This window comes from Streptomyces sp. CB02009 (genome assembly GCF_001905825.1).
In the GTDB taxonomy this organism is placed as follows: Bacteria; Actinomycetota; Actinomycetes; order Streptomycetales; family Streptomycetaceae; genus Streptomyces.
In genome coordinates, this window is record NZ_LIVV01000011.1 from 223,333 (window position 1) to 338,439 (window position 115,107).

General features: G+C 73.1%; 96 protein-coding genes, 3 tRNA genes and 1 pseudogene (1 of these 100 only partly in view). 54 read left to right on the plus strand and 46 right to left on the minus strand.

The genetic code is table 11. The annotated features are described in order from the left end of the window. Positions 1-96: 96 nt before the first annotated feature. From AMK27_RS35755 to AMK27_RS35775, 5 genes are all read right to left on the minus strand, one after another. Entirely contained in the window at positions 97-1,245 is a 1,149-nt protein-coding gene (locus AMK27_RS35755; protein ID WP_073917691.1) for a DUF475 domain-containing protein, read from the minus strand. Between the two features lie 27 nt (positions 1,246-1,272). Next, positions 1,273-1,848, minus strand: a complete 576-nt coding sequence (locus AMK27_RS35760; RefSeq protein ID WP_073917692.1) for a TerD family protein — start codon at positions 1,846-1,848, stop codon at positions 1,273-1,275. An 82-nt stretch (positions 1,849-1,930) separates the two neighbouring features. After that, entirely contained in the window at positions 1,931-2,506 is a 576-nt protein-coding gene (locus tag AMK27_RS35765; RefSeq protein ID WP_073917948.1) for a TerD family protein, read from the minus strand. 175 nt (positions 2,507-2,681) lie between these two features. Beyond that, positions 2,682-3,149, minus strand: a complete 468-nt coding sequence (locus tag AMK27_RS35770) for a peroxiredoxin (RefSeq protein WP_073917693.1) — start codon at positions 3,147-3,149, stop codon at positions 2,682-2,684. Positions 3,150-3,313: 164 nt separating this feature from the next. Then, on the minus strand, positions 3,314-3,736 hold the full coding sequence (locus tag AMK27_RS35775) for a DUF3052 domain-containing protein (RefSeq protein WP_073917694.1): 423 nt from the start codon (positions 3,734-3,736) through the stop codon (positions 3,314-3,316). Positions 3,737-4,154: 418 nt separating this feature from the next. On the opposite strand from AMK27_RS35775, the gene aceE reads away from it, so the two are divergent. After that, complete coding sequence (gene aceE / locus AMK27_RS35780) at positions 4,155-6,887, plus strand: pyruvate dehydrogenase (acetyl-transferring), homodimeric type (RefSeq protein WP_073917695.1); 2,733 nt, start codon at positions 4,155-4,157, stop codon at positions 6,885-6,887. Positions 6,888-6,977: 90 nt separating this feature from the next. Continuing rightward, entirely contained in the window at positions 6,978-7,760 is a 783-nt protein-coding gene (locus AMK27_RS35785; protein ID WP_073917696.1) for a potassium channel family protein, read from the plus strand. Here AMK27_RS35785 and AMK27_RS35790 read toward each other — a convergent pair. Both AMK27_RS35790 and AMK27_RS35795 read right to left on the minus strand, forming a co-directional pair. Next, positions 7,741-8,115 carry a peptidase inhibitor family I36 protein gene (locus tag AMK27_RS35790; protein ID WP_073917697.1) on the minus strand — a complete coding sequence of 125 codons (375 nt, stop codon included), beginning with the start codon at positions 8,113-8,115 and terminating at the stop codon, positions 7,741-7,743. The two genes, AMK27_RS35785 and AMK27_RS35790, sit on opposite strands and share 20 nt — an antisense overlap. A 166-nt stretch (positions 8,116-8,281) precedes the next feature. Beyond that, positions 8,282-9,926 (minus strand): annotated as a pseudogene (locus AMK27_RS35795) (MFS transporter); the annotation flags it as partial. 117 nt (positions 9,927-10,043) lie between these two features. On the opposite strand from AMK27_RS35795, the gene AMK27_RS35800 reads away from it, so the two are divergent. From AMK27_RS35800 to AMK27_RS35830, 7 genes are all read left to right on the plus strand, one after another. Then, positions 10,044-10,679, plus strand: a complete 636-nt coding sequence (locus AMK27_RS35800; RefSeq protein WP_073917701.1) for a TetR/AcrR family transcriptional regulator — start codon at positions 10,044-10,046, stop codon at positions 10,677-10,679. A 48-nt stretch (positions 10,680-10,727) separates the two neighbouring features. Next, positions 10,728-11,942: an alpha/beta hydrolase gene (locus AMK27_RS35805; protein ID WP_079188697.1), complete on the plus strand. Its 1,215-nt coding sequence runs from the start codon at positions 10,728-10,730 to the stop codon at positions 11,940-11,942. 74 nt (positions 11,943-12,016) lie between these two features. Further along, the gene (locus tag AMK27_RS35810) at positions 12,017-12,901 is read left to right on the plus strand and encodes a DUF4429 domain-containing protein (RefSeq protein WP_073917703.1); all 885 of its coding nucleotides are present in this window, start codon (positions 12,017-12,019) and stop codon (positions 12,899-12,901) included. Between the two features lie 172 nt (positions 12,902-13,073). Continuing rightward, positions 13,074-14,456, plus strand: a complete 1,383-nt coding sequence (locus tag AMK27_RS35815) for a sensor histidine kinase (RefSeq protein WP_107425750.1) — start codon at positions 13,074-13,076, stop codon at positions 14,454-14,456. After that, a complete protein-coding gene (locus AMK27_RS35820; protein ID WP_073917707.1) occupies positions 14,453-15,133 on the plus strand; it encodes a response regulator in 681 nt (226 codons plus the stop codon). The genes AMK27_RS35815 and AMK27_RS35820 overlap by 4 nt, the downstream gene beginning before the upstream one ends. A gap of 321 nt (positions 15,134-15,454) precedes the next feature. Next, the gene (locus AMK27_RS35825; RefSeq protein WP_073917709.1) at positions 15,455-16,492 is read left to right on the plus strand and encodes an alpha/beta hydrolase; all 1,038 of its coding nucleotides are present in this window, start codon (positions 15,455-15,457) and stop codon (positions 16,490-16,492) included. Continuing rightward, positions 16,489-17,706, plus strand: coding sequence for an acyltransferase family protein (locus AMK27_RS35830; protein ID WP_073917712.1), 1,218 nt, complete (start codon positions 16,489-16,491; stop codon positions 17,704-17,706). Before AMK27_RS35825 ends, AMK27_RS35830 begins: the two co-directional genes overlap by 4 nt. 104 nt (positions 17,707-17,810) lie before the next feature. Here the strand turns inward: AMK27_RS35830 and AMK27_RS35835 are convergent, their stop codons facing one another. Beyond that, positions 17,811-18,836: an aldo/keto reductase gene (locus AMK27_RS35835; RefSeq protein WP_073917714.1), complete on the minus strand. Its 1,026-nt coding sequence runs from the start codon at positions 18,834-18,836 to the stop codon at positions 17,811-17,813. After that, a complete protein-coding gene (locus AMK27_RS35840) occupies positions 18,833-19,282 on the minus strand; it encodes a MerR family transcriptional regulator (protein ID WP_073917716.1) in 450 nt (149 codons plus the stop codon). Before AMK27_RS35840 ends, AMK27_RS35835 begins: the two co-directional genes overlap by 4 nt. Positions 19,283-19,334: 52 nt before the next feature. Here AMK27_RS35840 and AMK27_RS35845 point away from each other — a divergent pair, with 52 nt between their 5' ends. Then, positions 19,335-20,165 carry a serine hydrolase domain-containing protein gene (locus AMK27_RS35845; RefSeq protein WP_073917718.1) on the plus strand — a complete coding sequence of 277 codons (831 nt, stop codon included), beginning with the start codon at positions 19,335-19,337 and terminating at the stop codon, positions 20,163-20,165. A gap of 23 nt (positions 20,166-20,188) precedes the next feature. Here AMK27_RS35845 and AMK27_RS35850 read toward each other — a convergent pair whose 3' ends face one another. The 5 genes from AMK27_RS35850 to AMK27_RS35870 are packed head-to-tail and all read right to left on the minus strand — an operon-like array spanning position 20,189 to position 26,094. Next, on the minus strand, positions 20,189-20,884 hold the full coding sequence (locus AMK27_RS35850; RefSeq protein ID WP_073917720.1) for a hypothetical protein: 696 nt from the start codon (positions 20,882-20,884) through the stop codon (positions 20,189-20,191). Continuing rightward, on the minus strand, positions 20,881-22,455 hold the full coding sequence (locus AMK27_RS35855; RefSeq protein WP_073917722.1) for a sensor histidine kinase: 1,575 nt from the start codon (positions 22,453-22,455) through the stop codon (positions 20,881-20,883). The genes AMK27_RS35850 and AMK27_RS35855 overlap by 4 nt, the downstream gene beginning before the upstream one ends. Then, on the minus strand, positions 22,452-23,144 hold the full coding sequence (locus tag AMK27_RS35860; RefSeq protein WP_073917724.1) for a response regulator transcription factor: 693 nt from the start codon (positions 23,142-23,144) through the stop codon (positions 22,452-22,454). The genes AMK27_RS35855 and AMK27_RS35860 overlap by 4 nt, the downstream gene beginning before the upstream one ends. A gap of 47 nt (positions 23,145-23,191) precedes the next feature. Then, a complete protein-coding gene (gene murJ, locus AMK27_RS35865; protein ID WP_073917726.1) occupies positions 23,192-24,922 on the minus strand; it encodes a murein biosynthesis integral membrane protein MurJ in 1,731 nt (576 codons plus the stop codon). After that, positions 24,919-26,094 carry a lipid II:glycine glycyltransferase FemX gene (locus tag AMK27_RS35870; RefSeq protein WP_073917728.1) on the minus strand — a complete coding sequence of 392 codons (1,176 nt, stop codon included), beginning with the start codon at positions 26,092-26,094 and terminating at the stop codon, positions 24,919-24,921. The genes murJ and AMK27_RS35870 overlap by 4 nt, the downstream gene beginning before the upstream one ends. A gap of 208 nt (positions 26,095-26,302) precedes the next feature. On the opposite strand from AMK27_RS35870, the gene AMK27_RS35875 reads away from it, so the two are divergent. After that, positions 26,303-27,481 carry a L,D-transpeptidase gene (locus AMK27_RS35875; protein ID WP_073917730.1) on the plus strand — a complete coding sequence of 393 codons (1,179 nt, stop codon included), beginning with the start codon at positions 26,303-26,305 and terminating at the stop codon, positions 27,479-27,481. A gap of 103 nt (positions 27,482-27,584) precedes the next feature. Here AMK27_RS35875 and AMK27_RS35880 read toward each other — a convergent pair whose 3' ends face one another. Next, positions 27,585-28,253 (minus strand): pirin family protein, encoded by a 669-nt coding sequence (locus AMK27_RS35880; RefSeq protein WP_073917953.1) that lies wholly within the window; start codon positions 28,251-28,253, stop codon positions 27,585-27,587. A 105-nt stretch (positions 28,254-28,358) separates the two neighbouring features. Between AMK27_RS35880 and AMK27_RS35885 the strand changes: the two genes are divergently transcribed. From AMK27_RS35885 to fabF, 5 genes are all read left to right on the plus strand, one after another. Further along, entirely contained in the window at positions 28,359-29,540 is a 1,182-nt protein-coding gene (locus AMK27_RS35885; RefSeq protein WP_073917732.1) for a PucR family transcriptional regulator, read from the plus strand. 89 nt (positions 29,541-29,629) lie between these two features. Next, a complete protein-coding gene (locus AMK27_RS35890; RefSeq protein ID WP_073917734.1) occupies positions 29,630-30,547 on the plus strand; it encodes an ACP S-malonyltransferase in 918 nt (305 codons plus the stop codon). An 18-nt stretch (positions 30,548-30,565) separates the two neighbouring features. After that, a complete protein-coding gene (locus AMK27_RS35895) occupies positions 30,566-31,597 on the plus strand; it encodes a ketoacyl-ACP synthase III (RefSeq protein WP_073917737.1) in 1,032 nt (343 codons plus the stop codon). 56 nt (positions 31,598-31,653) lie between these two features. After that, positions 31,654-31,902: an acyl carrier protein gene (locus AMK27_RS35900; RefSeq protein WP_015033413.1), complete on the plus strand. Its 249-nt coding sequence runs from the start codon at positions 31,654-31,656 to the stop codon at positions 31,900-31,902. A gap of 79 nt (positions 31,903-31,981) precedes the next feature. Further along, the gene (gene fabF, locus AMK27_RS35905; RefSeq protein ID WP_073917739.1) at positions 31,982-33,244 is read left to right on the plus strand and encodes a beta-ketoacyl-ACP synthase II; all 1,263 of its coding nucleotides are present in this window, start codon (positions 31,982-31,984) and stop codon (positions 33,242-33,244) included. 144 nt (positions 33,245-33,388) lie between these two features. Here the strand turns inward: fabF and AMK27_RS35910 are convergent, their stop codons facing one another. Further along, complete coding sequence (locus tag AMK27_RS35910) at positions 33,389-33,883, minus strand: DUF3145 domain-containing protein (protein WP_030321864.1); 495 nt, start codon at positions 33,881-33,883, stop codon at positions 33,389-33,391. 259 nt (positions 33,884-34,142) lie between these two features. Between AMK27_RS35910 and AMK27_RS35915 the strand changes: the two genes are divergently transcribed. Continuing rightward, positions 34,143-35,078, plus strand: a complete 936-nt coding sequence (locus AMK27_RS35915) for an SGNH/GDSL hydrolase family protein (RefSeq protein WP_079188701.1) — start codon at positions 34,143-34,145, stop codon at positions 35,076-35,078. Positions 35,079-35,135: 57 nt separating this feature from the next. Here the strand turns inward: AMK27_RS35915 and AMK27_RS35920 are convergent, their stop codons facing one another. Next, a complete protein-coding gene (locus tag AMK27_RS35920) occupies positions 35,136-37,616 on the minus strand; it encodes a beta-glucosidase (RefSeq protein ID WP_073917741.1) in 2,481 nt (826 codons plus the stop codon). A gap of 149 nt (positions 37,617-37,765) precedes the next feature. On the opposite strand from AMK27_RS35920, the gene AMK27_RS35925 reads away from it, so the two are divergent. Together AMK27_RS35925 and AMK27_RS35930 are read left to right on the plus strand one after the other, a co-directional pair. Further along, a complete protein-coding gene (locus AMK27_RS35925; protein WP_073917743.1) occupies positions 37,766-38,383 on the plus strand; it encodes a TetR/AcrR family transcriptional regulator in 618 nt (205 codons plus the stop codon). 66 nt (positions 38,384-38,449) lie between these two features. Beyond that, positions 38,450-39,163 carry a carbon-nitrogen hydrolase family protein gene (locus AMK27_RS35930; RefSeq protein WP_073917745.1) on the plus strand — a complete coding sequence of 238 codons (714 nt, stop codon included), beginning with the start codon at positions 38,450-38,452 and terminating at the stop codon, positions 39,161-39,163. A 171-nt stretch (positions 39,164-39,334) separates the two neighbouring features. Here the strand turns inward: AMK27_RS35930 and AMK27_RS35935 are convergent, their stop codons facing one another. After that, positions 39,335-41,500: a M4 family metallopeptidase gene (locus tag AMK27_RS35935; RefSeq protein ID WP_073917747.1), complete on the minus strand. Its 2,166-nt coding sequence runs from the start codon at positions 41,498-41,500 to the stop codon at positions 39,335-39,337. Between the two features lie 173 nt (positions 41,501-41,673). Between AMK27_RS35935 and AMK27_RS35940 the strand changes: the two genes are divergently transcribed. After that, positions 41,674-42,636, plus strand: coding sequence for a LysR family transcriptional regulator (locus AMK27_RS35940; protein ID WP_073917749.1), 963 nt, complete (start codon positions 41,674-41,676; stop codon positions 42,634-42,636). 42 nt (positions 42,637-42,678) lie between these two features. Here AMK27_RS35940 and AMK27_RS35945 read toward each other — a convergent pair whose 3' ends face one another. From AMK27_RS35945 to AMK27_RS35955, 3 genes are all read right to left on the minus strand, one after another. Next, positions 42,679-43,518, minus strand: a complete 840-nt coding sequence (locus AMK27_RS35945; protein ID WP_073917751.1) for an EI24 domain-containing protein — start codon at positions 43,516-43,518, stop codon at positions 42,679-42,681. Positions 43,519-43,621: 103 nt separating this feature from the next. Then, the gene (locus tag AMK27_RS35950; protein ID WP_073917753.1) at positions 43,622-44,044 is read right to left on the minus strand and encodes an organic hydroperoxide resistance protein; all 423 of its coding nucleotides are present in this window, start codon (positions 44,042-44,044) and stop codon (positions 43,622-43,624) included. 64 nt (positions 44,045-44,108) lie between these two features. Beyond that, the gene (locus AMK27_RS35955; RefSeq protein WP_073917755.1) at positions 44,109-45,128 is read right to left on the minus strand and encodes an NADP-dependent oxidoreductase; all 1,020 of its coding nucleotides are present in this window, start codon (positions 45,126-45,128) and stop codon (positions 44,109-44,111) included. A 115-nt stretch (positions 45,129-45,243) separates the two neighbouring features. Here AMK27_RS35955 and AMK27_RS35960 point away from each other — a divergent pair, with 115 nt between their 5' ends. Next, positions 45,244-45,681, plus strand: coding sequence for a MarR family winged helix-turn-helix transcriptional regulator (locus AMK27_RS35960; RefSeq protein ID WP_073917757.1), 438 nt, complete (start codon positions 45,244-45,246; stop codon positions 45,679-45,681). A 90-nt stretch (positions 45,682-45,771) separates the two neighbouring features. Here AMK27_RS35960 and AMK27_RS35965 read toward each other — a convergent pair whose 3' ends face one another. Then, positions 45,772-46,179 (minus strand): MerR family transcriptional regulator, encoded by a 408-nt coding sequence (locus AMK27_RS35965; protein WP_073917759.1) that lies wholly within the window; start codon positions 46,177-46,179, stop codon positions 45,772-45,774. Positions 46,180-46,334: 155 nt separating this feature from the next. Here AMK27_RS35965 and AMK27_RS35975 point away from each other — a divergent pair, with 155 nt between their 5' ends. Continuing rightward, positions 46,335-47,195: an NAD(P)-dependent oxidoreductase gene (locus tag AMK27_RS35975; RefSeq protein WP_073917957.1), complete on the plus strand. Its 861-nt coding sequence runs from the start codon at positions 46,335-46,337 to the stop codon at positions 47,193-47,195. A gap of 34 nt (positions 47,196-47,229) precedes the next feature. On the opposite strand, the gene AMK27_RS35980 is transcribed toward AMK27_RS35975, so the two are convergent. Further along, on the minus strand, positions 47,230-48,306 hold the full coding sequence (locus AMK27_RS35980) for an SCO2400 family protein (protein ID WP_073917761.1): 1,077 nt from the start codon (positions 48,304-48,306) through the stop codon (positions 47,230-47,232). A gap of 253 nt (positions 48,307-48,559) precedes the next feature. Between AMK27_RS35980 and AMK27_RS35985 the strand changes: the two genes are divergently transcribed. From AMK27_RS35985 to AMK27_RS36000, 4 genes are all read left to right on the plus strand, one after another. Then, on the plus strand, positions 48,560-49,621 hold the full coding sequence (locus tag AMK27_RS35985) for a rod shape-determining protein (protein WP_073917763.1): 1,062 nt from the start codon (positions 48,560-48,562) through the stop codon (positions 49,619-49,621). Between the two features lie 53 nt (positions 49,622-49,674). Next, positions 49,675-51,216 carry a GAF domain-containing protein gene (locus tag AMK27_RS35990; RefSeq protein ID WP_079188703.1) on the plus strand — a complete coding sequence of 514 codons (1,542 nt, stop codon included), beginning with the start codon at positions 49,675-49,677 and terminating at the stop codon, positions 51,214-51,216. Between the two features lie 89 nt (positions 51,217-51,305). Then, positions 51,306-52,541 carry an MFS transporter gene (locus tag AMK27_RS35995; RefSeq protein WP_073917765.1) on the plus strand — a complete coding sequence of 412 codons (1,236 nt, stop codon included), beginning with the start codon at positions 51,306-51,308 and terminating at the stop codon, positions 52,539-52,541. A gap of 60 nt (positions 52,542-52,601) precedes the next feature. Then, positions 52,602-54,044, plus strand: a complete 1,443-nt coding sequence (locus AMK27_RS36000) for an acyl-CoA synthetase (protein WP_073917767.1) — start codon at positions 52,602-52,604, stop codon at positions 54,042-54,044. A gap of 78 nt (positions 54,045-54,122) precedes the next feature. Here AMK27_RS36000 and AMK27_RS36005 read toward each other — a convergent pair whose 3' ends face one another. The 4 genes from AMK27_RS36005 to AMK27_RS43860 all read right to left on the minus strand — a co-directional run bounded on the left by AMK27_RS36005 (position 54,123) and on the right by AMK27_RS43860 (position 63,479). Continuing rightward, positions 54,123-57,806 (minus strand): S8 family serine peptidase, encoded by a 3,684-nt coding sequence (locus AMK27_RS36005; protein WP_073917769.1) that lies wholly within the window; start codon positions 57,804-57,806, stop codon positions 54,123-54,125. A gap of 156 nt (positions 57,807-57,962) precedes the next feature. After that, entirely contained in the window at positions 57,963-59,162 is a 1,200-nt protein-coding gene (locus AMK27_RS36010; protein ID WP_073917959.1) for an MFS transporter, read from the minus strand. 188 nt (positions 59,163-59,350) lie between these two features. Then, entirely contained in the window at positions 59,351-59,797 is a 447-nt protein-coding gene (locus AMK27_RS36015) for a GNAT family N-acetyltransferase (protein WP_073917771.1), read from the minus strand. Between the two features lie 46 nt (positions 59,798-59,843). Further along, on the minus strand, positions 59,844-63,479 hold the full coding sequence (locus tag AMK27_RS43860; RefSeq protein WP_241847701.1) for a BTAD domain-containing putative transcriptional regulator: 3,636 nt from the start codon (positions 63,477-63,479) through the stop codon (positions 59,844-59,846). Between the two features lie 177 nt (positions 63,480-63,656). Between AMK27_RS43860 and AMK27_RS36030 the strand changes: the two genes are divergently transcribed. From AMK27_RS36030 to AMK27_RS36040, 3 genes are all read left to right on the plus strand, one after another. Then, entirely contained in the window at positions 63,657-64,424 is a 768-nt protein-coding gene (locus tag AMK27_RS36030; RefSeq protein WP_073917773.1) for an SDR family oxidoreductase, read from the plus strand. A gap of 107 nt (positions 64,425-64,531) precedes the next feature. Beyond that, entirely contained in the window at positions 64,532-65,296 is a 765-nt protein-coding gene (locus AMK27_RS36035) for an NAD(P)H oxidoreductase (protein WP_079188704.1), read from the plus strand. Beyond that, the gene (locus AMK27_RS36040; protein ID WP_073917775.1) at positions 65,293-66,774 is read left to right on the plus strand and encodes an MFS transporter; all 1,482 of its coding nucleotides are present in this window, start codon (positions 65,293-65,295) and stop codon (positions 66,772-66,774) included. The genes AMK27_RS36035 and AMK27_RS36040 overlap by 4 nt, the downstream gene beginning before the upstream one ends. 121 nt (positions 66,775-66,895) lie before the next feature. Here the strand turns inward: AMK27_RS36040 and AMK27_RS36045 are convergent, their stop codons facing one another. Continuing rightward, positions 66,896-67,378: a MarR family winged helix-turn-helix transcriptional regulator gene (locus AMK27_RS36045; RefSeq protein WP_073917777.1), complete on the minus strand. Its 483-nt coding sequence runs from the start codon at positions 67,376-67,378 to the stop codon at positions 66,896-66,898. Positions 67,379-67,491: 113 nt separating this feature from the next. On the opposite strand from AMK27_RS36045, the gene AMK27_RS36050 reads away from it, so the two are divergent. Then, a complete protein-coding gene (locus AMK27_RS36050) occupies positions 67,492-67,908 on the plus strand; it encodes an organic hydroperoxide resistance protein (protein WP_073917779.1) in 417 nt (138 codons plus the stop codon). Positions 67,909-68,141: 233 nt separating this feature from the next. After that, complete coding sequence (locus AMK27_RS36055) at positions 68,142-70,196, plus strand: phosphocholine-specific phospholipase C (RefSeq protein ID WP_073917781.1); 2,055 nt, start codon at positions 68,142-68,144, stop codon at positions 70,194-70,196. A gap of 354 nt (positions 70,197-70,550) precedes the next feature. Here the strand turns inward: AMK27_RS36055 and AMK27_RS36060 are convergent. From AMK27_RS36060 to AMK27_RS36070, 3 genes are all read right to left on the minus strand, one after another. Continuing rightward, positions 70,551-70,627: transfer RNA gene (locus AMK27_RS36060), tRNA-Ile, on the minus strand. Positions 70,628-70,793: 166 nt separating this feature from the next. After that, positions 70,794-70,866: transfer RNA gene (locus AMK27_RS36065), tRNA-Asn, on the minus strand. A gap of 5 nt (positions 70,867-70,871) precedes the next feature. Then, a tRNA-Asn gene (locus tag AMK27_RS36070) sits at positions 70,872-70,944 on the minus strand. A gap of 192 nt (positions 70,945-71,136) precedes the next feature. Between AMK27_RS36070 and AMK27_RS36075 the strand changes: the two genes are divergently transcribed. From AMK27_RS36075 to AMK27_RS36095, 5 genes are all read left to right on the plus strand, one after another. Next, positions 71,137-71,448, plus strand: coding sequence for a hypothetical protein (locus AMK27_RS36075; RefSeq protein WP_073917783.1), 312 nt, complete (start codon positions 71,137-71,139; stop codon positions 71,446-71,448). A 29-nt stretch (positions 71,449-71,477) separates the two neighbouring features. Continuing rightward, positions 71,478-72,917 carry an FGGY family carbohydrate kinase gene (locus AMK27_RS36080; protein ID WP_073917785.1) on the plus strand — a complete coding sequence of 480 codons (1,440 nt, stop codon included), beginning with the start codon at positions 71,478-71,480 and terminating at the stop codon, positions 72,915-72,917. A gap of 134 nt (positions 72,918-73,051) precedes the next feature. After that, positions 73,052-74,785 carry an ABC transporter ATP-binding protein gene (locus AMK27_RS36085; RefSeq protein ID WP_073917787.1) on the plus strand — a complete coding sequence of 578 codons (1,734 nt, stop codon included), beginning with the start codon at positions 73,052-73,054 and terminating at the stop codon, positions 74,783-74,785. Further along, complete coding sequence (locus AMK27_RS36090) at positions 74,785-76,746, plus strand: ABC transporter ATP-binding protein (protein WP_073917789.1); 1,962 nt, start codon at positions 74,785-74,787, stop codon at positions 76,744-76,746. The genes AMK27_RS36085 and AMK27_RS36090 overlap by 1 nt, the downstream gene beginning before the upstream one ends. A 33-nt stretch (positions 76,747-76,779) precedes the next feature. Continuing rightward, positions 76,780-78,087: a TerD family protein gene (locus AMK27_RS36095; RefSeq protein ID WP_073917791.1), complete on the plus strand. Its 1,308-nt coding sequence runs from the start codon at positions 76,780-76,782 to the stop codon at positions 78,085-78,087. Here the strand turns inward: AMK27_RS36095 and AMK27_RS36100 are convergent. From AMK27_RS36100 to AMK27_RS36120, 5 genes are all read right to left on the minus strand, one after another. Further along, positions 78,084-79,091: an RNA polymerase sigma factor gene (locus AMK27_RS36100; RefSeq protein WP_241847702.1), complete on the minus strand. Its 1,008-nt coding sequence runs from the start codon at positions 79,089-79,091 to the stop codon at positions 78,084-78,086. The genes AMK27_RS36095 and AMK27_RS36100 overlap by 4 nt on opposite strands. Positions 79,092-79,239: 148 nt before the next feature. After that, a complete protein-coding gene (dnaG, locus tag AMK27_RS36105; protein WP_073917793.1) occupies positions 79,240-81,123 on the minus strand; it encodes a DNA primase in 1,884 nt (627 codons plus the stop codon). A 29-nt stretch (positions 81,124-81,152) separates the two neighbouring features. Then, on the minus strand, positions 81,153-82,412 hold the full coding sequence (locus tag AMK27_RS36110) for an NAD(P)/FAD-dependent oxidoreductase (RefSeq protein ID WP_073917795.1): 1,260 nt from the start codon (positions 82,410-82,412) through the stop codon (positions 81,153-81,155). Positions 82,413-82,577: 165 nt separating this feature from the next. Continuing rightward, positions 82,578-83,951 (minus strand): deoxyguanosinetriphosphate triphosphohydrolase, encoded by a 1,374-nt coding sequence (locus AMK27_RS36115; protein WP_241847703.1) that lies wholly within the window; start codon positions 83,949-83,951, stop codon positions 82,578-82,580. A gap of 35 nt (positions 83,952-83,986) precedes the next feature. After that, entirely contained in the window at positions 83,987-84,979 is a 993-nt protein-coding gene (locus tag AMK27_RS36120) for a sirohydrochlorin chelatase (RefSeq protein WP_241847704.1), read from the minus strand. Between the two features lie 167 nt (positions 84,980-85,146). Between AMK27_RS36120 and AMK27_RS36125 the strand changes: the two genes are divergently transcribed. The 6 genes from AMK27_RS36125 (at position 85,147) to AMK27_RS36150 (ending at position 93,022) form a co-directional block, all read left to right on the plus strand. Continuing rightward, entirely contained in the window at positions 85,147-85,869 is a 723-nt protein-coding gene (locus AMK27_RS36125; protein ID WP_073917798.1) for an aquaporin, read from the plus strand. Positions 85,870-85,908: 39 nt separating this feature from the next. Next, positions 85,909-86,595 (plus strand): SanA/YdcF family protein, encoded by a 687-nt coding sequence (locus AMK27_RS36130; RefSeq protein ID WP_073917799.1) that lies wholly within the window; start codon positions 85,909-85,911, stop codon positions 86,593-86,595. A 75-nt stretch (positions 86,596-86,670) separates the two neighbouring features. Further along, the gene (locus AMK27_RS36135; protein ID WP_073917801.1) at positions 86,671-88,869 is read left to right on the plus strand and encodes a molybdopterin oxidoreductase family protein; all 2,199 of its coding nucleotides are present in this window, start codon (positions 86,671-86,673) and stop codon (positions 88,867-88,869) included. A 216-nt stretch (positions 88,870-89,085) separates the two neighbouring features. Further along, positions 89,086-91,137 carry an MMPL family transporter gene (locus AMK27_RS36140; RefSeq protein ID WP_079188711.1) on the plus strand — a complete coding sequence of 684 codons (2,052 nt, stop codon included), beginning with the start codon at positions 89,086-89,088 and terminating at the stop codon, positions 91,135-91,137. Between the two features lie 65 nt (positions 91,138-91,202). After that, positions 91,203-92,369, plus strand: a complete 1,167-nt coding sequence (locus AMK27_RS36145) for a sensor histidine kinase (RefSeq protein ID WP_073917962.1) — start codon at positions 91,203-91,205, stop codon at positions 92,367-92,369. Beyond that, on the plus strand, positions 92,366-93,022 hold the full coding sequence (locus tag AMK27_RS36150; RefSeq protein WP_073917805.1) for a response regulator transcription factor: 657 nt from the start codon (positions 92,366-92,368) through the stop codon (positions 93,020-93,022). Before AMK27_RS36145 ends, AMK27_RS36150 begins: the two co-directional genes overlap by 4 nt. Positions 93,023-93,128: 106 nt before the next feature. On the opposite strand, the gene cutA is transcribed toward AMK27_RS36150, so the two are convergent. Genes cutA through AMK27_RS36170 form a run of 4 tightly spaced genes read right to left on the minus strand, consistent with a single transcriptional unit; the run spans position 93,129 to position 98,154 of the window. Continuing rightward, positions 93,129-93,848, minus strand: coding sequence for a divalent cation tolerance protein CutA (gene cutA / locus AMK27_RS36155; protein ID WP_073917807.1), 720 nt, complete (start codon positions 93,846-93,848; stop codon positions 93,129-93,131). Further along, positions 93,845-95,752 (minus strand): ABC transporter ATP-binding protein, encoded by a 1,908-nt coding sequence (locus AMK27_RS36160; RefSeq protein ID WP_198955996.1) that lies wholly within the window; start codon positions 95,750-95,752, stop codon positions 93,845-93,847. The genes cutA and AMK27_RS36160 overlap by 4 nt, the downstream gene beginning before the upstream one ends. Continuing rightward, complete coding sequence (locus tag AMK27_RS36165; RefSeq protein ID WP_073917809.1) at positions 95,749-97,482, minus strand: ABC transporter ATP-binding protein; 1,734 nt, start codon at positions 97,480-97,482, stop codon at positions 95,749-95,751. The genes AMK27_RS36160 and AMK27_RS36165 overlap by 4 nt, the downstream gene beginning before the upstream one ends. 12 nt (positions 97,483-97,494) lie before the next feature. Next, positions 97,495-98,154: an NADPH-dependent FMN reductase gene (locus tag AMK27_RS36170; RefSeq protein WP_079188705.1), complete on the minus strand. Its 660-nt coding sequence runs from the start codon at positions 98,152-98,154 to the stop codon at positions 97,495-97,497. 92 nt (positions 98,155-98,246) lie between these two features. Between AMK27_RS36170 and AMK27_RS36175 the strand changes: the two genes are divergently transcribed. The 5 genes from AMK27_RS36175 (at position 98,247) to AMK27_RS36195 (ending at position 102,671) form a co-directional block, all read left to right on the plus strand. Then, a complete protein-coding gene (locus AMK27_RS36175) occupies positions 98,247-99,011 on the plus strand; it encodes an aminotransferase class IV (RefSeq protein WP_073917811.1) in 765 nt (254 codons plus the stop codon). Positions 99,012-99,057: 46 nt separating this feature from the next. After that, positions 99,058-100,770, plus strand: a complete 1,713-nt coding sequence (locus AMK27_RS36180) for a right-handed parallel beta-helix repeat-containing protein (protein ID WP_073917813.1) — start codon at positions 99,058-99,060, stop codon at positions 100,768-100,770. Further along, positions 100,767-101,228 (plus strand): hypothetical protein, encoded by a 462-nt coding sequence (locus tag AMK27_RS36185; protein WP_241847705.1) that lies wholly within the window; start codon positions 100,767-100,769, stop codon positions 101,226-101,228. The genes AMK27_RS36180 and AMK27_RS36185 overlap by 4 nt, the downstream gene beginning before the upstream one ends. A gap of 239 nt (positions 101,229-101,467) precedes the next feature. Further along, complete coding sequence (locus AMK27_RS36190) at positions 101,468-101,974, plus strand: hypothetical protein (protein ID WP_073917815.1); 507 nt, start codon at positions 101,468-101,470, stop codon at positions 101,972-101,974. A 79-nt stretch (positions 101,975-102,053) separates the two neighbouring features. After that, a complete protein-coding gene (locus AMK27_RS36195) occupies positions 102,054-102,671 on the plus strand; it encodes a class F sortase (protein WP_073917817.1) in 618 nt (205 codons plus the stop codon). Between the two features lie 63 nt (positions 102,672-102,734). Here AMK27_RS36195 and AMK27_RS36200 read toward each other — a convergent pair whose 3' ends face one another. The 3 genes from AMK27_RS36200 to AMK27_RS36205 are packed head-to-tail and all read right to left on the minus strand — an operon-like array spanning position 102,735 to position 105,178. Further along, complete coding sequence (locus AMK27_RS36200; protein ID WP_073917819.1) at positions 102,735-103,520, minus strand: sulfite exporter TauE/SafE family protein; 786 nt, start codon at positions 103,518-103,520, stop codon at positions 102,735-102,737. A 37-nt stretch (positions 103,521-103,557) separates the two neighbouring features. Beyond that, positions 103,558-103,767, minus strand: coding sequence for a hypothetical protein (locus AMK27_RS42480; RefSeq protein WP_143204898.1), 210 nt, complete (start codon positions 103,765-103,767; stop codon positions 103,558-103,560). Then, a complete protein-coding gene (locus tag AMK27_RS36205; protein WP_241847706.1) occupies positions 103,760-105,178 on the minus strand; it encodes a ferredoxin reductase family protein in 1,419 nt (472 codons plus the stop codon). Before AMK27_RS36205 ends, AMK27_RS42480 begins: the two co-directional genes overlap by 8 nt. A gap of 217 nt (positions 105,179-105,395) precedes the next feature. Here AMK27_RS36205 and AMK27_RS36210 point away from each other — a divergent pair, with 217 nt between their 5' ends. The 6 genes from AMK27_RS36210 to AMK27_RS36235 all read left to right on the plus strand — a co-directional run bounded on the left by AMK27_RS36210 (position 105,396) and on the right by AMK27_RS36235 (position 112,584). Further along, entirely contained in the window at positions 105,396-106,694 is a 1,299-nt protein-coding gene (locus tag AMK27_RS36210; protein WP_073917821.1) for an NAD(P)/FAD-dependent oxidoreductase, read from the plus strand. After that, positions 106,691-109,225 carry a nitrite reductase large subunit NirB gene (gene nirB, locus AMK27_RS36215; RefSeq protein ID WP_073917823.1) on the plus strand — a complete coding sequence of 845 codons (2,535 nt, stop codon included), beginning with the start codon at positions 106,691-106,693 and terminating at the stop codon, positions 109,223-109,225. Before AMK27_RS36210 ends, nirB begins: the two co-directional genes overlap by 4 nt. Continuing rightward, complete coding sequence (gene nirD / locus AMK27_RS36220; protein ID WP_073917825.1) at positions 109,222-109,611, plus strand: nitrite reductase small subunit NirD; 390 nt, start codon at positions 109,222-109,224, stop codon at positions 109,609-109,611. The genes nirB and nirD overlap by 4 nt, the downstream gene beginning before the upstream one ends. Before the next feature lie 37 nt (positions 109,612-109,648). Beyond that, on the plus strand, positions 109,649-110,233 hold the full coding sequence (locus AMK27_RS36225; RefSeq protein WP_073917828.1) for a TetR/AcrR family transcriptional regulator: 585 nt from the start codon (positions 109,649-109,651) through the stop codon (positions 110,231-110,233). 269 nt (positions 110,234-110,502) lie between these two features. Continuing rightward, positions 110,503-111,795, plus strand: a complete 1,293-nt coding sequence (locus AMK27_RS36230) for an MFS transporter (protein ID WP_274535759.1) — start codon at positions 110,503-110,505, stop codon at positions 111,793-111,795. A gap of 27 nt (positions 111,796-111,822) precedes the next feature. Beyond that, positions 111,823-112,584 carry an SDR family NAD(P)-dependent oxidoreductase gene (locus AMK27_RS36235; protein ID WP_073917830.1) on the plus strand — a complete coding sequence of 254 codons (762 nt, stop codon included), beginning with the start codon at positions 111,823-111,825 and terminating at the stop codon, positions 112,582-112,584. 12 nt (positions 112,585-112,596) lie between these two features. Here AMK27_RS36235 and AMK27_RS36240 read toward each other — a convergent pair whose 3' ends face one another. Together AMK27_RS36240 and AMK27_RS36245 are read right to left on the minus strand one after the other, a co-directional pair. Further along, complete coding sequence (locus AMK27_RS36240; protein WP_073917832.1) at positions 112,597-113,010, minus strand: VOC family protein; 414 nt, start codon at positions 113,008-113,010, stop codon at positions 112,597-112,599. A 125-nt stretch (positions 113,011-113,135) separates the two neighbouring features. Continuing rightward, positions 113,136-113,585: a group III truncated hemoglobin gene (locus tag AMK27_RS36245; protein ID WP_073917834.1), complete on the minus strand. Its 450-nt coding sequence runs from the start codon at positions 113,583-113,585 to the stop codon at positions 113,136-113,138. A 290-nt stretch (positions 113,586-113,875) separates the two neighbouring features. Between AMK27_RS36245 and AMK27_RS36250 the strand changes: the two genes are divergently transcribed. Then, complete coding sequence (locus tag AMK27_RS36250) at positions 113,876-115,036, plus strand: PhoX family protein (protein WP_073917836.1); 1,161 nt, start codon at positions 113,876-113,878, stop codon at positions 115,034-115,036. Between the two features lie 66 nt (positions 115,037-115,102). On the opposite strand, the gene AMK27_RS36255 is transcribed toward AMK27_RS36250, so the two are convergent. Continuing rightward, positions 115,103-115,107 carry the 3' portion of an ArsR/SmtB family transcription factor gene (locus AMK27_RS36255; protein WP_198955997.1) on the minus strand. Its footprint extends 1,021 nt past the window's final position, so only the last 5 of its 1,026 coding nucleotides appear in the window; the start codon falls outside the window, past its right edge; its stop codon occupies positions 115,103-115,105.

The following is a 115,107-nucleotide window of genomic DNA, read 5'->3' on the forward strand; positions in this document are numbered from 1 at the left end:
CCGCCGGCACCGCTGACCACCGACACCGCACATGCCTGCGGGGCGGCCGGGTGCACCGACCGCCCCGCAGTGAAGCGTTCCTCATTGCCGGGGGTGTCACACCCCGGACGACACCTCGGTCTTGTTCCCCGCGGGACCCGACCCGCCCTCGGCCGCCGCGAGCGCCTTGTTGCGCCGTACGGAGGACCAGAAGGACCAGGCGATGAGGGCGACACCGATGAGACCGGTGACCACCTCGGGGATCTGGTAGCGGATGGAGACCATCAGGATCAGGGCCAGCGCGCCGATCGCGTAGTGCGCGCCGTGCTCCAGGTAGACGTAGTCGTCGAGGGTGCCCTGGCGGACCAGGTAGACCGTCAGCGAACGGACGTACATCGCGCCGACGCCGAGGCCCAGCGCCATCAGGACGATGTCGTTGGTGATGGCGAAGGCGCCGATGACACCGTCGAAGGAGAAGGAGGCGTCGAGGACCTCCAGGTAGAGGAACATGAAGAAGGCGGCCTTGCCGGCCAGCTGGACGACGCCGACCTTCTTGCCGCTGCGCTTGGCCTCTTCCTCGGCCTCGTGCTCGCGCTCCTCCTCCTCTTCGAGCTTGTTCTCGAAGAAGCCGGAGAGACCGCCGACGACGAGGTACGTGATGAGGCCGAAGACACCGGAGAGCAGGACGGTCGACGCCGCGTCGATGTGCGTGCCGCCGTGCTGGTGGGCCTGGGTCGCGAAGGTCATGGCGCTGATCGCCAGGACGACCAGGGCGATGCAGACGGACAGCATGTCGATCTTGCCGAGCTTGGCCAGGGGGCGCTCCAGCCAGCCGAGCCACTTGATGTCGCGGTCCTCGAAGATGAAGTCGAGGAAGATCATCAGCAGGAACATGCCGCCGAAGGCCGCGATCGACGGGTGGGCGTCGGTGACGAGCTGCTCGTAGCGCTCGGCGTCGTTGAGCGCGAGATCGACGGCCTCGATGGGGCCGATCTTGGCACTGATGGCCACGATCACGACCGGGAAGACCAGCCGCATGCCGAAGACGGCGATGAGCACGCCGACGGTGAGGAAGATCTTCTGCCAGAAGGCATTCATCTTCTTCAGGATTCCGGCGTTGACCACTGCATTGTCGAAGGACAGCGAGATCTCGAGGACACACAGGATCGCGACGATCCCGAACGCCTCCCACCCCCCGTAGAGCACCGCTGCGACCAGGCCGAGCGCCGTGATGGCGAACGACCAGCCGAAGGTTTTCAGAACCACTGTTTGCCCCAGGTGAATTACACGGCTTTACGAAACGTTGACCCCGAAGTCTAGAGCGATGCCCCGCAGCCCCGACGCGTACCCCTGACCGACCGCGCGGAACTTCCATTCGCCGTTGTAGCGGTAGAGCTCGCCGAAGATCATCGCGGTCTCGGTGGAGGCGTCCTCGGAGAGGTCGTAACGGGCGAGTTCCTGGCCGTCCATCTGGTTCACGACGCGAATGAACGCGTTGCTGACCTGACCGAAACTCTGGCTCCGGTTGTCGGCGTCGTGGATCGACACCGGAAAGACGATCTTGTCGCAGTGGGCCGGCACCTTGGAGAGGTCCACGATCAGGGACTCGTCGTCCCCGTCGCCCTCGCCGGTGAGGTTGTCACCGGTGTGCTCGACCGAGCCCTCGGGGCTGCGCAGCTGGTTGTAGAACACGAAGTACTCGTCCCCGAGCACCCGGCCGGCCTGGCACAGCAGTGCGCTGGCGTCGAGGTCGAAGGGGGCTCCGGTGGTGGAGCGCGCGTCCCAGCCGAGCCCGACGAGGACCTGGGTGAGGTTGGGTGCGGCCTTGGAGAGGGAGACGTTGCCTCCCTTGGCGAGCGTGACGCCCATGATTCTTTTCCTCCCCGGTGGTGATGAGGCACGTCCGGCGCCGCACGGGAGGTGCGGCGCCGGACGGTTCGAACGGTTCGGCTCAGACGTTGACGCCGAAGTCCTGCGCGATACCGCGCAGGCCCGAGGCGTAGCCCTGGCCGACGGCGCGGAACTTCCACTCGTCGCCGTTGCGGTACAGCTCGCCGAAGACCATGGCGGTCTCGGTCGAGGCGTCCTCGGAGAGGTCGTACCGGGCGATCTCGGCGCCGCCGGCCTGGTTCACGACGCGGATGAACGCGTTGCGCACCTGGCCGAAGGACTGCTGGCGGTTCTCGGCGTCGTAGATCGACACCGGGAAGACGATCTTCGCGACATCGGCCGGCACCGTGGCCAGGCTGACCTTGACCTGCTCGTCGTCACCCTCGCCCTCGCCGGTGAGGTTGTCACCGGTGTGCTCGACGGAGCCGTCGGCGCTCTTCAGGTTGTTGAAGAACACGAAGTCCTGGTCGTTGCGGACCTTGCCCTCCGGGCTCACCAGGATGGCGCTGGCGTCGAGGTCGAAGTCCGTACCGGTGGTGGTGCGGACGTCCCAGCCCAGACCGACGGTCACGGCGGTGAGGCCAGGGGCCTCCTTGGTCAGCGAGACGTTGCCGCCCTTGCTGAGGCTGACTCCCACGAGTCCCTCCATGTGGTTTCCAGGGGCAGCGCCCCCAGTCGTGCGTTGGCATCGGATCAACGAGTGGATCCTAGTGACGGGTTCCCGCTCGAAACAGTCGATTCGCCCGGTGAATCCAGGTGTCGGGTCCCGGAGGCGCTTCCGGCGGCGGTCCCGGCGGCGCTCCCAGAGGCGGTCAGATCGCTTCGAGGGTCTTGAGGGCCTCGAGGTACTCGCCGAGGTCGCGTGCGTCCGGCAGGGCGTTCACGACGGTCCAGCGGACGACACCCTCCTTGTCGATGATGAAGGTGCCGCGCACGGCGCAGCCCTTCTCCTCGTCGAACACACCGTAGGCACGGGAGGCCTCGCCGTGCTTCCAGAAGTCGGAGAGCAGCGGGTACTCCAGGGACTCCTGCTCGGCGAAGACGCGCAGGGTGTGGATGGAGTCGGTGGAGACGGCGAGGAGCTGGGTGTCGTCGTTGACGAACGCCGGGAGGTTGTCGCGCAGCTCGCCGAGCTCGCCCGCGCAGACGCTCGTGAAGGCGAAGGGGTAGAAGAGCAGGACCACGTTCTTCTCGCCGCGGAAGCCGGAGAGCCGGACGACGCGCCCGTGGTTGTCCTTGAGCGCGAAATCCGGGGCCTCGGTGCCGACCTCGATCGCCATCGCGTACGCATCCCTTCGGCGGGGCCCTGACCTTGGGCCGAATCGGTGAACCCCACCCTACGGCCTGTCCCCGCGCGCCTCCGCGAGGCCCGGCGGACCGGCGGGCCCGCGCGCACGAAAGCCCCCGCCGGCGGACCGGCGGGGGCTTCTCGCAGCGTTGGTGATCAGCGCTTGGGGGCGGTCAGGCGGGTGCCCGTCCAGTCCTTGGCGACGCTGATGCTCTTGGTCTGGGAGAGACCAGCTGTCTGCGCGGCATCGTTGATGTCGGACGGCTCGATGTAGCCGTCACGTCCGGTCTTGGGCGTCAGCAGCCAGATGGTGCCGCCGTCCTCCAGAAGACCGATGGCGTCCACCAGGGCGTCGGTGAGATCGCCGTCCTCGTCGCGGAACCAGAGCACGACGGCGTCAGCGACGTCGTCGTAATCCTCGTCCACGAGCTCGGCCCCGATGATGGACTCGATGCCTTCACGGAGATCCTGGTCGACGTCGTCGTCGTAGCCGATCTCCTGGACCACCTGTCCGGGCTCGAACCCCAGCCTTCCGGCCGGGTTGGTCCGCTCCTCCGCGTGGTCCGCGGTCGCGCTCACGGCTTGCCTCCTGCTCATTCGGTAAATGCTTGGGCCGCGCGTATGCGCGCGGCGCTGGCCGTAGTCCACACGTGCCGGGGTGGATCGCGCAAGTACCCGGCCGCGGAGACCGCCGAAACGGTGACGTTTGGGGCCGTCTCGCCGCAACTTCCGGCGCTGCTCGGACCCCGCTCCGTGATCAGGCACACATGATTCGTGCCGGTTTGAGGACTTCTGAGGTTTCAGTCTGCCGAACGCCCGGACGAAACGCATGCGCGGGTTGAGCGTAAGGTTGCGATTTGACCGCACCCAGACACGTGGAGGACACCGCTGGGGGTTACCCCTCGGTAAATGTGACGTCTGGCGCACACGGGGTACACGATGGACATCCCGACCACTTCGTGGCCCCGTGGGCACCACCGAACAGCGAAGGAAGAGCGTGGCTCCCGGATCCGATCGCAACCCGATCATCATTGGCGGCCTTCCCAGCCAGGTCCCGGATTTCGACCCGGAAGAGACCCAGGAATGGCTCGACTCCCTCGACGCGGCCGTGGACGAGCGGGGCCGTGAACGGGCCCGCTACCTCATGCTCCGGCTGATCGAGCGGGCCCGCGAGAAGCGCGTGGCCGTGCCCGAGATGCGCAGCTCGGACTACGTCAACACGATCGCCACCAGGGACGAGCCCTTCTTCCCCGGCAACGAGGAGATCGAGCGCAAGGTCCTCAACGCCACCCGGTGGAACGCGGCCGTCATGGTCTCGCGCGCCCAGCGTCCGGGGATCGGCGTCGGCGGCCACATCGCGACCTTCGCCTCCTCCGCCTCGCTGTACGACGTCGGCTTCAACCACTTCTTCCGCGGCAAGGACGAGGGCGACGGCGGTGACCAGATCTTCTTCCAGGGGCACGCGTCGCCCGGCATCTACGCCCGCGCCTACCTCCTGGACCGGCTGAACGACACGCAGCTCGACGGCTTCCGCCAGGAGAAGTCGAAGTTCCCGAACGGGCTCTCCTCGTACCCGCACCCCCGGCTGATGCCGGACTTCTGGGAGTTCCCCACGGTGTCGATGGGCCTCGGCCCGCTCGGCGCGATCTACCAGGCCCGGATGAACCGGTACATGGAGGCGCGCGGCATCGCCGACACCTCGAAGTCGCACGTCTGGGCGTTCCTCGGCGACGGCGAGATGGACGAGGTCGAGTCGCTCGGCCAGCTGTCCATCGCCGCCCGTGAGGGCCTGGACAACCTCACCTTCGTCGTGAACTGCAACCTCCAGCGCCTCGACGGCCCGGTGCGCGGCAACGGCAAGATCATCCAGGAACTGGAGTCGATCTTCCGGGGCAACGGCTGGAACGTCATCAAGCTGATCTGGGACCGCTCCTGGGACCCGCTGCTCGCGCAGGACCGCGACGGCATCCTGGTGAACAAGCTGAACACCACCCCGGACGGCCAGTTCCAGACGTACGCCACGGAGACCGGCGGCTACATCCGCGACCACTTCTTCGGCGACGACCACCGGCTGCGGGCGATGGTCGAGGGCATGAGCGACCAGCAGGTGCTGCACCTGGGCCGCGGCGGCCACGACCACAAGAAGATCTACGCGGCCTACGCGGCGGCGAAGGCGCACGCCGGCCAGCCGACGGTGATCCTCGCCCAGACCGTCAAGGGCTGGACGCTGGGCCCGAACTTCGAGGGCCGCAACGCGACCCACCAGATGAAGAAGCTGACGGTCGACGACCTGAAGCGCTTCCGCGACCGGCTGCACATCCCGGTGACCGACCGGCAGTTGGAGGACGGCCTGCCGCCGTACTACCACCCGGGCCGGGACTCCGAGGAGATCCAGTACATGCACGACCGCCGCAAGGCGCTGGGCGGGTACGTCCCCACCCGGGTCGTGCGGGCGAAGCCGCTGGCCCTCCCCGACGACAAGACCTACGCCGCCGCCAAGAAGGGCTCCGGGCAGCAGTCGATCGCCACCACGATGGCCTTCGTCCGCATCCTGAAGGACCTCATGCGGGACAAGGAGATCGGCAAGCGCTTCGTGCTGATCGCCCCCGACGAGTACCGCACCTTCGGCATGGACGCGTTCTTCCCGAGCGCCAAGATCTACAACCCGCTGGGCCAGCAGTACGAGGCGGTGGACCGTGAACTCCTCCTCGCGTACAAGGAGTCGCCGACCGGCCAGATGCTGCACGACGGCATCTCCGAGGCCGGCTGCACGGCCTCGCTGATCGCCGCCGGTTCGGCGTACGCCACGCACGGCGAGCCGCTGATCCCGGTGTACGTCTTCTACTCGATGTTCGGTTTCCAGCGGACCGGCGACCAGTTCTGGCAGATGGCCGACCAGCTGGCCCGCGGCTTCGTGCTCGGCGCCACCGCCGGCCGGACGACCCTGACCGGCGAGGGCCTCCAGCACGCGGACGGCCACTCCCACCTGCTGGCCTCGACCAACCCGGCCTGCATCGCCTACGACCCGGCGTACGGCTTCGAGATCGCGCACATCGTCAAGGACGGTCTGCGCCGCATGTACGGCTCCGAGGCCGAAGACGTCTTCTACTACCTGACCGTCTACAACGAGCCGATCCAGCACCCGGCCGAGCCGGCGGACGTGGACGTCGAGGGCATCCTCCAGGGCATCCACCGCTTCAAGCCGGCCGAGGCGGGCACCATCCCGGCGCAGATCATGGCCTCCGGTGTCGCCGTGCCGTGGGCGATCGAGGCGCAGCGGATCCTCGCCGAGGAGTGGAACGTCCGGGCCGACGTCTGGTCCGCGACCTCCTGGACCGAACTCCGCCGCGAGGCCGTGGCCGTCGAGGAGCACAATCTGCTCCACCCGGACGAGGAGCAGCGCGTCCCGTACGTGACGCGCAAGCTCCAGGGCTCCGAGGGCCCGTTCGTGGCGGTCTCGGACTGGATGCGGGCGGTGCCGGACCAGATCTCCCGCTGGGTGCCGGGTACGTACGGCTCGCTGGGCGCGGACGGCTTCGGCTTCGCGGACACGCGGGGCGCGGCCCGCCGCTACTTCCACATCGACGCCCCGTCGATCGTGCTGGCCGTGCTGACCGAGCTGGCCCGTGAGGGCAAGATCGAGCGCTCCGCCCTGAAGCAGGCGGTGGACCGCTACCAGCTGCTCGACGTGGCGGCCGCCGACCCGGGCCCTGCGGGCGGCGACGCCTGATCGGACAGCCCTCGGGTAGCACAGCGCACCTGGTGAGGGGCGGTGGGACCTCGGTCTCGCCGCCCTTCGGCGTTCTCTACGATTCCCCGCATGAGGGATCGCTGGGAAGAACGCACACAGGCTCCGCTGCTCGTGCTGGCCGTGGCGTTCGGCGTCGCCTACGCCGTGCCGATCGTGGCTCCCGGCGCCGCACCCTGGGTGCACCGGCTGTGCACCCATGTCGAGTGGGCGGTCCGGGCGGCCTTCGCCCTCGACTACCTGGTCCGGCTGGCACTGGCCCCGGCCCGCTGGGCCTTCGTCCGCTCCCATCCCCTCGATCTGCTCGCGGTCCTGCTGCCGATGGTGCAGCCGCTGCGGCTGCTGCGGGTGGTCTCCACCCTCCTCCTCGTGGGCCGGCGGGCCCGGATGGCCCCTCAGATAACGCTCACCACCTATGTGGCGGGCGCGGTCGTCGGGCTGATGATGTTCGGCTCGCTGGCCGTGCTGCACGTCGAGCGGGACGCGCCCGACGGCAACATCAAGACGCTCGGGGACGCGGTCTGGTGGTCGTTCACCACGATGACCACGGTCGGCTACGGCGACCACGCCCCCACCACGGGTCTCGGCCGCGTCCTCGCGGTGGGCCTGATGCTCTCGGGCATCGCCCTGCTCGGTGTCGTCACCGCCAACATCGCGGCCTGGTTCATCTCCCGCTTCGACCGCGACGACGCGGTGGAGCGCCGCCAGACCGAACTCCTGGAAGCACTGACCCGGGAGGTCCGCGAACTGCGCGCGGAGGTCGCGAAGCTGTCGGCACCGGCCGGGGCCGTATCAGCCGGGGCTCCGGGGCCGGAGCCCCGGGACGTCCCCGCGCCTACCGCTCCCACAGCTTGAACGCTCTGACCTCGTAGGGCGTCTGCGGCACCCAGGTCCCGCGCCCCGGGTAGGTCTCGAACTCCCCCGCCTCCGCGCACTCGGCGGACTGGTACGTGGTGACCGGCCGTCCCGTGCGGTTGGCGAGGGACTGGGCCGAGGTGCCCGGCGGCAGCGCGACGCAGCTGTCGATGTCGGTCGTCGCCAGCTCGTGGCTTTGCGCCCTGCCCTTGAAGTCGGGCTTGGACCAGAGGCAGAGCCGCCCCGGCCCGCAGGCCCCCAGAGCGGTCCCGGACGGTGCGGCCGCCGCCGGGACCGCGAGGCAGACGGTCAGGACGGCCGCGACGAGCAGTGCGGTCTTCGTATACACGTACATGCTGATGAACCCCCGTTCAGTCACTCTCCGTAGTCAAAAGCATGGCGGAGGTCACCCTGAGACGGAAGAGGGGCCGCCCCCGTTCACGCGAACGGGTGACGGCCCCTCAGAGAGCCCCGAGCGACGCCGGACCACGGAGACCCCGCGGGGCGCCGGACCGCGGAGACCCTCGGGACACGGACCGGACGTCAGATGTGGCCGACGCCGGCGCCCGCCTCCGCGTTCTCGCCGCGCTTGGTGAGCGTGGCGACGAGGGCCGCGACGACGGCGACGACACCGGCGACGGTGAAGGCCAGGCCCATGCCGTCGAGGAAGGTGTCGTGGATGACGCCGGTGATCTTCTGGAGGACGTCGGGGGTCATCCCCGGCGCCTGGGCCAGCTCCGGCGGGGCCATGCCGAACTCGGCGGCCTGCTCCAGCTGCGGGTTGACCGGGGCCGGGATGCCCGCGTCCTTCCAGTTGCCCTCGAAGGCGCCGGCGACCTTGGAGGACATGACGGCGCCGAGCACCGCCGTACCGAGCGCGCCGCCGACCTGCATGGCGGCCTGCTGGAGACCGCCGGCCACGCCGGAGAGCTCCAGGGGCGCGTTGCCGACGATGACCTCGGTGGCGCCGACCATGACCGGGGCGAGCCCGAGGCCGAGCAGGGCGAACCAGAGGGACATGACGAAGGTGCCGGTGCCGGCGGAGAGCGTGATCATGCCGAACATCGCGACGGCCGTGCAGACCATGCCGCCGACCAGCGGCACCCGCGGGCCGAACTTGGTGATCAGCGCGCCCGCGAGGGGCGAGGAGACGATCATCATCGCGGTCAGCGGCAGCAGGTGCAGACCGCTGTCGACCGGGCTGAGCCCCTTCACGCCCTGGAGGTAGAAGGTCACGAAGAACAGGCCGCCCATGAAGGCGAAGGCCATCAGGACCATCAGCACCACACCGGCCGAGAGCGGCACGGAGCGGAACATGGCCAGCGGGATGAGCGGCTCCTTGACCTTGGTCTCCCAGAAGGCGAAGACCGCGAAGAGCAGCACCGCGCCGAGCAGGCCGCCCCAGGTCTTGCCGCTCGACCAGCCCCAGGACTCACCGGCCTTGATGAGGCTCCAGACGAGGGAGGCCATGGCGCCGGAGAGCAGCAGGATGCCGAGGACGTCGAAGGAGCGCGGCGCGTTCTCCGCGCGGTGGTCCTTGAGGATGACCAGGCCGAGGACGAGCGCGACGATGCCGACCGGCACGTTGATGAAGAAGACGGACTGCCAGCTGACGTGCTCGACGAGCAGGCCGCCGACGATCGGGCCGCCCGCGGTGGACGCGCCGATGACCATGCCCCAGATGCCGATGGCCATGTTCAGCTTCTCGGCGGGGAAGGTGGCGCGCAGCAGGCCGAGCGCGGCCGGCATGAGCAGGGCGCCGAAGAGGCCCTGGAGGACACGGAAGGCGATCACGGCCCCGATGGACTCGGAGAGGCCGATGGCGCCGGAGGCGAGGGCGAAGCCGGCGATGCCGATGAGGAAGGTCTGCCGGTGGCCGAAGCGGTCACCGAGCTTGCCGGCGGTGATCAGGGCGACGGCCAGCGCGAGCAGGTAGCCGTTGGTGATCCACTGGACCTGGGCGAGCGAGGCGCCGAGGTCGGTCTTGATGGCGGGGTTGGCGATGGCGACGATCGTGCCGTCGAGCGCGACCATCATCACGCCGACCGCGACTCCGAACAGCGTCAACCACGGATGGCCACGCAGTCCCTTCGCCGGGGCCGGTGCGGGTTCCCGGGCGTCCCCCTGACCCTGCGGGGCCTTTTCCACGGTGATCTGACTAGTCATGGAAACGAGGCTAGTGACAGTCACTGACAATTGACAAAGCGATTCACGCGCCGGTAACTGTCACGTAGCTCACAGGTACGCTGAGCTGGACGAAATGCGTGAAAAGAGGATCCTGACGTGACCTTGCCCGGTCTGCGCGAGCGGAAGAAGCAACGTACGCGCGAGGCGCTGATCAAGGTGGCCCTCGAGCTCTTCACCGCGCACGGCTACGAGCGGACGACCGTCGACGAGATCGTCGACACCGTCGAGGTCTCCCAGCGCACCTTCTTCCGCTACTTCTCCTCCAAGGAGGAGGTCGCCTTCGCCGTCCAGCAGATGGTGGAGGAGCGTTTCGTCGAGGCCCTCCGGCGCCGGCCCGCCGACGAGGGGCCCTTCGACGCGCTGCGCAACGCCGTGCTCTCCGGCTGGGACACCATCGGCGACGCCATCACCGAGGTCGTGCCGCTGGAGCTGTACCTCCGCACCTTCCAGATGATCGAGTCGACGCCCGCGCTGCTCGCCGTCCATCTGCGCCGGTCCATGGAGATGGAGGAGACCCTCGCCGGGATCATCGCCGAGCGGGAGAGCCTCGACGTCGACGCGGACCCGCGCCCGCGGATCGCGGTGGCGGCCTTCAGCGGTGTGATGCGTGTGACAGGGCAGATGTGGGGCCGGGGCACGGACCAGAGCCTGGAGGCCATCCGTGCCTTGACCGAGCGGTACTTGGACCACCTCGCGCCCGCCCTCGCACCCCGCTGGCGCGACGGGGCGTAGGTCACGATCGGTCGGGTCGTTCACCGGCGCCCCGTAGGGTGGCCGCCCGTGACCCCCGTCGAAGCCGACTCCCCCACGCTCGTCGTCCTGCGCACCCTGCTCGCGCTCGCCGTCGTGTTCGTGCTGCTCACGACCACGGGCTGGACGACGATCAAGCACCGTCCGGTGCCCGGTCCGTCCCGCGAGGCCGCGCTCGCCGCCTGGGCGCGCGACCGGATCGACCACCGCCCCCTCCCCGGACCGGACACCCCCGCCGGGGGCATATCCGCGTTCTTCGCCCGCCTCGGCCACGCGCGCGCGGCCGGGCTCGCCGAACGGCACCCGCTCGTCGTCGGCAATCTCGACGGCGCCCCGGTCGCCCTGCGCTACCGCGCCAACCGCATCACCCTGGGCCGCGCGCTCACCGCCGAACGGGACAGGGTCCGCGACACCCGGCTCTCCGCCGACGGACGGCACGAGGCGCAGCGCCGCCTCGACCGCTTCGTCTCGCTGCTGCGGCCCGGCCGGCAGATCCTCGCCTTCGACCCGACCGGCACGGGGCGGACCGCCGAGGTCCTCGGGGACCTGGCGCGGGCCCGACGCGTCTCGGTGATCGTGCCCGGCGTCGACACCAACCTCCTCACCTTCCAGAAGACCCACGGCCGGTACGCGGCTCCCGCCGGCATGGCCGAATCCCTCTACCGCGCCGAGCGGCGGGCCTCCCCCGGCGCCCGGGTCGCCGTGATCGCCTGGGCCGACTACACCGCGCCCGCCGGGGTCGGCGTCGACGCCATGACCGGCCGCCTCGCCGAGGGAGGCGCCGCCCGGCTCGTCCGGCTGACCGAGGCACTGCCCGGCGACGCGCGCGTGGCGCTGTTCTGCCACAGCTACGGCTCCGTGCTCTGCGGTGTCGCCGCGCCCCGGCTGCCCGCCCGGGTGACGGACGTGGCCGTGGCCGGCAGCCCCGGGATGCGGGTGGAGCGGGCGACGGAACTCCGCACCCACGCGCGCGTGTGGGCGATGCGGGACGCCGACGACTGGATCGCGGACGTGCCGCACCTGGAGGTGGGCGGGGTCGGGCACGGAGCCGATCCGGTGGCCCCGGAGTTCGGCGCCCGGCTGCTCTCGGCACGCGGCGCCGTCGGCCACAGCGGCTATTTCGAGCCGGGCACCGAGAGCCTCGGCAACTTCGCCGCGATAGGCGTCGGCTCCTACCGGGAGCTGGTCTGCGCACGTGCCGACAGCGCTTGCCACGGGGGAATATCCGGTACGGAAGGGCGCTGACGCGCGTAGATCACATAATTTCGGGACCTTTCACGGGGGCGACGCACGGGCACGCGCCGCTTACGATGAGGCGTATGGGTGATGTGCTGGCCGGAATTCATGCCACCTGGGAGTTCGAGAGTGACGCCCTCGTCATCCGCTTCGACCGGGGGAACCGTGCGCCGAGACTCTTCGGTGTGCTGCGCGAACGACGTGTACCGCACGAGGCGCTGGCGTCCGTGACGCTCTCGCCCGGCAAGCGGGGCACCGTCGTGCTGCACGCCGTGCCGAGACCGGGCGCCGATCCGCTGATGGAGGCGGCCGCGGGGCAGCTCTCGGAGAACTGCGACCCGTACCGCCTGGTGCTGCCGGCGGACCGGGAGACGCTCGCCGAGTACTACCGGGACGAGCTGCGGGGCGCGGTCGGGCCCGGGACGGGGGCGGCGTACTCCGACGACCCCTCGGACGGGGGCGAGGTGACGCCCGCCGACCGCTTCCTCGTGGCGCCGCCGCAGGGACCGCAGTCCTTCAAGGCGTACGACGGGAAGGCGAGCTTCGACGGGCAGTCGGAGGTCTCGTTCCGCTGGTCCTGGACCGGGGCGTCCTCCGAGAAGTGGAAGGCGGGTGACCAGTTCTTCCACGTACGGGACCTCTGCGGGGTCGAGTGGCGCTCGCCGGACGTCCTGGACGGGCATCTGCGGCTGGTTCCCCGGGGCGGCGAACCGCGCGCGCCCCAGCCGGACCGCGACCCCGCCTCCGTCGTGTTCGGCCTCGGATACGGGCCGGTGCACCTGTCCCTCCCCTTCGCGGCGGCGGTCCTCGCGGCGATCCGGACCTCGGACCGCGTCCCGGCCCGTACGGCCGCCGCTCCCGGGGCCGTCGCTGAAAGGATTCGGCACCTGGGTGAACTGCATCAGGCGGGACTGGTGACGGACGAGGAGTTCTCGGCGAAGAAGGCGGAACTCCTCGCGGAGTTGTAGGGGGGCAGGCCCGGAACCGCTGCCGGGCCCGGATCCATGGGACGCACCACGGGCCCCACGGAGCCCGCCCCACAGAGCCCGCGGGCCCCGGCGTCATACCCCGGTATCAGGGCAGAGCCCGGTCCCCGGTATGACGTCGGGGGCCGGGCCCCCTGCCTACCCTGAGCGGGTCATGGCTACCGAACCGCGGCACGAGCCGCCCACCCCCAGCCTGCGGCAGCTCAGCACCCGGACACGCGAGATGTTCCAGGGGCTCGGGACCGCGCTCACCACGCCCACCACCCCGGGGGCGCCGCTCCTCGCCGACGCCTCCTCGCGGTGGGTGCGCCTGCTGCCGTACGCCGTCGCCCTCGCGTTCGTCGCCTCGCTGCTCCCCACCACGGTGCACCTCCTCGCCGGGGACTACGGCGTCAACGGCGCGCTCGCCGGGGCCCTCGGCACCGCCCAGACCGCGCCGCTGCTGCTCGCCGTCGCCCGTCCGCTGCAGGCCTGGTGGATCATCTTCGCCGCCGACGTGCTCGGCGCGGTCGTGCTCCTCGCCGCCGACGGACCGCGCGCCGAACTCTGGCCCTGGACCCCGCCGGCCGTCGTCGGCTACTGCGCGCTGATGATCGCGCTCGGACTGCGCGAGTCCCGCCGCGCGCTGTTCGGGGTGTGGCTGGCGACCGGCGTCGCCGGGTACGTCCTGGAGGTCTTCCGGCCCGCCGGCTACACCAGCGTCCACACCCTGCTCGTCGTCCTCAGCGGGGTCCTGCTCCTGCTCACCTCGGCGGTACGCGCGCGTGGCGACGCCCAGCGGCGGCTCGTCGAGCAGGAGACCATCAGCGAGGCCGAGCGGTCCCGCCGCACGCTCCTGGAGGAGCGGGCCAGGATCGCGCGCGAGCTGCACGACGTGGTGGCCCACCACATGTCGGTGATCACCGTGCAGGCCGACTCGGCCCCGTACCGCATCCCCGACCTCCCGGACGCGGCACGCGAGGAGTTCACCTCGATCGCGTCGAGCGCGCGCGAGTCGCTGGCCGAGATGCGACGGCTGCTGTCCGTGCTGCGCAGCGACGGCAGCGAGGGCGAACGGGCCCCGCAGCCGGGCCTCGACCGGGTCCAGCAGCTCGTCGAGGCGACCGTACGGGCCGGGGTACCGGCCGAGCTGCGGCTCGCCGCCGACCTCGGCGACGTACCGCAGGCGGTGGACCTGTCCGCGTACCGGATCGTGCAAGAGGCCCTCGCGAACGTCGTGCGGCACGCACCGGGCGCGTCGACCCGGGTGTCGGTCCGGGCGGACGGCGGATGGCTGACGGTCCTCGTCGTCAACGGGCCCTCGGCGGAGGCGGGTTCCGGGGTGGAGCACGGCGCGTCCGGCACCGGGCACGGACTCGTCGGCATGCGGGAGCGCGTACGGTTGACGGGCGGCTCGCTCGACACCGGGCCGCTGCCGGACGGCGGCTTCCGGGTCGCCGCGCGGCTGCCGCTGACCCCGGACCCTCCGGCCGTGTCTCCGCCCCCGCCGCCGACCCTGCCGCCGGCCCCGCCCTCGAACGCCAAGGACTCCGAGTGACCATCCGCGTGATCATCGTCGACGACCAGGCCATGGTGCGGGCCGGATTCGCCGCGCTGCTCGCCGCACAGCCCGACATCGACGTCGTGGGCGAGGCCCCCGACGGGCGGCAGGGCGTCGACGTGGCCCGCTCGACGCACCCGGACGTGGTCCTCATGGACGTGCGGATGCCGGAGCTGGACGGGCTCGCCGCCGCCCGGGAGATCCTCCACCCGCCGACCGGGGTCACCCACCGGCCGAAGGTCCTCATGCTGACCACCTTCGACGTGGACGACTACGTGTACGAGGCGCTGCGCGCCGGCGCGTCCGGCTTCCTCCTGAAGGACGCGCCGCCGGCGGACCTGATCGCGGCGGTACGGGTGGTGGCGGCGGGCGAGGCCCTGCTCGCCCCGTCCGTGACCCGCCGGCTCATCGCCGACTTCGCCGCCTCCCGTCCGGCGCCGCGCAAGGACACCACGGCGCTGCGGCTGAACGGGCTCACCCCGCGCGAGACCGAGGTCCTCGAACTCATCGCCCGCGGCCTGTCCAACCAGGAGATCGCGGACCACCTCGTCCTCGCCGAGCAGACGGTGAAGACCCACATCGGCCGGGTCCTCGCCAAGCTGGACCTGCGCGACCGGGCGCAGGCGGTGGTCTTCGCGTACGAGTCGGGGCTCGTGACCCCGGGCGCCTCCTGACCGACGCCGGAGGGGGGCGAGGGCCGTGGCCCCCGGAACGCCCTGAGCGGCGCGTGACCCCCGGCACGCCCTGAGCGGCGCGTGACCGCCGGGACGCCCTGAGGCGGGGCGAACGCGGCCGTGCTCCCGGCGCGACCCCGCCCCCGGGTGGCTGTCCCCCGGGGGAAAACCCCACCCCCCGCCTGGTGTTGCCTGCTCCTCCACCCCCTACCCCGGTATCAAGGGGGAGTTGGCTCCCCGGTGTGACGTGCCGTCACCCGTCGTCTTCCTACCTTCCTCTCGCCAGCGAACGAGCGAGTACCGGAGAGGGAGGGCGACCCCATGCGCCGTATTTCGAGGACCCTGACCACCGCGGCCCTGGTGGCCGCCGCGGTCGGCGGGACGGCCGGCTGGGCGTCCGGTGACAGCCAGGAGGCCGTCACCGGGGCACCGGTCGGTACGGCGGAGTGGCGGGCCGCCGGGCTGCCGGACCCGGAGCGGATGGACCCGGCCGGGGTGGCGCGGTTCTTCGCCGGCCTGAGCCCCGCACGGCAGCGGGAGCTGGCCCGGACGCACCCGACGGTCGTCGGGAACCTCGACGGGGCGCCGCTGGAGCTGCGGTACGAGGCCAACGCCCGCACCACGCACGGGGCGTTCGGCGGGGCGCGGGTCCTCGCCCACGACACGCGCGGCCGGGGCCAGGTGGCCCTGGTGTACGGCGATCTGGCGCGGGCCGAGCACGTCGCGGTGATCGTGCCCGGCTCGGACGTCGACGCGGGCCGCGTACGGCCGCTCACCGACATGGCGGTCTCGCTGCGGCAGGCCGCCGGCGGGGACACGGCGGTCGTCGCCTGGGCCGGGTACACCACCCCCGTCGGCGTCGGTCTGGACGCGGCCACCGGCCGGCTCGCCGAGGCCGGGGCGGACCGGCTCACCCGCTTCGCGGACGGTCTCGCGGCGGTCGGGGCGCCCGAGCCGTCCCTGTTCTGCCACAGCTACGGCTCCGTCGTCTGCGGCCTGGCCGCCCGCGATCTGAAGGCCAAGGACCTGGTGGTCCTCGGCTCCCCCGGGATGCGCGCGGAGAACGTGAACGAGCTCGGCACCACGGCCCGCGTCTGGGCGGCGAAGGATCCCACCGACTGGATCGACCGCGTCCCGAACGTCGAGGTCGGGGACCTCGGGCACGGCGCCGACCCCACCGGACCGGCCTTCGGGGCCCGCCGGATCGCGGCCGACGACGCGGTCGGCCACGGCGGCTACTTCGCGCCGGGCACCTCCTCGCTGCGCGCCTTCGCCGCGATCGCCGACGGAGCGGTCGGCACCGTGGACCGCTCCGCCCTCACCACCGCCGGCGCCCGCACCGAAGGAGACGCCCGATGAGCTCCCTCGCGACCATGGCCCGCCGCACGGCCCGGACGATCGAGTCGGGCACCCCCGCCCACCGCGACCGGGCGATCGACGGGCTGCGCGCCCTGGCCCTGCTGGCCGTGCCCACCGGACACTGGCTGCTCGGCGGCTTCACGCTCTCCTCCGACGGGGCCCTTCACAACGCCAGCCCGCTGGGCACGTTCGCGGGCCTGGCGCCGGTCAGCTGGGTCCTCCAGATGCTGGGGATCTTCTTCCTGGTCGGCGGCTACGCCTCCGTCCTCTCGTACCGGCGCAGAAAGGGCTCCACGCGCGCGTGGCTCGGCGGGCGGCTCGCGCGGCTGGGTCGTCCCGTCCTCGGTGTCACCGCCGTCTGGGCGGCGCTGCTGCCCGTGCTGCACTTCGGGTTCGACGTGCCCGTGGACACCCTGCGGACCGCGTCCACGCTGGTGATCCAGCCGCTGTGGTTCGTCGGGGTGTACACGGTGGTCACCGCGCTCACCCCGCTGTGCGTGCGGGCCGCCCGCCGCCTCGGGGTGTGGGCCGCGGCCCCGCTGCTCGGCTCGGTGGCCGTCGTCGACTTCCTGCGGTACGGCCCCTACGCCGACGCCGTACCGTCCTGGCTGAGCCTCCTCAACATCCTGCCCGGCTGGCTCTTCGCCTATCAGCTCGGCGTCTCCTGGGGCGAGGGCCGGGTCACCCGGCGGCACGCCTGGGGACTGCTGATCGGCGGGGCCGCGCTCTTCGCCGCCCTGCTGCTCGCCTTCGGCTACCCGACCTCGATGGTCGGCGTCCCCGGCGAGGCCCGCACCAACTCCCACCCGCCGTCGCTGCTCGTCCTCGCCCTGGCCGCCGCCCAGAGCGGCGCCGCGATCCTGCTCAGGGACCGGCTCGGGAGGCTCCTGAAGCGGCCCGCGCTGTGGGCACCGGTCGTGGTCGTCAACCTCTCGGCGATGACGATCCTGTGCTGGCACCAGACGGCGATGCTCGCCGCGGCCGTCCCCGCCTCGTACCTCGGGGAGGTCCCGGGTCTGGTCGGCGCACCGGACTCGGTCGGCTGGATCCTGGCACGGCTGGCGTGGATGCCGGTCTTCGCCGGACTGCTCGTCCTGATCGGGCGGTACGCGCGCGGGTTCGAGTCGCCGTGGGCGGGCACCGGCCCGGGCCGGCGGACCCTCGCGGGGCTGCTCGCGGCGGGATTCGCGGTCTTCGCCCTGGGACTCGCGTGACACGCGCCCCGGCGGCTCGCCTGACGCGCACCCCCGCGGCTCGCCTGACGCGGAGGCCCTCAGGCCACGCGCGACACGTCGGCAGGCCCTCGGGAGGCAGGCCCTCAGGCCTCGCGCGACACCGCCGTGAAGCGCATGTCCGGGTAGCGGTCGCCCGCCACCAGGCCGGCGATCGGCTCGAGTTCGGCGAGTTCGGCGCCGGTGAGGGTGATCCGGGTGGCGGCGGCGTTCTCCTGCAGGCGGGAGCGCTTGCGGGTGCCGGGGATCGGGACGACCGTCAGCCCGTGCACGGAGGCCCGCTGCTGCACCCAGGCGAGGGCGATCTGCGCCGGGGTCGCGCCGTGCGCGGCGGCGATCTTGCGGACCGGGTCGAGCAGGGCGGCGTTCCGCTCCGCGTTCTCGCCGGTGAACCGGGGCTGCTGCCGGCGGAAGTCGCCGCCCGTCAGGTCCTTGGCGGCGTCGGCGAAGGATCCGGTGAGGAAGCCGCGGCCGAGCGGCGAGTACGGCACCACCGTGACGCCGAGTTCGGCGGCGGCGCCGACGGCGCTGCGCTCCACGTCCCGGGAGAAGAGCGACCACTCCGACTGGAGGGCGGCGATCGGGTGGACGGCGTGCGCCTCGCGCAGTTCGGGCCCGGTGACCTCGCTGAGGCCGAGGTGCTTGACCTTGCCCTCACGGACGAGTTCGGCCATCGTGCCGACGGACTCGGCGAGCGGGACCTCCGGGTCGCGGCGGTGCATGTAGTAGAGGTCGATGGTCTCGATGCCGAGGCGGCTCAGGCTGCCCTCGACGGCGGTCCTGATGTACGCGGGGTCGTTGCGGATGCCCCGGTAGGAGGGGTCGTCGGCGCGCCGCTCCAGGGCGAACTTGGTGGCGAGGGTGACCTCGTCGCGGTGGGCGGCGAGGAACGGGGCGAGGAACCGCTCGTTGGCGCCGTTGCCGTAGGCGTCGGCGGTGTCGATCAGGGTGACGCCGGCCTCCAGGGCGGCGTCGAGGGTGTCGCGGGCGGCGGTCTCGTCGGTGTCGCCGTAGAACTCGCTGATGCCCATGGCGCCGAAGCCCTGGACGCCGATCGCGGGTCCGTCCTGGCCGCCGAGCCGTACGGTGTCGATCCTGGTCGCGCTGGTCATGAAGACGTTCCTCCGCATGTGGTCCCGTAGTGACTGATCTTGATGTCGAGCACGGCGAGCGTGTCCTGGAGTTCGGTGATCCGGGAGAGGACGTCGCGCCGGGTGGCCTCCAGGAGTTCCCGGCGTTCGTCGCGGGTGTGGTCCCCCTCGCGGACGAGTTCCGCGTACCGGACCATGTCGGCGACCGGCATGCCGGTCAGCCGCAGCTTGCCGACGAAGGCGAGCCAGCCGAGGTCGCGCTCGGTGAAACGGCGCTGGCCGGTGTGCGAGCGGTCGACGTGCGACATGAGTCCGATCCGCTCGTACCAGCGCAGGGTGTGGGCGGTGAGCCCGGTCAGGGCCGCGACCTCGCTGATCGTGTAGAAGGCCCGGGGGATCCGGGTGCCGCCCGTGCCGGTGCTCGTCGTCGTGCCGGTCGTCGTGCTCGTGCTCGCCATCACGCTCATGACCCCCACGCTAAAACGTTGGAGTGCACTCGAAGCAAGTAGGCTCGGCCCCATGGAGAGCAGCGTGCCGAGCCTGGCGTCGATCGAGAACTGGCCCGTTCCCACCGCGGCGGCCGCCGTGGTCCGCGCGGACGGCACCCTGGCCGGGTCGTACGGCCCCACCGGGCAGCGCTTCCCGCTCGCCTCCGTCACCAAGCCGCTCGCGGCGTACGCCGTCCTCGTCGCGTACGAGGAGGGGGCGCTCGACCTCGACGAGCCGGCCGGGCCCGAGGGCGCGACCGTTCGCCATCTCCTCGCCCACACCTCGGGGCTCGCGTTCGACGAGAACCGGGTCATGGCCGCGCCGGGCACCCGCCGGATCTACTCCAACACCGGTTTCGAGGCCCTCGGCGACCATCTCGCCAAGGCGACGGACATCCCCTTCGCCGAGTACCTGCACCAGGCGGTCCTGGAGCCGCTGGGCATGACGTCGACGTCGCTGGAGGGCTCGCCCGCCAAGGACGGCGTCTCGACCGTGGACGACCTGGTGCGGTTCGCCGCGGAGGTACAGGCGCCGCGGCTGCTCGACCCGCGCACCGTCCTGGAGGCGATGAGCGTCGCGTACCCCGGTCTGACCGGCATCCTGCCCGGTTACGGGCACCAGCGCCCCAACGACTGGGGCCTCGGCTTCGAGATCCGCGACGGCAAGTCCCCGCACTGGACGGGTGCCCTGTCCTCCCCGCGCGCCTTCGGGCACTTCGGGCAGTCCGGCACGTTCCTGTGGATCGACCCGGACGCGCGTGCCGCGTGCGTGGCGCTGACCGACCGGCCCTTCGGCGCGTGGGCGGTCGAGGCCTGGCCGCCGTTCACCGACGCGGTCCTCGCCGACCTGCGGACGGCCTGAGGCGCGTCTGTCCGCGAGAGCGGCTAGCCGTCGCAGCGGGCGGTGGGCAGGGCCCCGTCCGGGCCGTTGAGCGACACCTCGACCAGGCCTTCCGCGTCCTCCGCGAAGGCGGTCGTGCAGATCAGCTGGCGGACGGCCGCCTCCGAAAGGTTCTTGACGGGGAAGGGCGTACGGACCCAGACCAGCCGGCGGTCCGGGTTCCCCGGCGGAGCGTTCCTCTTCGAGGCCTGCAGCAGGGTCGGGGTCTCCCCCTTCGCCTCGGGCAGGGCGGTGGTGATGCCCGCCGCCCTCTCGTTCTCCCTGGGGCCGGCGAGGAGCATGGCGAGGATCTTGTCGGTGACGATCCCGCCGCGGTTCAGGTCGTCGCGGGAGATCTCGTAGCCGGGACCGAAGATGTCGGTCGGGACGTGCTCGCCCGAGCCCTCCGGCGGGGGCGTGTTCGTGGTCTCCGGGAAGGGCCGGCCGAGGTCGCGGGCCACCGGCATCGACCGGCCGTCGGGGCCGACGAAGTAGAGCACGATCCGTTCCCCGGGCGTCGGCGGCGCGACATGGAGCGTCGCCGCCGCGCCCGCCTCGACGACGTCGGTCTTCTGTATGCCGCAGCCGGCCAGCGCGGGCGGCGCCAGCAGGGCGAGCAGGGCGACGGCGGCCGCGCTGCGGCGCTTCGCGGCCCCACCGGCTCGCCGGCCGTGCGCGGCGGTGGCCTCCCGGGTGTTCACAGCGGCATCCGCACGGTGAAGACGGCCCCGCCCTCGGGGTCGTTGGCGGCCGTGACCGTGCCTCCGTGGAGCCGTACGTTCTCCAGGGTGATCGCGAGGCCGAGGCCGCTGCCCGCCGAGCGGGTACGGGCCTGGTCGGCCTTGTAGAAGCGGTCGAACACGTGCGGCAGGACGTCCGGGTGGATGCCCGGGCCCCGGTCGGCGACCTCCGTCACGAGCTGGTCCCCCTCCGCCCGGAGCCGGACCGTCACCGGCGCCCCGCCGTGCCGCAGCGCGTTCCCGACGAGGTTGGCGACGACCACGTCGAAGCGGCGCGGGTCCAGCCGGGCCCTGATCCCCTCCGCCAGGTGCGGGACGACCTGCGCCGGGTCGGTCCAGTACCGGTGCTGGAGGGTCTTGCGGACGCAGTCGGCGGCGTCGACCTCGTCGGTGTGCAGTTCGGCGGCGCGGGCGTCGAAGCGGGAGATCTCCATGAGGTCTTCGACGAGCACGGCGAGCTTCCCGGTTTCGGCGCTGATCAGGCGGACCGCGCGGGCGGTGTCGCTGTCGAGGCTCCCCGCGTCCTCGTCGAGGACCTCCGTGACGGCGAGCATGCCGGCGAGCGGGGTGCGGAGTTCGTGCGAGACGTCGGAGGCGAAGCGGCGGGCGCGGGCCTCGGCGTTGCGGAGTTCCGCGACGGAACGTTCCAGCTCGGCGGCCGACTCGTTGAACGTCCGGGCGAGATCGGCGAGTTCGTCGCTGCCCTTGGCGTGGATACGGGTGTCGAGCCGGCCGCGGCCCATGCTGTGGGCCGCGTGGCGCAGCTCCCGTACCGGCCTGAGCACGCCGCGCGCGGCGATCAGGGCGGGGATCAGGGCGATGGCGAGCGCGGGCAGGGCGCCGTCGCGGGCGGCGGTGACCATCGCCTCGACGTTGGCCTCCTCCTCGTTCAGCTCCATGACGGCGTAGAACACGAGACCGGTGCGCTGCGGCGGGCCGTCGGGCGAGCGGGCGAAGAAGACGGCGGGGACGGCCATGGTGAGGTACGGGGTGCCGTTCTTGACCACCCGCTGGAAACTGCCGTGCGGGACGGCCTCGTCGTCGGCGGCGCGGGCCCGCAGCTCCGGGGTGATGACGGAGGAGGTGGGCCGGTCGGTGGAGGAGACGCGGAGGGTGCCGTACTCGGCGTAGACGCGCCAGGTGCGGGGCTTGCCCTGGCGGGCGACGAGCCTGAGCGAGTCCCGCAGCATCTCGGGCTCGATGGGCAGGGTGATGCCGAGCGCGTCGACCTGCTCGCGGAAGGCGGAGACCGCGGTGTTCTGGGTCTGCTCCAGGATGGCGTTGCGGGCGGCCCGGTAGGTGAGGGCGGCGGTGGTGCCGCAGCCGACGGCGGCGACGAGCAGGAACGCGAGGACGAGCCGGGTGCGGAGCCCGAAGGGGTGCGGCCGCAGCCGCGGGCTGCGGCCCCCGTGGCGGGAGGCGCGCCCGCGCCCCGCCGCCCCGTGACCGTCCTGACCGGTGCGACCGCGGGGCCCCCCGTCCCCGGTGACCTCGTCCCCGGTGACCTCGTCCGGGGTGACGCAGGCCTTCACTGCGGTCCCAGCGGACCGAAGCGGTAGCCGAAGCCGCGCAGGGTCTGGATGTAGCGGGGGTCGCCCGGGGCGTCCTCGATCTTGTTCCGCAGCCGGCGGACGCAGGCGTCGACCAGTCGGGCGTCCCCGTGGTAGCTGTGCTCCCACACGTGTTCGAGGAGCTGCTGCCGGCTGAAGACCTGCTCGGGCGCGGCCGTGAGATGGAGCAGCAGCTTCAGCTCGGACGGGGCGAGGGCTATCCGCTCGCCCGCCTTGGCGACGGTGAGACCGGCCCGGTCGATGGCCAGCTCCCCGTGGAACTCGACGGCGGCCCGGCCGCCGGCCGGCTCCTCGATGCGGCGCAGCACGGCCCGTATGCGCGCCTCGATCACCTCGGTGCGCGCGGGCTTGACGATGTAGTCGTCGGCGCCGGCCTCCAGACCGATGACGACGTCGAAGTCGTCGCCGCGGGCGGTCAGCATGATGATCGGCAGCTGGCTGCGCTCCCGGACCCGGCGGCAGACCTGGACGCCGTTGATGCCGGGGAGCATGAGGTCGAGCAGCAGCAGATCCGGCCGGAACTCCGCGAGCGCGTCGAGGCCGGCCTCCCCGGTGGCGGCGGTGCGCACCTCGTGCCCGCGACGCCGGAGCCCGAGCTCGACGCCTTCACGGACGGAGGGGTCGTCTTCTATCAGGAGCACGCGGGGCATCTGTGAAGTATCCAAGGTCGAAGGGCCCCTCCTGCCGGAGGGGTGTCTCAGGTGCGGTGGGTGAGGCCGCGCAGCCGGCCGGTCCCGGCCCCGATGAGGGACTGGACCTCGGTGAGCCGGAGGGGCCGGGCGAGGACGGCGAAGACGGTGAGGACGGTCAGCGCGCCGGCGATCCCGGAGGGGACGGCCCCGGCGGGACCGGTGAGGTCGGTGACGAGGAGCCCGTAGCCGGCGGCGGGGACGGCGGCGGACAGCAGCCGCGCGAGCGCGGAGAGGGAACCGCCGGAGACCGGCGCCCCCAGGTCGACGGAGGCCGGAGCACCCGGGGCCCCCGAAACCGGAGCCGCCGCGCCGCCGGAGGCCGGGCCGGTCCCGGAGGCCGGACCCGCCCCCTTGAGCCGCCTCCTCAGCACGTACGCCGTGAGGCCCCAGCCCGCCCAGAGGGCGAGCGTGTACCCGGCGGCCATGCCGGCGACGGCCCACTCGGTGGGCAGGAGGCGGTAGGCGGCGAACGACAGCCCCGCGTTGAGTCCGGCGATCACCAGGTTGAGCAGGAACGGGGTACGGGTGTCCCGCAGCGCGTAGAAGGCGCGGTTGCACACGTACTGCCCGGAGAGGGCGACGAGGCCGGGGGCGAAGGCCATCAGGATCCACGACATCGCGCGGATGTCGTCGCCGGTGGTCGCCCCGTACCGGAAGACGACCGTCATCAGCGGCACGGCGAGCGCGAGGAGGGCGCAGGCCGCCGGGACGACCGCGGCCTGGCTGGTCCGCAGGGCGTACGAGACGTCCCGGCGGACCCCGGCGAGGTCGCCGTCGGCGGCGGCCGCGCTCATCCGCGGCAGCAGCGCGGTGACGAGGGAGACCGTGATGATGCCGTGCGGGACGGTCCACAGCAGATAGGCGTTGTTGTACGCGGCGAGGCCGCCGCCGCTGACGGTGCCGCCCGCCGAGGTGGCGAGCAGGGTGGTCACCCAGTACGCGCCCTGGTTGGTGAGGACGAGCAGGACCAGCCAGCCGGCCGAGCGCAGCGGTGTGGCGAGGCCGCTGCCGCGCCAGTCGAAGCGGGGCCGCCAGCGGAAGCGGGCGGCGCGCAGCGAGGGTACGAGGGCGAGCGCCTGGAGCACGATGCCGGCGGTGGTGCCCCAGCCGAGCAGGGCGGTCTCCCCGGGGGTGAGGGCGCCGCCGTCGCTGACCACGAGGAACAGGGCGAAGACGGAGACGACGACCACGTTGTTGAGGACGGGCGTCCACATCATGGCGCCGAAGCGGCCCCGCGCGTTGAGGACCTGTCCGAGCAGGGTGAAGAGACCGAGGAAGAAGATCTGCGGCAGGCACGCGCGCGCGAAGGCGAGGGTCATCTCCCGCTGCTCGCCGGTGTAGTCGGTGTACGTGTCGACGATCAGGGGCGCGGCGAGCACGGCGCCGGCCGTGAGCACGACGAGGGCGAGCGCGCAGAGGGTGAGCAGCCGGTCGGTGTAGGCGACTCCGCCGTCCTCGTGCTCCTTGGCGGCCTTGACCAGCTCGGGGACGAAGACGGCGTTGAGGGCGCCGCCGAGGAGGAGGGTGTAGATGATGGTGGGGACGGTGTTGCCGACCGCGTAGCCGTCGGCGACGGCGGCCGCGCCGAGCGCCGCGGCGACGACGGCGGCGCGGACGAAGCCGGTGGCGCGGGAGACGAGCGAGCCCGCGGCCATGAGCGCGCCGCTGCGCAGCGCGGACGGCTTGGCCTTCGCCCGGCCCCTCCCGGGCCTCTCCGCGGTGAGCGTGGCCGTCATCGGCGGGCCAGGTACGCCTGGAACGCGCGGAACAGCGCGTGGTTGGTCGTGCCCTGCATCGGTGTCTCCCACTCCCCCAGCGTCTCGACGACCTGTCCGCCCGTGCCGAGCTTCCAGCGGAGCAGCCCGTGGGCACGGTCGCCCGGGTCGAGGGTGGAGGGTACCCCGCGCAGGTCGTAGACGGCGGCGCCGAGCGCGTGGGCGTCGAGCATCATGCGCCACTGCAGGGCGTTGGAGGGCCGGACCTCGCGGCGGTGGTCGGCGGAGGCTCCGGTCTGGTACCAGACGCGTCCGCCGACGGTGACCATGGTGTGGGCGGCGAGGATCTCGCCCTCGTGGCGGGCCAGGTAGAGCTTCATCCGGCCGGGGTGCTCGGCGTTGAGGACGGCGTACTGGCGCTCGTAGTAGGCGAGGGAGCGGCCGAGCCGGAAGCCGTCGCGCTCCTCCGTGATGCGGAGCAGCCGGTAGAACTCGGGGAGGTCGGCGGCGGATCCGACGGTGATCTCGACCCCGGACTTGCGGGCCTTGCGGACGTTGCGCCGCCATTCCTGGTTGAGGCCGGTCCACAGGTCGTCGGAGGTGCGCCCGGCGAGCGGCACCTGGAAGACGTGCCGGGGCTGCGCGTCGGCGCCGTCCTCCGACTCGCCGCCGCAGCGGCGCCAGCCGCGGGCGCGGAGCCGTTCGGCGACGGCGGTCCCCAGCGGGTCGACCTCGTCGGCGAGGACGTCGGAGAGCCGTCGGCCGGGGCCGGCGGCGGCCTTGACGGTGGCGGCGTTCCACCGCCGGTAGGCGGGCCCGGGGCCGATGCGTACGGCGAAGGCGCCGCAGGAGCGGAGATGGCCGAGGAGCGGTCCGAGCCAGCCGTCGATGTCGGCGTCGGCCCAGTCGGCGACGGGGCCCTCGGGCAGGTAGGCGAAGTACTTGCGGGTGCCGGGGAACGGCCGCAGGAGGACCAGGGCGACGCCGGTCAGTTCACCGGACTCCGGCCCCCAGCCGATCAGTTGGTGCTGCCAGCCGTCCTTCACCCGGGCCCAGGCGGGGACCTGGAGGAAGCTGGGCCCGCCCGCACCGGAGCGGGACGCGAGGAAGGCGCGGTAGACCTCGGGGGTCACGGGGCCGAGCCGCAGGGCGCGGCGCTCGGTGGGTGCGGCCGTCACGAGCAGGGCTGACACAACGGGAGCCTCCTTGTTCCGCCCCTCGGTGGTGGGGCGCACAGCAGGCTCACAGCCGAATTCGACGGAGTCGCGCGTCGTATGTGACCGGACGATGACCGTTGTGCCGCAGCCCTTGTCATACGGGCCCCGGGCCCCTCCTTCGAAGCGGGGAGCGACCTACAGTCCGAAACATCCCACTCGCTCCTCATCACTGCGGAGGTATCCCGTGCTGCGCATACGCACGCCCCGTCCCGTTCTCGCGGCCGTCGCGCTGACCGTCTCCCTGACGGCCTGCTCGGCTCAGGCGGCGAGCGGTCCCGGGGGTGGCGGGGCCCCCGCGGCGGACGGGGCGAAGGCCCCGCCGGCGAAGGTGACGGTCGTGGACCCGGCGGCCGGTGTCCCGGTGACGGTCACCGCGACGGGCGGCACGATCTCCGAGGTGAAGGTCGTGGACGCGGACGGCGGTTCGCTCGCGGGGCGCGCGGCGGCGGGCGGCACCCGCTGGGTCTCGGACCGCAAGGCGGCGCCGGGCACCGCGTACACCGTGGAGGTCACCTCGCGCACGGCCGACGGCAAGGAGTCGACCACCCGGTCCTCCTTCACGACGGCCGAGGCGGACAAGGTCAACAAGCTGACCCTCGCGCCCGGCAAGAACACCACCGTCGGCATCGCCCACCCCCTCTCGATCGTCTTCGACCTGCCGGTGACGAAGAAGGCGGACGTGGAGAGGCAGTTGAAGGTGACCACCTCGAACGCGACCGAGGGTTCCTGGGGCTGGGTCAAGGACTACTCGGGCCGGGACAGGGCGGACTGGCGCCCCCGTACGTACTGGAAGCCGGGGACGAAGGTCACCCTGGAGGCGAACCTGAACGGCACCGACTCGGGCGGTGGTTGGTTCGTACGGGACTACCGCACCGGCTTCACGATCGGTGCGGCGCAGATCGTCAAGGTCGACCTGGACCGCCACCAGCTGACCCTGAGCAAGGAGGGCCGCACGGTCCGCACGATCCCGGTCTCCGGCGGCACCCCGGGCGGTGACAAGCGGTCCTGGCGGGGCACGGCCGTGCTGATGGCGAAGGAGGGCACCATCAACATGAACTCGGAGACGGTCGGCCTCGGGGACGCCTACGACAAGATGGTCGACTACTCGATGCGGCTGACCTGGTCGGGCATGTACGCGCACGCGGCCCCGTGGAACGCGCCGTACTTCGGCAACGCCAACAAGAGCTCGGGCTGCATCGGCATGAGCGACGCGGACGCCGCCTCCTTCTACGGCGCCGTGAACGTCGGCGACCCCTTCGAGATCACCGGCAGGGAGACCAAGGGCACGGTCGACGAGGGCAACGGCTACGGGGCGTGGAACCTGAGCTGGGAGCAGTGGAAGAAGAAGAGCGCGCTCGCCTGAAGGACCGGCCGGGGGCCGCTCGGGCAGGGAGTGCTCGGCCCGGCCGGCCCGGGTGGCCCGGGTGGCCCGGGTGGCCCGGGTGGCCCGGGTGGCCCGGGTGCGCTCAGCCGAGGGCCTTGCGCCAGTCCCGCATCTCCCAGATCAGGAGCTCCGCACCGGTCGTGGCGACGAGGGTGTGTCCCCCGGCGTCGGTGATCCGGGCGGCGTCGCCGGGGTGCAGCGGCTCCTCGTCCAGCCGGACCGTGCCGCGTACGACGTGGGCGTACGCGAAGTCGGCGGCCGGTACGGCGACGCTCTCGCCCGCCGCGAGCCGGCGGACGTGGAGCCGCGCGTCCGCCGCCGGGAGGTCGTAGGGCTCCCCCAGCCCGCGCACCACCTCGTACGAGGGCTCCCCGCCGGGCGAGAGCGGTGCGAGCCACATCTGCACGAAGACGAGCGGCACGTCGGCGTCGTTGCGCTCCACGTGCCGGACTCCGCCCGCGGAGCTGAGCCGCTGGAGGTCGCCGGGGCGGACGACCGTGGTGTGGCCGGCCGTGTCGTGGTGGGTGAGCTCCCCCTCGACGACCCAGGTGACGATCTCGGTGTGGCTGTGCGGATGCTCGTCGAAGCCCGCGCCCGGTGCGAGCCGCTCCTCGTTGCAGGCGAGGAGGGCGCCGAAGCGGAGGTTGTCGGGGTCGTAGTGCGGCCCGAAGGACAGGGCGTGCCGGGTCTCGATCCCGGCGGCCGGGTCGCCCCCGGGGTACCGCTCCCCCGCGCGCTGGATGCGTATCACGGGGCCCACGGTAGTGCGGCCGCCCCGCGCGCACCCGGCCCCCCGCCGGAGTCGAACCCGCCCCGACCCCGCACGCTGCCGTCCCGATAAGGCAGTCTTGTCCCCGTGCCAGAACCCACGAACGCCCCTCACCCGCACGCCGCGACCCTGAAGCGCCTCGAACAGTCCTCCGGGCGGCTCGCCGCCAACGCCATTGCCCGCATGGACGAGACGCTGCCGTGGTACCGGGCGATGCCGCCCGAGAACCGGTCGTGGATCGGTCTGGTCGCCCAGGCCGGCATCGCCGCGTTCACCGAGTGGTTCCGGCACCCGGAGACCCCGCAGGCCATCTCGACGGACGTCTTCGGCACCGCGCCCCGCGAGCTGACCCGCGCGATCACCCTGCGGCAGACCGTCGAGATGGTGCGCACCACCATCGAGGTCATGGAGACGGCGATCGAGGAGGTCGCCGCCCCCGGCGACGAGTCCATCCTCCGCGAGGCGCTCCTCGTCTACGCCCGGGAGATCGCCTTCGCGACCGCCCAGGTGTACGCGCAGGCCGCCGAGGCCCGGGGCGCCTGGGACGCGCGCCTGGAATCTCTCGTGGTGAACGCGGTCCTGTCCGGCGAGGCCGACGAGGGCGCGGTCTCGCGGGCCGCGGCGCTCGGCTGGAACTCCCCGGACCACGTGTGCGTGATCCTCGGCACGGCCCCCGACGGCGACAGCGAGCTGACCGTGGAGGCGATCCGCCGCGCGGCCCGGCACGCCAAGCTCCAGGTCCTCACCGGTGTCCTCGGCAACCGGCTGGTCGTCATCGCCGGCGGCAACGACAACCCGCTGGCCGTGGCCAAGGCCCTGATCGGTCCGTACGCGGCGGGCCCGGTCGTCGCGGGCCCCGTGGTCCCCGACCTGTTGGCCGCCACGCGCTCCGCGCAGGCCGCCGCCGCGGGCCTGAAGGCCTGCTCGGCCTGGCAGGACGCCCCGCGCCCGGTCCTCGCGGACGATCTCCTGCCGGAGCGCGCCATCGCGTCGGACCCTTCGGCGCGCGAGCAGCTGGTGGAGGAGATCTACAGACCGCTGGAGGAGGCGGGATCGGCGCTGCTCGAAACTCTCAGTGTCTATCTCGAGCAGGCCAGCAGCCTGGAAGGCGCGGCCCGGATGTTGTTCGTACACCCCAACACCGTGCGCTACCGGCTTCGACGTGTGACCGACGTCACCGGCTGGTCACCCTCTGATGTCCGCTCCGCGTTCACTCTGCGGATCGCGCTCATTCTCGGACGCTTGGCCGACGGAGATCCGCAGTCCTAGACTTTTGTCGAACACCAACAATTCCCCCGACGGTTCTTCGTCCCTGTCCCCACGGGCGCTCGGAGCCGTCCGCAAGAGAGAGTGTGAGGGTGCTCGTACTCGTCGCTCCCGGCCAAGGCGCCCAGACGCCCGGCTTCCTGACTCCCTGGCTCGAACTCCCCGGCGCCGCCGACCGCATCGCGGCCTGGTCGGACGCCATCGGGCTCGACCTCGCCCACTACGGCACGAAGGCGGACGCGGACGAGATCCGTGACACCGCCGTGGCCCAGCCGCTCCTCGTCGCCGCCGGCCTGCTGTCCGCGGCCGCCCTCGGCACCGTGACCCCCGGCGTCGTCGCCGGTCACAGCGTCGGCGAGTTCACCGCCGCCGCGTTCGCGGGCGTCCTCGACGACACCGCCGCGCTGCGTCTCGTCCGGACCCGGGGGCTCGCGATGGCCGAGGCCGCCGCGATCACCGAGACCGGCATGTCCGCGCTGCTCGGCGGCGACCCCGAGGTCACCGTCCCGCACCTGGAGAAGCTCGGCCTGACCGCGGCCAACGTGAACGGCGCGGGCCAGATCGTGGCCGCCGGCACCATGGAGCAGCTGGCCGCCCTGGAGGCGGACAAGCCCGAGGGTGTCCGCCGGGTCGTCGCGCTCAAGGTCGCCGGTGCCTTCCACACGCACCACATGGCCCCGGCCGTGGCGAAGCTGGAGGCGGCGGCGAAGGAGCTGTCCCCGGCCGCCCCGGCCACCCGCTACGTCTCGAACAAGGACGGCCAGGTCGTCACCGACGGCGCCGAGGTCGTGGCCCGGCTGGTCGGCCAGGTCGCGAACCCGGTCCGCTGGGACCTGTGCATGGAGACCTTCCAGGCGCTCGGCGCGACCGCGCTGATCGAGGTGTGCCCCGGCGGCACCCTGACCGGCATCGCCAAGCGCGCCCTGCCGGGCGTGTCCACGGTCGCCCTCAAGACTCCCGACGACCTCGACGCGGCCCGTACGCTCATCGCTGAGCACGCGGCCGTCTGACAAGGAGTGTCGAGAAGCATGTCGAAGATCAAGCCCAGCAAGGGCGCCCCGTACGCACGGATCCTCGGTGTCGGCGGCTACCGCCCCACCCGGGTCGTGCCGAACGAGGTGATCCTCGAGAAGATCGACTCGTCCGACGAGTGGATCCGCTCGCGCTCCGGTATCGCCACCCGCCACTGGGCCTCCCCCGAGGAGACCGTCGCCGCCATGTCGGTGGAGGCCTCGGGCAAGGCCATCGCCGACGCCGGGATCACCCCCGAGCAGATCGGCGCCGTGATCGTCTCCACGGTCTCGCACTTCAAGCAGACCCCGGCCGTCGCCACCGAGATCGCCGACAGGATCGGCGCCGGCAAGCCGGCCGCGTTCGACATCTCCGCCGGCTGCGCGGGCTTCGGCTACGGCCTGACCCTCGCCAAGGGCATGGTCGTCGAGGGCTCCGCCGAGTACGTGCTCGTCATCGGTGTCGAGCGGCTCAGCGACCTGACGGACCTGGAGGACCGCGCGACGGCCTTCCTGTTCGGCGACGGCGCCGGTGCCGTGGTCGTCGGCCCCTCCGACGAGCCGCACATCGGCCCCACCGTCTGGGGTTCCGAGGGCGACAAGTCCGAGACGATCAAGCAGACCGTGCCGTGGAACGAGTTCCACGTGGGCGACGTCTCGAACCTGCCGCTCGACAGCAGCGGCGAGATCAAGTTCCCCGCCATCACTCAGGAGGGTCAGGCGGTCTTCCGCTGGGCCGTCTTCGAGATGGCGAAGGTCGCCCAGCAGGCGCTGGACGCCGCCGGCATCGCGCCGGACGACCTGGACGTCTTCATCCCGCACCAGGCGAACATGCGGATCATCGACTCGATGGTGAAGACGCTGAAGCTGCCGGAGCACGTCACGGTCGCCCGTGACGTCGAGACCACCGGCAACACGTCCGCGGCCTCGATTCCGCTCGCCATGGAACGACTCCTGGCGACCGGCAAGGCGAAGAGCGGCGACACGGCCCTCATCATCGGTTTCGGGGCGGGTCTCGTCTTCGCCGCGACGGTCGTTACCCTCCCCTAGGCACTCCGGTTCTCCCGGAAGCCTTTTCACAAGTAATCACAAGAAGGAGCGCCACCATGGCCGCCACCCAGGACCAGATCGTCGAAGGCCTCGCCGAGATCGTCAACGAGATCGCCGGCATCCCGGTCGAGGACGTCCAGCTGGACAAGTCCTTCACCGACGACCTGGACGTCGACTCGCTCTCCATGGTCGAGGTCGTCGTCGCCGCCGAAGAGCGCTTCGACGTCAAGATCCCGGACGAGGACGTCAAGAACCTCAAGACGGTTGGCGACGCTGCCGACTACATCCTGAAGCACCAGGCCTGATTCGGCCCTCGCTGACTCGGTCCGCCACCCGGCGGTGGCGCCGTATTCCGACCATCACACACATGGAGAACGAATTCCTGTGAGCTCGACCAATCGCACCGTGGTCGTCACCGGTATCGGCGCAACCACACCGCTGGGTGGCGACTCCGCGTCGACCTGGGAAGGTCTTCTCGCGGGGCGCTCCGGCGTCAGGCCCCTCGAGGGCGAGCGCTTCGCCGAACTGCCCGTGCAGATCGCCGCGACCGCCGCCGTCGACCCCGGTGACGTCCTGCCCCGCCCGCTCGCCCGCAAGCTGGACCGCTCGGCGCAGTTCGCGCTGATCGCGGCCCGTGAGGCCTGGGCCGACGCGGGCTACACCGCCCCCGCCGGCGAGGACGCGTCCGTCACGCCCGAGCGGCTCGGGTCGGTCATCGCCTCCGGCATCGGTGGCGTAACGACTCTGCTCGACCAGTACGACGTGCTGAAGGAGAAGGGCGTCCGCCGCGTCTCCCCGCACACCGTGCCCATGCTCATGCCCAACAGCCCCTCCGCGAACGTGGGCCTCGAGGTGAACGCCCGGGCGGGCGTCCACACCCCGGTCTCCGCGTGCGCGTCGGGTGCCGAGGCGATCGGCTACGCCGTCGAGATGATCCGTACCGGCCGTGCCGACGTGGTCGTCGCCGGCGGTACCGAGGCCGCGATCCACCCTCTGCCGATCGCCGCCTTCGCCAACATGATGGCGATGTCCAAGAGCAACGACGAGCCGACGAAGGCCTCGCGTCCCTACGACACCGGCCGCGACGGCTTCGTGCTCGGCGAGGGCGCCGGCGTCGTGATCCTGGAGTCCGAGGAGCACGCGAAGGCCCGTGGCGCCCGCGTCTACTGCGAGGTCCTCGGCCAGGGCCTGTCGGCCGACAGCCACCACATCGCGCAGCCCGAGCCGACCGGCCGGGGCATCGCCGCCGCGATGCAGAACCTGCTCGACGCGACGGACCTCAAGCCGTCCGAGGTCGTCCACCTCAACGCGCACGCCACGTCGACGCCGCAGGGCGACGTCGCCGAGATCAAGGCGCTGCGGAAGATCCTGGGCGACGACCTGGACCACGTCGCGATCTCCGCGACGAAGTCGATGACCGGCCACCTCCTCGGCGGTGCCGGCGGCATCGAGACCGTCGCGACGGTCCTGGCCCTCCACCACCGCCTGGCCCCGCCGACGATCAACGTCGACGAGCTGGACCCGGAGGTCGACGCCGACATCGTCCGCGACGAGCCCCGCGCACTCCCGCAGGGCACGATCGCCGCGATCAACAACAGCTTCGGCTTCGGCGGCCACAACGTGGTCCTGGCGTTCCGCACGGTCTGACCGCGCGTCCCGGACGCATGACGGAGGCCCACCCCCTTGCCGGGGGTGGGCCTCCTTCACGTTCTCCTGCCCGGTCCGGGGCGCGCCGAAGGGACCGGGGGCCGCGGTCGGGCGGCGACCCCGGTGGCGGGCCGTGACGGCGGGTCAGACGACCTGGTGCAGCCAGCGGACGGGGGCACCCTCGCCGGCGTACCGGAAGGGCTCCAGTTCGTCGTCCCAGGGCTTGCCGAGCAGCCGGGCGATCTCGGCCTCCAGCTGGGTCTCGCCCTGCGCGGAGCGGGCGAGTGCGGCCCTCAGCCGGTCCTCGGGGACCAGGATGTCCCCGTGCATGCCGGTGACGGCATGGAAGATGCCCAGGTCGGGGGTGGCGCTGTAGCGCTCGCCCTCGGCCGTGGGGCAGGGCTCCGCGGTGACCTCGAAGCGGAGCATCTGCCAGCCGCGCAGTGCGGAGGCGAGTTCGGAGGCGGTGCCGGTACGGCCCTGCCAGGAGAACTCGGCTCTCCAGGTGCCGGGGGAAGCCGGCTGACGGATCCAGTCGAGCTGGACCCTCGCACCGAGGACGCCCGCGACCGCCCATTCGACGTGCGGGCACAGCGCGCGCGGTGCGGAGTGTACGTACAGGACTCCACGTGTCGTCACCGGGACCTCCAGTGTGGGACGAGGTTCGCCTTTCCCAGCGGCCTCAGTAAACAGCATCAGGAGCAAAAGGTCACAAACCCTAAAAAAGGGGACAGGATGTGACGTGATGTAATTTACCGGAGCCGGTCGGCAAAGGTGCCTCTGGTTCGACGGGGGAAAAGCTACCGTGCCGCACCGTCATCGGTGTGACGTACGGTCGGTCCGGGGGCGGGAGAACATGAAGCTTTCACCCGCCAGGACGCCGAAGGAGGGGCCGGGGATGCGCGGCCGACGCGGAATTCGTACGGCTGTCGCCACCGCGACGGCGGCGCTGCTGTGCGCGGGAGCCCTGTCCGGCTGCACCGCCGGGGAGCCCACGGAGAAGACCCCGGAGGCGGGGGCCGCTCCGAGAACGGCACCGCCGGCACCGACGGCGCCGAAGGCGGCACCGGAACCGGCCCCGAAGCCCACCTCGCTGTGGGACGCCTCCCCCGCCTCCGTCGCCGCCGTCGGCGACTCCGTCACCCGCGCCTTCGACGCCTGCGCGATCCTCGCGGACTGCCCCGAGTCCTCCTGGGCGACGGGTACGGACACCGCCGTGAACAGCCTCGCGCTGCGCCTGCTCGGCCCCGAGAAGGTCGCCACCCGCAGCTGGAACCTGGCGCGGACCGGGGCGCGGATGGCGGAGCTCCCGGAGCAGATGGCGGTGGCGGCCGCCGAACGCCCCGAGCTGGTCACGGTGATGATGGGCGCGAACGACGCCTGCCGGGCCACCCCCGACCTGATGACCCCGGTCGACGACTTCCGGACGCACTTCGAGACGGCGCTCGCCCGGCTGCGGAAGGGCGCGCCGAAGGCGCAGGTGTACGTGGCGAGCGTGCCGTCCCTGATGCATCTGTGGTCCACGGGGCGGGTCAGCCCGATGGGTCTTGAGGTGTGGAAGCTGGGGGTCTGCGGCGCGATGCTGGCGGACGCGACGGACCTGAGCGCCGCGGCGGAGCGGCGCCGCGCCGAGGTGCAGGACCGGGTGGTCGCGTACAATCGGGTGCTCGCGGAGGTGTGCGCGAAGGACGAGCGCTGCCGGTACGACGGCGGGGCGGTCTTCGGTTTCCGTTTCGACACCGGCCAGTTGAGCCCCTGGGACTTCTTCCATCCGAGCCGGGACGGGCAGGCGCGGCTCGCGGAGCTCGCGTACCGGCGGATCACGGCGGAGTGAGGGCCCCGGGGCGGTTGTCAGGTGCCGCCCCGGGGCCGGTCGTGAGGACCTCCGCCGTCAGATCTCGACGGTGGTGGTCAGGCGGGCGTCGGTGAGGGAGTGCGCCGCCAGGACCTCGTAGGTTCCGGCGACGAGGGTCCAGTCGCCCTTCTCCTCGTCCCAGATCTCGAAGGCGCGGCGGGGCAGTTCGATCGTGGCCTCGACGGTCTCGCCGGGGCTCGCCTCCACGTTGGCGAAGCCGGCCAGCCAGCGGGCGGGGCGCTCCGCGGAGTCGTCCACGGGGGCCAGGTAGACCTGGACGACCTCGCGTCCGGCGCGGTCGCCGGTGTTGGTGAGCCGGACGGTCGCGGTGCCGGGGCCGGCCGTCAGGGCGTCGTACGACCAGGTCGTGTAGCCGAGGCCGTGGCCGAAGGCGTACGCGGGGACGGCGCCGGCCTTGTCCCAGGCCCGGTAGCCGATGAACACGCCCTCGGCGTAGTCGAGTTCCCCCTCGGTGGGGGTGGTCTCGGTGACGGGGACGTCGGCGAGGGCGACGGGCCAGGTGGTGGGGAGGCGGCCGCCGGGCTCCTCGGCGCCGGTGAGGACGTCGGCGAGGGCGGCGCCGCCCTCCTGGCCGGGGAACCAGCTGAGCAGGACCGCGGCCACGTCCTCGCGCCAGGGCAGTTCGACCGGGGATCCCGCGTTGACCACGACGACGGTGTTCGGGTTGGCGGCGGCGACGGCCCGGACGAGGTCGTCCTGGCGGCCGGGGAGGGCGAGGTCCTTGCGGTCGAAGCCCTCGGACTCGACGCGTTCGGTGGTGGCGACGACCACGACGGCGGTGTCGGCGGCGCGGGCCGCCTCGACGGCTTCGGCGATCAGTTCGTCGGGGTCCCGGCGCGGACCGAGGTGGACGAAGGAGAACATGACGGCCGGCAGCGGGGCCGCGAAGTCCTTGTCGAGGGTGTGGAGCAGGGAGACCTCGACGGTCTCGCCCGCGGTGAGCACGACCTTGGCGCGCTCGACCGGGGAGCCGAAGAAGGCCTCGAAGGGGTCGGTCTCGGGGCCCATGGCCTGGACGCCCTCGTAGAGGGTCTCGCCGCCGATGGCGAGGGTGTAGGCGCCGAGGCCGCGGGTGCCGAAGGAGTGCTCGCCGGACTCGCGCGGGGTGAAGGTGCCGACGACCTCGACGGAGGCGAGGGCCTCGTGGGTGACGCCGGCCGGGAGGTCGTCGCCGATCCACTGGACCTGGCCGTTGGGCAGGGAGCCCTCGCCGAGCACGGTGCCGGAGGCGTCGCGGCAGCGGGCGCGCAGGGTGAAGCCCGTCGAGGTGGAGCCGGCGGGGGTGAGTTCGTCGCTGGGGTCGGCGCCGACGGTGAAGGTGACCGCTCCCCCGTCGGGTCCGGCCGCCAGGGCGGCGGTGAGGCCGGCCAGCGGGGAGACGACGTGCTCGGGGAAGACCTGGGCGGAGCCTCCGCCGAGGACGCGGGCGTCGCGGGCGGCGGCGCCGGAGAGGGCGACGGTCGTCCCGGGGGCGAGGGGCAGCGCGCCGTTCTCGTTGCGGACGAGGACGAAGCCGCGGCGGGCGACCTCGCGGGCGAGCGCGTCGCCGTCGAGGTCGGCCGGGGGTTCGGTGACGACCGGCGGGGCGCCTTCGAGGACACCGACGCGGGCGGCGAGCCGCAGGACGTTGCGTACGGCGGCGTCGACCGCGGACTCCTCGACCTCGCCGGCGCGGACGGCGGCGGCGAGCGCCTCGCCGTAGACGGTCCGCGGGCCGGGCATGGCGACGTCGAGGCCGCCCTCGATGTCGCCGGTGGTGGAGCGGGCGGCCATCCAGTCGGAGACGTTGCAGCCGTCGAAGCCCCACTCGCCGCGCAGGACCTCGTTCACGAGGTGGTGGTTCTCGGTCATGGTCACGCCGTTGACCTGGTTGTAGGCGGTCATGATGCCCCAGGGGTGGGCGTTCTCGACGATGGCCTCGAAGGGGGCGAGGTAGAGCTCGCGGAGGGGGCGCGGGGCGATCCTGTTGTCGACGGTGAAGCGGTCGGTCTCGGCGTCGTTGGCGACGAAGTGCTTGACGGTGGTGCCGACGCCGCCATCCTGGACGCCCTGGACGTAGCCCGTGCCGACGGCGCCGGTGAGGAAGGGGTCCTCGCTGTAGGCCTCGAAGTGGCGGCCGCCGAGCGGGGTGCGGTGCAGGTTCACCGTGGGCGCGAGCAGGACGTGGACGCTCTTGCGGCGGGCCTCCTGGGCGAGGAGGCGGCCGGCGCGGCGGGCGAGGGCCGGGTCCCAGGCCGCGGCGAGCGCGGTCGGGGAGGGCAGGGCGACGGACGGGTCGTCGGCGGTCCAGCGGACGCCGCGGACGCCGATGGGGCCGTCGGACATGACCAGGGACGCGAGTCCGATCTCCGGCAGGGCGGGCAGGGACCACATGTCCTGGCCGCCGAGCAGCCGGGTCTTCGTGTCCAGGTCGAGCTTGGCGAGCGCCGCCTCGACGGCCTCTTCCCGTGCGGCGTCCGCCGCTGCCCGTGCCGTGTCCGCGCTGGTCTCCGTCATGGCCGTACCTCCTCGTTGACGTACCGATGACCCCGATGGCGCCATCGTGCACCCACTTACCTGTAGATCGGTAGGTGATGTTATCTCTTCGTTATCTTATGGACGGGGTACGGTCCTGTCGGAACGACGAGCGGAGAGGGGCCACGGCGATGGTGCGGGCCAGGAGCGAGGAGCGGCGGGCGGACATCCTGCGCGCGGCCCTCGAAGTGATCGCCGAGCGCGGCTACCGGGGTGCCACCCTCGGCTCCGTCGCCGAGCGCGTCGGGCTCACCCAGCAGGGACTGCTGCACTACTTCCCGACGAAGGAGGCGCTGCTCGTCGCCGTCCTGGAGGAGCGCGACCGCTGGGACACGAGCGGCGGCCGGGACCGCGAGGGCTGGCGCCTCGACCTGCTCGAATCGCTCGTCGAGTACAACGCGATGCGGCCCGGCATCGTGCAGACCTTCTCCGCGCTGCTCGGCGAGAGCGTGACGGACGGGCACCCGGCCCGGGAGTTCTTCACCGAGCGGTACGCGCTGGTGCGGACGAACATGGCGCAGGTGCTGCGCCTGGAGTTCGGCGACCGGCTGCCGAGCGGGCTGAGTCCCGAGCGCGCGGCGCCGCTCCTGACGGCGGTGATGGACGGGCTCCAGTACCAGTGGCTCCTGGACCCGGCGGCGGTGGACATGCCGGCCGCGTTCCGCGACTTCCTGCGGCTGCTGCACGGCGGCGAGGCCGGGCCGCTCGGCGGCGGGGCCGGGAACCCGGCGCCCGGGGACCGCGGCTAGCGGGAGTGGCTGGCGGGTGCGGCGACCCCGCCGACGGGGGCTGCGGGCGGGCGGGATGATGGGGGCATGATCGTCGCAGCCACCCAGTTCGCCCCGGTCGCCGGGGACATCGCCGCCAATGTGCGGACCGTCGCCGACATGGTCCGGGCCGCCGGCGCCGAGGGCGCCCGTGTCGTCGTCTTCGCCGAGCTCTGCCTCAGCGGGTACGAGCCGACCCTGATCCGGGACACCCCCGACCTGGTCCTCACCGAGGACGACGCCCGCCTGGAGCCCGTGCGGGAGGCCTGCCGCGCCGTCTCGGCGGCGGCCGTCGTCAACGGGCCGGTGCGGACGGCGGACGGCCGGCCCGCGGTCACGACGCTGGTCGTGGGGCCGGAGGGCGAGCTCCTCGCCCGGTACGACAAGCAGCGTCTGTACGGGATCGAGCGGGAGGTCTTCGCGCCGGGCACCGCCGACGGGCGGTTCACCCTCGACGGGATCCGGTTCGCCACGGCCACCTGCTACGACAACCGCTTCCCCGATCTCGCGGAGCGCGCCGCCGCCGACACGTGCGCGGTGTACCTGGCGAGTTCGGTGCTGGGCGCGGACAACGACTCGTTCGAGACGGTGTATCCGGTACGGGCCAGGGACTTCGGCCTGTACGTGGTGCTCGGCAACGTCCTCGGGGCCAACGAGGACGGCGTGGGCTGCGGCGCCGCCGGCGCCTGGGGCCCGGACGGCGGGCGGATCGCCGACGCGGGCCCGGACAAGGCGGGGTTCGTGCTCGCCGAGGTCGGCTGACCCGAGGAACCGGCTCGGGTGCGGGCACCGGGCGGACCGGGGCGGCCGACTCGCGGAAGGAGCCGGGCGGCCGACTCACGGGAAGAGCCGGGCGGCCGTGGGACATTCGGCCGCCCGGCTCCGGACCGCCGCCGCGGAACCCCCTGGTCCGCGACGGCACCCCGCCCCCCGTTACGGGGCGCTCAGGCCCAGCGTGTACGCGCCGGAGCCGCTGTACGCGTGGACGATGTACCGGTAGTAGCCGGCGGTGCCGGAGTAGCTGGTGTTCTCGTCGGCCGTGGCGGTGCCGCCGACGGCGACGTCGACCCAGCCCGCGCCGTTCCACTTCTGCAGGTAGAGGTCGTAGTCCTTGCCGGCCGGGCCGCGCAGGCAGCCCACGTGGGTGCCGGAGGTCGCCGAGTAGTAGTAGGAGCCGTCGGGCTGGACCGCGGTCTGGCCGGAGGTCAGGCTGCCCTGGTAGGTGTGCTCGGCATTGGCGCAGCCGGTGGGCGGGGTCGTGGTGCCGACCGACAGCTGGTAGGTGACGGTGTGGGTGGCGGAGCCCGTACCGGTGACGGTGATCGGGTAGGTGCCGTTGGCCGTGCCCGCCGCGACCTGCACGGTCATCGTCGACGCGTTGCCGGAGGTCACCGACGCCGGGCTGAAGGAGACCGTGACACCGCTCGGGGCGCCGCTCGCGGAGAGCTGGACGGTCTGCGCGCTGCCGCCGGTGGTGCTGGTGTTGACCGTGGAGGTGACGGAGGCACCGGCCTGGACCGAGCCCGAGGACGGGTTCAGGGCGAGCGAGAAGTCCGGGGTGGTGGTGCCGCCGCAGTCGGTCTCACCGGACTGGGCGGGGACGCCGATCGCGTTCCAGGCCGCCTTCACCGCGTTGCACTCGGTGCTGCCGTAGGTGTTCTTGGCGCTGGTCAGGGTGGCCTTGCGGGCGGCCAGGTGGTTCCAGGAGGAGGTCTTCATGAGCAGCGCGCCCATGAATATCTTGCCGGCCTTCTGGATGCCGATGCCGGTCACGGAGGACGGACCGCCGGAACATATGGGGCTGCTGGGCTTGCCGCCGCCCGGGTTGGAGCCCTCGGCGAGCAGGTAGAACCAGTGGTTCTGCGGTCCGGCCGCCGCGTGCACCTCGGTGCCCGAGTTCAACTGCGGGTAGCAGTTGGGGTCGTTGCCGACCAGCGAGGGGTTGTACATGTTCCGGATCGGCTTGCCGTCGCCGAAGAAGTTGACCTTCTCGCCGACCGTGTAGTCCGGGGTGTCGTTCGGGTTGTTGGCGTAGTGCTCGGTGAGCGCGCCGAAGATGTCGCCGGTGGACTCGTTGAGCCCGCCGTTCTCGTTGGAGGAGCCGGCGCTGCCCGGGGTCCGGTCGAAGATCTCGTGGCCGTACTCGTGCGCCACGACGTCGATGCCGGTGAGCTGGTTCGAGCCGGTCTGGGCCCGCCCGTAGGTCGTCTTCGTGCCGTCGTAGTAGGCGTTGACCTCGGAGAGTCCGGCGCGGGCCGGGACCATGCCGCCCTGGCCGTTCTGGCCGTTGTAGCCGAACCACTCCTTGAGCATGGAGTGTTCCTTCTGCGCCGCGTACATGATGTCGACGCAGGCGGTCACCAGGTCGTTGGCGCCGTTGTTGCCCCAGGGCGAGGAGCCCGTGTACGCGCTGCCGTTCTGCCCGCCGCACTTGAAGCCGCCGCGGCTGGTGTCGGTCATGGAGCTCGCGGCGGTGTCGATGGTGACGTTGCCGTTGTGGTAGCCGCGGCCGTCGGCGTGCAGGATCTTGTCGGTGGCGCGGGCGACGGAGCCGGTACGGGCGTCGACGAAGGTGTCGAGGGAGCTCGGGGCGTCCTGCGCGGTCCGGCCGACGACCAGGGTGTGCCAGGTCAGCACGGCCTTGCCGCCCTTGAGGAGGACGGTCAGCTCGGGGGCGCTCGCGCTCTCCACCGAGGCCAGCTGCCCGCGGGCGGTGGCGAGGGCCGCGGCGGCGGTCACCGTCGCCCGGGTGGAGAGCTTGATGGCCGGTGCCGGGGCGCCGGTGACCTCGCGGACCTTGCCGGAGCTGTCGGAGACGACGACCGCGTCACCGCCGACGACCGGGAGGCCGCGGTAGGTGCGCTCGTACGAGGCGTAGTACAGGCCGTTCGACCAGGGGGTGACGGAGGTCCGGACGAGGTCCTCGTCGGCGCCGTGCCGGAGCTCGTCGAGGCCGCTGGCCGCGGCGCCGTCGGCGGCGGCGAGCGCGAGGGACCTGCCGTGGCCCGGGGGTACGGGCTGCGCCTGCGGGGCCGCGGTGGCGGTGGCGGTGCCGGCGAGGGCGGTCGCGAGGCTCGCCGAGAGCGCCAGGGCAGCCACGGCCGCCGTGATTCTGCTGGGGTGCAACGTCTGCTCCGATCAGGGTGGGATCGTGGTGGGGGAGACGGATCGTCGCGCCGAGTATGGGCGTGGACATGACTGGATAGGGACATCTCATCCGGCATAAGACGCGGGTTATGGTGCGGCCGCGCGGTGCTGCGTACGCTGCTGAAATGCAGCTGGAGTTGAGGCATCTGGAGGCCGTCTGCCGGATAGCGGAAGCGGGCAGTCTGGGACGTGCCGCCGGGCGGCTCGGGGTCTCCCAGCCGGCGCTCTCCGCGCAGCTCCGGCGGATCGAGCGGGTCGCGGGAGGGGAGCTCTTCCTCCGCGGCCGCAACGGCGTGGAGCCCACCCCGCTGGGCGAGTTCGTGCTCTCCAAGGCGCGGCTCGTGCTCGGCGAGATGGACGCGCTCGCCGCCGGCGCGCGGGCCGTCGCCCCCGGCACCCCGCTGCGGCTCGGCTGCATCCTGCTCGTCCTGGTCGACGGGCTGCTCGGGCAGCTGGAGCGGGTGATGGCCGGTCAGGAGATCGCGGTGACCGTGGAGCACTCGGCGACCACCCTGACCCGGCAGCTCGGCGCGGGCCGGTACGACGCCGTGCTGTACGGGGAGGTCAACGACCACGAGGTCGCCCTGCCCGAGGGCACCACGGCCAGGACGCTGGTCCCCAAGGAGCCCTTCTGCGTGCGCCTCTCGGCCGCCCACCCGCTGGCCGGGAGGGACCGGATCGCGCTGGCCGAGCTGGCCGGCGAGTCCTGGATGACGCTGGTGGAGGACGACGACGGCGGGCCCGAGGCGCTGGTCGCCGCCTGCGCGAAGGCCGGGTTCACGCCCTCGCTGCGGCACCGGGTCGCCGACCGGAAGATGCACTACGACCTGATCGCCTCGGGCCGGGCGATCTCCATGAGCCAGCCGACGGCCCCGTACGCGGAGGGAACGGTCCTGCGCCCGCTGGAGGGCGACCCGCTCCTGGGTCGGATCCGGCTGGCCTGGAACCGGGCGGCGGTGCCCGCCCGGCAGGCCGAGCTGCTGTACCGGGCGGCGGTCCACGCCTATCTGGCGAACGTCGGCAACAACGCCTTCTACCGGGAGTGGTGGGACGCGAGACCGGAGCTGCACCCGGTCCTCGACGTCTGAGACGACACCGGACGGCGCCGGACGGCCCCGCGTGCCGCCGCGTCAGCGGGGGAGGTGGTGCGCCCCCTGGCCGCCACCGGAGGAGGGAAGGGTGCCGCCCGGGTGGTCGTTCTCCCGGGAGTCCCCGTCCCGGTCGTCGCCCCCGGTCTCGCCGCCCAGCTCGCGGGCCATCAGGGTGGCCCCTGCGACCGCTCCCGGCATCAGGAAGACGGCGACGAAGGGCACGATGAAGGCGAGGGTCAGCGGGACGCCGAAGCCGAGGACGGCCAGCCGGCGGCCGCGGAGCAGCTGGAGCCGCTCCTTGAGCTCGACGCCCCGGCGCTGGAACGCGACGGACGTCAGCTCCTCGGTGAGGAAGAAGCCGGAGACGCAGAAGCCGACGGCGGGGACGACGGTCTGGCCGATCACCGGGATGAAGCCGCAGGCGAAGAGCAGGACGCCGTAGAACGCGACCCGCAGCAGGATCCGCAGGCTGTCACGGGCCGAGATCCACAGGTCGCGCCAGAGCGGGAGCCCGGACTCGGGCACCTCGCCGCCCTCGCTGCGGTCGACCTCCTCGGAGAGCGACTCGTAGAACGGCTGGCCGACGAGCAGGGTCACGGCGGTGAAGGTGATGACCGCGAGGAAGAGGCCGAAGGCGACGACGAGCGCGGTCAGGGTGCCGCGGAGGATCCCGAGCCAGGGAGAGCTCCAGTCGTCGGCGAAGGGCGTGACCCAAGCGGCCAGGTCGTCGGCGCCGTAACCGAGGCCGACGAGCGCGCCCGCGTAGAGGACGAGGGTCACGAGCCCGGGCAGCAGCCCGAAACCGAACCACCGTCCGTGGGTGCCCACCCACTTCTGGCCCTTTACCAGATAACCGAAACCCACCCCGAGATCGCGCATGAGGGTCACCCTATCGGGGCCCTCGCGGCGGCCCGCACGCAGCGAGGACCGCACCCCGACGACGGTCGGGGTGCGGTCCTCGGACAGCGGTCTGTCAGTGGGCTCAGACGGCGAGCTCGACCGTGATGTTGCCGCGGGTCGCCTTGGAGTACGGGCAGACCTGGTGCGCCTTCTCGATCAGGCTCTTGGCCGTCTCGGCGTCCACGTTCGGGATGGCCGCCGAGATCTTGACGATGATGCCGAAGCCGTCGTCGTTCTTGCCGATGCCGACCTCGGCGGTGACCGTCGAGCCGGAGATGTCGGCCTTCTCGTTGCGGGCGACGACGCCGAGCGCGCCCTGGAAGCAGGCGCTGTAGCCCGCCGCGAAGAGCTGCTCGGGGTTGGTGCCCTCGCCGGAGCCGCCCATGGCCTTGGGCGGGTTCACGACGACGTCGACCTTGCCGTCGTCGGTGGCGACACGGCCGTCACGCCCGCCCTCGGCGGTGGCGACGGCGGTGTAGAGGACGTCGGAGTGCTGGATCGGCATGCGAGGTACTTCCTTCATGGGTTCGCCGCGACTCGCGCCCACGATCGCGGCGGCTGAGGGAAGACTAACCGGTCACCGAGACGATCATCTTTCCGGTGTTGTCTCCGCGGAGCAGTCCGAGGAAGGCGTCCACACCGTTCTCGATGCCCTCGACGAAGGTCTCGCGGTGCTTCAGCTCGCCGGCCGCGAGCCAGCCGCCGACCTCCTGGACGAACTGCTGCTGGAGGCCGTAGTGGTCGCCGACGAGGACGCCCTGGAGGCGGAGCCGCTTGCCGATGATCATGGCCATGTTGCGCGGCCCGGGGACCGGCTCGGTGTCGTTGTACTGGGCGATCATGCCGCAGATGGTGGCGCGGCCGTGCACGTTGAGCGAGGAGATCGCGGCTTCGAGGTGGTCGCCGCCGACGTTGTCGAAGTAGACGTCGATGCCGTCCGGGGCGGCCTCGCGGAGCTGGTCCTTGACCGGGCCGTTCTTGTAGTTGAAGGCGGCGTCGAAGCCGAGCTCCTCGACGAGGAACTTCACCTTCTCGTCGGAGCCGGCGGAGCCGATCACCCGGGAGGCGCCCTTGAGGCGCGCCATCTGGCCGACCTGGCTGCCGACGGCACCGGCGGCGCCGGAGACGAAGACCGCGTCGCCCTCCTTGAAGGAGGCCACGTCGAAGAGCCCGGCGTAGGCGGTGAGGCCGGTCATGCCGAGGACGCCGAGGTAGGCGGAGAGGGGGGCGAGCGCCGGGTCGACCTTGGTGGCGTGCTGGGCCGGGACGTCGGCGTACTCGCGCCAGCCGAGGCCGTGCAGGACGTGGTCGCCGACGGCGAAGCCCTCGGCGTTCGAGGCGACGACCTCGCCGACCGCGCCGCCGTCCATGGGGTGGTCGAGCTTGAACGGCGGGATGTACGACTTCACGTCGTTCATCCGGCCGCGCATGTACGGGTCGACCGAGAAGTGCAGGTTCCGGACCAGGATCCGGCCCTCGGCAGGCTCGGTGACCGGGGTCTCACGGAGCGCGAAGTCCGCGGGGGTCGGCCAGCCGTGCGGGCGGGCGACGAGGTGCCACTCACGGCTGGACGCGGGAAGAACGGACATGAGCACGGCCTCCAGAGAACGTACGAAAAGCTTCAGATCACAAAAGGTTCACTACCTGAAACAACCATGCACCTAGATATTTTATGTTGTCAAGCATCTGGGTAGGATGGAGGACATGGCCACCCCACGCACGGACCCCGTGACCCTCGAAGTCGTCGAACTCATCGGCACGGTCGTCGCGCGCTACTACGAGGAGTACGAGCAGGCCGCCGCGCAGCACGCGCTGACCGGCGCGCAGGCCCGGGTCCTCGGCCTGCTCTCGCTGGACCCGCTGCCGATGCGCCGGATCGCCCAGAAGCTGAAGTGCGAGCCGTCCAACATCACCGGGATAGTGGACCGCCTGGAGGCCCGCGGCCTGGTGGAACGCCGGCCCGACCCGGCGGACCGCCGCGTCAAACTGGCCGTCCCCACGGAGGAGGGACGTGCGACGGCCCACCGGCTGCGCGAGTCCCTGGACTTCGCGCGGGAGCCGCTCGGCGAGCTGACCGGGGCCGAGCGGACGCTGCTGCGGGACCTGCTGAAGCGGATGCTCGGCGTCCAGCCGGACGTCTAGAGCGGGAGCGCGAGCGGGAGCCCGAGCGCGGAGGAAGCCGGCGCCGCGCCGGGCCGGACCGCCCCGGCGCCGGGGCTCGGACCGCACCGCTCAGGCGGGGACGGACTCCCGGTCGGAGCCGTCGAAGGGCGGATAGTTCTCGGCGCCCGTGCGCTCGGCCGCGTCGATGTAGCCGGCGAGCGCGTCACGGGACCGGGCGAGCCGTTCCATCTGGTCCTCGATCCGGTCCATCCGCGACCGCATGGCGGCCAGCAGCTCGGGGCAGCCGACCAGCTCGGGGACCTCGCCGACCGCGCACGGCAGCAGGTACGCGATGTCCTCCGAGGACAGTCCCGCGCCGAGCAGATGCCGGATCTGCCGCACCCGCAGCACGGCGCTCTCGTCGTACTCCCGGTACCCGTTGGAGCCCCGGTCGGCCTCCAGGAGGCCCTGGGCCTCGTAGTAGCGCAGCTGATGGGTGTGGACACCCGTCCGACGGCTCAACTCCCCGATCCGCACCGCAACCTCGCCCTCGTTCGCGCACGCGTCCGCTTGACCTTCACACCGGTATCAACGTTCACGATGCTGCCATGACCGACAGAGCAGCCGCACCCGAGAACGCATCCGCCACCGCACCAGCCGCCGCATCCGCCACCGCATCGGCCGCCGCACCCGTGACCGTCATCGGACTCGGCCTGATGGGCCGGGCCCTCGCCGGCGCCTTCCTCAGGGCCGGGCACCCCACCACCGTGTGGAACCGTACGAGCTCCAAGGCCGCCGCGCTGGTGGCCGAGGGCGCGCGCCTGGCGCCCTCGATCGGCGCCGCGCTCGACGCGAGCCCCCTGACGATCCTCTGCCTCACCGACTACGACGCCGTGCACGAGCTCCTCGGCACGGACGACCTGAAGCTCGACGGCACGACCCTGGTCAACCTGACCTCGGGCGACTCGGCACAGGCCCGCGCGACCGCCCGCTGGGCCGGGCGGCGCGGCGCCCGCTACCTGGACGGCGCCGTCATGGCCGTCCCGCCGGCGATCGGCACCGCCGAGGCGGTCGTCCTGCACAGCGGCCCCCGGGCGGACTTCGACGCCCACTCCCCCACCCTCGAAGCGCTCGGCACCGTCACCCACCTCGGCGAGGACCACGGGCTCGCGTCCCTGTACGACGTGGCCGGCCTGGCCATGATGTGGAGCGTCCTGAACGCCTGGCTGCAAGGCACGGCCATGCTGAGGAAGGCGGGCGTCGACGCCGCCGCGTACGCGCCGTTCGCCCGGCAGATCGCCGCCGGGGTCGCCGACTGGCTCCCCGGGTACGCCGAGCAGATCGACGCCGGCTCCTTCCCGGCCGAGGTGTCGGCCCTGGAGACCGACGCGCGGGCGATGGAGCACCTGATCGGGGAGAGCGAGGCGCTGGGCGTCAACGCCGAACTCCCGAAGCTGTTCAAGGCGATGGCCGACCGCGCGATCGCCGCGGGGCACGGCGGAGAGCAGTACCCGGTCCTGATCGAGGAGTTCGGCAGGCCCGGGGCGGGCTGACGGCTCGCACCGGGCCGCGGCAAGGAGCCGCAGGTCAGACGCACCACCAGAGGAACGGGGTGCACGTCTTGGTGGGGCTCGGGGTCGGGGTCGGCGTGGGGGTGGGACTCGCGGTCGTGGCCGTGCTCGACGGGGTGGGACCGGTGGCGGTGGGCGTGCCGGACGGAGACGTCTGGGGCTTCGTGGCCGACGGGGTCGCCGTGGGGGTCGCGGGCCGGGTCACCGGGTCGGTGGGCGTCGACGACTGCTCCGGGGCGCCCCCGTCCCCGCTCCCCGTGCCGGGGCCCGTACCGGAACCCGGGCCCGTCCCCGTACCGGAGCCCGTGCCCGGTCCGCCGTCCGCTCCCGGGCCCGCGCCCGCGCCGGTGCTCGTGTCCGCGCTCACCTGGCGGGGGCGGGCCGGTGCGGACGTGACCGGCGACGGGTCGCCGCCGTCCGGGGCGGCGGTGGTCTCGACGGGCTCCGGTGCCAGCGGGGACTGGGTGACGTCGAGTTCCTCGACCGCCGTGGCGGCGCCCGCCTCCTCCGGTTCCTCCATGGCGAGCCGGGCCATGCTCAGCGAAGCGGCCGCGAGCACCAGGCCGAGGGTTCCCACCAGGACCGTACGGCCCCGGCGGCTCCGGCCGCGGCGGCCGCCCTTGCGCGCGGCGGCGCGGTTGCGGTCGGCGGACCGGCCCTGCGCCGCACCGCGGGCGGCACGGCGGCCGCCGGGGGCCGGACGGGGCGGTTCGAGGACGTCGAGTTCGTAGACGTGCTCGGACGGCGGCGGGTCCGCGCGCCCGGAACCGGCCTCCTGCGCGGGGGCGGTCTCGTGCCCGGGGCCGTACTCGTGCCCGGGGGCGTACGGGGACCTGGTGCCGGCGTCGTACCCGGGGGCATACGGGGACCCGGCGCCGTACTCGGCCCCGGCGCCGTACTCATGCCCGGCGCCGTACTCCGGCCCGCGCCCGGCGGGCTGCGCCGGCGGGCCCGGCGGGTACGCCTGGACGGGCGCGGCCGGCCGGCCGGGTATGTGGGGGGTCTCGTACCGCAGTTCCTCGACGGGAGTCCCGCACCCGGCACAGGCGAGGGCCCCGTTGAGATGCCGCCGGCACGCGTGGCAGTAGTCCATGGGGCCCGCAGGCTATGCGGCCGGACGCGGCCTCAGGTAGCCGCGGAAGTGAGGATTCTGTGAGGAAACCGCAGGTCGTCGGCGGTGCGTCGTGATTCTCCCAGTTCGGTAGGTCCTGCCGGGCCCGCCGGAGCGGGCCCCGGGCGGCGCAGCCCAACGCGCGCCGCGCCCCGGACGGCCGGACCATTTCAGGAGGAACGCGCAACGCGAACCCACCTCGCCCGTGCCAGCACCGCACTCCGGAGGATCCGCCGTGACCGTCAGCCTTGAGCAGCTGCGCCGTTGCCATGTCGCCGTCGACCTGGGTGCCGCCCGCACCCGGGTCTTCGTCAAGGGCGCCGGACTCGTCGTCGACGAGCCCAGCGTCGCCGCCGTCAACACCCGCACCGGAGCGCTGATCGCCGTCGGCGCGCTGGCCGAGAAGATGACCGGCCGCACCCCCGACTACATCCGGGTCGTCCGCCCCGTCTCGGGCGGCACGGTCGTCGACATCGAGATGGCGCAGCGCATGCTCCGTCACCTCCTCGGCGAGAAGCTGCGCCGTCAGCTCCGCCGCAAGCCCCGGCTGCGCGCCGCCGCCTGCACCCCGCACGACAGCGACCCGCTCGCCCAGCGCGCCGCCGTCGAGACCCTCGTCGGTCTCGGGGCCCGGCGCGTCGAGCTGGTGGACACGCTGATCGCGGCGGCCGTCGGCTGCGGACTGCCGGTCGAGCAGCCGACCGCGACGATGATCCTGGTGTGCGGGGCGGCGACCACGCAGGTCGCGGTGCTCTCGCTCGGCTCGATCGTCACGGCGGAGCGGATGCCGGTGGGCGGCGACGCCATCGACCACGCCGTCATCCAGCACCTGCGCCACCACCACGAGCTGATGCTGCCGAGCCAGTCGGTCCGCCCGCTGCAACTCGCGCTCAGCGGCAACGGCCTGACGCCGCACGGTCCGGCCTGGACCGAGATCCACGGCCGTGACGTCGCCACGGGCCTGGCCCGTTCGGTGACCGTCGACACCGCCGCCGTGCGGGAGGCCATCCACACCCCGCTGACGGCGGTCCTCGACGGCATCGGGAAGGTGCTGCGGGACTGCCCGCCGGACCTGGTGGCCGACCTCGCGGACCGCGGGATCATGATGGTCGGCGGCAGCGCCCTGCTGCCGGGGCTCGACCAGATGCTGCGCGAGGCGACCGGCATGCCGGTCCACATCGCCGAACGGCCCGACGTCTGCGCGGTCCTGGGCCTCGGCGCGATGCTGGAGGGCAAGGTCCAGCCGATGGTCCTCGACCCCCTGTCGGAGCGGAACCCGCTGGCCGACGAGGACTGAGGACCGGTCGGACACACTCCGCGAAACCGAACGATTCGTACGACAATGAGACCATGACGATCATGGACGAGGAGAGGGACGGGGACACGGACGAGGACGCGCCCCGCCTGCCCATGCTGCTCGAAGCCGTCCTCAGCGTCGGCACGGACCTCGAACTCCGCACCACCCTGCAGCACATCGTGGACTCCGCCACCGAGCTCATCGGGGCCCGCTACGGCGCGCTCGGGGTCGTCGACCCCGAGCGCCGCCGCGTCACCGAACTCTTCACCGCCGGCATGACGGACGAGGAGCGGCGGCGCGCCGGAGGCCTCCCCGACGGGCACACCGGACTGCTCGGCGTCCTCCTCCAGGACCAGCGGCCGCTGCGGATCGACGATCTGACGGCCGACCCGCGCTCCTCCGGAGTGCCCGAGGGGCACCCGGAGATGCACACCTTCCTCGGCGTCCCCATCCGGGTCCACACCGAGGTCTTCGGCAATCTGTACCTCACCGAGAAGCGCGACGGCCGCTTCACCGAGGAGGACCTCTCGCTGCTCCGGGTGCTGGCCTCGCAGGCCGGCATCGCCATCGGCAACGCCCGGCTGTACGAGACCGCCCGGCAGCGGGAGCGCTGGATCGAGGGCGCGGCGGCGGTGACCACGGCCCTGCTGACCGGCGCGTCCGCCGAGAACGCGCTGATGACCGTCGCCGAGCAGGCCCGCATCCTCGCCGGCGCCTCGGCCGGAGTCGTCCTCCAGCCCACCCCCGAGGGCGGGATGGAGATCGTCGCCGCCTCGACCACGGACGATCCGGGTGATCTGGTGGGGACGGCGATCGCGCCCGGCTCCCCCGTGCTCGTCCAGCTCCTCGGCGGGGAGCCCGTGTTCGTCGAGGACTCGGCGACCGACCCCCGGATGACCACCCCCGTCCGGTCCCGCTTCGGGCCGTCGATGATGCTGCCGCTGCAGAGCGGAGGGAAGCTCATCGGCACGCTCGCCCTCCCCCGGCGGCGCGGCGACCGGCCGTACACGGCCGTCGACCGGCTCCTCGCCTCGCAGTTCGCCTCGCAGGCGGCGCTCGCGCTGGTCCTCGCCGACGCGCGCCACGACAGGGAGCGGCTCGCGGTGTACGAGGACCGGGACCGGATCGCCCGCGACCTGCACGACCTGGTCGTCCAGCGCCTGTTCGCCACGGAGATGATGCTGGAGTCCACCCGGCGGCGGGCGGTCGACTCCTCCGAGGACAACGCGCTGCTCGGGCGGGCGGTGGACGAGCTGGACTCCACGATCCAGGAGGTCCGTACGACCATCTTCGCGCTCCAGCAGCCTCCGGCGGACGCCCCGACGTCCTTCCGGGGGAAGGTGCTGCGGGAGACCGGCGGGGCGGCGGTCCTGCTCGGCTTCCAGCCGTCCGTGCACTTCGCCGGAGCCGTCGACACCCTCATCGACGAGGAGACGGCCGGACGGCTCCTCGCCGCGCTGCGCGGGGCGCTCGCGGCGGCGCACCGGCGGTCGGGGATCGGCACGATGACCGTGGAGGTGTCGGTCGGGGACGCGGGGGCCGCGCTGCGGGTCACCGACGACGGCACTCCGCCGACGACGGTGACCTGGCCGTAGCTCCGGCCGCCGGTGCGGGGGTACGGCCAGGCCACTCGTACGGACCAGCCCCGCGCGCCGCCCGCCCCTCCCCGATCTTGACTGGAGGCGTGGACACCGAGACCAAGCCTCCGACCGCGGCGGCCTACCGCAATCTGGTGACGGCCACCGTCGGCTTCACGCTCACCTTCTGGGCATGGGACCTGATCGCGCCCCTCGCCAGCTGGTACGGCGACCGGCTCGCACTCAGCTCCTTCGAGCAGTCGCTGCTCGTCGCGGTGCCCGTCCTCGTCGGCTCGCTCGGCCGCATCCCGGCCGGCGCGCTGACCGACCGGTACGGCGCGAAGCTGATGTTCCCGCTGGTCTCGGCGCTGACGATCATCCCCGTCCTGCTGCTCATCGTGGTCAAGGACACCTACGGCCTGCTGCTGGTCGTCGCGTTCCTCCTCGGCCTCGGCGGCACGACGTTCGCGATCGGCGTCCCGCTGGTCAACTCCTGGTTCCCGCCGGAGAAGCGCGGTCTGGCGCTCGGCGTGTTCGGCATGGGCATGGGCGGTGTGGCGCTCTCCGGCTACTTCACCCCGCGCATCGCGAAGCACGGCGAGAACCTGCCGTTCATCGTGGTGGCCGTGGCGCTCGCGGCGTACGCGGTGCTCGCCGCGTTCCTCATCACCGACCGGCCCGACCGGCCCGTGCCCACCGCCTCCCTGGCGGCCCGGCTCGGCGCGGCGGGGCGGTTGCGGGTGACGTGGGAGCTGTCGGCGCTGTACGCGATCGGCTTCGGCGGCATCGTGGCGTTCGGCGTCTACCTGCCGACCTATCTGAAGACCTGGTACGAGCTCGACCCGACGGACGCGGGGACCAAGGCGGCCGGATTCGCTCTGGTCACCGTCGTCTTCCGGCCGATCGGCGGCTGGCTCTCGGACCGGATCCATCCGGCGCTCGTCACGGCCGCCGCGCTCGGCGTGGTGGCGCTCCTCGCCATCGTCCAGGCCTTCGACCCGCCGCTGAACCCCGGGGGCACGACCGCCCTGCTGATCATGGCGGCGGGTCTGGGCACGGCGAGCGGTTCGGTGTTCGCGCTGGTCTCGCAGGTGACCCCGCAGGCGAAGGTCGGCAGTGTGACGGGCATCGTCGGCGCGATGGGCGGCCTGGGCGGGTTCCTGCCGCCGCTGGTGATGGGTGCGATCTACAGCGCGAAGGGCTCGTACTCGATCGGCTTCATGCTGCTGTCGGACCTGGCGCTGGCGGGGTGCGTGTACGCGTGGGGCCGCATGCGCGGGATCCGGCCGGAGGGCGAGGACCCGGCGCCGGAGGCGACGAAGGTCACGGCGGGCCGTCCCTGACGGACGGCAGAATGCCTCCCGGAACCCTCGTTCTCGACGTCGACCCGAGGAGTACGACCGGTGAGTGCGCTCTTCCCGGCCCTGTCGGACCCGTCCGACCGGCCCGCCCTCCGCTGCGGCCCCCACACCCTCACCTACGGGGAACTGGCGCGGGCCGCCGGGGCCCTGGCCGCCCGGATCGGAGGGTCAGGACCGGTCGCCGTCTGGGCCACGCCGACCGCCCACACGGCCGTCGCGGTCGTCGGGGCCCTGCTCGCCGGCGTGCCCGCCGTACCGCTCAATCCGCGGACGGGCGAGCGCGAGCTGGCGCACATCCTCGACGACAGCAAGCCCGCCGCCGTGCTCACCGGCGCCGGGGACGTGCTGCCCGCCGGCCTCGCCGGGCTGCCCCGGATCGTCGTGGACCTGGCGGCGAGCGGCCCTCAGGTCGCGGAGCCGGCCGACGCCGAGTCCCCCGCGCTGATCGTCTACACCTCGGGCACCACCGGCCCGCCGAAGGGTGTCCTGCTGTCCCGGCGGGCGATCGCCGCCTCCCTCGACGCGCTCGCCGGGGCCTGGTCGTGGACGGCCGACGACGTCCTCGTGCACGCGCTGCCGCTGTTCCACGTGCACGGGCTGATCCTCGGGATCCTGGGGCCGCTGCGCCGGGGCGGCGAGGTCCGGCACCTGGGCGCGTTCTCGGTGGAGGGCGTGGCGCGGGAGCTGGGCGGCGGCGGCACGATGCTGTTCGGCGTGCCGACCATGTACCACCGGCTCGCGGACGCGCTCGCCGAGGACCCGGGTCTGGCCGGGGCGCTGGCCGGGGCGCGGCTCCTCGTCTCCGGGTCGGCGGCGCTTCCGGTCCACGACCACGAGCGGATCACGGCGGCGACGGGCCGGACGGTCGTGGAGCGGTACGGGATGACGGAGACGCTCATGAACACCAGCGTCCGGCCGGGCGGCGCGCCGCGCCCCGGGACCGTCGGCCCCCCGCTGGCGGGCGTGGACCTGCGGCTCGTCGAGGAGGACGGCTCCGTCCTGGAGGAGCTCGACGGGGAGACGGTCGGCGAGGTGCAGGTGCGGGGCCCGAACCTGTTCTCCGGCTACCTCAACCGGCCGGACGCGACGGCCGCGGCCTTCGACGGCGACTGGTTCCGCACCGGCGACGTGGCGGTCCGGGAGGCGGACGGCGCGGTGCGGCTCGTCGGCCGCAGGGCGACCGACCTGATCAAGAGCGGCGGCTACAAGATCGGGGCGGGTGAGATCGAGAACGCGCTCCTCGACCACGCCGGGGTGCGCGAGGCGGCCGTCACGGGCGAGCCCGACCCGGACCTGGGCGAGCGGATCGTGGCCTGGGTGGTGCCGGAGGACGAGGAGCGGCCGCCGACGGCGGAGGAGCTGGCCGACCACGTGGCGCGCCTGCTCGCCCCGCACAAGCGGCCCCGGGTGGTGCGCCTTCTCGACGCCCTCCCCCGCAACGACATGGGCAAGGTCCTCAAGAAGTCCCTGACCGCCGGAGGCTGAGCGGACGGAGCCGGGCCCCCTCCCGCGGTGAGCGGGAGGGGGCCCGGGCCGTGCGCAGGTGAGCAGGTGGCCGTGCGGCTACTTCACTCCCACCGCGCGGATCAGTTCCTGGGTGACCGAGCCGCCCCGGTCGTCGCTCGCCCCGGCCCGCAGCGAGACGGAGGCCGCGCCGGACGGGACGCGCAGCTCGCCGTCCCAGGCGGCGCCGTGCCGTGCCTTCCTGAGGGCGACCTTCGTCCAGGTCCTGCCCTCGTCGTAGGAGGCCTCCAGGGTGCCGCCGGTGATGGTGCCGGTGCCGGTGGCGCCTTCCACGTACTCCGCGAAGATCCCGACGGACAGCTTGCGTCCGGCGCGGACGTCACCGTTGATGTCGGTGTCCACGTCGAAGCCGAGGTTGAGCATCGGCAGGTAGGTGATCCGGTCGGACGGGGTCTCGGCGGAGCGGAAGGTCCACTCGCTGCGGCCCTTGCCGGCGAGCCGCCAGCGCGCCGGGTCGAGCGCGGTGTCGGTGACGACCTTGTAGGTCGCCTCCTCGGCCGGGGCGTCCCAGGCGTAGGCGCCGGAGCTCATCTTGCGGTCGACGCGGGTGCCGTTGACGTACACCTCGGTGTACTGGGTCATCGACTCGTCGTTCCACACGTTGCCGAAGCCGGTGTGGTCGGTGCCGGAGTCGCCCCAGCCGGGGGTGTTGAAGCGCAGGTCGTTGCCGGTGCGCTGCTGGCCCCAGCCGAGGCCGGTGCCCAGCCACGGGTGCCAGACGGGGCCGAACCAGTCGAGGTCCACCCGGCTGCCGCCCCGGTAGGACGGGGTGCCGCCGCGCTGTTCGAGGGACTCGCCGAGGTCGACGGACTCGTGCCAGCGCTGGCCGGTGCCGGTGGAGACGTACTCGGTGCGCTCGGTCGGGAAGGAGATCCACTCCTTGAAGCCGAAGCCGATCGGGAAGGTGTCGGTAATCGAGTAGCGGAACTCGCCGCCCAGTTCCTTGCGCTTGGTGGGCGCGTAGAAGGTGGAGCGGATGGTGGCGAGCTCGTCCTTGCCGGGCCGGAAGACGAGGTCCTTGCCGATGGCACCGGGGTGGCCCTCGGAGAGGTCGTACGTGAACGGGGTGAAGCGGGTGCCGGTCAGGTCGACGCGCTTGCCGCGGGCCGCGGCGGCGGCGAGCCGCTGGGCGTCCGCCGTGTTGACGGTGGCGACGGCGAGCGGCCGGTCCTCGTAGTCGGCGGTGCCGAAGAACTTCATCAGCCGGCCGGGCTGGTCGTCGGTAACGAACAGGGCCTTGGCGCCGGCGTCCTGGGCGTTCTGCGCGAGCTGCTTCGGGTCGGCGCCCTCGGTCAGCCGGACGAGGACGGCCTTGCCGGTGGCGTTCTTGCCGGTGTACTCGGCGGGGGTTCCGGTGCCGGCGTCGACGACGCCGAGGCGGTGGCCGCCCTCCAGGAGGGTGCCGCCGCCCTGCGGGGTGGCCTCGGAGAGGCGGGTGCCGTCGACGCTCGCCTCCAGCAGGGGCTTGCCGAGGCGCCAGACGGTGCGGTACTCGAAGGTGCCGGTGGCGGGCCTGGCGGTGGGCGCCGCGAAGATCGAGTCGTAGGTCACCGGGACCTGGACGGCGCCGCCGTAGGAGGCTCCGTTGGCCTTCCGGTCGAACTCCATCAGGAGCTGCCGGGTCTCGGTGCGCTTCTCGACCTCGGCGCGGATCTCGCGGAGCTGCCGCCCGTCGAGGGTGATCTCCCGGTCGCGGTCGAGGGTGATCTCGGGCGCGGTGAGGAAGCCGAGGCCGAGGGAGTCCTTGCCGTGGGAGCCGCGCACGTCGAGGAAGGTGTCGACGGTGTACGTGCCGGGCTTCAGGCGCAGTTCGAGGGTGCCGGACTCGCCGACCGTGGCCGGGAAGGGGTCGACGCCCTGGGTGAGCTGCTGCACGCCCAGGTAGGCGGGGGTGGCGGCGCCGTCGCGGTCCTTGACGTGGACGGTGAGGGTGTAGCGCTCCTCCTCCTTCACCAGGCCGAGCGCGGTGTGCGCGACGACGGTGCCGGCGGCGGTGGCGGTGACCCGGCCGGAGGACTGGCCGACGGGGGCCTTCGCGCCGTCACCGGTGACGGTGGTGCTCGCGGTCCCGTGGGCGGGGACGGTGAGGGCGGTGTCGGCGAGGGCGGCGACACCGGCCGGCATGCCCTCCACAGCCAGGTTCAACTCGACGGGGGCGTCGGAGGAGTTGGTGTAGGTGACGGTCTTCGTGACCGGCTTGTTCCCCTCGTAGGGCCAGCCGAAGAAGCCGAGGTCGGCGGAGCCGGTCGCGGTGACGTTCGCGGTGATCGCGGCGGCCACGTCGACCCGGCCGGAGCCGAGCGCGTACGAGGAGGCGTCGAGCGTCTTCGACGAGGACATCAGCGCGGTCTTGAGCTGGGCGCCGGTCCAGTCGGGGTGCCGCTCGGCGAGCAGGGCGGCGACACCGGCGACGTGCGGGGTCGCCATCGACGTACCGCTCATGGAGGTGTAGAGGCCGCTGCCGGGGACCAGCTGCGAGCGGGCGGCGAGGATGTCCACACCGGGCGCCGACAGGTCGGGCTTGAGCGCCTGGTCGCCGTAGCGGGGGCCCTGGCTCGTGAAGTAGGCCGCCTCGTCGGCGGAGTCGACGGCGCCGATCGTCAGCGCGGAGTCGGCGGCGCCGGGCGAGCCGATGGAGCCGGGGGCGCCGGAGTTGCCCGCGGCGATGACGAAGAGGGCGCCGGTCTCGGCGCTGAGGGTGTTGACGGCCTGGGCCATCGGGTCCGTGCCGTCGCTGGGTTCGCGGGAGCCCAGGCTCATCGAGACGATCTTCGCGTCGATGTCCTTGGCGGCCCACTCCATGCCGGCGATGATCTGCGACTCGGAGCCGGAGCCCTCGTCGCTGAGGACCTTGCCGACGGCGAGGGTGGCGCCGGGGGCGACGCCCTTCTCCTTGCCGTCGGAACCGGCGCCGCTGCCGCCGACGGTGGAGGCGACATGGGTGCCGTGGCCGTCGCGGTCGGCGACCTCCTGGCCCTCGATGAAGGACTTCGACTCGGCGACCCGGCCCGCGAGGTCGGGGTGGCCGAGGTCGGCGCCCGTGTCGAGGACGGCGACCTTCACGCCCTTGCCGGTGAGCCCGGCCTCCCAGGCCTTCGGGGTGCCGATCTGCGCGTTGGACTCGGCCATGGCGGCCTTGACCCGGCCGTCGAGCCAGACCTTGGCGGGGGCGGCGGTCCGCGCGGTGGGGGCGGTGAAGCCCCGCCAGAAGGCGGCGGGGTCGGTGGCGGTGACGGCGGCGCCGCCGATGCTGGGCAGCGGGCGGACGGTCTCGGCACCGCGCGGGGTCGCCGCGGCGGTCCGGGCGCCCTTGCCGCCGTAGGTGACGATCAGCGGCAGGTCGCCGGTGATGCCCTGCGCGACGAGGCCGGTGACGTCGAAGAGGCGGGGGTCGAGCGCGCCGGAGGCCAGGTAGGGGCGGGCCTCGTCGGGGATGACGGTGACCCGGCCGCCGGCTATCTGGCTGCGTATCGCGCCGGTGGCGCCCTCGGCCCGGTCGACGGTGACGGTCTGCTGCCCGCCGCCGAGGTCGCTGAGGGTGACGCGGTCGCCGGTGACGAGGGTGACGGTGGTGCTCGCCGCCGCGCCCTTGAAGGTGTCCGGTACGGCTGAGGCGGTGGTCCCGGCGGCGGCGGTCTGCCCCGCCGAGAGCATCACGAGGGAGACGCCCGCGGCGATCAGCGCGGCCCTCCCTCTGTCGAAGGGCGTGGTCCTCGACGTCATCGTTCGAACTCCTCGCGGACCCGGGGTCGGGGGTGTTTTCCGGGTGCCGCGAGGAGTCTTGGCCAGGTGGACGGGAGTTGACTCCGTTCCGTCCTGGCGGTTATGCGCCGTGGCGGCCAACCGCCAGAACAGGACGTGCCGTTCGGGGAGAATTGCTCACGGAGTCGGGTCGAGCGCGTCGTACCGGCGGAAACCGCGCCCGTACAGGGCGAGGGCGCCGACCGCGACGACACAGGCGATTCCGCCGCCCGTGACGGCGACCGCGGGCGAGGTCAGGTCGGCCACGGAGCCCGCGAGGAAGTCCCCGAGCCGGGGCCCGCCTGCGACCACCACGATGAACACGCCCTGGAGCCTGCCGCGCATCTCGTCCGGCGCCGCGACCTGCATCATCGTGTTGCGGAAGATCATCGAGACGGTGTCGGAGTACCCCGCGACGGCGAGCAGGAGCAGCCCCAGCCAGAGGTTCCGGGTGAGCCCGAAGACGGCGATGGCGGTCCCCCAGCAGGCGACGGCGATCAGGATCGCCTGCCCGTGGTGCCGGATGCGGCCCTGCCAGCCGGAGAGCACCCCGCCGAGCAGCGCCCCGAACGCGGGCGCGGCGACGAGGAGTCCGGCGGTCCTGGCGTCGCCGCCGAACCAGAGCACGGCGACGGCGGGGAACAGGGCGCGGGGGTGGGCGAGGATCATCGCGCAGAAGTCGGAGAAGAACGTCATACGGAGGTTGGGCCGGGTCGCCAGGAACCGCAGCCCGTCGAGGACGGAGGCCCTCCTGCCGCCCTCCTTCCGGTCCGGGAGCATCGACGGCAGCCGCCACATCGCGTACAGGCTCGCGGCGAACGCGACGGCGTCGACGAGGTACGCGGTCTGGTAGCCGGCGAACCCGACGATCAGCCCGCCGAGGCTCGGCCCGACGAGCATGCCGAAGGTCGTGACCATCGAGTTCAGCGCGTTGGCGGCGCGCAGCTGCTCGGGCGGCAGGAGCCGCGGGATCATCGAGGAGCGGGCAGGCGAGTTGAGCGCGGCGCAGACGGCCTGCAGGGCGACGATCCCGTAGAGGAACCAGACACGGTGGAAGCCGGCGAACGCGGCGGTGGCGAGCGCGACCGAGAGCACGGCGGAACCGCAGGCGCTGTAGAGCCCGAGCTTGCGGCGGTCGACGGTGTCGGCGATGGCACCGCCGTACAGCCCGAAGACCACGAGCGGGACGAGCGAGAACAGCCCGACGAGGCCGACGGAGAACGGCGACCGGGTGATGTCGTACACCTGGAGGGAGACCGCGAGCGAGGTCATTCCCTGCCCGACCCAGGAGACGGTGCTGCCGAACCAGAGGCGGCGGTAGTGGGCGGAGGTCCGCAGCGGGGTGAGGTCGGCGAAGAGCCGACGACGCTCGGGGGCGGGGGCCTCGGAGGGCCGGGACTCGGGGGGCTGGGACTCGGGTGCCGGGGAATCGGACGGCTGGGACTCGGGGGGCTGGGACTCGGGTGCCGGGGAATCGGACGGCTGGGACTCGGGGGGCTGCGGCTGCGACCGCGGCTGGGTGGCGGTCACGCGATGTCGTAGCGGAGCTCGGGGCGCTCCCAGTGGATGCGGCCGGCGGGCGGGACGGCTCCGGTCCTGACGGCGCCCGTGCGCAGGTAGAACTCCTCGGCGGGCGGATGCGCGACGACCCGCACGGCCTCCAGCCCGGCGGCCCGGGCCTGCCCGGTCATGTGCTCCATGAGCAGCCGTCCGATGCCGAGCCCCTGGGCGCTGTCGGCGACGAACGCGAGGTCGAGCTCGGCGTCGTCGACGAGCAGCGCGTAGAACCCGAGCACCCGGTCGCTCGCGTCGACGGCGACGAACACCGGATGGTGCTCGATGTACGCGCCCCCGACCTGGTACCCCTCGACCATCGAGGCGTAGTCGCCCCGATAGGCCCGGGAGCTCCTGACCAGCCGGGTGAGCCGCTTGGAATCGTCGGCGACGGCACGCCGGACAGTGAACTCGGACATGGGGCGAGTATAGGGGCGCGTACCGCAGTCGATCCTTACGTTTTGGTCAAGGGTTCAAGCGTCGGATCCGTGTGCCGCGCGGCTGCCCCGCCTCCGCCACCGCCCGCTCATGGGACAGGGTCGTGCCGTGGGCGAAGGTCTCCGTGAAGACCCCCGGGCCCAGCACCGTGCGGGCCGCCGCCTCCGCGGCGTCGACGTCCGCTCGCTCCGCCGGGGGCAGCGGCGCGCCCGTCGAGGCGCGGAGGGCCGACGCCGCGCCCAGGAGGAGGGCGGCCTCCTTCGCCCGCCCCGCGCCCGCGTGGGCCGAGGCCAGGCCCTCCAGGGCCAGTGCGACCGCGCGCGGGTCGCCGGAGGACAGCGCGGTGCCGTAGCCCTCCTCCTGGAGTCCCAGCGCGCCCGCCGCGTCACCGCGCGCCAGTGCCGAGAAGCCCAGCTCGGCCAGGATCAGCGCGTTGGCCGAGTCGAGGCCGACCGCCCGGTGCCAGTCCAGGACCTCCCTCATGTGCGCCTCGGCCTCCTCGACCAGGCCCTCGCGTCTGGCGCCCAGGCCGAGGCCGAGCACCGCGTTGATCTCGGCCGCCCGGAACCCGACCTCGACCGCCCGCTCCCGGGCCGCCGCGTGGTACGCCCGCGCCTCCGCCAGATCGCCCCTCAGCAGGGCCGTACGCCCGATCCCGGCCAGCAGGTCCGGCACCTCGGCCGTCAGACCGAGGCCCTCCGCCGCCGCCAGACCCGCCCGCTTGAGCCCGTCCGCGCGCCCGTACTCCCCGTGGATCTCGGCGACCGTCGCCAGCGGGTACACCGACCACAGCCGGCAGCACGCGTCGCCGACCTCGGCGAACAGCGCGTCCGACCCGGCCGCGTCCTCCTCCGCGCCCGCCACGTCGCCGCCGAGCAGCCGCTGCACCGAGCGGTCCGCGAGGGCCGCCGCCTCGACCCAGCGGTCCCCGTGGGCGCGCGCCCCGTCGAGCGCCTCCCCCGTCAGCCGGCCGCCCTCGCTCTGGCTGCCCGTCCCGCAGAGCGCGTGCGCGAGGAACCAGCGCGCCCACGCGTGGTCCGAGGGCCGCAGCGGCGCGGTCGCGTCGTAGGCCGCGAGCGCCTTCGCGATCCGCTGCCGCCGGTCCGTGCCGTCGCCGCCCATGATCGCCAGACCTGTGCGCCAGACCTCCACGCGGGCGCGGAGCGCGCGCTGTTCGGGCCGCACCCGGCCCGTCGCCGCCTCCGGGGGCGCCGCGGTCTCCGGGAGGGCACCGGTCTCCGGGCCCGCCGCGGTCCCCTGAGGCGCTTCGTTCTCCGGAGGGGCCGCCCGCAGTGCCGCCGTCGCATGGCGGAGCGCCTCTCCGAGGCGGCCCCGCATGACCCAGTACCAGGCCAGTGCGTCGACGAGCCGGAGCGCCGCGCCGGCGTCCCGCCCCGCGCCGGGCGGGGCGGCGAGCGCCCGGTCCAGGGCGGCCCGCAGGTTCGAGGCCTCCGCGTCGAGGCGGGCGAGCCGGCGGCGCTGGCCGGGGCCGCGCAGAACGGGCTCGGCGTCCTCGGCCAGCCGCAGGTAGTGGGCCAGGTGACGGTCCCGTACGGCCTCCGTCTCGCCCGCTCCCTCGAGACGTTCGAGGCAGTACGCGGCGACGGACTCCAGGAGCCGGTAGCGCGGCCCGTCGGGACCGTCGACCGCCACGACGAGCGAGCGGTCGACGAGGCGGGCGAGCAGCCCGAGGACGTCCCCGGCGGCCACGTCCCCGGCGCTGCCTGATTCCGCGTCACGGGACTGCGCGTGGCTGGGCTCCGCACCAGCGGACTGCGCGCCAGCGGACTGCACGCCACGGGATTCCGCCCTACCGGACTGCGCGCCGTGGGTCCGCGCGGCCCCGGACTGCACGCCACCGGACTCCGCGCCGGCGGACTGCGCGCCACGGGTCCGCGCGGCCCCGGACTCCGCGCCTCCCGGCCCCGCCCGGCCCGCGCACACCTCCTCCGCCGCCCCCAGCGTGCAGCCCTCCGCGTGAACGGCCAGACGCCGCAGCACCGTTCGCTCATGCTCGCCGAGCAGCTCCCAGCTCCAGTCGATGACCGCCCGCAGGGTCTGCTGCCGGGCCGGCGCGCCGCGCAGCCCCGCGTCGAGGAGCCGGAAGCGGTCGTCGAGCCGCGCCAGGAGCCCGTGCACCCCGAGGGCCCTGACTCGGGTCGCGGCCAGTTCCAGGGCGAGCGGGATGCCGTCGAGACGACGGCAGACGGCCCGTACCGCCTCCTGGGCGGCGGGGTCGAGCGCCGCGCCGGACGCGAACCCGGGCGCCGAGGCCGCCGCCCGTGCCGTGAACAGTTCCACCGCGCCGTCCGCGTCGAGCGGCTCCACCGCCCACAGCGTCTCGCCGGCGAGGGCGAGCGGCTCCTGGCTGGTGGTCAGGACGACGAGACCGGGCGCGGTGCGCAGCAGCAGCTCGGCGAGGGAGGCCGCCTCGTCGACGACGTGCTCGCAGTTGTCGAGGACGAGCAGCGCGCGCCTGCCGCGCAGGGCCTCGGCCAGCCGTTCCGCCGTGGTGAGCGCCCTCTCCCCCTCGGGGCGCAGCCCCCACACCCCGTCGTCGCGGAGTGCGAGCGCGGCGGCGACGACCTCGGCGAGCTCCCCGCGCGCGCCGGCGAACTCGACGAGCCACACCCCGTCCGCGAACTCCTCGCGCACCTGCCCGGCCGCCTCCAGGGCCAGCCGGGTCTTCCCGACGCCGCCCGGCCCGGTGAGCGTGACGAGCCGCCGCTCGGCGAGCAGCCCCCGTACCTCGGCGACGGCCGCGTCGCGCCCGACGATCCCGGTGAGCGGCGTGAGCAGATTGCCCCGCGGGGGCCCTCCGCCCGCGGTCGGCGGCGTCGCCCCACGGACCGCGGCAGACGGTACGGCCGCCGGTGCCGGTATCGGTGCCGATATCGGCACCGGCATAGGTGCTGAGAGCGTGGCGTCCTGGCGCAGCATCGCCGCGTGGAGCGCGGTCAGTTCGGGGCTCGGGTCGAGGCCCAGCTCGTCGGCGAGGAGCGTGCGCAGCTCCTCGTACCCGGCGAGCGCCTCACTCTGCCGCCCCGCCCGGTAGAGGGCTCGCAGCTGCACCGCGCGCAGCCGCTCGCGCAGCGGATGCCGTGCGACGAGCTCCGCCAACTCCCCTGCGAGCAGGCCATGTTCCCCGGCGTCGAGGCGCGCCTCCGCAAGCGCCTCGCGGACGGCCAGCCGCTCCTCCTCCAGCCGCTCCGCCGCCGCCCGCGCGAACGGCTCCTCCGCGAACCCGGCGAACGCTGGTCCCCGCCACAGGTCGAGCGCCCCGCCGAGCAGGACCGCCCGGCCCCGCGGGTCGGCCGTCTCCCGGGCCCGGGCGGCGAGCCGCGCGAACTCCTGTGCGTCCAGTGCCCCTTCGGGTACGGCGAGGAGATAGCCGGGCGCCTGTGTGACGACGAGGCCGCGCCCGCCGGGCTCCGCCTCCTCGAAGGCGCGGCGCAGCTGGGAGACCTTGGCCTGGAGGGCCCGCAGCGGGTTGCCGGGCGGCTCGTCGCCCCACAGGTCGTCGACGAGACGGAACGCGGCGACCGGTCGGCCGGCGTCGACGAGGAGCGCGGCGAGCAGGGCCCGCACCTTGAGTTCGGGGACCCGGACGAGCGTGCCGTCCTCGGTCCGTACGGCCGTCTCCCCCAGCACCGCGAATCGCATGCGGCCACCGTAACCCGGCGTCGATCACCCGCCCGAGCCGGTCCGAGCCGGTCCGAACAGGCCCGTTCCGCACCCGAACCCGGCCCGAACAGAACCCGAGCCGTTCCCGAACAGCCGGCCGTCAGAGTCATCCCCGTCAGCAGGAAACGACACACACGGAACACCAAGGAGCAGGACATGAGCAGCACCGAGCCCCTCGCCGGCCGGACCGCCCTCGTCACCGGCGGCAGCCGCGGCATCGGCCGGGCGATCGCCCTCCGCCTCGGCGCGGACGGCGCCCGGGTCGGCGTCCACTACGCCAGCAACGAGGCGGCCGCGAAGGAGACGGTCGCCGTGATCGAGGCGGCCGGCGGCTCCGCCTTCGCCCTCCGCGCCGAACTGGGCGTCCCCGGCGACGCCGACGCCCTCTGGGCCGCCTTCGACGCGGAGACCGACGGCGACCACGGTCTCGACATCCTCGTCAACAACGCGGGGATCGCCGGCCCCGGCCTGATCCACGAGGTCGAGGAGGCCGACTACGACCGGGTGTTCGCGGTCAACGCCAAGGCGCCGTTCTTCATCATCCAGAAGGGCCTCGACCGGCTCCGCGACGGCGGCCGGATCATCAACATCTCCTCCGGAGTCACCAAGGTCGCCTTCCCGGGCATGACCTCGTACGCCGCCGCGAAGGGCGCCGTCGAGGTGCTGACCCTGACCCTCGCGCAGACCCTCGGCTCCCGGGGCATCACGGTCAACGCGGTCTCGCCGGGCACGATCGAGACGGACATCCACCCGTGGATGGCGGACCCGGACGCCAAGGCGCACGCCGCCGCGTTCTCGGTCTTCGACCGGGTGGGGCAGCCGGGTGACGTGGCCGATGTCGTCGGCTTCCTGGCCTCCGACGACTCCCGCTGGATCACCGGCCAGAGCATCGACGCGAGCGGCGGCTCCGGCCTCGGCCTCTGACGGCCCGGTGCCGGCCGCCCGAGGGCGGGCCCGTGACCGCACCGGGCCCGCCCCGCCCCCCGAACGCGCCCACGCCCCTCCCCACCCCCGTGAAGGAACCCCAGGTCATGGCAGCTCACACGCTCCTCGTCCTCGCCCACCCCCGTACCGACTCGCTCACTGCCCAGGTCGCGGCCCGGCTGCACGCCCGCATCGAGGGCGAGGGCGGCACCGTCGACGTACTCGACCTGTACGCCGAGGGGTTCGACCCGGCGCTCCGCCCGGAGGACGAACCGGACTGGGAGAACCGCGAGAAGGTCTACTCCCCCGAGGTCCGCGCCCACATGGACCGCGTCCTCGCCGCCGACGACATCGTGGTCGTCTTCCCGGTCTGGTGGTTCACCCCGCCGGCGATCCTGAAGGGCTGGATCGACCGGGTCTGGAACTACGGCTTCGCGTACGGCCGGAGCCGTCCCCGGCTGGCGGGCAAGCGGCTGCTCTGGCTGGCCCTGATGGGCGGCACGCCCGAGGAGATCGCGCGGCTCGGCATGACCGACGCGCTCGGCCTGATGCTGGTGACCGGCATCTCCGAGTTCTGCGGACTCCCCGACGCCCGCCTCCGCGTCCTGCACGGCACCGAACTCTCCGGCGTGCCGGTCGAGTTGCGGGCCGGCCGGGTCGCCGAACTGCTCGACGAGGCCGAGCGGACCCTGGCGGAGGAACTCCCGGGCGCGACCGCCACGACCGCGACGGGCACGACGGCCACGACGGCCACGACGGCCACGACGACGACCACCGCCACGACGAACAGCAGTGCGGCCGCCACCGTGACCGCCCTCGCCGCCACGACGACCACCACCGAGAACACCCTGCACGAGGAGCCGGCCCGATGACCACGACCCTCGCGGAGAACACCGCGACACCGCCCCGGGCCGGAGCCCGCCAGTGGCTCGGCCTCGCCGTCCTCCTCCTCCCCGTCACCCTGATGACCGCCGACCTCGGTGTGCTGTGGCTCGCCACCCCGTACCTGTCGGCCGATCTCCGCCCCAGCGGCGCCCAGTTGCTCTGGATCACCGACATCTACGGCTTCCTCACCGCCGCCACCCTCGTGATCATGGGCACGCTCGGCGACCGGCTCGGCCGCCGCAGGCTTCTGATGGCCGGGTCCGCCGGCTTCCTGCTCGCCTCCGTCCTCGCCGCCTACGCCCCGAACGCCGGGACGCTCATCGCGGCCCGCGCCCTCCTCGGCATCGCCGGGGCGGCGGTCCTGCCCTCCACGCTTGCCCTGATCAGCCACATGTTCGCGGACGCCCGGCAGCGGGCCACGGCCATCGCGATGTGGGTGACCGCCCTCTCCGTCGGACTCGCGATCGGACCGGTCATCGGCGGGGTGCTGCTCGCCTCCTGGTGGTGGGGCTCGGTCTTCCTGATGGGCCTGCCCGTCATGCTGATCGCGCTGGTCACGGCACCGCTGCTGCTCCCCGAGTACCGCGACCCGAACCCCGGGCGCCTCGACCCGGCGAGCGTGCTGCTCTTCCTCCTGGGGGTCCTGCCGCTGGTGTACGGCGTCAAGTCCCTCGCCGCGCACGGCCCGACGGCCGAGGCGGCCGTCGCGTTCGCCCTGGGGGCGGCCTTCACGACCCTCTTCGTCCGCCGCCAGAACCGTCTGGAGTCCCCGCTCCTCGATCTGCGGCTCTTCAGGAACCGGGCCTTCACCGGCGCCCTGCTCACCCTGCTCCTGGGCATGACCGCGCTCAACGGCGTCGAGTACCTGGTCCCGCAGTACCTCCAGGCGGTCGCGGGTCTGCCGCCGCTCGAGGCCGGCCTCTGGCTGCTGCCCGGAGCCGCGGGCCTGATCGCCGGCTCGCAGCTGACCCCGTTCGTGGCGCGGCGGATCCGCCCGGCGTACGTCCTCGCCGGCGGGCTCCTGGTCTCGCTGGCCGGGTACGCGGTGATCGCCCTGGCCGAAGGGGTGACCGTGGCCGCCCTCGGCCTCGCGGTCATCATGTTCGGCGCGGCCCCGATCAGCGTCCTGGGGACGGCCCTCGCGGTCGGCTCCGCCCCGGCCGAGAAGGCGGGCGCGGCGGCCGCGACCGGTCAGACGGCCTACGACCTGGGGCTCGCCCTGGGCATCGCGGTCACCGGCAGCGTGGCGGTCGCCGTCTACCGGGGCGGCATCCCGGCGGACGCGCCGGCCGCGGCCCACGAGAGCGTGGGCGCGGCGCTGGCCCTGCCCGACGAGGGGCTGCGGGAGCAGGCGCGGGAGGCCTTCACCACGGCCCTCCACTCGGCCTCGGCCCTGAGCGCGGTCTTCGCCCTGGTGACGGCGGTCGTGGTCCTGACCCTGCTCCGCAAGGTCCCCCGCTCCTGACCCGTCTCCCCCGGGCCTGCCGCAAGCCGCGAGCCGCTCGCCGCGCCCACCGCGCGGCGGGCGGCTCGCGTGGTTCGTCCGGCGTCGGCCGCTGCCCTTCGCGTGGCGCCGGCGAGGCCGTCTAGCGGCAGACGCCCAGGTCGTCCGGGTCGACGCCGTCGAGCCGGGCGGCCAGGGCGTCCAGGCGTTCCCGCAGGTCGCGGATGTCGGCGAGGTCGAGGCCCGTCGCGGTGGCGATCCGGCGCGGCACGTCGCGGGCCTTCTCCTTCAGCGCGGTCCCCTCGGCGGTGGGCCGGACGGTGACGGACCGCTCGTCCTCGGGGCTGCGGCGCCGCTCGACGTATCCGGCCGCCTCCAGGCGCTTGAGCAGCGGGGACAGGGTTCCGGAGTCGAGCTTGAGGCGCTCGCCGATGCCCTTCACGGGCAGCTCGCCGTGCTCCCAGAGGACCAGCATGGCGAGGTACTGGGGGTAGGTGAGCCCCAGCTCCTTGAGCGCCTCGCGGTAGACGCCGTTGAACGCGCGGGTCGCCGCGTGCAGCGAGAAGCAGATCTGGTGGTCGAGCCGGAGGAAGTCCTCGTCCGGGACGGTGTCGAGCGTCTCCATGGCTCCAGGATACGCGAGGGCACCTCACACGCGATTGAATTGTGCACAACTTAATCGTGCGCTATTAATAGAGAGCCACCGCAGCACACCTCCCGAGGACAGGAACGGACACCATGGACGCGATCTACACCGCTGTCGCCACCGCCAACGGCCGCGAGGGCCGCGCCGTCAGCTCCGACGGCCACATCGACCTCCCCCTCGCCCACCCCCAGGCGCTCGGCGGCAACGGTCAGGGCACCAACCCCGAGCAGCTCTTCGCCGCCGGGTACGCGGCCTGCTTCGCCAGCGCGATGAACCTGGTCGCCCGCCAGGAGAAGATCGACATCTCCGACGCCTCGATCACCGCCGAGGTCTCCATCGGCAAGGACGCCGCGGACGGCGGCTTCGGCCTCGCGGTCGTGATGCGCGCCGAGTTCCCCGACCACCTCCAGGGCGATGCCGGCGCGTCCCTCCTGGAGAAGACCCACGCGTTCTGCCCGTACTCCAAGGCGACCCGCGGCAACATCAAGGTCGACCTCGTCGTCGAGTAGTTTTCTGTCGGTTCACGTACGCCCCTGAGGGTCATCGACCCTCAGGGGCGTTCGTTCGTGAGCTCTTCCGTTCGGGCACGGGGGATTCGTCTGCCGTACGACGGGCAGTCATGGAACGGCCCCCGGCCGGTGGTTCGCGGGCGCTCTCCTTGGGGCGCCCATCCGCCGGTCCACCCGGCCACCGCACGCGCACCCCCACCCGTGCCCGTCCCCACCCGGAGGAGAACTCCCCCATGGCCGACCTCGACCGTCGCCGGTTCCTTCAGCTCGCCGGCGGCACCGCCGCGCTGACCATGCTCTCGGAGAGCATCGCCCGCGCCGCCGCCATCCCGGCGCAAGGCTCCACCGGCACGATCCAGGACATCGAGCACATCGTCGTCCTGATGCAGGAGAATCGTTCCTTCGACCACTATTTCGGGTCGATGAAGGGCGTACGCGGCTTCGGCGACCCCCGCCCGGTCACCCTGCCCAGCGGAAAGTCGGTCTGGAACCAGTCGGACGGCAGCAAGGTCACCCTGCCCTTCCGTCCGGAGAGCGCGAAGCTCGGCATGGAGTTCCTCCAGGGCCTCAACCACGACTGGGCGGGCGGCCAGAGCGCCTTCAACAAGGGCAGGTACGACAACTGGGTACCGGCCAAGACCAAGGCCACCATGGCGTACCTCACCCGCGAGGACATCCCGTTCCACTACGCGCTCGCCGATGCGTTCACGATCTGCGACGCGTACCACTGTTCGTTCATCGGCTCGACCGACCCGAACCGCTACTACCTGTGGACCGGCCACACCGGCAACGACGGCACCGGCGGCGGCCCGGTCCTCAACAACGCCGAGGCGGGCTACGGCTGGACGACCTACCCGGAGCGCCTGGAGGCGGCCGGGGTGTCCTGGAAGATCTACCAGGACATCGGCGACGGGCTGAACGCCGCCGGCTCCTGGGGCTGGATCAACGACGCCTACCGCGGCAACTACGGCGACAACTCGCTCCTGTACTTCAACACGTACCGCAACGCCCAGGCCGGCCAGCCGCTGTTCGAGAAGGCCCGCACGGGCACGAACGCCAAGGCCGGCGACGGCTTCTTCGACCGGCTGCGCGCCGACGTCCAGGGCGACCGGCTGCCGAAGATCTCCTGGATAGCCGCCCCGGAGGCCTTCTCCGAGCACTCCAACTGGCCCGCGAACTACGGCGCCTGGTACATCTCGCAGGTCCTCGACGCGCTGACCTCGAACCCCGACGTGTGGGCCCGTACGGCCCTGTTCATCACGTACGACGAGAACGACGGCTTCTTCGACCACGTCGTCCCGCCCTACGTCCCGGGCTCCGCCGCGCAGGGCCTCTCCACCGTCGCGACCGGGCTCGACCACTTCCCGGGCAGGACCGGCTACGTGGCCGGCCCCTACGGCCTCGGCCCGCGCGTCCCCATGCTGGTCGTCTCGCCCTGGTCCAAGGGCGGCTACACCTGCTCCGAGACCTTCGACCACACCTCGGTCATCCGCTTCATGGAGCAGCGCTTCGGGGTGCGGGAACCCCAGATCTCGCCCTGGCGGCGGGCCGTCTGCGGCGACCTGACCTCCGCCTTCGACTTCTCCCGCACGGACCCCTCGGCCACCGCCCTGCCGCCGACGTCCGGCTACTTCCCGCCGGACAGGAACCGCCACCCCGACTTCCTCGCCACCGCCCCGGCGACCGGCACCATGCCCCGCCAGGAGCGCGGCGCCAAGCCCACCCGCCCGCTGAAGTACGCCCCGTTCGTGGACGGCGCCGCCGACACCGCGGCCGGCAAGTTCCGCCTCACCTTCGGCGGCGGACCCTCGGCGGGCGCGCAGTTCTACGTGACCTCGGCCAACCGCACCGACGCGCCCTGGACCTACACGACCGAAGCCGGCAAGACGATCGCGGACACCTGGAACACGACGTACTCGAAGGGCGTCACGGACCTCACGGTCCACGGCCCCAACGGCTTCGTCCGCCGCTTCCGCTCCCCCGGCAAGACGGCCGTCCCCGAGGTCACGGCCCGCCACAACGCCACCGCGGGCACGCTGGACCTGACGTTCACCAACGCGGGCGCGACCGCGACGGTGACCCTCATGAACGCCTACGGCGGCGCCCAGAAGACGCTCTCCGTCGCGAAGGGCGCCACGGTCACCCACAGCGTCGCCGTCTCGGCGGCCCACCACTGGTACGACGTCACCGTCACCTCCTCCGCGAGCACGGACTACGTCCGCCGCCTCGCGGGCCACGTGGAGACAGGCACGGCAAGCGTCTCGGACCCGGCCCTCCTCACGTACTGACCACCCGGACGGAAACCCCCCGAGGGCCCGTGCGCGTCGTCCCTACGACGCGCACGGGCCCTCGGGCGCCGACGGCGAGATCCGGCCAGGCGGGAGGGCATTCGGGTGGGACGGCATCCGGCCGGGCGGGGTCGTTCGGGGCGGCGTGTGAGACGGCTCACGGGTCGACCGGAAGGAGCGCGTTCCACGCCATCCGGGTGATTCCCCGGGCGTGTCGCGGGGCGTCGTCCGGGGTCCGCCCTCGGGAGGTCGCAGACTGGGGAAGAGGTGCCGGCCGTGGAGGGCGGGCCTCGCACCGCCGAACCGTCCGCCCGGTGGATCACGGGTCGGAACGATTCTGCGGGCACCACGAAGTGGTGGGGCGGGTGGGACTCGAACCCACGGCCGACGGATTATGAGTCCGCTGCTCTAACCGGCTGAGCTACCGCCCCGAACGGTGAGGCGCGTACATGTGTGCGCGCCGTCTGCCGCAGCATAGCCGCTCATACGATCTCCTGCTCCGGAAGATCGGCTCTGCTCGACCATGAAGACAGCCCCGCGCTCCGCATGGTTCCCGTAGACGCGAAAAAGGACCCCGAAGGGTCCTCTTCCGTTCCGCTCCCCCGACTGGACTCGAACCAGTAACCCTCCGGTTAACAGCCGAATGCTCTGCCAATTGAGCTACAGGGGATCGCGCTCCCCCGACTGGACTCGAACCAGTAACCTGCCGGTTAACAGCCGGCTGCTCTGCCAATTGAGCTACAGGGGATTGCTGCGTTGCACCGAACGTACCCACTCCGGATGCTCCGGGCGGGCGGTTGCTCGCTGCGACACATACATTAGCGCAAGCAGGGGGGTGCTCCGCCAATCGGTAACGCCGGGGGCACCGCCTGGGCACCTGCGACGCGTCGGAGACGCGTCGGGCAGGCATCAGTGAAGCTCTCCAGGGAAGGTGGTGGCCATGCGATACAAGCTGACGTTCGTCGTAGGACTCGCCCTCGGTTACGTGGTCGGCACGCGGGCCGGACGCGAGCGCTACGAGCAGATGAAGAAGTCCGCGAAGCAGTTCGCCGAGAACCCGGCCGTGCGCAACGCCGCCGAGTCCGCCGCCCAGACCGGGCGGCAGGTCGCGGGCAAGGCCGCGCACGTCGTGGGCGACAAGGTGGGCGACAAGCTGCCGGCCTCGGTGACCGACCGCTTCCACGCGCTGTCCGGGCGCGGCGGGGCCAACGGGAAGGTCGAGGAAGACGACTGGGGCACCAGCAACACCTGAACCGCCCGCGTGCGGCAGAATCAAGTGTCATGGGGATAGTCGCCGGACTCGACAGCTCAGCGGAGTTCACACGCATCGTCGTCTGTGACACGGACACGGGTGCCGTACTGCGGCAGGGATACGCCCCTCACCCGGGCGAACCCAAGGCCGTCGACGTCGACCCGCAGACCTGGCTGCTCTCGCTCGGGGAGGCCGCCACCGGCGGGCTCCTGGAGGGCGTGCAGGCCATCGGCGTGTCCGCGCAGCAGCACGGACTCGTACCGCTCGACGCGCAGGGCGGTCTGGTGCGGCCCGCCCTCGTCCGCAACGACAAGCGGGCCCAGATCGCCGCCGCCGACCTCGTCGAGTCGCTCGGCGGCCGACAGGCATGGGCCGAGGCCGTCGGCTCCGTGCCCGGAGCCGGGCAGCCGGTGGCCAAGCTGCGCTGGCTGGCCCGCACCGAGCCCGAGCACGCCCGGCGGGTCGCGATGATCCTCCAGCCGCACGACTGGCTGGTCTGGCAGCTCCTCGGCCGGCCCGCCCGGCGCACCACCGACCGCGGCGCCGCCTCCGGCACCGGCTACTGGTCGGCCCGCACCGGCACGTACCGCCCCGATCTCGTCGAGCTGGCCCTCGGCCACCAGGCAGTGCTGCCCGAGGTCCTCGGCCCCGCCGACGCGGCCGGCACCACGCCCGAGGGGCTCCTCATCTCCGCCGGCACCGGCGAGACGATGGCCGCCGCGCTGGGCCTGGGGCTCGGCCCCGGGGACGCGGTGGTCTCGCTCGGCGCCTCCGGCTCCGTGATGGCCGTCCACCACGAGGCCCTCGCCGACCCCAACGGCATGATCACCTCCTTCGCCGACGCCACCGGCATGCACCTGCCCGTCGTCCACACCTCCAACGCGGTACGGGCGCTGCGCGGCACCGCCGAGATGCTGGGCGTCGACTCCCTCGAAGAACTGTCCGCGCTGGCCCTGAAGTCCACGCCGGGCGCCTCCGGGCTCGTCCTGCTGCCCTATCTGGAGGGCGAGCGGACCCCGAACCTGCCGCACACCGCCGGCACGCTCAGCGGGCTGCGGCGCGAGTCGATGAAGCCCGAGCACCTGGCACGGGCGTCGTTCGAGGGCATGCTGTGCGCGCTCACCGACGCCATGGACGTGCTGCGCGGACGCGGTGTCGAGGTCCGCCGGGTGTTCCTGCTGGGCGCCGCGGCGTCGCTTCCGGCGGTGCAGGCGCTCGCGCCCGCGCTGTTCGGCGCACAGGTCGTCGTCCCCCAGCCGGCCGACTACGCGGCGCTCGGCGCGGCCCGGCAGGCCGCCTGGGCCCTCGGGGTGGCGCGGGGCACGCTGTCGCCCTCGGCTCCCCCGGCCTGGCAGGGCGCGGCCGCGCAGATCCTGGAGCCCGGCGAGGACCTGGCCGCGGGCCGGGCGGTGCGTCAGCAGTACGTGGCGACCCGGGACCAGCTCCACCCGGGGGCGTTCGGTTCGTAGCGTCACCGGGGGATCGCACCCCGTTCCCCCCTTCGCGCGGGGCCCGGAACCCGTTCGTAAAGTCTTCCCCAGGGCCGGCCCCGCACCCCGAAACGGAGTCGTAACGCCCCGGGCGTGCGGGCGATAGTGGAGCCGTGCTCATAAGACTTCTCCGAACCCACCTCCGGCCCTACCGAAAACCCATCGCGCTGCTCGTGCTGCTGCAGTTCCTGCAGACCTGCGCGAGCCTCTATCTGCCGACCCTGAACGCGGACATCATCGACAACGGTGTCGTCGAGGGGGACACCGGATACATCATGCGCTTCGGCGCCCTGATGGTCGGCGTCTCCGTCGTCCAGGTCGTCTGCAACATCGGGGCCGTGTTCTACGGCGCCCGCACCGCGTCCGCCCTGGGCCGGGACGTGCGTGCCTCGGTCTTCGACCGGGTGCAGTCGTTCTCCGCGCGGGAGCTGGGGCACTTCGGAGCGCCCTCGCTGATCACCCGTACGACCAACGACGTGCAGCAGATCCAGATGCTGGTCCTGATGGCGTTCACGCTGATGGTCTCGGCGCCCATCATGTGCGTCGGCGGCATCGTGATGGCCCTCGGCCAGGACGTGCCGCTGTCGGCCGTGCTGCTGGCCGTGGTGCCGATCCTCGCCGTCTCGGTCTCCCTGATCGTGCGGAGGATGCGGCCGCTCTTCCGGACCATGCAGGAGCGACTCGACACGGTGAACCGGGTGCTGCGCGAGCAGATCACCGGCAACCGCGTCATCCGGGCGTTCGTGAAGGACGGCTACGAGGAGGAGCGGTTCCGCGGCGCCAACACGGAGCTGACCGATGTCTCGATGGCCACCGGCCGGCTGATGGCCCTGATGTTCCCGGTGGTCATGACCGTCGTGAACATCTCCAGCGTCGCGGTGGTCTGGTTCGGCGCGCACCGCATCGACAGCGGCGGGATGCAGATCGGCGCGCTGACCGCGTTCCTCGCCTATCTGATGCAGATTGTGATGGCGGTCATGATGGCCACCTTCATGTTCATGATGGTGCCGCGGGCCGAGGTGTGCGCCGAGCGCATCGAGGAGGTCCTCGCGACCGAGTCCAGCGTGGTGCCGCCGGTGAACCCGGTGACCGAGCTCGGCCGGCGGGGTCATCTGGAGGTCCGCGGCGCGGACTTCCGGTACCCGGGCGCCGAGGAGTCGGTCCTCAAGGACGTCGCCCTCGAAGCCAGGCCGGGCGAGACGACCGCGATCATCGGCTCCACCGGCAGCGGCAAGTCCACCCTCCTCGGACTCGTCCCCCGCCTCTTCGACGCCACCGGCGGCGAAGTCCTCGTCGACGGCGTCGACGTCCGCGACCTCGCCCCCGACCTCATGGCCAAAACCGTCGGACTCGTCCCCCAGAAGCCCTACCTCTTCTCCGGAACCATCGCCACCAACCTCCGCTACGGCCGACCCGACGCCACCGACGAAGACCTCTGGCACGCCCTCGACATCGCCCAGGCCGCCGACTTCGTGCGGAAGCTGGAGGCCGGTCTGAACGCGCCCATCGCGCAGGGCGGCACCAACGTCTCCGGCGGGCAGCGGCAGCGGCTCGCCATCGCGCGGACGCTGGTGCAGCGGCCGGAGATCTATCTCTTCGACGACTCGTTCTCCGCGCTCGACTACGAGACCGACGCCCTGCTCCGGGCCGCGCTCGCCCGGGAGACCTCGGACTCGACCGTCGTGATCGTCGCCCAGCGGGTCTCCACCATCCGGGACGCCGACCGGATCGTCGTCCTCGACGAGGGCCGGGTCGTCGGCACCGGACGGCACCAGGAGCTGATGGCGGACAACGAGACGTACCGGGAGATCGTGCTCTCCCAGCTCACCGAGGCGGAGGCAGCCTGATGGCCGGTCCTGGCGGACGCATGATGGCCGGTGGCGGCCCCGACCAGCGGTCGATGGACTTCAAGGGCTCGGGGAAGCGGCTGCTGAGGCAGCTGGCGCCCGAGCGCGGTGCGCTCTGGGTGATGCTGATCGCCGGTGTGCTGTCGGTGGCGGCCTCCGTGGTCGGCCCGAAGATCCTCGGCAAGGCGACCGACCTCGTCTTCGCGGGTGTCGTCGGGCGGCAGATCGAGGGCGGCACGAAGGCCGAGGCGATCGCGGGCCTGCGGGCCTCGGGCGACTCGGGCATGGCGGACATGCTGAGCGGGGTCGACTTCACGCCGGGGCAGGGGATCGACTTCTCCGCCGTCGGCGAGGTCCTCCTCGTGGTCCTCGGCGTGTACGTGGCGGCGGGCCTGCTGATGCTGGTCTCCACCCGGATGTCGATCAAGGTGATCAACCGGACGGTCTTCCGGATGCGGGAGGACGTGCAGACGAAGCTGGCGCGGCTCCCCCTGTCGTACTTCGACAAGGCCAAGCGCGGCGAGGTGCTGTCCCGGGCGACCAACGACATCGACAACATCTCGCAGACCCTCCAGCAGTCGATGGGCCAGCTGATCAACTCGCTGCTCACGATCGTCGGCGTGCTCGCGATGATGTTCTGGATCTCGCCGCTGCTCGCGCTCGTGGCGCTGGTCACGGTGCCGGTCTCGGTCTTCGTCGCGGCGAAGATCGGCAAGCGCTCGCAGCCGCACTTCGTGCAGCAGTGGAAGACCACGGGCACGCTCAACGCGCACGTGGAGGAGATGTACAGCGGGCACGCCCTGGTGAAGGTCTTCGGGCGGCAGGCGGAGTCCGCCGCGGACTTCCGCGAGCAGAACGAGGCGCTGTACGAGGCCGGGTTCAAGGCGCAGTTCAACAGCGGTGTGATGCAGCCGGTGATGTTCTTCGTGTCGAACATCAACTACGTCCTGGTGGCCGTGGTCGGCGGTCTGCGGGTGGCGAGCGGCACGCTCTCCATCGGCGACGTGCAGGCCTTCATCCAGTACTCGCGCCAGTTCTCGATGCCGCTGACGCAGGTCGCGTCGATGGCGAACCTGGTGCAGTCGGGCGTGGCCTCCGCCGAGCGGATCTTCGAGCTGCTCGACGCGGAGGAGCAGGAGCCGGACGCGCCGGCCGACAAGGCCGACAAGCGGGGGCCGTCCCTGGTCGTCGGCTGGGAGACGGCCGACCTCAAGGGGAAGGTCGCCCTGGAGGGCGTCTCCTTCCGCTACGAGGCCGACAAGCCGCTCATCGAGGACCTGTCGCTCACGGTGGAGCCGGGACAGACGGTCGCGATCGTCGGCCCGACCGGCGCCGGCAAGACGACCCTGGTCAACCTGCTCATGCGGTTCTACGAGGTCACGGGCGGCCGGATCACCCTCGACGGGGTGGACATCGCCTCGATGTCCCGGGAGCGGCTGCGGACCGGGATCGGCATGGTCCTCCAGGACACGTGGCTGTTCGGCGGCACCATCGCGGACAACATCGCGTACGGCGCCACGCGCGCGGTGACCCGGGCGGAGATCGAGGAGGCGGCGCGGGCCGCGCACGCCGACCGCTTCGTCCGCACGCTGCCCGAGGGGTACGACACGGTCATCGACGACGACGGGGCGGGGGTCAGCGCGGGCGAGAAGCAGCTGATCACCATCGCGCGGGCGTTCCTGTCCGACCCGGTGATCCTCGTCCTCGACGAGGCCACCAGCTCGGTCGACACCCGGACCGAGGTCCTGATCCAGAAGGCGATGGCCCGACTGGCCCACGGGCGCACCTCGTTCGTGATCGCGCACCGGCTCTCCACGATCCGGGACGCGGACGTGATCCTGGTGATGGAGAACGGCTCGATCGTCGAACAGGGCACGCACGAGGAGCTGTTGTCGTCCGGCGGGGCGTACGCCCGGTTGTACGCGGCGCAGTTCGCGCAGGCGGTCGCGGAGGTCGACTGAACGGGCGGGTGACCCGTGCCGCATGATGGCGGCATGGGTCACACAGTCAGAGGTTCCTGGGTGCCGTCGGTCGCTCTCCGGGTCGGGGCCGGAAACGTGGAGGTGTCCGCGCTGCTGCTCGGCGCGGACGGCCGGGTCCGGGGAGACGCGGACATGGTGTTCGAGGGCCAGCCGGTCCATCCGTCCGGTGCGGTCCGCCACGAAGAGGCCTCCCTGGTCGTCGAGTTGGGCGCGGTGGAGGCGGCGGTCGAGCGGATCGTCGTCGCCGGGTCGGCCGGCGGCGGTGTCCTGTCGGCGGTGGCCCCGGACGGGGAGGCCGTCGTCGCGTGCACGGTGACGGGCGGGCCGGACGCGCTGGCCGTCGTCCTCGCGGAGTTCTTCCGGGAGTCGGGCGGGTGGAAGGCCGTGGAGGGCGGCCGGGGGTACGCCTCCGGGCTCGCCGGACTCGTCACGGCGTACGGCGTGGACGTGGCGGAGGAGGAGCCGGCCGCCGTCGCCGGTCCCGTACCGCTGACGGGGGTGGCGAAGGTGCCGGGCCAGGCACCGCCCGTGGCGGGTGCGCCGGCCGCCTGGGAGCCGGTGGGGGCGCAGCCTGGGGCGACCGCCGGGGAGCCGGTCGGGGCGCTGTTCGCGCCGCCCGTCGTCGGAGGTCCGCTGCCGGTCGCCGCGGCGGCCGGACAGGTCGCGGCGCCCGCTCCCCCGGGGCCGTTCCCGCCGGCCGACCGGCCGTACGAGCTCGTCGAGGGCTGGGAGTTCGGCCCCGTCTTCGAGCCCTTCGTCGTCGAGGGCCGCGGCAACGACGTGATCCAGCTCGACGACCGCGTCGGGGACGGTCCCGTCCTCGTCGAGGTCGCACAGGAGGGCCGGGGGTACCTGGGCCTCTTCACGCTCGACCGGCGCAACAGGGACGAGACCGACTTCCTCCTCAACGACCTGCTGCCCGAGTTCCGGGGCAGCACGTTCGCCCAGGTCCCCAAGGGCCGGCCGCTGCGCATGCGGCTCGCCGCCGACCACCGCTGGATCCTGCGGGTGAAGCCGCTGGCCGCCGCCCGCCGCCTGGAGGGAACGCTGCACGGCTACGGCCCCGAGCTGCTGGTCTACCGCGGCGGCGGGGCGGACCTCCGGGTGGACTTCCAGGGCAGCCCGGAGGACGGCCGCGGGTACGCCGGCATCCAGAGCTACGGGGTCGAGGGGCGCACCGGCGGGCGACTGCCCGCCATGGACCTGCTCCTCAACGAGATCGGGCCGCTCCGGCAGACCGTCCCGGTCCCGCGGGGGCCGCAGCTGCTGCACCTGCGTGCCGAGGGCGCGTGGACGTTCACCGTCCAGGAGCTGGACTAGTCGAGATAGCCCCGCAGTTGGTCCGCGTACGCGTGGTCCCGGAGTTTGTTGAGGGTCTTGGACTCGATCTGGCGGATGCGTTCGCGGGTCACGCCGAAGATGCGGCCTATCTCCTCCAGGGTGCGGGGCCTGCCGTCGTCGAGGCCGTAGCGGAGCTGGACGACCTTGCGTTCGCGCTCGCCGAGGGTGGAGAGGACGTCCTCCAGGTGGCGGCGGAGCAGGAGGAAGGCGGCGGACTCGACGGGTGAGGCGGCGTCGCCGTCCTCGATGAGGTCGCCGAGGGCGACGTCGTCCTCCTCGCCGACGGGGGCGTGCAGGGAGACGGGTTCCTGGGCGAGGCGGAGCACCTCGCCGACCCGCTCGGGGGCCACGTCCAGCTGGGCGGCGACCTCCTCGGCGGTGGGTTCGTAGCCGCGTTCCTGGAGCATCCGGCGCTGGACGCGGATGACGCGGTTGATGAGTTCGACGACGTGCACGGGGACGCGGATGGTCCGGGCCTGGTCGGCGAGGGCCCGGGACATCGCCTGGCGGATCCACCAGGTGGCGTACGTGGAGAACTTGTAGCCGCGCGCGTAGTCGAACTTCTCGACGGCCCTGATGAGGCCGAGGTTGCCCTCCTGGACGAGGTCCAGCATGGTCAGGCCGCGGCCCACGTAGCGTTTGGCGACGGAGACGACGAGGCGGAGGTTGGCCTCGATGAGCTTGCGTTTGGCGATCCTGCCGAGGACGACGAGCCGGTCCAGGTCGCTCGCCAACCGGGAGTCCAGGTCCGGGGTGTTGGCGAGTTTCTCCTCCGCGAACAGACCCGCCTCGACGCGGCGGGCGAGGTCGACCTCCTCCTCGGCGGTGAGCAGCGGGATGCGGCCGATCTCGCGGAGGTACTGGCGGAAGAGGTCGGAGGAGGGCCCGTTGCCGCCGGGGTCGGGGCGCCGTCGGGGTGGTGTCTCCGGCTGTTCGTCCGATGCGGCGGCGGGCGGTTCCTGGGACACGATCCGGGTCTGCACGGCGGGCGACCTCCAGGGAGGGTGATCGCTGCCGGTCCGGGGGCGTAGGGCAGCGGGACGACACCGTTACCCAGTGTGGGGTACGACACAGTGAGCCCACGAGGGGCGTGCGGTGACTTTTTGAGACCGGGGCGTGACTGACTGTGCGTCAGAGGGCGGCGGCGCCGTGTACTTGCAGCGCAGTCTTGTACTGCTGGAGGACGAAGAGCTCCTGCTGGGCGGCGCCCACCTGCTCGGGGCTCGTGTGCCCCAGTCGCTTCAGCGCCGCATTGAGCTGTTCGATACGACGGTCGACGGCACGGCGCCGGACGGTGACCAGTTGGTCGGACGCGTAGACCTCGTCGGCGCCCTTGGCGGCGTAGATCCTCTCTACGGCAAGCTCGCGCACGAGGGTGCGCACAGTGTCATTGGGCGCAGATTCGAGGACAGCGTCCACGTAATCGGCAGGGGCGCCGTCCGCGCCGCCCGCGTCCTGGATGCACTGCCGGACGGCGGCATACGGCGGTGCGGTGAACTCGTCAACCCCGTACGCGTCAAAGAAGGGGGAGACCAGCTCGGGCCGCTGCAGGGCCAGCTTGAGGAGTTCACGCTCGGTCTGATGGACGGGACTGCGCAGGTTGAGCGGGGGCCCGGCGGGTGTGGTGGGGGCCGTCACGTCGTCGTACGAGCGCTGCCGGGAAGGCTCGGGGGCGCCGCCCTTGCCACGCTGCCACTGGGCGATCCGGCTGACCCGCCGCACGACGAACTGGTCCTCCATGATGCCGAGGAGGCCCGCGAGCTTGACCGAGACCCTTTGGCGTACGGACAGGTCCTTGAGCTTCGCGACGATCGGGGCGGCTTCGTCCAGCGCCGCCGCCTGGCCTCCGGCGGTGTCTAGGTCGTACCGCTTCACGATCTGCCGGAGCGCGAAGTCGAAGAGCGGAACACGGGGCTCTGCCAGCTCGGCGACCGCCTCGTCGCCCTTCGCGAGGCGCAGGTCGCAGGGGTCCATGCCGTCGGGGGCGATGGCGATGTAGGTCTCGGCGGCGAACTTCTGGTCGTCCTCGAAGGCGCGCAGGGCGGCCTTCTGGCCGGCGGCGTCGCCGTCGAAGGTGAAGATGACGCGGGCCGAGCCGTTGTCCATGAGGAGCCGGCGGAGGATCTTGATGTGGTCGCCGCCGAAGGCGGTGCCGCAGGTGGCGATGGCGGTGGTGACGCCGGCCAGGTGGCAGGCCATGACGTCGGTGTAGCCCTCGACGACGACGGCCCGGCTGACCTTGGCGATGTCCTTCTTGGCCAGGTCGATGCCGTAGAGCACCTGGGACTTCTTGTAGATCGGGGTCTCGGGCGTGTTGAGGTACTTGGGCCCGTTGTCGTCGTCGCGGAGCTTGCGCGCGCCGAAGCCGACGATCTCGCCGCCGACGTCCTTGATCGGCCACATGAGGCGGCCGCGGAAGCGGTCGATGGGGCCGCGGCGGCCGTCCTGGGAGAGTCCGGAGAGGATCAGTTCCTTGTCGGAGAAGCCCTTGCCGCGCAGGTAGCGGGTGAGGTGGTCCCAGCCGGCCGGGGAGTAGCCGACGCCGAAGTGGGCCGCGGCGGCCTGGTCGAAGCCGCGCTCGGCGAGGAACTTCCGGCCGATCTCGGCCTCGGGCGAGTCGAGTTGCCCGACGTAGAACTCGGCGGCGACCTTGTGGGCCTCGACCAGGCGGATGCGCTCCCCGCGCTGGTGGCCGGGGTTGTAGCCGCCCTCCTCGTACCGCAGGGTGATGCCCGCCTTGGCGGCGAGGCGCTCGACCGTCTCCGAGAAGGAGAGGTGGTCGATCTTCATCACGAAGGCGATGGTGTCGCCGCCCTCCTGGCAGCCGAAGCAGTGGAAGAGTCCCTTGCTCGGGCTGACCTGGAAGGAGGGCGACTTCTCGTCGTGGAAGGGGCAGAGGCCCTTGAGGTTCCCGCCGCCCGCGTTGCGGAGCTGGAGGTACTCGGACACGACGGCGTCGATCGGGACCGCGTCCCGGACCGCCTTCACGTCGTCATCGTTGATCCTGCCTGCCACGCATGAAGTCTACGGGTGTCCCACCCCTTTCAGATCAGGCTCTCCAGGGGTACGGAGGGGTCGGCGAGGGCCTCCGGGTCCACGGCCGTACGGGCCCTGATGAGGTCCTGGATCGGGCCTGTGACGTCCCACACATTCACGTTCATCCCGGCGAGGACGCGGCCCTCCTTGAGCCAGAAGGCGATGAACTCGCGCTTGCCGGTGTCGCCGCGGACCACGACCTGGTCGTACGAGCCGGGGGGCGCCCAGCCGGAGTACTCCATGCCCAGGTCGTACTGGTCGGAGAAGAAGTAGGGGACGCGGTCGTAGGAGACGCGCTGCCCGAGCATGGCGCGGGCGGCGGCCGGGCCGCCGTTGAGGGCATTGGCCCAGTGCTCGACGCGGAGCCGGGTGTGGAGCAGCGGGTGGTGGGCGGCGGCCACGTCGCCGGCGGCGAAGACGTCGGGGTCGGAGGTCCGCAGCGCCTCGTCGACGGCGATGCCGCCGCCGTCGGCGCGGTCGACGAGGGCGAGCCCGGAGTTCTCGGCGAGGACGGTGCGGGGGGCCGCGCCGATCGCGGCGAGCACGGCGTGTGCCGGGTGCTCCTCGCCGTCGTCGGTGCGGACGGCGAGGACCATGCCGTCCTGGCCGACGATCTCGGTGAGCCGGGCGCCGAAGTGGAAGCGGACGCCGTGGTCGGTGTGCAGGTCGGCGAAGAGCTGGCCGAGCTCGGGGCCGAGGACCCGGTGCAGCGGGGTGGGGTCGGACTCGACGACGGTGACCTCGGCGCCGTAGCCGCGGGCGGCGGCGGCGACCTCCAGGCCGATCCAGCCGGCGCCGGCGATCACCAGGTGGCCGTTGTCGCGGCCGAGGGTGGTGAGGACCTGGCGGAGCCGGTCGGCGTGGGCGAGCCGGCGCAGGTGGTGGACGCCGGCGAGCTCGGTGCCGGGGACGTCGAGGCGGCGGGGCTCGGCGCCGGTGGCGAGGAGCAGCTTGTCGTAGCGGATGACGGTGCCGTCGCCGAGGCGCACGGTGCGGGCCTCGCGGTCGATCGCGGTGACGGACTGCCCGAGGTGCAGTTCGATGTCGTGGCCCGCGTACCAGGCGGCCTCGTGGACGAAGACGCTGTCGCGTTCCTTCGCGCCGGTCAGGTACCCCTTGGACAGGGGTGGGCGCTCGTAGGGGTGGTCGCGTTCGTCGCCGATGAGGATCACCCGGCCGTTGAACCCCTCGGCACGCAGGGTCTCCGCCGCTTTGGCCCCTGCCAGGCCCCCGCCGACGATGACAAAGGTCTGATCTGCGTCGACCACGTCGTTTCCTCCTCTTTGCGACCGCTTCCAACCTACGCCCCCGGGCGTTCGTCGGGCCGTACCGCCTCGGGCCGTGCATGCGAGCGTCCCGCACGGAGGGTGGTGACGGAAGAGGGCCGACTCCCCGGGGGTGCCCCGGCGGGGCGCCCCCGGGGCCTTGCGGGCTCAGCCGTGGTGCGGACGGAGACGCGCGTGCAGGGCGCGGGCGGAGGCGTCGGTGAGGGAGGCGATCTGGTCGACGATGACGCGCTTGCGGGCCCGGTCGTCGCGCGCCTGGTCGAACAGCGACCGGAACTGGGGTTCGAGCCCGTCGGGGGCGCGGGCGACGAGCGCCTCGGCGAGTTCGGCGACGACGACGCGCTGGTCGGCGCGGAGGGCCTCCTGCTGGGGGCGCTGCATCACGTACCGGTCGGCGACGGCCTTGAGGACCGCGCACTCGTTGCGGGTCTCCCGGGGGACGACCAGTTCGGCGGCGTAGCGGGTGAGGCGGCCTGAGCCGTAGGCCTGCCGGGTGGCGCCCTCGGCGGCGAGGGCGAACCGGCCGATGAGCTCGCTGGTGGCGTCCTTGAGGCGGGCCTGGGCGACGGCCGAGCCGTCGTAGCCGTGCGGCCACCACTCCTGGTCGACGAGCCGGTCGAGGGCCTCGGCGAGCTCCTGCGGGTCGGTGTCGTCGGGGACGTAGCGGCCGATGGCGACGGCGGCGATGTCGGCGCGCTCGGGCTCGGCGAGGAGGAGGTTGGGGTCGATGTGACCGGCGTGCAGGCCGTCCTCGAAGTCGTGGACCGAGTAGGCCACGTCGTCGGCCCAGTCCATGACCTGGGCCTCGAAGCACTTGCGGTGGCCGGGGGCGCCCTGCCGGATCCAGGCGAAGACCGGCAGGTCGTCCTCGTACACGCCGAACTTGGACGAGCCGGGGTCGTCGGGGTGGCCGCCGCGCGGCCACGGGTACTTGGTGGCGGCGTCGAGGGCGGCGCGGGTGAGGTTGAGCCCGACGCTGACGGGCTCGCCCTCGGCGTCCTTCACGAAGCGCTTGGGCTCGATCCGGGTGAGGAGGCGGAGCGACTGGGCGTTCCCCTCGAAGCCGCCGCAGTCCTTGGCGACGTCGTTGAGCGCCTGCTCGCCGTTGTGCCCGAAGGGCGGGTGGCCCATGTCGTGGGAGAGGCACGCTGCCTCGACGAGGTCGGGGTCGCAGCCGAGGGCGGCGCCGAGCTCCCGGCCGACCTGGGCGCACTCCAGGGAGTGGGTGAGCCGGGTGCGGGGGCTGGCGTCCCAGGCGTGGCCCCGGGTTCCGGGGGTGACGACCTGCGTCTTGCCGGCGAGCCTGCGGAGCGCGGCGGAGTGCAGCACGCGGGCGCGGTCGCGCTGGAAGGCGGTGCGGCCGGGGCGTTTGTCGGGCTCGGCGGCCCAGCGGTCGGTCGCGTCGGCGTCGTAGCCGGGGGTGTCGGCGGCGCCGGTGTTGCCGGTGGGGTCCGGGCTGTCCTTGATCTCCGCGCCGCCTGTGCTGCCTGTGCTGTCTGTGCCGTCTGCGATGCCTGCCATGCACCGAAGGTAACCGGAGGGGCCGACAGAAGCGCTCAGACGGTGGCGAGTTCCCGCTCCCGGGTGGTCGCGCGCAGTGCCGCGTCGTAGCGGTGCAGGACCAGCCGGGCGAGGGCCGGGTGGGCGCCGAGGGGCGCGGAGGCGATCCAGGGCGCGTGGGCGGCGGCGCGGGTGGCGAAGAGGCCGGGGGCGGTGAAGCAGGAGGCGACGGCGACCCGGTGGCGGCCCCGGGCGGCGAGGGCGCGGACGGCGTCGGGCACGGTGGGCGCGGCGGCGGAGGCGTACGCGGCGACGACGGGGACGCCGCCGAGCCGCTCGCCGAGCAGGGTGGCGATCCGGCGGAGCTCGGCGCCGGAGCGGGGGTCGCGGGACCCGGCGGAGGCGAGGACGACCCCGGCGGCCCGCGAGGCGCCGTCCTCGGGGGTCCAGCCGGCCTGCGCGAGCCGGTCGGCGAGGCCCTCGACGAGCAGGGGGTGCGCACCGAGCGGCCCGGCCACGCGGGCGCGGAGTCCGGGCGCGGCGGCGAGGGCGGCGGGCAGGTCGTGGGTGACGTGGTACCCGGGGGCGAGGAGCAGGGGGACGAGGACGGCCTCGCGGCCCTCGGCGGCGAGCTCCGCGAGGGCGGCGTCGAGGAGCGGGGTGTTCAGCTCGATGTGCGCGAGGCGTACGTCGAGGCCGGGGCGCAGGTCCCCGACCCGCTCGAGGAGGCGGCCGAGGGTGGCACGGGCGCGGGGGTCCCGACTGCCGTGGCCGACGGCGACGAGAACGGGCGCGGTCGGGGCGGCTCCCGCGCGGGCGGGGCGGAAGGATGCGGCTCCCCCGCGGGCGGGTGCGGTCGGGGTCGCTCCTGCGCGGGCGGGGGCGGGTGTGGCGGGGCCTGGGGTGTTCATGGGCGGGGGTACCTCCTGCTCGTGCTTCCGCGGCCGGTGGCCGTACGGACGCACGTGGCCGAGCTGGATTCCGAGCTGCTCGGTGATCCTGCCGAGCAGTCCGGCGGCGTTGGCGAAGGTGCTGTCCGGCTCCGTCATGCACCGATCCTGCGGGGCACAGGTTGCCTGCCCGTTGCACGGGGGTCACGACTGTTTTCCGTGACCTCACGCGGGTGCGCCGGCGGGTGTCAGGTGCGCGCGGCGCAGCTCCCCGCACCTACCCTGCCCCCTTTCCTCATTCCGAATCACGGAATATCTTTTCCACCATGAGAATGTCCCCGCCCGCTCTCCCCCGACGCGTCGCCGCCGAGTTCATCGGAACCGGCGCCCTCGTCGCCGTCATCGTCGGCTCCGGAATCCGCGCCGACACCCTGAGCCAGGACATCGGCGTCCGCCTGCTCGCCAACGCCGCCGCATCCGCCATCGGTCTCGGGCTGCTCATCGCGCTCATCGGGCCGCTCTCCGGCGCCCACTTCAACCCCGTCGTCACCCTCTCCGAGTGGTGGTCCCGAGGCCGTACGGACGGCTCGCGCGAAGTCCTCGCCTACATCGCCGCCCAGCTCGCCGGGGCCGTGACGGGCGCGCTGCTCGCCGAGGCCATGTTCGGGCGGGTGCCCGGCGCCTGGGCCACCGAGTCGCGCTCCGACCTCCACCTGCTGCTCGGCGAGGCCGTCGCCACCGCCGGGCTCGTCCTCGTCGTCCGGGGCCTGCGCCACATCGGCCGCCCCGGGCTCGCCCCGGTCGCCGTCGCCGGCTACATCGGCGCGGCGATCTGGTTCACCTCCTCCGGGTCCTTCGCCAATCCGGCCGCCACCGTCGGCCGGGCGTTCTCCGACTCCTTCACCGGGATCGCCCCCGGCTCGGTGCCCGCGTTCGCCGCCGCCCAGCTGCTCGGCATGCTGCTCGGGATGGTCCTGGCCGGTGTGTTGTACGGAACACGCGAGGCCGCCGCCGAACCGAACGCCGCCGAAGCGCGTCGGACGGGGTGACAGGACGACACCGACACCACCCGCCACGGAGGTTCCCGCATGCCGGCACGGCTCACCCGGTTCATCCCGCGCACGACCCGGGCCCGCCGCCGCACCGTGCAGGCCGTGATGCTGGGCGCCGTCCTCGCGCTCACCCCGGTCACCTGGATGCACACCGCCGCCGCCGGGAAACTCCGTACCACCGCCGACGTGCCCGCCCGGGACGTCGCCGTCGTCTTCGGCGCCGGACTGTGGAAGGGGCGCCCCACCCCGTACCTCGCGCACCGGCTCGACGCGGCCGCCGAGCTGTACCGGACGGGCAAGGTCCGGGTCCTGCTGGTCACCGGCGACAACAGCAGGACCGCGTACGACGAACCCAGCGCCATGCGCGCGTACCTCACCGCGCGCGGGGTGCCGGACGGCCGGATCGTCAGCGACTACGCGGGCTTCGACACCTGGGACTCCTGCGTCCGCGCCCGGAAGGTCTTCGGCGTCGACCGGGCCGTGCTCGTCACCCAGGACTTCCACATCAAGCGGGCCGTCGCGCTGTGCGGGCGGGCCGGCGTCGACGCGTACGGCGTCGGGGTCCCCGAACCCCACGACGCCACCTGGTACTACGGCACCACCCGGGAGGTGTTCGCCGCCGCCAAGGCCTCCCTCGACGCCGTGCTCCGGCCCGACCCGCACTTCCTCGGACCGGAGGAGAAGGGCGTCACCGAGGCGCTGGCCTCACCTCGGGAGCCGTAGCGGGCGGAGAGCATGGCACCGCGCCCGTAATCAGCGGTGCCGCCCCGCGTAACACGCCTGACCCACGCTGGCCGCATGTCCGAGGCCACCGCCGTACCCACCCACTGCCCCTACTGCGCCCTGCAGTGCGGCATGTCGCTCCGCCCCACCGGCGTCCCGGAGCTGCCCGCCGAGGTGGTCGACCGGACCGACTTCCCCGTCAACCGGGGCGCGCTGTGCGGCAAGGGCCGCACCGCCCCCGCCGTGCTCTCCTCCCGGGTCAGGCTCACCGAGCCCCTGGTCCGGAGCCCTGACACCGGGGCCCTGGTGCCCGCGTCCTGGGAGGAGGCCCTCGCCGCCGTCGCCGACGGGCTGCGCCGGACCCGCGCCGACCACGGTCCCGATGCCGTGGGGGTCTTCGGCGGCGGCGGCCTCACCAACGAGAAGGCGTACACGCTGGGGAAGTTCGCCCGGCTGGTGCTCGGCACCTCGCAGATCGACTACAACGGGCGCTTCTGCATGTCGTCGGCGGCCGCCGCGCACGGCAGGGCCTTCGGGCTCGACCGGGGGCTGCCGTTCCCGCTGGAGGACATCCCGAGGACCGGCTGCGTGATCCTCGTCGGCTGCAACCTGGCCGAGACCATGCCGCCCGCCCTCCGCTACCTCACCGAGCTCAAGGAGAACGGCGGAAAGCTGATCGTCGTCGATCCGCGCCGCACCCGCACCGCCGAGCAGGCCGACCTCCACCTCGCGCCCCGCCCCGGCACCGACCTCGCGCTCGCCCTCGGCATGCTCCACCTCGTGGTGGCCGAAGGACGCGTCGACCAGGAGTTCGTGGCCACGCGCACCTCCGGCTGGGAGGAGGCGCGCGCCGGGGCCATGTCCCACTGGCCCGAGCAGGTCGAGCGCATCACGGGCGTGCCGCTGCCGCTGCTCCGGGAGGCCGTCGCGCTGTTCGGCGACGCCGCCACCGGCATGGTCCTCACCGCGCGCGGCCCCGAGCAGCAGTCCAAGGGCACCGACACCGTCGGCGCCTGGATCAACCTCTGCCTGGCCACCGGGAAGGCGGGCCGGCCCCTCAGCGGCTACGGCTGCCTCACCGGCCAGGGGAACGGCCAGGGCGGCCGCGAGCACGGCCAGAAGGCCGACCAGCTCCCCGGCTACCGCAAGCTCGACGACCCGGCGGCACGCGCGCACGTGGCCGGGGTCTGGGGCGTGCCCCCCGAGTCGCTGCCGGGGCCAGGACGCAGCGCGTACGAACTCCTCGACGCGCTCGGCGGGGACGTGCGGGCCCTGCTCCTCATGGGCTCCAACCCGGTCGTCTCCGCGCCGCGCGCCGCGCACGTCGAGGGGCGGCTGCGCTCGCTCGACTTCCTCGCCGTCGCCGACGTGGTGCTCTCCGAGACCGCCGCGCTCGCCGATGTCGTCCTGCCCGTCACCCAGTGGGCGGAGGAGACCGGCACCATGACCAACCTGGAGGGCCGGGTACTGCTCCGCCGGCGCGCCCTCACCCCGCCCGCGGGGGTACGGAGCGACCTGGAGGTCCTGCACGGGCTCGCCGGGCTCCTCGGCTGGGAGAAGGGCTTCCCCGCCGAACCCGAGGAGGTCTTCGACGAACTGCGCCGGGCCTCGGCGGGCGGCCCGGCCGACTACTCGGGCATCAGCTACCGCCGGATCGAGGAGGAGCAGGGCGTGTTCTGGCCCTGCCCGGAGACCGGGACGGGTACCGGCACGGGCACGGGGACCGGGAGGGGCACGGGTACCGACACCAGCACCAGCACCAGCACCAGCACCAGCGAGACCGTCACCGGCGGGTCCCGCCACCCCGGCACCCCGCGGCTCTTCCTCGACCGGTTCGCGACACCCGACGGGCGGGCCCGGTTCGTGCCGGTGGTGCACCGGGCGGCGGCCGAGGAGACGGACGCCGAGTACCCCGTCGTCCTCACCACCGGCCGGGTCGTGTCCCAGTACCAGTCGGGCGCGCAGACCCGGCGGGTCGACGAGCTGAACGCGGCGGCCCCCGGCCCGTTCGTGGAGCTCCATCCCCGGGTCGCCGAACGGCTCGGGGTCGCCGAGGGCGAGCGGGTCGCGGTGGTCTCGCGGCGCGGCCGGGCCGTCGCACCGGCCCGGATCACCACGGCCATCCGGCCGGACACCGTCTTCATGCCCTTCCACTGGGCGGGCGAGGGCCGGGCCAACACCCTGGTGAACCCGGCGCTCGACCCGGTCTCCCGGATGCCCGAGTTCAAGGTGTGCGCGGTACGTCTGGAGCGCGCCGGGCGGGACACCCCGTAGCACCCGCCCGGAGGAGCACGGTGCGGAGCGCTGCCGGGCCGCGCGCCGGGCGCGGCTCCCCGGACGCGGTGGACGCACCCGTACTCCCCCGGGAGTAACCGCAGCCGCCCACCGCCCCCGGCAGTACCCCCCGACTCGGCCGTCAGCCCGACGAAACGCCCTCCGCGCGACGGGACTCTGGGATCGACCCGAAGAGGACCGATGAAGGGGGGCCCGATGCAGGGCCGTAAGAGGATCGTCGGCTGGGGGGTGCTGGCCCTGTGGGTGGTGGTGCTCGCCCTCGCCGCACCGCTCGCCGGAAGGCTCGGCGACGTCCAGCGCGACCGCGCCGTCGACTACCTGCCCGCGAGCGCCGACTCGACGCAGGTCGCGACCGTCATGGAGCAGATGCCGGGGGGCGGCTCCACCGACCTCGTGCTCGTCTACCACCGGGACGGCGGACTGACCGCCGCCGACCGGGCCACCGCCGCCCGCGAGGTGCGGCAGGTCGCCGCCGGGCACCCGCTCGCCGCACCGCCGCGTGCCGTCCCCTCCGAGGACGGCACCACCCTCCTGTACGCCGTGTCGAGCACGGAACCCGGCACGGACGAGACGGCCAGGGACGCCTTCGTCCACGACGTCCGCGCGACCGTGAGCGGCGAGGTCGGCGGCCCCGGCGCGCTCGCCACGGACGCGGGCGAGGTCTACAACTCCCTCGACGGGCCGCTCCTCTACACGACCGTCGCCGTCGTCGCGGTCCTCCTGATCGTCATCTACCGCAGCCCGTTCCTCTGGCTCGTCCCGCTGGCCGTCGCCGGCGTCGCCGACTTCCTGTCCATGGCCGTCACCTACGCCCTGCACCAGGGCTTCGACATCAGCGTCTCCGGCCAGAGCACCGGCGTCATGACGATCCTCGTCTTCGGCGCGGGCACCGACTACGCGCTGCTCCTCGTCTCCCGCTACCGCGAGGAACTGCGCCGCGTCCCCCGCCCGTACGACGCCATGACCGCCGCGCTGCGCGGCTGCGGCCCCGCCGTCCTCGCGTCCTCCGGGACCGTCGCCCTCGGCATGCTCTGCCTGCTCGCCGCCGACATGAACAGCAGCCGGGGCATGGGCCCCACGGCCGCCGTCGGTGTCCTGTGCGCGCTCGTCGCGATGACGACGCTGCTCCCTGCCCTGCTCGTCGTCCTCGGGCGACGGGTGTTCTGGCCGCTGATCCCGGCGTACGGAAGCGAGCCGAAGGCCGCGCGCCGCTCGCTCTTCGCCGCCATGGGCTCGTCCGCCGGACGGCGCCCCCTCGCCGTCCTCCTCGCGGGAGCCGCCGCCCTGGCCGCGCTGGCGCTCGGTGCGCTGAACCTGCCCGGAGCGCTCAAGCAGGAGGACACCTTCAGCTCCACCCCCGAGGCGGTCGCCGCGATGAAGACGCTGGCCGCCGCGTACCCGGAGACGGGCACCCAGCCCGTCACCGTGGTCGCCCCGACGGGCCGGGTCCCCGAGGCGCTGCGGACGGCGCTCGCCACCGACGGCGTCGCGCAGGCCGAACGCGGTCGCAGCGGCGGCGGCTGGACGGAGATCTCCGTGGTCGCCGCGCATCCGCCGCAGTCCGCGGCCGAGACCGCGACCATCGAGGCGCTGCGGTCCGCGCTCGGCGACGGGGTGTACGTCGGCGGGCCCAGCGCGGAGCAGCTCGACATGGCCGACACCAGCGCCCGCGACCGGAACATCGTCGTCCCGCTCGTCATCGTCGTCGTCCTGCTGGTGCTGGTCGTGCTGCTGCGCAGCCTCGTCGCGCCGCTGATCCTGATCGCCGCCGTGGTCGCCGTCTGGGGCGCGTCCCTCGGCATCGGCGGTCTCGTCTTCGAGGGCCTCTTCGGCTTCGGGGGCACCGACCCGGGCCTGGCCCTGCTCTCGTTCGTCTTCCTCGTCGCCCTCGGCGTCGACTACGGCATCTTCCTGATGCACCGGATGCGCGAGGAGTGCCTGGGCGGGGCGGAGCCGGGTGCCGCGGCCCTGACGGCCCTGCGGACGACCGGCGGGGTGATCGCATCGGCGGGGCTCGTCCTCGCCGCGACCTTCGCGGTGCTCGTCAACATGCCGATGGTGCAACTGGCGGAGCTGGGCTTCGTGATCGCGGTCGGCGTCCTGCTCGACACCTTCCTGGTCCGCACCTACCTGGTCACGAGCGCGAGCGTGCTCCTCGGCCGGAAGGTGTGGTGGCCGGGTCCGCTGGCCAGGAAGCCCTTGCCAGCGGCGGGTCAGGAGCCCGAGCGGGAGCCCGTACGGGTCTGATCACGAGCGGCCGAAGGGGCTCCACACACTGTCAGGAGCCCCTTCCCGCAGGGAGGATGGACACCATGGACTTCGCAGCGGCCTTCACCCGTGACCCCCAGGCGGGGCCGGACCCGGTGCGGCGCGACGCGGCGGCCGCCGCCGTGTTCGCGGTGCTCGCCGCGGTGCTCGCGCTGACCGTCGACGACGGCCGCCGCCCGGACGCCCTCGGCTGGGTCCTGCTGCTCGCCGCGCACGTCCCGCTGGCCTGGCGGCGCAGGGCCCCGCTGCCGGTGCTGCTCGCCGTCGTGGCCGTCGTCGCCCCGTACCACGGGCTCGACTACATGCATCTGGCGCCCATTCCGGCCTCGATGACCGCGCTCTACACCGTCGCATCCACCGGCCGGCCGCAGCGCACGGTGATCGTGGGACTCTCGGTCACCTCCGTCACCCTCACCATGCAGCTCTTCGTCAACCCGCACGAGGTGGTGGAGCTGCTGCGGGTCTCCGGCTGGGTGATCGCGATGCTGGTCTTCGGCGCGAGCATCCGGCTCCACCGGCAGCTGGTGGCGGGCGTGGTGGAGCGGGCGGAGTACGAGGCCGAGCGGAAGGTCACCGAGGAACGGCTGCGCATCGCGAGGGACCTGCACGACCTGCTCGCGCACTCGATCACCCTCATCGGCGTGCAGACCTCGGTCGCCGCGCACGTGCTGGTCGCCGACCCGGACCGGCTCGACCGGGAGGCGCTCGTCCGGGCGCTCGACGGCATCGCCGAGACCTGCCGGGGGGCCCGGGCGGAGGTGCGCACCACGCTGGACGTGCTGCGGGCCGCGCCGGAGGGCCCGCTGCCCGACCTGGCCTCGCTGCCCGATCTCGTACGGTCCTCGGGCGCGGCCCTCTCGGTGCGGACGGCGGCGGCGAGGATCCCGGCGGCCGTGGGCGCGGCGGCGTACCGGATCGTGCAGGAGTCCCTGACCAACGCCGTGCGGCACGGCGGTCCCGGCGCGGACGTGCGGGTCGATGTCGGCCTCGACGAGGAGGTGTTGACGGTACGGGTGACCAACGGCGGCGCGGCCTCCCGGGTGCCGGGCCAGGGCGCGGCGGGCGGAACCGGCGGCTCCGGCTACGGGATCCTGGGGATGCGGGAGCGGGCGAGGAGCGTGGGCGGCACACTGAGCGCGGGCCCGCGCGCCGGCGGGGGCTTCGAGGTCGAGGCGGCGCTGCCGCTCTCGGTGGGAGAGGTGGCGGTGTGATCCGGGTGCTGCTCGCGGACGATCAGGCGCTCGTCCGGGCGTCGTTCGCGATGCTGCTCGACTCGGCTCCGGACATGGAGGTGGTGGGCCAGGCGGCCAACGGCCGGGAGGCGGTCGAGCTGGCCCGTTCGTCGCGGGCCGACCTGGTGGTGATGGACGTCCGGATGCCCGAGCTCGACGGGATCGGCGCGACCCGGCTGATCGCCGCCGACGAGGACCTGGCCGGGGTCAAGGTGCTGGTCCTCACCACGTACGACACCGACGAGCACGTGATGGAGGCGCTGCGGGCGGGTGCGTCGGGCTTCGTCGTCAAGGACATCCTCCCGGCGGAACTCCTCACCGCGATCCGTACGGTCGCGGCGGGCGAGGCGCTGCTGTCGCCGGGCCCGACGTCCCGGCTGATCGCCCGGGCGCTGGCCGCGCCGCAGCCGCCGGCGACGGGCGGCCCCGAGGGGCTCTCGGACCGGGAGCGCCAGGTCCTGACGCTGACGGGCCGGGGCCTGAACAACACGGAGATCGCGGAGACGCTGGGGCTCTCGCCGCTCACGGCGAAGACCCATGTCAGCCGGATCATGGGGAAGCTGTCCGCACGGGACCGGGCCCAGCTGGTCATCATCGCCTACGAGTCGGGCCTGGTGAGCCCGGGCCGCTGAGCCGCCGGTCGACCACGTCCGCCGGTCCGCCGGTCGGCCGCGTACGCCGGTGCGCCGGGCCGCCGGTCCGGCCCGCTCGACACAGCACCCTCCCCGGCGGCAGGGCCTACGGCCGGTCGAACCAGTCGCCGCTCTCGATGACCGCGCCGAGAGGGGCGTCCGGTGCCGCCAGGAAGACCCACGCGGACACCCGCGCGCTGTCCCGCACCCGGACGACGTCCATGGCGACCCGCTCGTACCCGACGGGCAGCTCCAGGCGGTCGAGCAGGCCGAACAGCTCGCCGTAGGCGTCGGGCGCGGGCGTGAGCAGGGTGCCGACCACCTTGCCCCCGTCCGCCGGGACGACGTACGGGTAGCCGGGTCCGTCGTGCAGGACCGCCCCGTGCAGCACGGCGTCCGCCTCGGCGCCGATCCGGCCGGCGAGGAACCGGTCGTGGTTGTACGCGCCCGGGCGCAGCGTCCCGTACACGAAGAACGGCCGCTCCTCGTGGGGCGGGGCCTCGATCTCCAGGGTGGCGGACGTCTCGCGCTCGACCCAGCGGGCGTACCCCTCGCTCACCCGGGTCACCCGGGTGGCGAGGATCTCGGGCGTCTCGTAGTCGTGGGCGGCGAGGAGGTGGGCCTCCAGGGCCGGGTAGCGGGCCTCGGTGGTCTTGAACACCACCTCCCACTCCTCGGTGGTCTCGATCGCGCCCCGCCAGTGGTAGACGGACGTGACGGGAGCCGAGATCTGCGCGCAGGCGACGAGCCGGGCCTCGACGGCGCCGCGCGCCAGGGCTTCCGCCTTGGCGCGCGCGTCGGTGGTGGTGCGGACGGTGACGATCACGTCTCCACCGTACGGGCGAACTGGGCCGCGTGCAGCCGGGCGTACGCTCCCCCGGCGACGAGGAGTTCCTCGTGGCCGCCCTGCTCGGCGATCGAGCCGCCGTCCATCACCAGGATGGTGTCCGCGTCCCGGATCGTGGAGAGCCGGTGGGCGACGACGAAGCTGGTGCGGCCCGTCCTGAGGGAGGCCATCGCCTCCTGGACGAGGAGTTCGGTCCGGGTGTCGACGGAGCTGGTGGCCTCGTCGAGGACGAGGATGACCGGGTCCGAGAGGAAAGCGCGGGCGAGGGTGACGAGCTGCTTCTCGCCGGCGCTGAGGCCGCCGCCGTCCTCGTCGAGGACGGTGTCGTAGCCGTTGGGCAGGGTGCGGACGAACCGGTCGGCGTGCGCGGCCCTGGCCGCTTCGACGATCCGCTCGCGCGAGACCTCGCCCGGCATCCCGTACGCGATGTTGTCGGCGATGGTGCCGCCGAACAGCCAGGTGTCCTGGAGGACCATGCCGATGCCGGAGCGCAGTTCCTCCCGGGTCATGGCCGCCGTGTCGACGCCGTCCAGGGTGATCCGGCCGCCGGTCACCTCGTGGAACCGGAGGAGCAGGTTGACCAGGGTCGTCTTGCCGGCGCCGGTGGGGCCGACGATGGCGACGGTCCGGCCCGGCTCCACGGTGAGGGACAGGTCCTCGATGAGCGGCCGGCCCGGCTCGTAGCGGAAGGCGACCTTCTCGAAGGAGACCCGGCCGCGGAGCGTCTCCGGCCGCTGCGGCTCGGCCGGGTCCGGGTCCTCCTCCTCGGCGTCGAGGAGGTCGAAGACCCGCTCGGCGGAGGCCACTCCGGACTGGAGCAGGTTGGCCATGGCGGCGACCTGGGTGATCGGGCCGTTGAAGTCGTACGAGTACTGGATGAAGGCCTGGACGTCGCCGACGGACAGCGTGCCGCTCGCCACCCGCAGTCCGCCGACCACCGCGATGACCACGTAGTTCAGGTTGCCGACGAAGGTCAGGGCGGGCTGGATGAACCCGGACACGAACTGGGCCCGGAAGCTCGCCCGGTAGAGCTCCTCGCCCAGCTCGTCGAAGCGGCGGACGGCCTCCGCGCGGCGGCCGAAGACGACGACCTCGGTGTGGCCGGTGATCATCTCCTCGACGTGGCTGCCGAGCCGGCCGGTGACCGCCCACTGCTTCACGAACTGCGGCTGGGCACGGCGGCCGACGAAGCCGGCGACGACGATCGAGACGGGCACGGTGGCGAGGGCGACGAGGGCCAGCACCGGGGAGACCCAGAACATCATCGCGAGGACGCCGACCAGGGTCAGCAGAGCGCGGACCATCTGGCTGAAGGCCTGCTGGAGGGTCTGGGTGATGTTGTCGATGTCGTTGGTGGTGCGGGAGAGGACCTCGCCGCGCTCCTGCCGGTCGAAGTAGCCGAGGGGCAGCTTCGCCAGCTTGTGCTGGGCGTCCTCGCGGAGCCGGTGGCCGGCCCGCTGGACGACGGTGGTGGCGATCCGTAACTGCACCCAGGTGAAGAGGGAGGACCCGGCGACGACCAGGGCGGACAGGGCGAGGAGCCGGCCGACCGCCCGGAAGTCCACCCCGGCCGGGCCGGTGGCGCCGGTGATGACGAGGTCGGTGGCGCGGCCGAGGAGGAGGGGGTTGAGGACGGTGAGGGCGACGCCCGTGGCGCCAGCGGCGAGGAGGCCGAGGAGCGGGGCCCGGTCGGGGGCGAGGGTGCGCAGCAGGCGGAGCCCGGAGGCTCGGAAGGACAGGGAGCGTTCGACGCCGGGCGTGGCGGGGAGGCCGGGGCCCCGCTGCGAGGAGGAGGGGCCGGTGCGGGCGGGGACGGCGCGGGGGCCCTCCCCGGGTCCTTCGGGTGTGTCCTGCGCGGTGCGGCTCTCCGTGGCCGTGCTCATGCGGCTTCCTCCTCGGTGAGCTGGGAGAGGACGATCTCCCGGTAGGTGGGGTTGTCCTGCATCAGCGACGTGTGGGTGCCGGTGCCGACGTTCCGGCCCCGGTCGAGGACGACGATCCGGTCGGCCTGCCGGATGGTGGAGACCCGCTGGGCGACGATGACGACGGTGGCGTCCGCCGTCTCCTCCTTCAGGGCGGCGCGGAGCCGGGCGTCGGTGCGGGGGTCGAGGGCGGAGAAGGAGTCGTCGAAGAGGTAGAGGCGGGGGCGGGCGACGAGGACCCGGGCGATGGCGAGCCGCTGCCGCTGGCCGCCGGAGAAGTTGGTGCCGCCCTGGGAGACGGGCGCGTCGAGCCCCTCGTCGAGCCCGCGGACGAAGTCGGCGGCCTGGGCGATGTCGAGGGCGTGCCAGAGGTCTTCGTCGGTGGCGTCGGGTCGGCCGTAGCGGAGGTTGGTGGCGATGGTTCCGGAGAAGAGGTACGGCTTCTGCGGGACGAGTCCGACGGTCTTGGCCATGAGGTCGGGGGCGAGGTCGCGGACGTCGACGCCGTCGACGAGGACTTCGCCGCCGGTGGCGTCGAAGAGGCGGGGGACGAGTCCGAGGAGGGTGGACTTGCCGCTGCCGGTGGAGCCGATGATCGCGGTCGTCTCGCCCGGCCGGGCTTCGAGGGCGACGTCCTTGAGGACCGACTCCTCCGCGCCCGGGTACCGGAAGTCCGCGCCGCGGACCTCCAGATGACCGCGGTCGTCCGTGGTGGCGACGGGGAAGACCGGCGGGGCGACGGACGGGCGGGTGTCGAGGACCTCGCGGACGCGGACGGCGCCCGCCTCGGCCCGGGGCATGTGCATGAAGAGGAAGAGGGCCATCATCACGGACATCGAGATCTGGAGCAGGTAGCCGAGGAAGGCGACGAGCCCGCCGGGCTGGAGGGTGCCGGAGTCGATGCGGTGGGCACCGACGTAGACGAGGGCGACGGTGGTCAGTTCCCAGACGATGAGGACCGTCGGGAACATCAGGGCCTGGAGTCGGCCGGCCCGGAGGCCGACGGAGTGGAGTTCGCCGTTGGCGGCGGCGAACCGTTCCCGCTCGTGCCGGTCGCGGACGAAGGCGCGGACCACCCGGACGCCGGTGATCTGCTCGCGCAGCACCCGGTTGGCGCGGTCGATCCGCTCCTGCATGCCCGTGAAGAGCGGCCGCATCCGCAGGACGACGGTCCCGACGGCGCCGGTCATCACCGGCACGAAGAGCAGCAGCACCAGGGCGAGCGGAACGTCCTGGCGCAGGGCCATGGCGATGCCGCCGAAGCAGAGGAGCGGCGCGGCGACCAGCATGGTCAGGACGAGGACGGTGAACGTCTGGATCTGCTGGACGTCGTTGGTCGTACGGGTGATCAGGGAGGCGGCGCCGAACCTGCCCCGCTCCCGTGCGGAGAAGTCCTGGACCCGGCGGAAGACCTCGGAGCGCAGGTCGCGGGCGACGCCCATGGCGACCCGGGCGCCGGTGTAGGTGGCGGCGGCCGCGGCGGCCGCCTGGAGGAGGGTGACGGCGACCATCGCGGCGCCGCCGCTGAGGACGCGGCCGGTGTCGCCGCGCAGGACGCCGTGGTCGATGACGCCGGCGTTGAGGGCGGGCAGCGCGAGGGAGGCGAGGGACTGGGCGAGCTGGAGGGCGACGAGGAGGACGAGGAGGGACCGGTACGGCCTGAGGCGGGGCGCGAGCAGTCGCAGCAGCATGGTGACGATTCCTCACGCGCCGTACGGATGGATGGACTTGGCGTTCCTGAGGGCGCGTCCCCACCATCCGAGCTGGTCGAGGAGCGCCTTGGCCGCGCCTTCCGCGGCGGCCGGGTCCTTGTGCCGTCCGTCCTCGTCGAACAGCCCGTGGGCGTGGTGGAAGGAGACGGTGTCGCGGACGGTGACCGCGTGCATCTCGGCGTACACCTGCCGGAGCTGCTCGACGGCGCGCAGGCCGCCGGAGATGCCGCCGTAGGAGACGAAGCCGACGGGCTTGGCCTGCCATTCCGTGTAGTGCCGGTCGATCAGGTTCTTGAGGGCGGCCGGGAAGGAGTGGTTGTACTCGGGGGTGATGACGACGTAGGCGTCGGCGTTCTCCAGCACCGGTGTGACCTTGGCGAGTTCGGCGCGGACGGCCGGGGACGGGTCGTAGGAGAGGGAGGTGGGGAGGTCGGTCTCGGCGAGGTCGAGGACGGTGACATGGAAGTCCTCGCGCTCGGCGAGCCGGGAGCGGAACCAGTCGGTGACGACCGGGGCGAAGCGGCCTTCGCGGTCGCTGGCGACGACGAGGGCGAGGGTGAGCGGGGCGGGGGCGGAGGCGGCTTCCGCGGCGGCGGGCCGCACGGAGGGGGCGGCGGGAACGGTGGCCGTGGAGGCGTTCGTGGTGTCCATGCGGATGATCGTGGTACCTCAAGTTTGGTTGAGGTCAAGCGGCGTCCGACGGCTCTTTCCCCGGGGCGTTTCCCCGGACGTACGGTGAGGGCATGACGACTCCGCCTCCCTACATCGAGATCGACGGCGTCCCCGCGGCCACCGACCCCGGACTGCTCGCCGCCCTCATGTCCGGCTTCGGCCACTTCACCGCGATGCAGGTGCGGAACGGGCGCGTGAAGGGCCTGGACCTGCACCTCGCCCGTCTCGACCGCGCCACCCGCGAGCTCTTCGACCGGGAGCTGGACGGCGGGCGGATCCGCTCCCTGATAACCGGCGCCCTGGAGTCCTCGGGGCAGCGGAACGCCTCGGTACGGGTGTACGTGTACCCGGGCATCCGCCTCGTGGTGACGGTCGCCCCGCCCGCCCCGGACGGCCTCGGCGCCCCGCAGCGCCTGACCACCGCCGAGTACTGGCGGCCCGCGCCGCACCTCAAGCACCTCGGCGGCTTCGGCCAGAGCTACCACCGCGAGGCGGCCCAGCGCGCCGGTTACGACGACGCCGTGCTGATCTCCCCGTACGGCGAGATCGCCGAGGGAGCCATCACCAACATCGCGTTCTGGGACGGAAGTTCCCTGGTCTGGCCGTCGGCGCCGTGCCTCGAAGGCATCACCATGGCCCTCCTGGAGCCCCGCCTCCCCTCGGTCCGCCGCCCGGTCACCCTGGCCGACCTCTCCGGCTACCGGGCCGCGCTCGTCACCAACTCCCGTTCCATAGCGGCCGTGACGTCGATCGACGAGGTGACGTTCGCGGTGGACGAGGAGCTGATGGAGCGGGTGTACTCGACCTACGACTCGGTGGAGTGGGACGAGTTGTAGAGCAACTCGGGATCGACACGGGATCGACACGGGGGAGTTCAGCGGAATGGTCGCGAGATACGTCGTCTCGCCGCGCGGCGGGCGGCGCGCCCACCCCGACATCACGTCGGCGCTCCGGGCGGCGGCCGCACGGGGCCGGCCGGCCCTGATCGAGATCGCGCCCGGCCGGTACGAGGAGTCCCTCACCGTCCGGGGCGACATGCGGCTGGTCGCGGCCGAGGGCCCGGGCTCCGTGGTCGTCGGCCGGCCCCGCGGCCCCGTCCTGGACGCCGCCGGATCGGTCCGGGTGCACGGCCTCACCCTGGTCGGCCGTGAGACGGACGTCGCCGCCTGCCACGCGGGCGCGCTGACACTCGAGCACACCGAGATCCGCGCCCACGGCGGCGTCGCCCTGCACGCCCGGCCGCACACCACCGTCACCCTGCGGGACAGCGTGGTCGCCCACGGCAGGACCCTCTTCACCGGCGGCGCGGGGCTGGTCGAGCGCTGCCGGTTCACCGACGCCCCCGACAACGCCGTCGCCGTGATCGAGGGGGCGCGCGTCTCCGTCCTGGGCAGCCTGATCGAGGGCAGCAGGATCCACGGGCTGCGGGTCAGCGACGCGCACGCCGAGGTCGTCGGCTGCGAGCTGACCGGCACCGGGCAGGCGGCCCTCACGGCGGACGCCCGGGCCCGGCTCGTCGTGGCGGACTGCGTGATCACCGCCGTGCACGGCGAGGGGATCATGTTCACCGAGCAGTCCAGGGGCTCCGTCGACCGCACGAGGGTCGACGGAGCCCGGCACGGCATCGGCGCGGCCGGCGGCGCCGATCCGCTGGTACGGGGCTGCGTCCTCGCCGACTGCCACGACACCGGCATCAACGTGCAGACGGACGCACGGGGCCGGTTCGAGGACTGCCAGGTGCTCGGCTCCGGCAACATCGCGGTGTTCGTGACCAAGGGCGGCGCGCCGGAGGTGCACGGCGGCCGCATCTCCGGCGGCAACGTCGGCATCGCGGTCACCGAGAGCGCCCGGGGCCGCTTCACCGGCATCGCGGTCGAGGACCTGACCAACACCGCGCTGCGGGTCTTCGACGACTCCGGGGCCACGTTCACGGACCTGCGGGTGGAGCGCTGCCAGTCCGGCCTGGAGGCCCGGGGCAACGGCGGCACCACCGCCGAGGTCGCGGACACGGCCTTCCGCGACTGCGAGATGGCCGCCGTGGCCATCGGCGGCCAGTCCCGCGTCACGCTCAGGAACGTGACGGCCGAGCGCGGCATCCTCGGCTTCGGCGTCTCCGACGAGGCACAGCTGCGCGTGACCGACAGCGTCGTCACGGCGGTGAGCGGCGCCGGGGCCGGAGCCCTCGGCAGCGGACGGCTCATCGCCCGGAACCTCACGGTGAACGGCTCGGGGGCGCTCGGCGTCTACGGGACGGGCTCCGCGTACCTCGACATCACGCGGAGCGGGTTCGCCGACTGCGCGCACGCCGGCGCGAGCTTCGACGCGGAGGCCGGCGGGCAGCTGGTGGACTGCGCGGTCGACGGCACCACCGGGGTGGCCGTCGTCGGCAACGGCCGGGTCGAGACGGTCCGGCTGCGGACCTCGCTCAAGGTCCTCCGGCACGCGGAGAAGCCGGCCGGGCCGCCGCAGCAGATCATCAACATCTTCAACGGGCCGGTCTTCAACGGGCCGGTCCACGACATCCAGGTGGCCTGGGGCAACGAGAACGTCAGCCAGCACCAGGACAGGACGGAAGGAGACGGTTCCCGCTCATGAACGAACGACCGGACGAGAACGCCACGCCGGAGCAGGACGCGCAGGGGAGCCCCGCGGCCCAGGTGAACCACTACAACGGACCGGTGTTCCACGGCACCGTCTCGCAGGGCCAGTTCGCCTGGGACAACGGGACCGTCACCCAGAACCAGCAGAACAACGGCACGCCCGGCACGGTCGCCCCGGGGTACGAGGCACTCGCCGAGCGGATCGGCGAGCTCCTCCGGCAGCTCCCCGGGGCCGGCCTCGGGGAGGCGGAGCAGCGCGACACCCAGGAGGCGGCCGAGGAGGTCCTGGCGGTGATCAGCCAGGAGGAGCCGGTCGAGGAGGGCAGGGTGCGCCGGGCGCTCACCACGCTCAGGGGCGCGCTCGCCCCGGTGGCGACCGGTGTCGCGGCCGGCGCGACGGTGGGCGCGCAGGAGTGGGCCCTGGCGGCGATCACCGGCCTGACGGGGGGCTGACGGGCGGCACCGGTCACCCGTTCGGCACGGAGCATCAGCTGACACAACGACACCCGCCCTGACCTGCACGTATGCCGGAAATCCAGGCGACACACCGTATCGGACGGCCCAATCCTGATGCCTCATCAGGAGGCGCGGCGCGCGCGGCGGCTCTTATCTCGGTCTCAGAAGGCCGTTCCGGGAAGTCCCTCCCGGGAGGACCGCCCCGCTCGACCGCTCGCGCGCCCCGGAGGCCCCCCATGCGCACCATTGTCCGCCTGTTCACCGGTACCGCGCTGACGGTCGCCGCGATCGGAGCCCTCGCCGTCCCCTCGGCATTCGCCGGCGACTCCGAGTGGCTCGAGATCTTCCCCTCCGAGGCCGAACCCGGCGCCAGCGTCACCGTGAACACGCTCGCCTGCGGCAAGCACGGCCGCGGCGTCGGGGACGCGAACTCGCTCGGCGCGGGCGAGTTCCAGCTGCGCCCGAGCACGCACAAGGAGGTCGTGGTCGGCCAGTTCCACGTACCGGAGCACGCCAAGGCCGGCACGTACGGCATCAGCGTGGCCTGCGACAACGGCAAGACGGCCCGGGGAGACCTGACCGTCAAGCACCGCCGTCCCAGCGGCCACGTCCAGACCGGTGTCGGGGGCAGCGTCGGCCCCGACACCGCCCAGGTCACGGCAGGCGCGGCGGTGCTGGCCGCAGCTGCCGTGGGCGGGGTCTTGCTCCTGCGCCGCCGGGCGAGCGGCGCGCAGGGCCACTGAGACCATCCGCCTGTCCTGCCCCCGCCGGAGCGCCCGAACACGGCCCGGCGGGGGCAGGGCCACACCCCAGGGAGCCCAGGTGGGCAACAGGAGCAAGGGCTGGGGCATAGCCGCGGCCGCCTGCGTCGGGCTCTGGCTCGTCCAGAACGGCTCGGAGCAGGTCACCCCGCCCGTGCCGTCGGCCGCGCAGGCCTTCGCCGCCGGGCCGAGCGTGCACACCGACGCCGCGGCCGATCCGCTGCCGCCCTCGGCCCCGGTCCGGCTGCGCATCCCCGAGACCGATGTGGACACCCCGATGATGCGGCTCGGCCTGGCCTCGGACGGTTCGCTCGGCGTACCGCCGGCCGGGAACCGGAACATGGCCGGCTGGTACGGGGACGGCACCTCGCCCGGCGCCAAGGGCACGGCGATCGTCGCGGGCCATGTCGACAACGCCGAAGGACCCGCCGTCTTCTACACGCTCGGCGCCCTGAAGAAGGGCCACCGGATCGAGGTGGACCGGGAGGACGGGCGGACCGCGGTGTTCACGGTGGACGCGGTCGAGGTCTACGGGAACAAGGACTTCCCGGACCGGAAGGTGTACGACGAGGCGAACCGCGCGGAGATCCGGGTGATCACCTGCGGCGGCGGCTTCTCGCAGAAGAACGGCTACCAGGGCAACGTGGTCGCCTTCGGGCACCTCATCGGAGTGCGGTAGCGGGGCCGGCGGCAGGCCCGGGGGCACGCCCGACGGCCGGTCGGACGGCGGGTCCGGTGGGCGTCAGGCCCACTGGTCGAAGGCGAGCTTCGCGACCAGCGAGAGCACCACCACGAGCAGCACCCCGCGCACGAACTCGGCGCCCTTGCTGAGCGCCATCCGCGCCCCGACCGTCCCGCCGATCAGGTTGAAGACCGCCATGACGGCGGCGAGCTGCCAGTACACGCTGCCCTGGTACGCGAACATCGCGAGCGCGCCCGCGTTGGTGCAGACGTTGACGATCTTCGCGGTCGCCGAGGCGGTCACCAGGTCGAGATGGAGCACCGCGGTCAGCGCGAGCACCAGGAAGGTGCCGGTGCCGGGGCCGAACAGGCCGTCGTAGAAGCCGATCCCGCCGCCGACCACGACGATCGCGGTGACGATCCGGGCCCGGGTCAGCGGCGCCCGCTCCTCCCCCTCGGCCTTCGCGCCGAACGAGGGCCGCAGCATCACGAAGGCCGCCACCGCGAGCAGGACGACCATGATCACCGGACGCAGGACGTCGCTGCTGATGCCCGCCGCGAAGAAGGCGCCCGCCATGGAGCCCGCGAGGGCGGCGAGCCCGATGCGGACCGCCGTCCAGACCCGTACGGGCGCCTTGCGGACGTAGGTGATCGCGGCCCCGGTGGTGCCGACGATCGCGACGGCCTTGTTGGTGCCGAGGATGTGCGCGGCCTGGACGTTCGGCAGCCCGAGCAGCAGGGCGGGCAGCAGGAGCAGCCCGCCGCCGCCGACCACCGCGTCGATCCAGCCCGCCACGAGCGCGGCGAGGCACAGCAGGACAAGGGTGGTCAGTGAGATGTCGGGCATGCCCGTGAGCCTAGGGAGGCGATCGTTGCCCCGTCCATCAATCTCTGGAGAGTTGAGCTACGTCTGAGCTTGCGGCGCCCGGACCGCGGTCCGGAGCCGGCGGCGCGGCCGGGGTGACGGAGGCCGTGAGGAGGGTTCCGGCGAGCGCCCCGGCGCCGAGGAGGGCGGCGGCGAGCAGGCGCCGGGCCTGTTCGGCGGAACGGACGCGCGGGACGCGGGGGACGCGGGGAGCGCCGTGTCTAGGCATGGTCGAAGTCCTCGCTGTGGATGCGGGAGGCCGGCACCCCGGCCCGGATCAGGTTGGCGGTGGCGGCGCGGGCCATGGCGGGCGGCCCGCAGAGGTAGACGTCGTGGGCGGCGAGGTCCGGCACCAGATGGCGCAGGGCGCGCGGCGCGAGGGGGTCGAAGGAGTCGTCGGAGCGGCCCAGGAGGAAGTGCAGGGCGGCCTGCCGTTCGTGGGCGATGACCTCCAGCTCCTCCCGCAGGACGACTCCGGCGGCGTCCGAGGCCCGGTAGAGGAGCGTCACGTCGCCCGGCCCGCCGGGCAGCGTCTCGAACAGGGTGCGGAGCGGGGTGATGCCGACGCCTCCGGCGAGCAGCAGCACCTTGCGGCGGGTGCGGCGGTGGGCGGTGAGCGCGCCGAACGGGCCGGACGCGAGGACCCGGACGCCCGGGCGGAGCCGCCGGATGCGGCGGGTGTGGTCGCCGCACGCCTTGACGGTGATCCGCAGGGTGTCGTCGCGGACGGGCGCGGAGAGCGAGAAGGGCAGGGCGGTCGCCCAGAGCCCGCGCCGCAGGAAGCGCCAGCGGAAGAACTGGCCGGGCTCGGCGCACAGCCGGGCCACTCCCCTGCCCCGGACGAGCACCGAGACGACGCCCGGTCCCTCGTCGCGGACCTCGACGACCCGCAGCTCGTGGCGGAGGGCGGCGCGGACCGGGACGACGAGCCGGTACCAGAGGAGGAGGACGGCGACGGTGCCGTGGGCCATCGACCAGGCCCAGCGGACGAGGAGGCTGTCGGCGATGTCGGGTCCGGCGAGCTGGTGGACGAAGCCGAGGGCGGCGGCGAGCAGCGCGCCGAGGTGGACGGCCCGCCAGACCTCGTGCCGGACCCGGCGCCGTACGGCCCGGGCGGAGGTGACACCGACGGCGACGAAGAGGACGGTGCCGGCGGTGGCGGCGGCGATCGCCCCGTACGACAGGAGGCCGCCGGTGGCGGTGACGAGGTCGGTGCGGGTGTGCACGGCGTAACCGCAGAGCGCGAGGAGCGCGTGCGCGCCGATCAGGCCGAGGACGTACCGGCCGCCGAGGGCGTGCCAGCGGGCGAGCCGGTCGGCTCCGACGCCGTGCTCGACGGCCGGGACGCGGGCCATGAGCAGCAGCAGGACGAGGACGCCGTACCCGGCGAGCAGACCGGTCAGGTGCGCGCCGGACGCGAAGAAGGCGTCGAGGCGGGCGGAGGGCCGGGCCTGCACACCCCAGAGCAGGGCGACGGCCCCGGCGCCGCCCAGGATCGCGGTCCGCAGGCGGTCGGGGGCGAGCCGCAGGACGGGCAGGGGCGGGGCGGGTGCGCGCCGCGCGGGGGCCGGCGGCGGGGCCGGTTCGGCGCGGTGGGGTCGGAGGGGTACGTAGAGAGGATGGCTGGCCTCGGTGGTCACATCCGGCACAGTAGGTCCGCCCGTATACGGGAATCCGCAGCTCAGCTCCCTCCTTCCGATCCTTAAGCCTGACTTGAGCCGAGCCTGACCACCGGTTAATCCTGACGGCCGGCCCGCCCGGCCTCACAGCGGACGGGGGCGGGCACGGAGATCAGCGTTCCGTACGGGAAACAGTCGGGATGCCGTCGGGTAACACCGGCCGCGCACGCTTCCCGGTATGAGTACACGGATCGTGGTGGTCGGGGGCGGAACGGCGGGCGCCCGGCTCGCCCAGCGCCTGCCCGTCACCCTCCTCGGCGAGGAGCCGCGCGCCCCGTACAACCGGGTGCTGCTGGCCGACGTCCTCGCCGGGCGGTACGCCCCCGAGGTGATCGCCCTGCCCGGGACCCGCGAGCCGGCCCGGCTCGGGGTGCGGGCCGTGCGGATCGACCGGGCGGCGCGGACGGTGGAGTGCGCGGACGGTTCGCTCGTCGGCTACGACCGCCTGGTCCTGGCCACCGGCTCCAACCCGGTGCTCCCGCCGCTGCGCGGACTGCGCGGCCCGGGAGGCGCGGAACCTCCGGAGGGCGTCCACGCCTTCCGTACCCTCGACGACTGCCTGGCGCTGCGCGACCGGGTGCGGCCGGGGACGCGGGCGGTGGTCGTCGGCGGCGGGCTGCTCGGGGTCTCGGCGGCACGGGCGCTGGCCGCGCTGGGCGCGGAGGTGGTGCTCACCCAGCAGGGCGAGCGCCTGATGGAGCGCCAGCTGGACGCGACCGCCTCGCACCTGCTGCGCGAGCACGTCGAGTCGCTCGGGGTCGAGGTGCACACCGAGTGCCGGGTGAGCGGTCTGCGGCAGCGGGACAGCGAGGTGACCGCGGTCGAACTGGCCGACGGCTTCGTCCTCGACGCGCGGGTCGTGGTCCTGGCGTGCGGGGTCCGCCCCCGGGTGGCCCTGGCGCGGGAGGCGGGGCTCGCGGTCGGGACGGGGATCGTGGTGGACGACGAGCTCCGGACGTCCGACCCGTACATCCACGCGATCGGCGACTGCGCGGAACACAGGGGAAGGGTCTACGGCCTGGCGGGCCCGGCCCTGGACCAGGCGGACGCGCTGACGGCCGTCCTGCTGGCCGGGACGGCCGCGCCGACGCCGTGCGGGCCCTCGTCGCGCCGGGCGGAACGGCCGCCCGCCCCGGGCGCGGAGGCGGGCGCGGCCCCCGCGGACACCGGGCCCGCCACCGGCTACAGCGGCACCCGCGCCCTCACCCGCCTCACCCTCGGCGGCGCCCGGCCCCTCGACCTCGCCGCCTTCGGCGACACCACCGCCCTCCCAGGCGACGACGTCGTCCAGCTCACCGACGCCACCCGCCGCTCCCACCGCAAGGTCGTCGTCCGCGGGGACCGCCTCGTCGGTGGCGTCCTCCTCGGCGATCTGGCCGCCGTCGGCACGCTCGCCCGGGCCTGGGAGGGCGACGAAGCCCTGCCCGACGAGGCCCCCCTGCTGCACCTGCTCACCCACGACGGAGGCTCCTCATGACCACCCCCACCATCGTCCTGGTCGGCCACGGAATGGTCGGCCAGCGGTTCCTGGAGTCGCTCGCCGACCGCGGTGTCACCGAGCGGGCCAGGATCGTCGTCCTCTGCGAGGAGCCGCGCCCCGCCTACGACCGCGTCCAGCTGACCTCGTACTTCGCCGGGAAGACCCCGGACGACCTGTCGATGGTCGAGGCGGGCTTCATGGAGAAGCACGGCATCGAGCTGTACGTGGGCGACGCGGCGGAGTCCGTGGACCGGGAGGCCCGTACGGTCACCGCCCGCTCCGGCCGGGTCTTCGCCTACGACGCGCTCGTCCTCGCCACCGGCTCGTACCCCTTCGTGCCGCCCGTCCCCGGCAAGGACGCCCGCGGCTGCTTCGTGTACCGGACGATCGAGGACCTCCTCGCCATCGAGGAGTACGCGAGGACGGCGACGACCGGCGCGGTCGTCGGCGGCGGCCTGCTCGGCCTGGAGGCGGCCGGCGCGCTGAAGGGCCTCGGACTCGACACCCACGTCGTGGAGTTCGCGCCGCGGCTGATGCCGGTGCAGGTCGACGAGGGCGGCGGCGCGGCGCTGCTGCGCACGATCGAGCGGATGGGTCTGACCGTCCACACCGGGACGGGGACGCAGGAGGTGCTGACGGCGGACGGCTCGGTCACGGGCATGAGGCTGTCGGACGGCTCCGAACTGGCCACGGACCTGGTCGTGTTCTCGGCCGGTGTACGGCCCAGGGACCAGCTGGCCCGCGACTGCGGCCTGGCCGTCGGGGAGCGCGGCGGGATCGCGGTCGACGAGCGGTGCCGCACCTCGGACCCGGCGGTCTTCGCGATCGGCGAGTGCGCCCTCGCCTCGGACGGGCGGGTCTACGGCCTGGTGGCGCCGGGCTACGAGATGGCGCAGACGGTGGCCGCGACCCTGGCGGAGGAGGCGGGCGAGGACGACGGCTTCACCGGCGCCGACATGTCGACGAAGCTGAAGCTGCTCGGCGTGGACGTCGCGTCCTTCGGCGACGCGCACGGCACGGCCGAGGGCTGCCTCGACGTCGTCTACTCCGACTCCCGCTCGGGCGTCTACAAGAAGCTTGTGGTGAGCGGCGACGGCGTCCTCCTGGGCGGTGTCCTGGTCGGCGACGCCGAGCAGTACGGTCTGCTGCGCCCGCTCACCGGGACGGTCCCGCCGGTCTCCCCCGAGCAGCTGGTCCTCCCGGCGGGCGCGGGCGCACCGGTGGCTCTGGGGCCCTCGGCCCTGCCGGACGACGCGGTGATCTGCTCCTGCCACAACGTGACGAAGCACGCGATCGGCCAGTGCTCCTCGCTCGCCGAGGTGAAGAAGTGCACCAAGGCCGGTACGGGCTGCGGCAGTTGCGTGAAGGTCATCGAGAAGCTGCTGCCCGCGCCGGCCGAGAAGGGCCTGTGCGGCTGCTTCCCGTACACCCGGAGCGAGCTGTACGAGATCGCCCGCACCCTGCGGGCGACGTCGTTCGCCGCGCTGCTCGACTCGCACGGGCGGGAGGGGGCCCGCGGCGGGGAGGGCTGCGAGGTCTGCAAGCCGACCGTCGGATCGATCCTCGCCTCCCTCAACAACGGCTACATCCTGGACGGCGAGCAGGCCTCCCTCCAGGACACCAACGACCACTTCCTCGCCAACATGCAGCGCAACGGCTCGTACTCGGTCGTGCCGCGGATCCCCGGCGGTGAGATCACCCCGGACAAGCTGATCGTGATCGGCGAGGTGGCCCGCGACTTCGGCCTCTACACGAAGATCACCGGCGGCCAGCGGATCGACCTCTTCGGCGCCCGGGTGGACCAGCTCCCGTCGATCTGGACCCGGCTGGTGGACGCGGGCTTCGAGTCCGGGCACGCGTACGGCAAGGCGCTGCGCACGATCAAGTCCTGCGTGGGGCAGACCTGGTGCCGGTACGGCGTCCAGGACTCGGTGAAGATGGCGATCCGGCTGGAGCTGCGCTACCGGGGCCTGCGCGCCCCGCACAAGCTCAAGTCGGCCGTCTCCGGCTGCGCCCGCGAGTGCGCGGAGGCGCAGTCGAAGGACTTCGGGATCATCGCCACGGCGAGCGGCTGGAACCTGTACGTCGGCGGGAACGGCGGCGCGACCCCGCGCCACGCCGACCTGCTCGCCCAGGACCTCTCCGACGCCGAACTGGTGCGCCTGATCGACCGGTTCCTGATGTTCTACATCCGGACGGCGGACCGCCTGGAGCGGACATCGACCTGGCTGGAGCGCCTGGAGGGCGGGCTCGACCACCTCAAGGACGTGGTGGTGCACGACTCGCTCGGGCTCTGCGACGAGCTGGAGGCGCTGATGGCGGCGCACGTCGCCGACTACCAGGACGAGTGGGCGCAGACCCTGGACGACCCGGAGCGGCTGCGGCGCTTCGTCTCCTTCGTGAACGCCCCGGAGGCACCGGACCCCTCGGTCCGCTTCGTCCCGGAGCGCGACCAGATCAAGCCGGACCTCACGATCCTGACGCTCGGCAGGACGAACAGCACGCTGGAAGGGGCTTCCTCCCGATGACGACCCTCACGACACCCGCGACTCCTCCCTCTCCTCCCTCTCCCCCCTCTCCCGCCACGACGATCCTCCAGATCTCCCCCGGGCCCGGTTCCTGGGTGACGGTCTGCGAGGAGGAGCGGCTGACCCCGGGCCGGGGCGTGGCGGCACTGCTGCCGGACGGACGGCAGGTGGCGGTGTTCCGTGACCGCTCGGGGCGTACGTACGCGATCGACAACCGCGACCCGTTCACGGGGGCGCAGGTACTGTCCCGGGGGCTCGTCGGTACGGCGGAGGGGCGGCCGTTCGTGGCCTCGCCGCTCCTGAAGCAGCGCTTCGACCTGGAGTCGGGGCGGTGCCTGGACGACGAGGAGGTCGCGGTGGCGGTGTATCCGGTACGGGCGAAGTAACTTGACCGATCGTTCCAGATAGTCGTACGGTCTCCCGGTGGCCAGGACCAAGGAATTCGACCCCGACGCCGCGCTCCAGGCCGCCCTCGACCTGTTCTGGGCGCGCGGCTACGAGGCGACGACGATGTCGGACCTCGTGGAGCACCTCGGCGTGGGCCGGGCCAGCATCTACGCGACCTTCGGCAACAAGCACGCGCTGTACCTGAAGGCGATGGACCGCTACCTGGAGACCCGCGACCCGCGGGCCGTCGAGGAGCTGTCCGCACCGGGCCCGGCCCTGCCGGCCGTCCGCGCGTTCGTCCGCCGCTTCGCCGCCGAGGCGTCCACCGACGACGAGCGGCTGAACGGCTGCTTCGTCACCAACTCGGCGGCGGAGCTGGGGCCGCACGACACGGCGGTGGCCCGCCGGGTCGAGCTCAGCTGGGAGCAGATCGAGACGCTCCTGCACGGGGCGCTCGCCCGGGCACGCGCCGGGGGCGAGCTCCCGGCGGACCGGGACCCGCGCGCCCTGGCGCGCATGCTCCTGGTCCTGCTGCAGGGGATCCGCGTGGTCGGCAAGGCGTCGAGCGACCCGGCCAGGGTCCGGGACGCGGCGGAGCAGGCCCTGCGCCTGCTGGACTGAGGTCGCGGATCAGCGGAAAGGGCGCCCACGGGGGGCGCCCTTTCTTCGGGGCTCATTCTGGAACGTACGGTCAAATATAGGGGGACGGAATGTCATCGACGACGACGCGGGAATCCGCCGGAGGCGAGTGCCGCACGGCGGGGAGCGGGACAGCGGGGAGCGGGACAGCGGGGAGCCGCACGGCAGGGAGCCCTACACCCGGGAGCCGCACACCCGGCCGCCGCACCCGCGAGCTCCGCACCCGCGGAGGCTTCGCCCTCCTCGCCGCCGTGCAGATGACCCTCATCTTCACGCTCGCCTCCCTCGCCGTCCCCCTCCCCCGCATCGGCACCGAGTTCCGTCTCGACCGCGCCCAGTTGATCCTGCTCAGCGCCGCGTACGGCCTGACCTTCGCCGGTCTGCTGCTCTTCGGCGGGCGGCTCGCCGACCGCTTCGGCGGGCGCCGGACCCTCACCGCGGGGCTGCTGGTCTTCGGCGCCGCCTCCGCGCTCGCGCCGCTCACCCCCGGATACGAGGCGCTGCTCGGCGCCCGGTTCGGGCAGGGCGTCGGCGCCGCGCTCGTCGCCCCGGCGGCGATGGCGGTGCTCCGGTCCCTGTTCCCCGAACCGGCCGCGTACGGCAGGGCGATGGCCACCTGGGGCGGCCTGTCCGTGCTGGGCGCCACCGCCGGGAACCTGCTCTCGGGGGTGATCGCCGCGGCCGCGTCCTGGCGCGGCACGTTCGCGGTCCCGGTGGCGGTGGCCGTCGCGGCCCTGCTCCTGGCACCGCGCGTGCTGCCGGGGACCGCACCCCGAGGCGGCCCCGCGGCGGCGGGCCGGTCCCTCGACCTCCCCGGCGCCCTGCTCGCCACCGCCGGGATCACCCTCGCCAGCCTCGGGCTCGTCCTCACCGACGCCCACGCCTGGGGCTCCGCCCCGGTCCTCGTCCCCCTCCTGGCGGGTCTCGTCCTGCTGGCCGCCTTCGGGGCGGTCGAGCGGCGCACCGCCGACCCGCTGCTGCCCCCGGACTTCCTGCGCGACCGGCGCCGGGGGCTCGGCCTGGCGGCGATCGGTCTCACGGCGACCGGCATGGCGGGCGTCTTCATCCTGCTCTCCCTCTCGTTCCAGCAGCAGCGCGGCTGGGACGAGCTGCGGGCCTCCGCCGCCTTCGTGCCCTTCGCGGCCGTCCTGCTGGCCTCGGGGCGGCTGGCGGGCCCGCTGATCCGGCGGTACGGCCCCGGGCGCGTGACCGCGACCGGGCTCGGGACGGCGGCGGCCGGACTCGCGCTGCTCGCCGCGACCGGGTTCGACGCCTCGGTGCCGTACGCGTACGGACTGCTCCCCGGCCTGCTCCTGCTGCCGGCCGGCGGCGCCCTGTCCTTCTCCGCCGCCGCCGTCCTGACCACCGAGGGCGTCCCGGCGCACCGGGCGGGGCTGGCGGGCGGCGTCCTGAACACGGCGATGGAACTCGGCCCGACCGTGGTCTTCGCCGCCCTGCTCACCCTCGGCGGGGACGCGGTGTCCCTGGCGGCGGCCGCCGCCCTCTTCACCGCACTCGCCGTCCTCACGATCCGCGTCAAGTAGCCAGCACTCACAAGGGAGTCGACTCACATGAACGCACGCTTCACCGACCGCGTCGCCCTCGTCACCGGGGCCGGTTCGGGTCTCGGCCGGGCCATCGCGCTCGCCTTCGCCGCGGAGGGCGCGAAGGTCGTCGTCGCCGGCCGTACCGCCGAGCCCCTGGAGGGGACGGTCGCCCTGATCGAGGCCGCCGGGGGCACCGCCACCGCCGTCACGGCCGATGTCGCCGACGCCGGGTCCGTACGCGAGCTGGTCCGGCGCACGGTCGAGGTGTACGGCGGCCTCGACGTGGCCGTGAACAACGCGGGGGTCTTCCGGGGCGGCCACAGCGCCGCCGACTTCCCCCTCGACGACTGGCGGACGCTGCTCGACATCAACGTCACGGGGGTGCTGCACGCCCTGCAGGCCGAGGTCGCGCACATGCGGGCGCACGGCGGCGGGGCGATCGTGAACATCGCGTCGAACCTGGGCCCGCACGTCCGGATCCCGGGAGTCTTCGGCTACCAGGTCTCGAAGGCCGCCGTGTCGGCGCTGACCAGGGCCGCCGCCCTGGACCACATCGCCGACGGGGTCCGCATCAACGCGGTCAGCCCCGGCGCCTCGGAGTCCGCGATGTCGCTGCGGCCCGGCGAGACGGAGGCCGATCGGGAGGTCCGGATGAAGCAGGAGTCCCCGCTGGGCCGGATCTCGTCCGCCGCCGAGGTGGCGGCGGCCGTGCTGTACCTCGCCTCGGACGCGGCCGGCTCCGCCGTCGGCACGGACCTGGTGATCGACGGCGGCGTCTCCGCCTGACGCGCGCGGGGCTCAGCCCTGGGCGGCCGCCGGGTCCATCCAGAAGACCTCCCAGTGGTGGCCGTCCAGGTCCGTGAAGGAGCGGCCGTACATGAAGCCCATGTCCATCGGCTCCTTCGCGGGGGTGCCGCCGGCGGCGAGGGCGGCGTCGGCGAGCTCGTCGCACCGCTCACGGCTCTCGGCGCTCAGGGTGACCAGGACCTCGGTGGCCTTGGTGGCGTCGGAGACCTCCTTGCCGGGGGCCATGAAGGAGCGGAACTTCTCCTCTTCGAGGAGCATCGCGAAGATCGTGTCGCTGAAGACCACACAGGCGGTCGACTCGTCGCTGAACTGCGGGTTGTGGGAGAAGCCGAGCTTCTCGAAGAAGGCCCTGCTGGCGTCGACACTCTTGACGGGCAGGTTCACGAAGATCATCTGCGGGGCCATGGTGTGCTCTCTCTTCCCTTGCGGTCGCTCCGGTCGCTCCGGCGGCTCCGGTGCTTCGGCGCTTTCAAGAGGTAGGACGGGCGTCCCGCCCGTAACTCATCGCTCTCCCGAAGATTCTTTTTCGCTCAGGCGGCGGAGCGCAGCTCAAGGGCCGCCAACGGTACGAACCCGCCGCCCGTGCCCTCCGTGCCGGCCGCCGGCCCGGCGAGGCGCCGCAGCATCGCGAGGGCGATCCGCTCGCCCTGGGCCTTGGCCCGCCCGGCCAGCGGCCCGGCGTGGAGGCCGTCGACGGCGGCGTGCCAGAGCTGGACCCAGCGCCCGAAGTGGGCGGCGGTGAGGGGCCGGGCGGAGTGGAGCGCGGCGTGCGGCGCGAAGGCGTCCCGCCCGTAGTCGGCGGTACGGAAGAGGGCGCGCTCCCAGAAGTCGGTGATGCGCGGCAGATGCGCCTCGAGATCGGTCCCGGCGACCTCGGTGAAGAACGGCCCGATGAGCGGGTCGGCGAAGGCGGCGCGGTAGAAGCGCCGCAGCACGACGTCGAGGTCGTGTCGGCCGCTGATGTCCCGGGTGGCGCGCATGCCCCCAGTGTCCCTCCTGTGCGGGACCGCCCGTAGAGCCGAACGTCCTCTCCCCCTCGCGCGCCGTCCCTCGCGCGCCCCCTCCCCCGCGCGTGCCGTCCCCCGCGGGCCCCCTCCTCCGCACGCCGGCCCGGGCGCCCCGTCCGGCGGGGCCCCGCCCCGTACCCGCCTCTTCCTCTTCACCGGTTGTTGATGCACAGTCAATTCCGTACTCCTAGTTTCCGGAAGCGCGCGACCCCGTCGCCGACCGGACTGACGGGGCGGTTCACCACCCTTCTCAGGAGTGAGACGTGGAGCGACGCAGTTTTCTGCGCGGAGCGGTCATCGGTACGTCGGCGGCGGCCTTCGGCGGCACCCTGATGCACGGCGCCGCCTACGCGGCCCCCGCGCAGCCCGGCGCCGGCCCCTACGGCGCGCTCGGCGCGGCCGACGCCAACGGCATCCTGCTGCCCGCCGGTTTCACCAGCCGGGTGATCGCGCGGTCGGGCCAGACCGTGCCCGGCACCTCGTACACCTGGCACAGCGCCCCCGACGGCGGCGCGTGCTTCGCCGACGGGACCGGCTGGATCTACGTGTCCAACTCGGAGATCAACCCGAGCGGCGGCGCGAGCGCGGTGCGCTTCAGCTCGACCGGGGCCGTCACCGGCGCGTACCGCGTCCTGTCGGGCACCCGGCAGAACTGCGCGGGCGGCAGGACCCCGTGGAACACCTGGCTGTCCTGCGAGGAGGTCAGCCTCGGATACGTCTACGAGACCGACCCGTACGGGGTGAACGCGGCCGTCCGGCGGGACGCCATGGGCCGCTTCAAGCACGAGGCCGCCGCCGCCGACCCGGTCCGCAAGGTCGTCTACCTCACCGAGGACGAGACGAACGGCTGCTTCTACCGCTTCATCCCCACCACCTGGGGGAACCTCTCCGCCGGCACCCTCCAGGTGCTGGTCGCGGGCTCCGCCGCGAGCGGCTCCTTCACCTGGCAGAACGTGCCGGACCCGGACGGCTCCCCGACCGCGACCCGCAGCCAGGTCTCGGGCGCGAAGAAGTTCAACGGCGGCGAGGGCTGCCACTACGCCAACGACACCGTCTGGTTCACCACCAAGGGCGACAACCGCCTCTGGCAGCTCAACCTCGCCGCCAACACCTACGAGCTGGCGTACGACGACTCGCTCGTGCCGAGCGGCGCCGCCCCGCTCACCGGTGTCGACAACGTCACGGGCTCCTCCTCCGGCGACCTGTTCATCGCCGAGGACGGCGGCAACATGGAGATCTGCGTCATCACCCCGGACGACGTCGTCGCCCCGTTCCTGCGGATCAACGGCCAGTCCTCCTCGGAGATCACCGGCCCCGCCTTCTCCCCCGACGGCAGGCGGCTGTACTTCTCCAGCCAGCGCGGCACGAGCGGCAGTTCCTCCGGCGGCATCACGTACGAGGTGACGGGCCCGTTCCGCGCCTGACGCCCGCCCCCGGGCCCCCGAGGGTGACGTGGGGGCCCGTCCCGCGCGCGGCACCCGCCCCGGACCCTACG

Coding starts and splice junctions, on each gene's coding strand:
- AMK27_RS35760 (WP_073917692.1), bottom strand. CDS start 1,848: ATGGGCGTCACGCTCGCCAAGGGAGGCAACGTCTCCCTCTCCAAGGCC.
- AMK27_RS35770 (WP_073917693.1), bottom strand. CDS start 3,149: ATGGCGATCGAGGTCGGCACCGAGGCCCCGGATTTCGCGCTCAAGGAC.
- AMK27_RS35785 (WP_073917696.1), top strand. CDS start 6,978: ATGAGGGATCGCTGGGAAGAACGCACACAGGCTCCGCTGCTCGTGCTG.
- AMK27_RS35790 (WP_073917697.1), bottom strand. CDS start 8,115: ATGTACGTGTATACGAAGACCGCACTGCTCGTCGCGGCCGTCCTGACC.
- AMK27_RS35810 (WP_073917703.1), top strand. CDS start 12,017: ATGGGTGATGTGCTGGCCGGAATTCATGCCACCTGGGAGTTCGAGAGT.
- AMK27_RS35815 (WP_107425750.1), top strand. CDS start 13,074: ATGGCTACCGAACCGCGGCACGAGCCGCCCACCCCCAGCCTGCGGCAG.
- AMK27_RS35825 (WP_073917709.1), top strand. CDS start 15,455: ATGCGCCGTATTTCGAGGACCCTGACCACCGCGGCCCTGGTGGCCGCC.
- AMK27_RS35830 (WP_073917712.1), top strand. CDS start 16,489: ATGAGCTCCCTCGCGACCATGGCCCGCCGCACGGCCCGGACGATCGAG.
- AMK27_RS35835 (WP_073917714.1), bottom strand. CDS start 18,836: ATGACCAGCGCGACCAGGATCGACACCGTACGGCTCGGCGGCCAGGAC.
- AMK27_RS35840 (WP_073917716.1), bottom strand. CDS start 19,282: ATGAGCGTGATGGCGAGCACGAGCACGACGACCGGCACGACGACGAGC.
- AMK27_RS35845 (WP_073917718.1), top strand. CDS start 19,335: ATGGAGAGCAGCGTGCCGAGCCTGGCGTCGATCGAGAACTGGCCCGTT.
- AMK27_RS35860 (WP_073917724.1), bottom strand. CDS start 23,144: ATGCCCCGCGTGCTCCTGATAGAAGACGACCCCTCCGTCCGTGAAGGC.
- murJ (WP_073917726.1), bottom strand. CDS start 24,922: ATGACGGCCACGCTCACCGCGGAGAGGCCCGGGAGGGGCCGGGCGAAG.
- AMK27_RS35895 (WP_073917737.1), top strand. CDS start 30,566: ATGTCGAAGATCAAGCCCAGCAAGGGCGCCCCGTACGCACGGATCCTC.
- AMK27_RS35900 (WP_015033413.1), top strand. CDS start 31,654: ATGGCCGCCACCCAGGACCAGATCGTCGAAGGCCTCGCCGAGATCGTC.
- AMK27_RS35915 (WP_079188701.1), top strand. CDS start 34,143: ATGCGCGGCCGACGCGGAATTCGTACGGCTGTCGCCACCGCGACGGCG.
- AMK27_RS35920 (WP_073917741.1), bottom strand. CDS start 37,616: ATGACGGAGACCAGCGCGGACACGGCACGGGCAGCGGCGGACGCCGCA.
- AMK27_RS35925 (WP_073917743.1), top strand. CDS start 37,766: ATGGTGCGGGCCAGGAGCGAGGAGCGGCGGGCGGACATCCTGCGCGCG.
- AMK27_RS35930 (WP_073917745.1), top strand. CDS start 38,450: ATGATCGTCGCAGCCACCCAGTTCGCCCCGGTCGCCGGGGACATCGCC.
- AMK27_RS35940 (WP_073917749.1), top strand. CDS start 41,674: ATGCAGCTGGAGTTGAGGCATCTGGAGGCCGTCTGCCGGATAGCGGAA.
- AMK27_RS35945 (WP_073917751.1), bottom strand. CDS start 43,518: ATGCGCGATCTCGGGGTGGGTTTCGGTTATCTGGTAAAGGGCCAGAAG.
- AMK27_RS35950 (WP_073917753.1), bottom strand. CDS start 44,044: ATGCCGATCCAGCACTCCGACGTCCTCTACACCGCCGTCGCCACCGCC.
- AMK27_RS35955 (WP_073917755.1), bottom strand. CDS start 45,128: ATGTCCGTTCTTCCCGCGTCCAGCCGTGAGTGGCACCTCGTCGCCCGC.
- AMK27_RS35960 (WP_073917757.1), top strand. CDS start 45,244: ATGGCCACCCCACGCACGGACCCCGTGACCCTCGAAGTCGTCGAACTC.
- AMK27_RS35980 (WP_073917761.1), bottom strand. CDS start 48,306: ATGGACTACTGCCACGCGTGCCGGCGGCATCTCAACGGGGCCCTCGCC.
- AMK27_RS35990 (WP_079188703.1), top strand. CDS start 49,675: ATGACGATCATGGACGAGGAGAGGGACGGGGACACGGACGAGGACGCG.
- AMK27_RS36005 (WP_073917769.1), bottom strand. CDS start 57,806: ATGACGTCGAGGACCACGCCCTTCGACAGAGGGAGGGCCGCGCTGATC.
- AMK27_RS36015 (WP_073917771.1), bottom strand. CDS start 59,797: ATGTCCGAGTTCACTGTCCGGCGTGCCGTCGCCGACGATTCCAAGCGG.
- AMK27_RS43860 (WP_241847701.1), bottom strand. CDS start 63,479: ATGCGATTCGCGGTGCTGGGGGAGACGGCCGTACGGACCGAGGACGGC.
- AMK27_RS36030 (WP_073917773.1), top strand. CDS start 63,657: ATGAGCAGCACCGAGCCCCTCGCCGGCCGGACCGCCCTCGTCACCGGC.
- AMK27_RS36035 (WP_079188704.1), top strand. CDS start 64,532: ATGGCAGCTCACACGCTCCTCGTCCTCGCCCACCCCCGTACCGACTCG.
- AMK27_RS36040 (WP_073917775.1), top strand. CDS start 65,293: ATGACCACGACCCTCGCGGAGAACACCGCGACACCGCCCCGGGCCGGA.
- AMK27_RS36045 (WP_073917777.1), bottom strand. CDS start 67,378: ATGGAGACGCTCGACACCGTCCCGGACGAGGACTTCCTCCGGCTCGAC.
- AMK27_RS36050 (WP_073917779.1), top strand. CDS start 67,492: ATGGACGCGATCTACACCGCTGTCGCCACCGCCAACGGCCGCGAGGGC.
- AMK27_RS36055 (WP_073917781.1), top strand. CDS start 68,142: ATGGCCGACCTCGACCGTCGCCGGTTCCTTCAGCTCGCCGGCGGCACC.
- AMK27_RS36075 (WP_073917783.1), top strand. CDS start 71,137: ATGCGATACAAGCTGACGTTCGTCGTAGGACTCGCCCTCGGTTACGTG.
- AMK27_RS36080 (WP_073917785.1), top strand. CDS start 71,478: ATGGGGATAGTCGCCGGACTCGACAGCTCAGCGGAGTTCACACGCATC.
- AMK27_RS36090 (WP_073917789.1), top strand. CDS start 74,785: ATGGCCGGTCCTGGCGGACGCATGATGGCCGGTGGCGGCCCCGACCAG.
- AMK27_RS36095 (WP_073917791.1), top strand. CDS start 76,780: ATGGGTCACACAGTCAGAGGTTCCTGGGTGCCGTCGGTCGCTCTCCGG.
- AMK27_RS36115 (WP_241847703.1), bottom strand. CDS start 83,951: ATGGCAGGCATCGCAGACGGCACAGACAGCACAGGCAGCACAGGCGGC.
- AMK27_RS36120 (WP_241847704.1), bottom strand. CDS start 84,979: ATGACGGAGCCGGACAGCACCTTCGCCAACGCCGCCGGACTGCTCGGC.
- AMK27_RS36125 (WP_073917798.1), top strand. CDS start 85,147: ATGAGAATGTCCCCGCCCGCTCTCCCCCGACGCGTCGCCGCCGAGTTC.
- AMK27_RS36130 (WP_073917799.1), top strand. CDS start 85,909: ATGCCGGCACGGCTCACCCGGTTCATCCCGCGCACGACCCGGGCCCGC.
- AMK27_RS36135 (WP_073917801.1), top strand. CDS start 86,671: ATGTCCGAGGCCACCGCCGTACCCACCCACTGCCCCTACTGCGCCCTG.
- AMK27_RS36140 (WP_079188711.1), top strand. CDS start 89,086: ATGCAGGGCCGTAAGAGGATCGTCGGCTGGGGGGTGCTGGCCCTGTGG.
- AMK27_RS36145 (WP_073917962.1), top strand. CDS start 91,203: ATGGACTTCGCAGCGGCCTTCACCCGTGACCCCCAGGCGGGGCCGGAC.
- AMK27_RS36160 (WP_198955996.1), bottom strand. CDS start 95,752: ATGAGCACGGCCACGGAGAGCCGCACCGCGCAGGACACACCCGAAGGA.
- AMK27_RS36165 (WP_073917809.1), bottom strand. CDS start 97,482: ATGCTGCTGCGACTGCTCGCGCCCCGCCTCAGGCCGTACCGGTCCCTC.
- AMK27_RS36170 (WP_079188705.1), bottom strand. CDS start 98,154: ATGGACACCACGAACGCCTCCACGGCCACCGTTCCCGCCGCCCCCTCC.
- AMK27_RS36175 (WP_073917811.1), top strand. CDS start 98,247: ATGACGACTCCGCCTCCCTACATCGAGATCGACGGCGTCCCCGCGGCC.
- AMK27_RS36180 (WP_073917813.1), top strand. CDS start 99,058: ATGGTCGCGAGATACGTCGTCTCGCCGCGCGGCGGGCGGCGCGCCCAC.
- AMK27_RS36185 (WP_241847705.1), top strand. CDS start 100,767: ATGAACGAACGACCGGACGAGAACGCCACGCCGGAGCAGGACGCGCAG.
- AMK27_RS36190 (WP_073917815.1), top strand. CDS start 101,468: ATGCGCACCATTGTCCGCCTGTTCACCGGTACCGCGCTGACGGTCGCC.
- AMK27_RS36200 (WP_073917819.1), bottom strand. CDS start 103,520: ATGCCCGACATCTCACTGACCACCCTTGTCCTGCTGTGCCTCGCCGCG.
- AMK27_RS42480 (WP_143204898.1), bottom strand. CDS start 103,767: ATGCCTAGACACGGCGCTCCCCGCGTCCCCCGCGTCCCGCGCGTCCGT.
- AMK27_RS36210 (WP_073917821.1), top strand. CDS start 105,396: ATGAGTACACGGATCGTGGTGGTCGGGGGCGGAACGGCGGGCGCCCGG.
- nirB (WP_073917823.1), top strand. CDS start 106,691: ATGACCACCCCCACCATCGTCCTGGTCGGCCACGGAATGGTCGGCCAG.
- nirD (WP_073917825.1), top strand. CDS start 109,222: ATGACGACCCTCACGACACCCGCGACTCCTCCCTCTCCTCCCTCTCCC.
- AMK27_RS36235 (WP_073917830.1), top strand. CDS start 111,823: ATGAACGCACGCTTCACCGACCGCGTCGCCCTCGTCACCGGGGCCGGT.
- AMK27_RS36240 (WP_073917832.1), bottom strand. CDS start 113,010: ATGGCCCCGCAGATGATCTTCGTGAACCTGCCCGTCAAGAGTGTCGAC.
- AMK27_RS36245 (WP_073917834.1), bottom strand. CDS start 113,585: ATGCGCGCCACCCGGGACATCAGCGGCCGACACGACCTCGACGTCGTG.